The sequence below is a fragment of the Pseudomonas sp. B21-035 genome, assembly GCF_024748945.1.
Lineage (GTDB): Bacteria > Pseudomonadota > Gammaproteobacteria > Pseudomonadales > Pseudomonadaceae > Aquipseudomonas.
In genome coordinates, this window is sequence record NZ_CP087179.1 from 2,781,622 (window position 1) to 2,896,964 (window position 115,343).

Below are 115,343 nucleotides of genomic sequence, written 5' to 3' on the forward strand. Positions count from 1 at the left end.
GCAGGTAGAAAATCCAGCGCCAGGAATAGGCATCGGTCAACCAGCCGCCAATCGACGGCCCCGCGGCCTGGGCGACACTGTTGGCGAGGCTGAACAGGGCCATGCCCATGGCCATCTTGCTGGCCGGCAGTTCGGTGATGATCAGCTGGAACGACAGCGGGATCAGCACCGCGCCGGCGGCGCCCTGGATCACCCGGATGATGATCATCGCCTCAAGGTTGGGTGCCCAGGAGCAGGCGATCGAGGCCAGCAGGAAGATGAACGAGCCGGTCCACATCACCCGGCGCATGGAGAACACTTCGACCAGCCAGGCCGTGAGCGGAATCATGACGATCTCCGCCACCAGGTAGGCGGTGGAGATCCACGAGCCTTCCTCGAAACTGGCGCCCAGCGAACCGCGGATTTCCGGCAGCGCAGCGCTGGTGACGTGGACGTTCATGCCGGCCATGAAACAGCCGAACAAGCCGCCGATCACGGCCACCCAGGCCCGCAACGAGACCGGCTGTTCACTGCTCATCGGCAGGCTCCCCGCGGGTGTCGACGGTGGTCACCACCGACATGCCCGGCAGCACCTGCACGCCTCCCTCGGCCTGGTCGAGCAGGATGCGCACGGGAAAACGCTGGACGATCTTGGTGAAGTTGCCGGTGGCGTTGTCCGAGGGCAGCAGGGCAAAGACGTTGCCCGAAGCCGGCGAGAAGCTGGCCACCCGGCCGCGCAGGTGCTGGCTTGAGAAACTGTCGATGCTGATCTCTACCGGCTGCCCCGGGCGCATGTGGGCCAGCTGGGTTTCTTTGTAGTTGGCGACCACGTAGGTCTGGTGCAGCGGCACCACCGCCAGCAGCGGCTGGCCGGGCACCACGTATTGCCCGGCGCGCACCCGGCGCTGGCCGACCACGCCGTCGATGGGCGCGCGGATCACTGTGTCCTGGCTGTCCTGGTCGGCCAGGGCGTGGCGGGCTTTGGCGCTGGCCAGGGCTGCCGAACGTTGTTTGATCTGCGCCTCGGCCAGCAGCGCCTGGGCCTTGGCCATTGCCAGTTGCGACTGCTGCTCGCGCTGGCGGGCCTGGGCGCTCTGCAAGGCGGCGCGGGCCTGGATGGCATTGGCGTTGGCCGATTCCAGGCGCTGCACGGTGGCGGCGTTGTCGCGCACCAGGCCCTGGTAGCGCTGCATGTCCAGTTCGCTGCGGCGCCGCTCGGCCTCGGCGCTGTGCACGGCCGATTCGGCCTGGAGGATGGCTTGCTGCTGCTGGTTGATGCGCTCCACTGCCACCTGCTGGCTGGCCTGGGCGGCGGTCAGCGCAGCCTGGGCCTCGGCCACCCCGGCTTCGGCCTGGTCGCGGCGGGCCTGATAGTCGCGGTTTTGCAGGCGTACCAGCACGTCGCCAGCTTTTACCGCCTGGTCGTCATCGACTTCAACCTGGGCGACATAGCCGGCCACGCGCGGGCTCAAGGCCACCCAGTCGGCGCGCACGTAGGCGTCATCGGTGGTCTCCAGAAAGCGCCCGGTGCTAAACCAGTAGCCGCCGAACACCAGCACCGCCACCACGCTCAGGCCGCCTGTGGCGTACAGCGCCAGGCGCCGCCGGGTGAGGGTGGGCAAAGGGGCTTTGCGCTGCTGCTGATCGGCAGCCAGCGGTGGTTTTTCAACGGCAATATTCATGGTTGGATTCCAGTGTCGGTAGGTGCGCTCTGCACCAGGGTCGCGGCCGCGGCCGGTGGCGTTTGCCAGCTGCCGCCCAGGGCCCGGAACAGATTGATTTGTGCCCGCGCCAGGCGTCCCTGGGCCTCGACGTGGCGAGCGCGGACGCTGATCAGGTCGCGCTCGCTGTCGAGCACCTCGAGGGCATCGACGGTGCCGGCGCGGTAGTTGTCCTGGGCCAGGGCAAAGCCGCGCTGGCTGTGCGCCAGGGCCGCATCCAGGGCTTGCGCCCGCTGGCGTTCGCCGTCGTAGCCGGCCAGGGCCTGGCGCACATCCTTGAGCGCGCCCAGGGCCACGCCGCGGTAGTGGGCGATCTGCGCTTGCTGCAGGGCCCGGGCCTTGCTGACCCGGGCGCGGTTGGCCTTGATGTTGGGGAACTCCCAGCTGATCAGCGGGCCGACGGCGAACATCACCGCCTGGCTGTCACCGAGGTTGGACAGGTGATGGTCCGAGGACGTCAGCGAGGCGCCGAAGCTGACCTTCGGGTACAGGTCGGCCTTGACGATGTCGACTTCAAGGTCGGCGGCGCGCAGGTCGCGCTCGGCCTTGCGCACATCCGGGCGGCGGGCCAGCAGTTGCCAGCCATCGCCGCCAGGCAACGCTGCTTTCAGGGTCGGGATGCTTCGGCAGCTGGCGGCACCGGCGCTGATTGCCGCAGGCGGCTGGCCACTGAGCACGCTGAGTTCGAACAGCGCCATTTGCCGCCGCGCTTCCAGCATCGGCAGTTGCGCGCGGACCTGCTCGCGCAGCCCGCGCAGGCGCACCGCATCGAGTTCGGTGGCGATCCCGGCCTGGCGCTGGCGGTCACTGAGCTGCACGCTGCGCTCCAGGGTCTGCAGGGATTGTTCGGTTTCCTGCAGGCGCGCGCCGTAAACGCACTGGTCGATGTAAGCGCGGCTGGTCTGGGTCACCACCTGCAAACGCACCAGCTCCATGGCCTCGCGGGAGGCGTCGGCCTGGGCCCGGGCGCGCTCGATGGCAGCCCGCACCTGGCCCCAGACATCGACCTGATAGGCCAGCTCGATGCCCGGGTTGAATTCCCATTGCGACGGCGCATGGCTGTCGGTGGCCTGGGCCAGGGTCTGGTCGTCGGCACTTTTGCCGTAGCTGGCACCGAACTCGACGCTGGTCGAGGGCCAGCGTCTGGCGTCGTACTCGCCGATACCGGCGAGCATGGCCTGCACGTTGGCCTCGGCCTGGGCCAGGTCCTGGTTATGCGCCAGGGCTTGCTGGACCCAGGTGTTGAGCTGCGGGTCCTGGTACAGCTCCCACCAGCGCTCGGGCAAGGCCTGCTGGCTGACGCCGGCGGGCAGGCTGGCCAGTGGATCGGCTTGCAGTGCCAATGGCGCCGGGGTCGTTACGGATTGGCTGCTGCAAGCGCAGAGCACAGTCAGGAGGCTGGTGGCGGCGAGAAGCCGGGCGGGGAACGGCGGGGATCGAAGTGCACGCATCACGAAAGTCACATCTAGGGTCGTGATGCCAGATTAACGAGGGGAGGGCAGCGCTTCTGCCGCGAGCGGGACAACCATGGCCGTGACCGGGACAACCTGGCCCGGCAGCGAGGAGGGCGTGGCCGCCATCCTCGCTGCGGGTCTCAGTGGCTGCGCGTGGCGCTGCCTTCCAGGGCGCTGACCTGCCAGTCGCGTGGGGTGTAGCCGAGGATGCGCTTGAACATCGCGGCAAAGGCGCTGGCACTCTGGTAGCCGTGTTCGAGCGCCACGTGCAGGATCGGCATGCCACCGGCCAGGCGCTGCTGGCTGAGAATCATGCGCGTGCGGGTGCGCCATTCACCGTAGGACATCCCCACCTCGCGCTGGAACAATCGCGCCACGGTGCGCGCACTCATGTTCAACTGCGCGCCGCATTGCTCCAGGGTGAGGTCTTGCGCAGGGTCTTCGAGAAAGCGCTCGCACCAGGCCCGCAGGCGTGGATGCTGCGGCACCGGCACATGCGCCTCGATGCGTTCAGCCGCCTCCAGCTCGCGGTGAATCAGCGCGCGCACATGCTCGCCCAACGACTCGTCGCGCTGCTCCTGCATGCGTGATGAGGCCAGGATCAGCTCGCGCAGCAGCCCCGAGACCACGATCACCTGACAGCGGTCGACGTGGGCGCTGAGCAACAAGGTGCGCATGCTCACTTCGCCGCTCATGCGCACCTCGTGGCTGACCCCTGCCGGCACCCAGAGGGCGTGCCCGCAGGGGATCACCCAGTTGCCTTCGTCGCTGCACACGCGCATGACCCCGCTGGTGGCGTAGATCAACTGGTCCTCGGCATGGCAGTGGCTGCCCACGACCTCGCCATGTTCATAGTCCATCGCTAATGGTTCCATGCCTTTCTCCTCAGGCAGAAACGCTGGCGGCGTGCAGGGGTTTGAGCAAGCCCTGGCGGGTGGCCCGCGACACGGCACCGACCACGGCCTTGAGCGATGCCTGGAGGATGCTGTTGTCTTTGCCGACGCCGAATAGCAGCTGGCTGTTGACGCGGATTTCGACATAGGCGATGGCTTCGGCCTGGGCACCGTCACGAATGGCGTGCTCGTGATAGTCGGCGATATCGAAGTTCAGGCCCTGCTGGGCGAAGGCATTGACCAGCGCCGCCAACGGCCCGTTGCCTTCGCCGCTGAGCGCCAGGCGCGCGCCGGCGATGTCCAACTGGGCATCGAGGTAGGTGCAGCTGTCTTCGCTGGCAAGCCGAGGTTGCTGCAGGGTGTAGGGCTTGCCTTGCTCAAGGTAGTTGTCGGTGAAGCACGACAGGATCATGTCGCTGGTGATCTCCTGGCCGGCCTCGTCGGCCACTTGTTGCACCAGGCCACTGAACTCCATCTGCAGGCGCCGCGGCAGGACAATGCCGTGTTGCTCGAGCAGATAGGCGACGCCGCCTTTGCCGGACTGGCTGTTGACCCGGATCACTGCCTCGTAGCTGCGGCCCATGTCGGCCGGATCGATCGGCAGGTAAGGGATCTGCCAGTAGCCCTCGGGGTTGTTGCGCCGGTGGGCGAAGCCTTTCTTGATGGCGTCCTGGTGCGAGCCGGAAAACGCCGTGAACACCAGTTCGCCGGCATACGGGTGGCGCGGGTGGGTCGGCAACTGGTTGCAGAACTCGACTTCGCGCTGCACGTGGATGATGTCCGAGAAGTCCAGCTGCGGGCTGATACCGCTGGTGTAGAGGTTCATTGCCAGGGTCAGGATATCGACGTTGCCGGTGCGCTCACCGTTGCCGAACAAGGTGCCCTCGACCCGCTCGGCGCCCGCCAGGCAGGCCTGCTCGGCGGTCGACACGCCGGTACCGCGATCATTGTGTGGGTGCACGCTGATGACCACGCTGTCGCGGCAGCTCAAGTGGCGGCAGAACCACTCGATCTGGTCGGCGAAGACGTTGGCGGTCGAGACCTCGACGGTGGTCGGCAGGTTGAGGATCATCTTGTTGCTTGGCGAGGGCTGGAACACCTCGGTCACCGCCTCGCAGATCTCCAGGGCGAAATCCAGCTCGGTAAAGCAGAAGGTCTCGGGCGAGTACTGGTAGGTCCACTGGGTTTGCGGGTTGGCCTGCATGTGGGCCTTGATCTCGCGGGTGGCCTGGGTGGCGATCTCGATGCAGCCGGCGCGGTCGACCCCGAACACCACCTCGCGAAACACCGGTGCGGTGGCGTTGTAGACGTGGACAATCGCCCGGGGCACGCCCTTGAGGGCTTCGAAGGTGCGCTCGATCAGGTGGCTGCGGGCCTGGGTCATCACCTGGATGGTAACGTCGTCAGGAATCGCGCCGCTCTCGACCAGCTCGCGCACGTAATCGAAGTCGGTTTGCGAGGCCGCCGGGAAACCCACCTCGATCTGCTTGAAGCCGACCTTGACCAGCAGGTCGAAGAAGCGCCGCTTGCGCTCGGCGTTCATCGGTTCGATCAGCGCCTGGTTACCGTCGCGCATGTCCACACTGCACCAGGTCGGGGCGACCTGCTGGACCCGGTTCGGCCACTGGCGGTCCGGCAGGTCGACGGTGGTGAAGTGACGGTACTTGGTAGAAGGATCCTTCAACATCATGGCGGCGTTCTCCTGTGCCTACGGTTTTGCGCAGCGCCGGTTGCCCGCAAGCAACCGATGCCAATCGCAGATGGGATCCAATTCTAGCGCTGTTACATCTAGAAATAATTGCTAATTTTGCCAGTGACTGGTGAAGAAGCCTTTGCTGATCGCCTTAAAATTGAAAATATTGGTGAATTATTGCGATTTAATATTTTTATGAGCATATCCTCACCATTTGAACGCCTGCCTGCGACGCTCAGCCGCAAATTGCACCTGGCCTCAGCCGGCGCTATCGGCAAGGCACGCATAGACCACCAGCTCGACCAGCATTTCCTCCCGCGCCAGGCCCGCCACCACCAGCGCCGCGCGGTTGGGGTAGGGCGCCTGGAAGTACTCGGCGTACACCGCATTGACCGTCGCCAGGTAGCTGCGCTCGGTGACGTAAATCAGTACCTGGACCACGGCGTCGAGCGAACTGCCCGCGGCCTGCAGGGTGTGTTTGAGGTTATCGAGGGTTTGCCGCGCCTGGGCTTCGATGCCGCCGGCCACCACCTGGCCCCGGGCATCGATGGGGATTTGCGCGGTGTACAGCGTGCCGTTGCCGACCACTGCCCATTCCAGCGGGGCCTTGGCGGCGAACAGCTCGGTGTTGATGGCGTATTTCATCGAGGGTGTTCCTTTTAAGTCGAAGGGCAAACAATCAATCGGCATCGCTGCCGCCATCGGCACCGTGGCGGCGTGAGGCTTCGCTGCTTTGCACCAGCACCTGTTCGGCCAGTTGCTTGAGCCGCTGCCAGGTCTGCGGGTTGACGCTAAAGCCCTGGCCAAGGCTGGCCTGCTCGCCAATCTGCGGCACGGCCGGGGCCGCGGGGCGGCTGAAGGTGACGGTGATGCTCTGTTCCGGCGCCACGGCGCCGGGCTGCGCTTGCAACTGCAACTGCGGGCGATTGCTGCCGGCAACAAAGCTTGCGATGTGTACCTGGCGGGCATCGCTCCAGCGCGCCTGCACCCCGAGCCCCAGCTCGGCGGCGCGGCACAGGTAGCCAAGCAGCAGCAGGCGGTTGTGGCAGTGCTGGATCCGCAGCACTGCCTGGCCGCTGGCCTGGGCCTTGGCCACGGCCAGCTCCACGGCGGTAGCGGCGCAGCGCAGTACGCTCTGGCCCTTGGCGTCGATCACCAGCAAGGCGCTGTCTTCAACGTTCAGGGCAAAGGGCTGGTGGGCTTCGCGCTGCAGATAATCGAGGGCCTTGGCCAGGGCGCCGAGGCCGTCCAGCCCTTGCAATTGCAACCAGCCGACCATGTCGGCGGCGTCTTCGCAGTCGCCGGGGGCAAAGCCCATGCCTTCGAAGGCCTTGCGGCACATCACCTGGATTTCATTGAGCGATACGCGCATGGTCATTGGCCTCCGCCCGGCATCACGGCAAAGTTCCAGTCGTCGGCGAACGGCTGGCCAATTTCACTCACCAGCGGCGCGCCCTGGAACAGGGTGATGCGTACCCAGCGTCTGGATTTAGGGTCGAATTTGCCGGCGCCAAAAAACGCCAGCTTGCAGCGCAGCAGGTGGATTGGCAGCATGTCGCGGGCCAGCAGGTTGGCGCGGATCTCGCCATAGGCGCACAGGGCCATGCCCTGCAGGCGGCGCACCGTGCCCTTGAAGGCCGGCTGGGCGATCAGAAAGTGCGCGGTCAACTCCCCGGGATGGGCGCGCAGGTGCGCCAGCAGGGCGTGGTAGCAGCGCTGGATGTTACGGGCGATGCCCAGTTGCATTTCTTTGTCGGCGCCCGGTTCTTCGGCGCGCATGCCCAGGCGCGGCTCTTCTTTTTCCGCCGAGCGGTACCAGAAGAAGTGCTCGGCATCGCTGGCACTGAAGTCGTAGGCCAGGGCCCAGGCGTAGTGGCTTTCGATCAGCTCGCGCAGCTTGGTCAGGGGCATCTGCGCCTGCAGGCGCCAGCCTTCGTTGACGCCCATCTGCTCGGCCAGCGGCGTCACCTGGTCGGGGTACAGCTCCAGCAACAGGCTCACCAGCAGTTCCTGGCAACCGATGCCGGCGTGGGCTTCACTCCAGGCCAGCAGGCGTGGCCAGAGGTCGGCGCTGGCTGGCTGGCGCTCGAGCCAGGCGCCCAGGGGCGCCAGTTCGGCCAGGGTTTGCTGGTCTTGCTGGTGCTGGCGCAGGTCTTCGGTCAGGGTTTGCTCCAGGTGCAGCTGCGCCCGTTGCAGCAGCGCCTGCAAGCGTTGCAGGCGGGCAGGCTCGGCCGCTTGCGCCAGCACCCGGGTCAGGGCGGTTTCCCGGGCCCACAGCCACTGGTTGACCAGTTGCGGGTGGTTGAGCAGAAACGGCGCCATGCCCAGCCCGGTCGAGTTGCCGACGCCCAGGTAGCGTTGCAGCGCCACGTCGAGTTTTACCGCGCGTTGCGGGGCGCGGGCACGGGCCATGTGCTCGATCTGCTCGATGCTGAAATGGCGCAGCAGGTACACGGTGAACATCTGCGCGCTGAACGGCTGGTTGAAGTCGGGGTTGTGCTGCAGGCAGCCGAAGTCGGCGATGCCGAACTTGCCGTTGCCGTACACCGCAGTGGTGCGGTACAGGTAGCCGACGTCGGCCAATTGCCGTGGGTCGGGCTGGGTGCCTTCGGCCAGGGCGCTGACGAAGCGCTCGAAATTGCGCAGGCTGCGGTTGGCCCGGGACAGCACCAGTACCCGCGCATCGAAGCGCCCGGCTTCCTGCAGCGGCACGTTGCGCTGCAGGTCGGCCAGTTGCGTGTCATCGACATCGCCGGCGACCAGCACGAAACACACATCCCATTGATCGGCGATCACCCGGTCGCTGCGTTTTTCCGCAGGCAGGTAGGCCGAGAAGATCACGCAATGGTAGTGCGCTCTCGGCGTGTCGATGCGGTAGATCGCGGTGCCGAAGCCTTCAGCGTCGAGCTCGAAGCGGCTGCGCTGGATGCGCCATTGCTGGTTCATCATCCGCCGCATGCTGCTGCGCACGAAACTCAACGGGCTCTGGAAGTGGCTGCCCAGCCGGGCCAGGTCCATGACCTGGCTGGCGGGGCGCAACGCGGGTGCTGCAGGGGCGGAGCTGGACATTGTTATTGTTCCTGGCTGCATCATGGTCAAAGGCCTTGTTCGCGGGCCATGTGCCGGGCGATGCGCACGGCATCCCACAGCGCTGGCAGGATCACCAGCGACACCGGCACTGCGGTGATGACGATAAACGACTGCAGGGCGGTGACGCCGCCGGCGCCGATGGTAATCAGCACCACTGCGGCCAGGCCCATGCCGATCGCCCAGAAGCCGCACAGCCATTTCTTCGGCTTGTCGTTGCTGGATATCGCCAGGGCCACGGTGAAGGCCATGGCGTCGCCATTGGTGGCCACCGAGATAAAGCTCAAAAACAGAAACAGCGCGCTGATCAGGCCACCCAGCGGCAGGTTCTGGGTCACGCCCAGCAGCAGGTCTTCGGGCTGGCTGCCGTGGGCGGTGACGATCCCCGGGGTTTGCAGCTCAAGGCCGATACCGGTGCCACCGACCACGGTGAACCAGAACATGGTCACCAGCGGGGCGATGATCGACAGGGTCATGATGATCTCGCGGATGGTCCGGCCCCGCGAAATCCGCGCGACGTACAGCGCCACCATGGGCGCGTAGCCGATGAACCAGCCCCAGTAGAACACCGTCCACCAGTCCAGCCACTTGGGATCGGCGCGGAACATGGTCAGCGGGATGAAGTGCTCCACGTGCAGGGCGAAGGCTGCAGGGAAGCCGCCGAGGATGAACAGCGTCGGCCCGAACACCACCATGAACAGCGCAAGGCCGAGCATCAGCCAGACGTTGATCTCGCTGACGAAGCGGATGCCCTTGAGGCCCACCAGGCACGAGGTGGTGTACATCAGGGTGACCAGCACGATGGTGATCGACTGGGTGACGATGCCGTTGGGCACGCCCCACACCGCATGCAGGGCGCTGCTGATCTGCAGGCCGAGAAAACCGATCGGGCCGATGGTGCCGGCGACCACGGCGATGATCGAGGCGGCGTCGGCGAAGGTGCCGATCGGGCCTTTCAGGGCGCGCTGGCCAAACAGCGGGTAGAGCAGGGTGCGTGGCGCCAGCGGCAGGCCCTTGTCGTAGTGCAGGTGCATCAGCACGATGGCCAGCAGGCTGCCGAGCACCGCCCAGGCGAGAAAGCCCCAATGCACGAATGCCTGCGCCAGGGCCGCAGTGGCCGCCGCTTCGCTGTGCGGGGCGATGCCGGTGAAGAACGGCGGCGGGCTGGCGAAATGCATCAACGGCTCGGCCGCGGCCCAGAAGGCGCCACCGCCGGCGAGCAGGGCGCACATGATCACCGCGATCCAGTTGAAGGTGCTGATGTCCGGGCGCTGGCTGACGCCGCCCAGGCGCACGCGCCCGCACTTGCTGAAACCGATGCCCAGGCTGACCACGAAGGTCGCCAGCATCAGCACTTGCCAGTACAGGCCAAAGGCCTTGGTCGACCAGGCGAACAGACTGTTGACCAGGCTCGAGACCGCCTCGATGTCGACCAGCGCGGCGATCAGGAACGCGCCGAGAAAACCGCCGCTGATCACGAACAGCGGCCAGTCGATATCGCGCGCGAGGGGCAGGCCCATGGCCTGGCCGTCAGCCTGCAGGGTGCTTGGGTTTTTCATGAAGCCTCCGGAACCTGCGATTGTTGTTATTGTTGATGCTGTCCGTGCAGGGATGGCTCAGGCCTGCGCCGTGGTGGCGGTTTCCAGCAGGCGCAGCCAGTTCAAGCCCATGATCTTGCCGACATCCTCTTCGGCGAAACCGCGGGCGCGCAGGCCCCGGGCGATGTTGGCAAAGTCGCGGCTGTCGCGGAACCAGCCCAGCGGCTCGGGCCAGTTGGCGTTGTCGCGGGAGCCTTCGCCGTAGTCCTTGTCCTTGCTCCAGCGGCCATTGCGCATCCATTCGAGCACCGCCAGCGGTTGCGCCTGGCACAGGTCGGTACCGATGCCGATGTGCTCGACACCCATCAGGTCGGCCGTGCTGGCGATCATGTCGCAGAAGCTTTCGAGGCTGCAGCTGGAGGCGCCCTTGAGGTGGAACGGGTAGGTGCTGAAGCCCAGCAGCCCGCCCGACTCGGCAATGCCGCGCAGTACCGCGTCGGACTTGTTGCGCTTGGCGGCATGGAAGCTCGACGGGTTGGCGTGGGAGATGATCACCGGCCGGCTCGACAGCTCGATGGCTTCCAGGGTGCTGCGCTCGGCACTGTGGGACATGTCGATAAGCATGCCGACCCGGTTCATCTCGGCGATCACCTGGCGGCCGAAGCGGCTGATGCCGTTGTCTTCGCGCTCGTAGCAGCCGCTGGCGAGCAGGCTCTGGTTGTTGTAGGTCAACTGCATGACGAATACCCCGAGCTGGCGGAAAATTTCCACCAGGGCGATGTCGTCCTCGATTGGTGAGCAGTTCTGAAAGCCGAAGAAAATCCCCACCCGGCCTTCCTGCTGCGCCAGGCGGATGTCGCTGGCCGAACGCACCGGGCGAATCAGTTCGGGCCAGGTTTCGAAACGACGGTTCCATTCGCCCAGGCGCGAGAGGGTTTCCCGCGCGTTCTCGTGGTAGGCGATGGTGGCGTGCACCGCGCTCAGGCCGCCGGCTTGCATCTGGCGGAATATGTCCGGGCTCCAGTTGGAGTACTGCAGGCCGTCGATCATCAGCAGGTCGTGCATGGCAGGTACTCCCTCAAGGGCGGACATAAACGGTCTTGACCACGGTGTAGAAGTCGCGGGCGTACTGGCCCTGTTCGCGGGGGCCGAAGCTTGAGGCTTTGCGCCCGCCAAACGGCACGTGGTAGTCAGTGCCGGCAGTCGGCAGGTTGACCATCACGCAGCCGGTCCGGGCACGGCGCTTGAACTCGCTGGCATGGCGCAGCGACTGGGTGATGATCCCGGCGGTGAGGCCATACTCGGTGTCATTGAGGGTGGCCACGGCCTCGTCGAAATCGGCCACGCGGATCACGCAGGCGATCGGCCCGAACACTTCTTCGCGGTTGATGCGCATGTCGTTGCGGCTGTCGATGAACAGCGCCGGGCGCATGTAGTAGCCGTCGCTGTCCAGTTGCAGGCGTTCGCCACCTTCAACCAGGGTGGCGCCTTCGGCCTGGGCCAGGCGCAGGTATTCAAGGTTCTGTTGCAGTTGCCGGGCCTCGGCGACCGGGCCGATGTGCACGCCGGCGGTCAGTGCAGGGCCGACGTTCAACTGGCGCATGCGTACGCGCAGGGCCTCGACAAAGCGGTCATGAATGCCGGCGCAGACAATCAGCCTGGAGGACGCCGTGCACTTTTGTCCGGTGCCGAAGAACGCGCCGTTGAGCGCGCATTCGACGGCAGTGTCGAGGTCGGCATCGTCCATCACCACCAGGGCATTCTTGCTGCCCATCTCCAGCTGGCAGCGCACCAGGTTGGCAGCGGTTGCCTGTGCTACGTGACGGCCGGTGGCCAGCGAGCCGGTGAAGGTCAGGGCATCGATTTCGGCCGACTGCACCAGGGTTTCGCCAACGCTGGCACCGCTGCCCATCAGCAGGTTGAAGGTACCGTGGGGCAGGGCCTGGCGGCTGATGATCTCGGTCAGTGCCCAGGCACTGGCCGGCACCAGGTTGGCCGGCTTGAACACCACGGCGTTGCCGAAGGCCAGGGCCGGGGCGATCTTCCAGGCGGCGGTGGCCATGGGGAAGTTCCACGGGGTGATGATGGCGACCACGCCGACCGGCTCGCGGTGCACTTCGATGTCGATGCCGGGGCGCACGGAGGCGGCGGTTTCGCCCATCTGGCGCAGCACTTCGGCGGCGTAATAGTGGAAGAACTGGCCACTGCGGTTGACCTCGCCGATGCCTTCGGCCAGGGGTTTGCCTTCTTCGCGGGAGAGCAACTGGCCGAGCTCTTCCTTGCGCGCGATCAGCTCATCGCCGATGGCCATCAGCACCTGCTGGCGCGCTTCCAGGCCGCTGGCGGCCCACAGCGGTTGTGCGGCGCGGGCGGCCTGGATGGCCAGGCGGGTCTGCTCGGCAGTGGCCTGGTGGTACTCGCCGATCAGGTCGCGGGTGTCCGAGGGGCTGTAGTTGCTCAGTGTGGTGTGACCTTCGCACCACTGGCCATCGATGTAGTTCTTGTAGGGAGTGAGTGACATGAGAAGCCTCCGTTTGCCTGGCTCTCATCTTGCGAGCAATATGAAACAAATAAAAATTAATAAAAAAAATGAATCGATAAGGATTATTAAGCATGTTGCCCGAGCTGAAAATCGCCCAGATCCGCTACTTCCTGCTGGTGGCCGAGCTCAAGAGCTTCAACGCCGCTGCCCGCCAGGCCTACCGCACTCAGCCTGCGGTATCGCTGGCGGTGCGCGAGCTTGAGCAGAAGCTGGGCCAGGCGCTAATCGAAAAAGGTGGTGGGCGGGTCGAGCTGACACCCTTTGGCGAACATTGCCTGCCATTGTTTCGCGGCCTGATCGAGCACCACGACCGGATTGCCCGCGAGGTGGTGCTGCTGGTTCAGCATGAGATCGGCCAGGTCAGCATCGCCACCGTGCCGTCGGTGGCCAGCCGTGTGCTGCCGGCGCCGCTGGCACGCTTCGTCGCCGAGCACCCTAATGTGCAGATCAGCATCCAGGACGGCAGCGCCGACAGCGTCCAGCAACTGTTGACCCAGGGCCAGGTGGATTTTGCCATCAGCAGCCTGTGGATGGCCGACGAGCAGATCGAGTTCGCGCCGATGCTGCACGACCAGGTCGGGGTAGTGTGCCGCGCCGACCACCCGCTGGCGCAGGCTGGCGAGGCCTTGCACTGGTCACAGCTGCAGGGCCTGGCGATGATCCGCAACGGCACCTCGCGGCTGCTCGAAGGTACCGACGCCGAGGGCTTGCTGGCCCACAGCCGGCTGTTCGTCTCCAACATGATTTCGCTGATCGCCATGCTCGAAGAAGGCGTGGGCATCAGCACGCTGCCGTACCTGGCCTTCCCCCAGGAGAACGACAAGCTGGCCTTCCTGCCCCTGGCCGCGCCCAAGGTCGAGCGCCAGATTGGCCTGTTGACGCGCAAGGGTCGTAGCCTGTCGCCGGCGGCGCAGGCGTTGATGGTGTTCTTGCGGGCGCATGCCTTCACCTAGTGGCGGGTTTCGACTGATCTATAAAAATTGCTAACAAGTCATTGCAGTCCAGCCCTGTTTATCAGCGACTTTCAATCAAACATCATGCTGACACCCCACACAGAGGTGCTCAGCATGACCCTTGACCTGCAGTTCGATCACCTGGCCTTCACCACCGCCGCCGACGGCGAGCTTAAGGCTGCGCTGCAAACCCTGCTGGGCGTCGAGCCCGGGCCGAGGCCGGCGTTTCCATTTCCCGGGCAATGGCTGTACCAGGGCGACCAGGCCCTGGTGCACCTGATCCAGGGGCCGCACACCGAGCTCAGCCATCTGGCCCTGCGTACCCGGCAGCCGGCGTCGGCAGTGCTCGAACGCGTCCGCGCCAGTGGCCTGGCCTACCAGGTCGCGCTGGTACCGGAGCAACGCATCTGCCAACTGTTTGTCAGCCTGCCCGGCGGCCTGGTCCTGGAACTGGACTGCCCGCTCGATCGCGACGACCTCGGCATTACCCACGACTACCAGCAGTGCGACCACGCACCTGTCTGACTTCAGGAGAGCCACACGCATGTCTACTTCAGCTTCGTTGTTCACACCCTTTGAACTGGGCCCACTGCAGTTGCCCAACCGTATCGTCATGGCGCCGATGACCCGCTCGCGCAGCAGCCAGCCCGGTGATGTGCCCAACGCCATGATGGCGGCCTATTACGCCCAGCGCGCCAGTGCCGGCCTGATCATCAGTGAAGCCACGCAGATCAGCCCGCAGGGCAAGGGTTACAGCTTTACCCCCGGCATCTACAGTGCCGGGCAAGTAGCCGGCTGGCGTCAGGTGACCGACGCCGTGCATGGCCAAGGCGGGCGGATTTTCCTGCAGCTGTGGCATGTCGGGCGCATGTCCCATGCGAGCTTCCATGCCGATGGCCAGCCGGTTGCGCCGTCAGCGCTGCGTGCCGATGCCCAGGTGTGGGTGGTGGGCGATGATGGCGTCGGGCGCATGGTCGAGGTCAGCGCGCCACGGGCCCTGAGCCAGGCAGACATTCAAGCGGTGATCGAGGATTATCGGCTTGCCGCCCGGCATGCCCGCGAGGCGGGTTTTGATGGCGTCGAGATTCACGCGGGCAACGGTTACCTGATCGACCAGTTCTTGCGCACCACCTCCAACCTGCGCAATGACGCCTACGGCGGCAGCCGCGAAAACCGTATCCGCTTTCTGCTGGAAGTGGCCGCGGCGGTGGCCGACGAAATCGGTGCGCAGCGCACCGGTGTGCGCCTGGCGCCCTACATCACCGCCCGCGGCATGGACTGCACGGACGTCATCCCGACCATCCTCCAGGCCGCCAAGGCCCTGGGCGCCCAAGGCATTGCCTACCTGCACCTGGCCGAAGCCGACTGGGACGATGCCCCGCAGATCCCCGAGCCGTTCCGCCATGAGCTGCGCCAGGTGTTTGCCGGCGCCATCATCGTTGCCGGGCGCTACGACGAGGATCGTGCGCAGGCCTTGCTCGAGGCCGGGCTGGTCGACCTGATTGCCTTCGGCCGGCCCTTTGTCGCCAACCCGGACTTGCCGGCGCGGCTGGCAAACGGCTGGCCGATGGCGCAGTTCGATGGCAGCCGCTTGTTTGGCGGAGATGAGCTGGGCTACAGCGACTATCCAGCCTTTATGACAGGCAAGTGAAGTGGCTGGGTTCCTGGGCTGCAAGCATCAGCTCCAGCGGTACCGGGACTACCCCGTCAAGGCCGGCGGGGGCCTGCAAGCCCACCACCAGCAGCGCCGGGCGCTCGCTCGGTTCGCTCGTGCCGGCGGCCACGGCGTTGATCATTCTGGCGTGGTTGGCTGCAATTTCAGTGAGGGTAGACACGTGACTTCTCCGGTGACCGAGCAAGGCGATTGCTGGCGTCCATAAGCGTTGGGGGGCTGGCCGTCGCGTCAGTATTACGTCACTGCCCGACGGTGATTGCCAGCCTCTGCAATCCGCAGGCCAAGCCTTGTCAAAAAATGGACAGGCCTGGCCGGTTTGCGATGGACGGAGTCACCTCGGGCTGTGCTAGGGCTCCTGACCCTGGCGCAAGCGCGCGCTGATCAGCGCCGCCAGCACCAGCAGCGCGGCGATCAGCCACAGGCCGTTGCGGGTATTGCCGGTGGTCTGTTCGATCAGGCCCATCACCGATGGCCCGACAAAACCGCCGAGCAACCCGCAGGTGGTGACGAAGGCCAGGCCCGCCGCCAGGGCATTGCCGCTGAGGCGGCTGGAGGGGAAGACGAAGATGATCGACTGCACCACGAACAGCATCAGCGCGGTCAGCGAGAAACCGATCAGGCCGATGAACGAGTTCGACAACGACGCCAGCAGCAAGCCGGCGGCCATGGTCAGCAAACCGAAGAACAGCAGGGTGCGGCAGCGCCCCGGTGAGGTAGCCAGGCGCGGCAGTGTGGCGGCGCCGATGGCGGCGGCAATCCACGGCACCGAGGTCAGCAGGCCGATCTGCAACGGGGTCAGGGCGGCATAGGTGCCAATGATGCCCGGCAGGAAGAAGATCACTGTATAGATGGTGATCTGGTGCACGAAGTACACCGCGATCGCCAGCCAGATCTGTTTGTCAGCGAACATCTGGCTGAGCCGGCTCTGTTGCGGCGCCAAGGCTTTTTCGGCGTTCAGGCGCTGCTCGATGTCGCGGGCATCGGCCGCCGACAGCCAGGGCGCGGAGGCCGGGCCGTCCGGCAGTTTCCTCCACACCACATAGGCCAGAGCTACCGCCGGCAGGCCTTCGATGACGAACAGCCACTGCCAGCCGTGCCAGCCCAGCAGGCCATCGAGTTCGAGCAAGGCGCCGCCCAGCGGACCGCTGAGAATATTCGCCAGGCACACCCCGAGCAGAAAATAGCCGGTAGCCCGCGCCCGTTGCTCGCGGTCGAACCAGTAGGTCAGGTAGAGCATCACCCCGGGGAACAACCCGGCCTCGGCCACGCCCAGCAGCAGGCGCATGATGTAGAACGAGGTTTCGCCCTGGACGAAGGCCATGCCCGCCGACAGCAGGCCCCAGGTGATCATGATGCGGGTGATCCAGAAACGCGCGCCGACCCGGTGCATGATCAGGTTGCTCGGCACTTCGGCCAGCGCGTAGGTCAGGAAGAACAGCCCGGCACCCAGGCCATAGGCTGCGGCCGAAAGGCCCAGGTCGATGCCCATGCTGGCCTTGGCCAGGGCGATGTTGGTGCGGTCCAGAAAGCTCATCACATAGACCACGATCAGCAGCGGCATCAGCTTGCGCAGCAGCAGACGGTTCAGGCGCTGGTCGTCGGCGACGGCAGGCGCGGCGGCCGCTGTCGCGTTAGTGAGGATTGTCATTGTTTTTTCCCCGTTCAAATGTACGTACTGCGCGCCGCACGTGTTGCGGCGCGCAGGCTCAGGTCAGTCAGTCACGGTTGATGTCCAGCCACACGGCGCCATCGGGATACTGGTAGCGCTCCAGGGTTTGCGCGTGCATTTCGATGCTGTAGCCAGGGCGTTGCGGCGGCATGTAGCGACCGCGGCGGATCACCACCGGGTCGATGAAGTGTTCGTGCAGGTGGTCGACGTACTCCAGCACGCGGTTGTGCAACGAGGCCGAGACGGCGATGTAGTCGAACAGGGCGATGTTCTGCACATATTCGCACAGGCCGACGCCGCCGCCATGGGGGCACACCGGCACATCGTACTTGGCCGCCATCAGCAGCACGATCAGCACCTCGTTGAGGCCACCCAGGCGCGCGGCATCGAGCTGGCAGAAATCCAGCGCGCCGGCCTGGAACATCTGCTTGAACATCACCCGGTTATGGCAATGCTCGCCAGTGGCGACGCCGATCGGCGCAATGCGCTGGCGGATTGCGGCGTGGCCGAGAATGTCGTCGGGGCTGGTTGGCTCTTCGATCCACAGCGGCTCGAAGACCGCCAGGCGGCGCATGTTGGCCACCGACTCATCGACGCTCCAGACCTGGTTGGCGTCCATCATCAGCGTGCGCTCCCAGCCCATTTCGTCGCGCAGGATGCTGGCGCGGCGTATGTCGTCTTCAAGGTTGGCGCCGATTTTCTGCTTGATGTGGGTCCAGCCGTCAGCGATAGCCTCGCGGGTCAGCTGGCGCATTTTCTCTTCGCTGTAGCCGAGCCAGCCGGGCGCGGTGGTGTAGCCGGGGTAGCCTTCGCGCAGCATCTGCGCCTCGCGCTCGGCCTTGCCTGGCACCTGACGGCGCAGCAGGGCGATGGCTTCTTCGGGGGTGAGCACGTCGGTGACGTAGCTGAAGTCCAGGCAGCCCACGAGCTGTTCGGGGCTCATGTCGGCGAGCAGTTTCCACACCGGCTTGCCTTCGTGCTTGGCCCACAGGTCCCAGACCGCATTGACGATGGCGGCGGTGGCCAGGTGAATCACGCCTTTTTCCGGGCCGAGCCAGCGCAACTGGCTGTCGCCTGCGGTAAAGCGGTGCCAGAAGCCGCCCATGTCGGCGGTGATGTCTTCAAGGGTCAGGCCGACAATCAGCGGCGCCAGCGATTGCACGGCGGCGGCGCAGATCTCGTTGCCGCGCCCGATAGTGAAGGTCAGGCCGTGGCCTTCGAGGCTGTCGGCATCGGTGTGCAGCACGACATAGGAAGCCGAATAGTCCGGGGCGCTGTTCATCGCGTCGGAGCCGTCCAGCGACAGCGAAGTAGGGAAGCGGATGTCGCGAACACTCAAGTGGGTAATACGTATGCTCATGGCGGGCTCTTGTTCTGGGGTGGCACAGGGAGGCCTGACTGTAGGTTGTCGAGCGATACAGGCATAATCGCCAATTCCTAAGTAGGGATACCGGATTTGATATGCCTCCTAAACCCGACGTCGCGCTACCGACCCCTGCCAGCCTGGGGGCGCTGAAGATCTCCAGCCGGCAGATCACCTTGCTCAACGCCCTGGGCGAGTTCGGCAATTTGCGCCGCGCCGCGGCGGCGATGCACACCACGCAACCCGCGGCCAGCCTGTTGCTGCAGCAACTGGAAGAGCGCCTCGGCGTGCGCCTGTTCGAGCGTTTGCCCCGGGGCATGCAGCCGACCCTGTATGGCGAGGTGATGATCCGCTACGCCCAGGGCGCCCTGCACGAATTCGAGCACGCCCAGGCGCAGATCGCTGAACTGGCCCGCGGCGCCTCCGGCCTGGTGCGGGTCGGTAGTGTCATGGGCCCGGTGCCGGGGCTGCTGACCCAGGCGGTGCTGGCCTACAAGCGCGAGCACCCCAAGGTGCGTATTTCGCTGGAGGTCGGTACCAGCGACACCTTGCTGCCGTCGCTGCTGCGCGGCGATTTCGACCTGGTGGTCGGGCGCCTGCCGGATCAGAGCGACAGTCACGAACTGAACATCGAACTGTTCGACAGCGACGAGCAGATGCGCGTGGTCGCCCGTGCCGGGCATCCGCTGGCCAGCGCCGCACGCCTTGCGCTGGCCGACCTGGCCGAGCTGACCTGGATCCTCCACCCGATCGGCAGCCCCATGCGCCGGCGGGTCGAGAACGCTCTGCAGGCAGCCGGCATGGTGCAGTCGCTGGACATCGTCGAGACCGCCTCGATCCTCGCCACCACGGCGATGCTTGAGGCCTCGGACATGATTGCAGTGGTGCCCAACGACGTCGCCGAGCATTATGCCCGTTACGCCATGGTTGCCATTCTGCCGGTGGAACTGCCGATCTCGATGGTCAACCTGGGGCTGCTGACCTTGCGTTCGCGGCCGCGCTCGGTGGCCCTGGAAACCCTGTTGCACTACCTGCGGGCGCAGTAGCCCCGCGTATTCATCGGCAAGAGGCAGTTCGTTGATGGCTTCAGACATTACCCACGCCAGTTTCTGCAACTGGATCCGCTTCAAGCACCTGGTGCTGATCGACACCCTGGCGCGCACGCGCAACATGCACGCCACCGCCACGCGCATGAACCTCAGCCAGCCGGCCTTGAGCAAGATGCTGCGCGACCTTGAAGAGCAGTTCGGCTTTGCCCTGTTCGAGCGCCTGCCGCGCAGCATGCCGCCCACCGAACTCGGTGAGTACGTGGTGCGTTATGCGCAAGGGGCGCTGGCCGAGTCGCAGCAGTTCGTCGACCAGGTCAACCGCCTGCGCAAGGGCGGCCATGGCTTTATTCGCGTTGGCGGGATTTTTGCCGCAACGCCCCTGGTGCTGCCCCAGGCGATTGCCGCGATCAAGGCGCGCAGCCCGCTGCTGTCGATCGAAGTGGTCGAGCAATCCAGCGACCATCTGCTGGCCATGCTTGAGCAGAACAAGCTCGACCTGATGATCGGCCGCTTCACCGAGGAGCGCTTCAGCCAGCTGTTCGACTTCCAGGCCCTGGAGCCAGAGCCCTTCAGCCTGGTGGTCAACAAGGATCACCCGCTCAACCAGCCGGGCAGTGCCTCGCTGCAGGCACTGAGCGACTGGCCGTGGGTGCTGTACCCGGTCGGCACACCGCTGCGCGAGCGCCTGGAGCAGGCCTTCAGGGCGGTCGGCATCGCCACCCCGGCAGACAGCGTCGATACCATCTCGATGCCGATGTTCCTGCATTTGCTCGAGTCCGGGCCGATGATCGCCATGTTGCCGCGCTCGATGGTCGCTGCGCAGTTGAGCAGCGGCCAGTTCTGCGAGCTGCAGTCGCCGTTGCAACTGGCGCCGCTGGAGTACGGGGTGATCACCCGCAAGGACGAACCCTTGAGCGCCTCGGCGCAGGCGTTTGTTGAGCTGTTGCTGGAGTTCGCCCGCCAGCGACGGGCAGAGCAGGGCAGTGCTGGCGATTGATAAAAGCGGCTGACTGACAGCTTGCGATAACCCTGGGTTATCGCTTGATCGGATCATCTCATTGGGAATGTTGCGCCCGGCTCCTTAGAGTTATCGCAGATTCGCCCGGCACAGCACGGGCGGCGCCATAACAAGAAGCCGGCCGCATCCGCCCTGAGAGGTCCCATGCAACTGATTGCCAGCACCCGCAGCGGCGACCCTGCCGTTATCCGCTTGAACCCCCTGGACAATGTACTGATTGCCCGCCAGGCCCTGGTTGAAGGCCAGCACCTGGACGCCGAAGCCATCACCGTGCGCCAGGCGGTCCCGTCCGGGCATAAAGTCGCCACCGAGCGCGTGGAGCAAGGCCAGCCGCTGCGCCGCTACGGGCAGATCATCGGTTTTGCCTCGCAAGTGATCGAGGCCGGCGAGCATGTGCACGTGCACAACGTCGAGATGGGCGATTTTGCCCGCGACTATGCCTTCGGCGTCGATGCCAGGCCAACGCCTGCCAGCGAGGCGCAGTTCCAGGGCATCGTGCGTGCCGACGGCCGGGTCGCGACCCGCAACTACATTGGCATTCTGACTTCGGTGAACTGCTCGGCCACCGTCGCCCGCGCCGTGGCCGACCACTTTCGCCGCGACATCCACCCCGAGGCGCTGGCCGCCTACCCGAACATCGACGGCGTGGTCGCTTTGACCCACGGCGCCGGTTGCGCGGTAGACCCCAGCGGCGAAGCCCTGGGCCTGCTGCGCCGGACCCTGGGCGGCTACGCTATCCACCCCAACTTTGCCGCCGTGCTGATCATCGGCCTGGGCTGCGAGACCAACCAGATCGAAAGCCTGCTGCAAACCCAGCAGCTGCAAACCGGTGATCAACTGCGCGCCTTTACCATCCAGGGCATTGGCGGTACCTCGAAGACCATCGCTGCCGGCATCGCGCAGGTCGAGGCGCTGCTGGCCGAGGCCAACCGGGTCAAGCGTGAGCCGGTCAGCGCCCGCCATCTGGTAGTCGGCCTGCAATGCGGCGGCTCCGACGGCTACTCGGGGATCACCGCCAACCCGGCCCTGGGTAATGCCGTTGACCGTCTGGTGGCAGCCGGCGGCACCGCAATCCTTTCGGAAACCCCGGAGATCTACGGCGCCGAGCACTTGCTCACGCGCCGCGCGGTCAGCCGTGAAGTGGGCGAGAAACTCATCGCCCGCATCCATTGGTGGGAAGACTACTGCCAGCGCATGAACGCCGCGCTGAACAATAACCCCTCGGCCGGCAACAAGGCCGGCGGCCTGACCACCATCTTGGAGAAATCCCTCGGTGCAGTGGCCAAGGCCGGCTCCAGCAACCTGGTGGACGTCTACCAGTACGCCGAAGCGGTGCGCGCCAAAGGCCTGGTGTTCATGGACACCCCGGGCTACGACCCGGTTTCGGCCACCGGCCAGGTCGCCGGCGGCGCCAACCTGATTGCCTTTACCACCGGCCGCGGTTCGGCCTACGGCTGCGCGCCGGCGCCGTCGATCAAGCTGGCCACCAACAACCGGGTGTTCGAGCACCAGCTTGAAGACATGGATGTGAACTGCGGCGGCATCGCCGACGGCAGCACCAGCATCGAAGAACGCGGCGCCTACATCTTCGAGCAGATGCTGCGCATCGCCTCCGGTGAGCGCAGCAAGAGTGAACAGCACGGCTACGGGCAGAACGAATTCGTGCCCTGGCAGATCGGTGCCGTGACCTGATTGACAGCCCTGCAACCTTCTTGACGAGGCGACATGCACATGAGCTTTAGCGGATACAACTTCATTGGCGGCCAGCGCAGTGCCCTGGGCGACACCTTGGTCTACAGCGTCGATGCCCACACCGGCGAGCGCCTGCCGGGCGCCTTTCACCAGGCCAGCCTGGACGAAGTCGACAATGCCGTGGATGCGGCCAGCGCCGCGTTCCCGGCCTATCGCAAACTCTCGGCCGAGCGCCGGGCGCAGTTTCTCGAGGCCATCGCCGACGAGCTCGACGGCCTGGGCGAGGACTTTATCGCCGTGACCTGCCAGGAAACCGCGCTGCCCAGTGCGCGCATTGTCGGTGAGCGCGCACGTACCAGCGGCCAGATGCGCCTGTTTGCCCAGGTGCTGCGCCGGGGCGATTTTTATGGCGCGCGCATCGACCGCGCCTTGCCAGCGCGCACGCCATTGCCGCGCCCGGACCTGCGCCAGTACCGTATTGGTGTCGGCCCGGTGGCGGTGTTCGGTGCCAGCAACTTCCCCCTGGCGTTCTCCACCGCCGGCGGTGATACCGCCGCCGCCCTGGCTGCCGGTTGCCCGGTGGTGTTCAAGGCCCACAGCGGCCACATGGCCACGGCCGAGCGGGTTGCCGAGGCGCTGCTGCGCGCTGCCGAGCGCACGGGCATGCCGGCGGGTGTGTTCAACATGATCTTTGGTGGCGGTGTCGGCGAGGCGCTGGTCAAGCACCCGGGCATCCAGGCCGTGGGCTTTACCGGCTCGCTCAAGGGCGGCCGCGCCCTGTGCGACATGGCCGCCGCGCGGGCGCAGCCGATCCCGGTATTCGCCGAGATGTCGAGCATCAACCCGGTGCTGGTTTTGCCCCAGGCCCTGGCCAGTCGCAGTGCGCAGCTGGCCAAGGACATGAGCGCCTCGGTGGTGCAGGGTTGTGGCCAGTTCTGCACCAACCCGGGCCTGGTGCTGGGCATCCGCTCGCCGGCCTTCAGTGCCTTTATCGAGCAGCTGCGCGGCCATATGGCCGAACAGGCGCCGCAGACCATGCTCAATGCCGGCACCCTGGCAAGCTACGGCAAGGGTATCCAGGCGCTGCTGGCCCACCCGGGGGTAGAAAAACTCAGCGGCCTGGCGCAATCCGGCAAGCAGGCGCAGCCGCAGCTGTTCAAGGCCGATGTCAGCCTGCTGCTGGAGCAGGACGAGCTGTTGCAGGAAGAAGTCTTCGGCCCGTGCACGGTGGTGGTCGAGGTCAATGATCAGGCCCAGCTGTTGCGCGCGGTCAACGCCCTGCATGGCCAGCTGACCGCCACCTTGCTGGCCGACAGCGACGACCTGGCCGCCTTTGGCCAACTGTTCGAGGTGCTCGAAGTCAAGGTCGGGCGGGTGCTGCTCAATGGCTACCCGACCGGCGTCGAGGTCTGCGATGCGATGGTCCATGGCGGCCCGTACCCAGCGACCTCCGATGCCCGCGGCACCTCGGTCGGCACCCTGGCGATCGATCGCTTTCTGCGCCCGGTGTGCTACCAGAACGTGCCCGATGCCTTGCTCCCCGAAGCGCTGCGCGATGCCAACCCGCTGGGTATCCAGCGCCTGGTCGATGGCAAGCCGAGCAACGCGGCCCTGAACTGATCACGGAGCAACAGCGATGAGCGACGCCCGCCGCGTTGATGTGCAAAGCCTCACAGCCTTCGTCGAGCAATTGTTTGAAGCCGCCGGTGCCGATGCCGAAGTCGCCCGGGTGGTCACCCGGGTACTGCTTGAAGGCGAACTGCTGGGCCATCGCACCCATGGCCTGAACCTGGTCAGCCGCTATATTGGCGGCATCCAGGCAGGGCAGGTCAAGGCCCGGGCAGGGCTGCTCGAACAGCTTGCGCACAGCGGTATTTCCAGCCTGTTCGACGGTCATTATCTGCTCGGCCCGTACTGCGTCAGCCGCGCCCTCGACTGCGCGGCCCAGGGCGCAACGGCACAAGGCATTGGCATTGCCGTGGTGCGCCGGGCGGCGCACATCGGTTGCCTGGCGGCCTACCTGCAGCCGTTCACCGAGCGTGGCCTGGTGGCCATGCTGTATTCCAGCGACCCGTCGGTGGCGCTGGTTTGCGCCCACGGCGGTATTGAACCTGTGTACACGCCCAACCCGATTGCCGCCGGCATTCCGACCCGTGGCGAGCCGATCCTGCTCGATGTGAGCATGTCGACCGTGACCCTCGGCCTGGTCGGCCAGTGCCGCGACAGCGGGCAGCGACTGCCGCACCCGGTGTTGCTGGGCAACGACGGGCGTCTGAGCGACAACCCGGAAGATTTTTTCACCACCCCCAGCGGCAGCATCCTGCCCTTGGGCGGCCAGGCTTTCGGCCACAAGGGCTTTGCCCTGGCGCTGCTGGTCGAGGCACTGACCTCGGGGCTGGCGGGCTATGGGCGCAAGGACGCGCCGGATCAGTGGGGCGCCTCGGCAACCGCCGTGGTGATCGATCCGCGCTTTTTTGGCGGGCTTGACGCCTTCACCGCTGAAACCTCGTTTCTCGGCCAGCTGCTGCTCGCCAGCCGCCCGCTCGACCCCGAGCGGCCGGTGCGCCTGCCTGGGCAAGCGGGCTTGAAACGGCGCAAGCAGGCCTTGAGCGAAGGCTTGAGCCTGTCGCCACAGCTGATCGATAACCTCAACCAGCTCGCCGGGCAACTGCAGTGCCCGACACTTTCGCATTAACCGACAACAAGAGCGCTGACATGACAGAGCACGTGAACACCCAAACACCGCTACACCTGAGCAAAGACGCTGCGCTATTCAACACCGGTACCTGGATCGGCCGCGTCTGGCTGGCGCAGCAGGGCCCGGCCGTGGTGCTGGTCAAAGCCGGCGCCGTGCACGATATCAGCGCCCATGTGGCGACCGTGTCGGCCTTGCTCGAAGTAGCTGAGCCGGTGGCCTACCTGCGTTCGCTGCCGTTGGGCGAGGCGCTGATCGAGTTGCCGGCGCTGCTGGCCAACAGCGACCCGAATCATCGCGATCCGGCCTTGCCCTGGCTGCTGGCGCCGATCGACCTGCAGGCGGTCAAGGCCGCCGGCGTGACCTTCGCCGCCAGCCTGCTGGAGCGGGTGGTCGAGGAGCAGGCCAAGGGCGACCCGGCCAAGGCCGACGCGATCAGGGCGACGCTAGCCAGCCGCATCGGCGCCGATCTGTCGCAGATCGTTCCGGGCTCGGCGCAGGCTGAAGCCTTGCGCAAGGTCCTGGTAGAGCAGGGGCTGTGGTCGCAGTACCTGGAAGTGGGCATCGGCCCGGACGCCGAGGTCTTCACCAAGGCCCAGCCGTTGTCGGCGGTCGGCCATGGCGCCGATATCGGCATTCACCCGAAGTCGAGCTGGAACAACCCCGAGCCGGAAGTGGTGCTGGCGGTGTCGAGCAACGGCACGGTGCAGGGCGCCACCCTCGGCAACGACGTCAACCTGCGCGACTTCGAAGGGCGCAGCGCCTTGCTGCTGTCCAAGGCCAAGGACAACAACGCCTCGACCGCACTGGGGCCGCTGCTGCGGCTGTTCGACGAGACCTTCAGCCTTGAGGATGTGCGCAGCGCCGAGGTCGACTTGCGGGTCGAAGGCCTGGACGGCTTTGTGCTCCAGGGCCGCAGCTCGATGCGCCAGATCAGCCGCGACCCGCTCGACCTGGTGCAGCAGACCCTGAACGAAAACCACCAGTACCCCGACGGCCTGGTGCTGTTTCTCGGCACCCTGTTCGCGCCCAAACAGGACCGCGACCAGCCGGGCAACGGCTTTACCCACAAACCCGGCGATGTGGTGACCATCAGCAACGGGCAGCTGGGCAGCCTGTGCAACCGGGTGACCACCAGCGACCTGGCGCCGCAGTGGGATTTCGGCGTGCGCGCGCTGATCGACAGCCTTGCCCGGCGCGGCCTGCTCGATGCCGCTGTGAGCGCCCGCCAGCGCTGATTGAAAGACGTTCCAGGGATGAGTGTGTGACCGCCTGAAGGATCGCCCCGGCGATAAAACCGCTGCAACAATAATAATAAAGGCCATCAGATGAACGCACTGAAGAAGTACCAACGCATCACCGTTGTCTTCCTGCTGTTGATCGGCATCGTCAACTACCTGGACCGTAGCGCGCTGTCGATCGCCAACACCTCGATCCAGAAGGACATGATGATCAGCCCGTCGCAGATGGGCATCCTGCTCTCGGCGTTTTCCATCGCCTATGCCTTCGCCCAGTTGCCCATGGGCCTGATCATCGACCGCCTGGGCAGCAAGATCGCCCTTGGCGCCTCGTTGCTGGCCTGGTCGGTGGCGCAATCGGCGTTCGGCATGGTCAACAGTTTTGCCGGCTTCATGGGCTTGCGCGTGCTGCTGGGGATTGGCGAGGCGCCGATGTTCCCCTCGGCAGCCAAGGCGCTGTCGGAGTGGTTCGATGCCAACGAGCGCGGCACGCCTACCGGCATCGTCTGGTCCTCGACCTGCCTGGGCCCGTGCCTGGCGCCGCCGTTGCTGACGCTGTTCATGGTCAACTTCGGCTGGCGCGGCATGTTCATCATCACCGGCGTGCTTGGCATCGTCCTGGCCCTGTGCTGGCTGAGCTTCTTCAAGAGCAAGGCGCAGTACCTGGCCGAACTAGCCGCGCAAGGCAAGCCGTTGCCAGGTGAGTACCAGGCGCCACAGGCAACGGCAGAGCCCAAGGCTTCGTACTTTGCCGGCTGGCTCGACCTGTTCAGGCACCGCAGTACCTGGGGCGCGATCCTCGGTTTCATGGGGGTGATCTACATGCTCTGGCTGCACCTGACCTGGCTGCCCGGTTATTTTGAGCGCGAGCATGGCCTGAACCTGTACAAAACCGCCTGGGTGGTGTCGCTGGCCTATGGTTTCGGCGCTGTCGGCACCATCGTCGCCGGGCGCTTCTGCGACCTGCTGGTGCGCCGCGGCCTGAGCATCCTGGCCAGTCGCAAGTTCAGCGTGATCACCGGCCTGGTGCTGGCCGCGCTGTTCACCTTGCCGCTGTCGTATGTCAGCGGCTTGACCGCGTGCATCGTCCTGCTGTGCCTGGCGCTGTTCAGCATCAACATGGCCAGTGCCACGGCCTGGATGATCGTCAACACCATCGTCGACAGCCGCCGGGTGGCCTCGTTCGGCTCGATCCAGAACTTTGGCGGCTACATCGCAGGCTCCGTCGCGCCGATTGTCACCGGCTTCAGCATCCAGTACTCGGGCTCGTTCAACACCGCGTTCATGATCAGTGCGATCGTCGCGCTGTGTTCGGCGCTGGCGTATTTCCTGTTGCTCAAGGCGCCGATTGGCAACGCACAAGCCGCGCCTGAGCGGGTGGTGGGCGTGACGCAATAAGGGGCAGGGTGCAGGGGGCGATGATTGATCACGCCGCCCTGCGACTGTTACTGCACCGGGTTGATGAACGGCCCACCGGTGACCTGGACGAACAGCTTGCGAAACTCTTCGTTCTCAGGGGTAAGGATCAGTGCCTGACGCAGGAACTCCACGCCCTCGCGGGCATTGTCCAGCTGGCAATTGAGGGCGAAGGCCAGGTACAGGTTCTGGGCGTTGAAGAAATCGTACGACAGCGCGACCTTCACCAGGTGCAGCGCACCGTTCAGGTCCTGGGCCTGAAAGCGTGCGTTGAACTCCTGGTTGAACTGACTGGCGTCGCTGGCGCTCAAGGCCGACAGCCCGGGTTGCTTGCGCAACACCACGGTGTGGCCATTGCCGACTTTCGAATCGGTCTCTTCGATGGTTTCGATCAGCCAGTGCCCCAGGCCTACCGAGTTGATCATGTTGATCGCCCGCAGCATGCTCTGTAGCGAGAACACATGGTAGTGCCCGCGCCAGTTGTATTCAGGCATCACGCTCATGTCGACGCGTTTTTCGAACGCATCGATCATCGACTCCAGGGTGGTCAGGGCGCGTACCCGGTCATTGGGGTCGGCGTTTCTTTTCGGGAAGATGCAAAAGAACACGCCATCGTCCTTGATCACCCGCGCGGCCTCGACATAGGCGGCAAACAGGTTGGGCACGTGTTCGATGACGTGCGAGCTGATCAGGTAGTCGAAGGTTTGATCGGCGAACGGTATGTCGGTGAAATCGCCCAGGGCGTCGATCCGGGCAGGCGGGACCTGGTAGTTGGCCTGTTCGTTCTTGTAGAGGTTGAAGTCTTGCAAGTCCAGCGGGTACAGAAACGACTCACCGTCACAGGGGCCCAGATTGAGGCAGTCTGGCAAGTAAAAAGCGTTATGGCTGGCAGCGCCAATCTCCAGACCGGCACCCTGGCAATACTTGTTGGCCAACGCCATACCCATCTCGTTCATATCGAATCCTGTCTGCCCCTGAAAATAGATGTCAGGCCGAGTATACGGCCTGACACAGTGGTTATCGGCAGGGGCGGCAGATTGTTGAGGGCGCCAGGGATTAAAGAAACTTGATCGGGTAATTGACGATCAAGCGGTTCTCATCGATGTCGTAGTTGCTGAAGTCCCGGCGCAGGGTCGAATTGCGCCAGCGCAGCGACAGGTCCTTGAGCGGGCCGCTCTGGAACACGTAGCCCAGCTCCGTCTCGCGGCCCCATTCCTTGCCGTTGCTGGTGGCGCTGGTGTGCACATGATCACCCGACAGGTAGCGGTTCATCAGGGTCAGGCCCGGCACGCCGAGGGCAACGAAGTCATAGTCGTGGCGCAACTGCCAGGAACGTTCGCGGGCATTGTCGTAGCTTGAGTTGTAGGTGTCGTTGGCCAGCGGGTAGCCGGCGGTGCCGTTGACCCGCATCCAGCCGGTCTCGCCATACACCCGCTGCAGGCCGAGGGAGAAGGTGTGTGCGCCGGTTTTCGCAGACAGCATCAGCGTTGCGGTTTTGTTGTCCAGCTGGCCTGCCTTGGCCGCGCCGTCTTCATCGCCCAGAAACAGGCCAAGGTTGGCGCCCAGCTTCCAGCTGCCCACAGCCTGGCTATGAATCAGGTTCAGGTACTGCTGTTGGTAGATGTCCTCGAGCTGGGCATACCACAGGCCCACCTGGGTGGCCTTGTCGTTGAACAGGTACTCGCCGCCGGCAAAGTTGAAACGGTCCGAGGTGGCGTCGGGCCGGCCGGTCATGAACATGCGCTCCATGCTGGCGTCGTTGCGCGGGCTGTTGCCGCGAAACTGGCCGGTATAAAGGGTCAGGTTGTCGATTTCCCGTGAAGTCAGCTGGGCGCCGCGAAAGGTCTGTGGCAGCGAGCGGCCATCGTCCGAGCGCAAGATCGGCAACAGCGAAACCCATTCACCGACTTTCAGTTCCGTCTTCGAATAGCGGGCCTTGAGCGCAACCCCCAGGCGGCCAAAGTCGTCGGCCGGGCGGCCGTCATCGTGCACTGGCAGCAGTTGCGTACCGGCCGTGCCGCGACCGCCATCGAGCTTGACCGAGTACAGCCCCAGCAGGTCGACGCCAAAGCCTAGCGTACCCTGGGTGAAGCCCGAACGCAGGTCGAAGATGAAGCTTTGCGTCCATTCCTCGGCCTTGCCCTGGGGGTAGGCCGGGTTTACGAAGTTGCGGTTGTGGTAGAAGTTGCGCAGGTTCAGCGACGCCGTGGTGTCGTCGACCAGGCCGGCTGCCGAGGCGCCAAGCGAGGCTGTCGAGCAGATCAACAGTGACGCAAGGTTTGCGGTTTTGGTGCGTGCAAGGATCTTCATTATTGTTATTTCCTTTCTAGTGAGCGCAGCAAGCCCTCGCAGCGCAAAGGCCGCGAAAAATGGCGGTTACAGGAGGAGTGGGGGTCAGGCGCCGATCAGGGCAACCAGTGCGGGCACGGTGAGCACGGCGGTGTAGTAGCCCATGAACTGCACGCCGATGTTGAAGCCCAGAAAGCGCGAGAGAAATCCGCCCAGCAGGCCAATGGTGACGATCACCAGCAAACCGAGCAGGCCGCCTTCCCAGATGCCGATCACCAGGATCAGGCCGACAAAGGTCGCGATCACCGCCTCATGGCTGATTTTGCGCGACACGTAGGAGGCTGCCCGGTGCGCGTAGTTCATGGTGAAGGGGTAGGCGATCAGGATGGCGACGATCACCGCCAGCATGCCGTAGCCGAGAAACTCCCAGGTGCTGAGCAGCGAGTGCAGGTTGTTGACCTGGCCGCTGGCGGCATCGACGCTAAAGCGCGGTGGTGCATTGAACAGCGGCGCAGCCGGGCCGGCGGCGACCGGGCTCAGCGGCAGGCCGAAAGCGATCAGCGGAATCAGCGCTTCGGCGATGTAGGTGGACTCGGTGACGCCGTTGCGCGCAGTGATCACTGTGGTCAGGCGATGGTAGACGTGCTTGACCCGCGAACCGACCGCCTCGCCGAGAATCACGGTCATGGCCACCGGGCTGAACACGAAGGTGGCGCTGGAGACCACCGCAGTAACGGCCGTCCACAGGCTTTGCTTGCTGTCGAGCACGCGCAGTGGGTTGGGAAAGAAACCGCCCCAGCTTTTTACGTCAGGCGACAACGAGAAGGTGCGCGGTTGCTGGCGACGCATGCTGGCGCGCTCGGCCGGCGCCAGCAGAGAGAACAGCGCGGCGATCAACGGGCCGATGGCAATGCCGAGGAAGTAGCTGACGCTGAGCTTGACCCCATGCTGCGCGGTCAGGGTCTGCAGGCCGATAATCACCATGACGAACGGGATCAGGGTCAGCACCGCTGCCAGGCGGCCTTTGGAGAACCAGGCGATGGCCACCGCCGCCAACAGGAATACCCACGGCGCGGCATGCTTGATCATGTCGCCGAACGGCGCCAGCATTACCGCGAACAACACCGCCATGGGCACGGCGATCAGGGCGGCAATCACCGCGCCGGAAATCATCTTGCGCAGGGCAATGTGCGGAACCCCGAGGTTGCGCAAAAAGTTCGCTTCGCGCATCAACGGCGTGGCCATGGTGTCGCCCGGGATGCCGAGCAAGGCGGTCGGCACCGCATGGGTCATGTGCTTGGCCACGGCGCCGGCCAGAAAGAAGGTCAGCACGCCGGGGGCGGGTACACCCAGCAGTACCACCAACAGCGTCAGCGGCGCGAGGGTGGTGGTTTCATCGCTGCCGGAGATCAGGCCGATACCGGCAAAGATCACCGCGCCAAGAACCCCCATGCCCAGGGCGATCAGAAACTGATCCATCAACAGGGCAATCATGAGCGGCCTCCGGCGGCGCTGGCTGCGCGGACCACCACGGCAGGTGTCACGTCAGGGTTGTCCGGGGGTGAGCGCAGGCCTTTTTCGTAGTCGGCGAACAGGTCGTACAGATCCATCTCGCGCAGTTCGGCAATCGTCGCCGCAGGCAGGTCGCTCAAACTGCCGAGAGGGCCGAATTCGTTTTGCAGCTCGACAAGGATTTTCGCCCGCCATGCCGGGTCTGCCAGGTGCTCGACAACGATGCGCTTGGGCTTGAACAGCGCTGCGCTGATGGCGCCGCCGGCCAGGCAGCCGACAATACCGACCAGCATGGCGTAGGCGCGGGCCATTTGCAGCGACTCCACCCAGCCGCTCAGCAGGTGCTGGGCGGTGAAAAACGCGCCGAGGCTGACGCTGGCGCCAATGGCGATGGAACAGATCAGGTGACGACCGTCGACGGTGTCGCCCCAGACTTCGAACAGTTCGGCTTTCATCGGGATTCTCCCACTGCCCTTGCGGGCTTTTATTGTTATGAAGGTGAAGAGATAACGCTTATTGCATTGCACACAGGCGGCGTTGGGCGAGCAGGGCACGGGCGACCCTGGAGCCGGTCGGCCTGCCGAGTTCGGCACTGATGAACTCACCGGCATCGATCAGGGCGCCAAGATCGACGCCATGGTTCACGCCCAGGCCGTCGAGCAGGTACACCAGCTCTTCGCTGGCGACATTGCCAGTGGCGCCGGGCGAATACGGGCAGCCACCCAGGCCTGCGACCGAACTGTCGAACACCCGTACATCGGCTTCCAGCGCCGCATGGATATTGGCGATGGCCATACCGTAAGTATCGTGGAAATGCCCGGCCAGCGCGCTGACCGGCACCACCTGGCGACAGGCCGCGAGCAGCGCCCGGGTCGCCGCCGGCGTACCGGTGCCGAGGGTGTCGCCAAGGCTGATTTCATAGCAGCCCATGCCAAACAATGCAGCGCTGACCGCAGCCACGGCTTCAGGCTTTACTGCACCGGTAAACGGGCAACCCATGACGCACGACACGTAGCCGCGCACGCGGATGCCGGCGTCACGGGCGCGGACCATGACCTGCTGGTACTGGCGCAGGCTTTGTTCGATCGAGCAGTTGAGGTTTTTTTGCGAGAATGCCTCGGAGGCGGCGGCGAACACCGCGACCTCCTGGCAACCCGCGGCGATTGCCGCCCGCAGCCCTTTGAGGTTGGGCACAAGCGCCGTCCAGGTTACCCCCGGGCGCACAGGCAACGCCTTGAACACCTCATCGGACCCGGCCATCTGCGGCACCCAGCGCGGCGAGACAAACGCCCCGGCTTCCAGGGTTTGCAACCCGGCGTCGGCCAGGCGCTGGAGCAATTGCACGCGAATCTGCGGCGACAGCGTCAGCTTTTCATTTTGCAGGCCATCCCTGGCGCCGACTTCGACCAGCCGTACCGCGTCCATTACTGCGCCCGCTTGTGCTTGAGCAGTTCTGCCGCCTTGTCGGCGCGCACATCGCGGGCCTCGACCATCTGCTTGACCAGCCAGTTGAGCTCATCGCCGCGGGCCCCGGCCGCCAGGGCAATGTTGCGTGCGTGCAAGGCCATGTGCCCGCGCTGAATGCCTTCTGTCGACAGTGCCCGCAGCGCCCCGAGGTTTTGCGCCAGGCCCACGGCGACGGCGATTTCGGCCAGTTCCTGGGCAGTTTTCACCCCGAGGATGCGCAGCGACAGTTGCGCCAGCGGGTGGGTCTTGGTGGCGCCGCCGACCAGGCCGACCGGCATCGGCATCTCCAGAGTACCGACCAGATGGCCCTGGCGGTCTTTTTCCCAGGTGGTCAGCGAGCCGTAGTGGCCGTTGCGGCAGGCATAGGCATGGGCGCCGGCTTCCACTGCGCGCCAGTCGTTGCCGGTGGCGACGATCAACGGGTCGATGCCGTTCATGATGCCCTTGTTGTGGGTGGCGGCCCGGTAGGGATCGACCACGGCAAAATTGTAGGCATCGAGGATGCCCTCGATGACCTCTTCACCGCTGTAGGCGCCCGTGCCCAGGTGCTCGGGAGCGATGCGCAGCTGAGCCCTGGCCAGGCGCAGGTCGGCGAGGTTGGAAAGGATGCGCAGGCGCACCTTGCCGCCGGTGATTTCCTCCAGCAGCGGCGCCACCGCCTCGGCCATGGTGTTGACGGTGTTGGCGCCCATGGCGTCGCGCACGTCGACGATCAGGTGGGCGACCAGCATCGGCCCGCGCGGGCTCTGGGCGAAAGTGTGCACTTCGATGTCGCGGCAGCCACCGCCGAGGCTGTTGAGCAACTGGTCCTTGCGGTTGGCCAGCTCGATGATCTCGTCCTTGCGGCGCATCAGGCTCAGGCGGGCATTGTAGGGGTCGTCGATCTCGACGATCTGCACCTGGGCACGCATCAGCGGCAGCGAACTGGAGGTCTGGAAGCCACCGGCCTCGCGGGCCAGCTTGGCCATGAACGAGGCGGCGGCGACCACCGAAGGCTCTTCGACCACCAGCGGCACGATGACGTCGCGGCTGTTGATCTGGAAGTTGCTGGCCACGGCGTAAGGCAGTTCGAAGGTGCCGAGGACGTTCTCGATCATGCCGTCGGCGATTTCCAGCGCCAGGGCGCCGGCGTCGCGAAGCAGGGCGAGGTCCTGCTCGGGCAGTTCGAGCACTGCTTGCAAGTGGCTCAAGCGTTCGGCAGGCGACATGGCGCGGAACATGGGCAGGCGGGAGTCGATGCTCATGGGGAGGGCTCTCTTGCAGTTATTGTTGTGAGATGGCGCCACCCTAGTCCGAACTGTTGTGCTAAAGAAGGTACAGTTTGGACAGACAGTACCCAAGCTGTACCCTCAGTGGATAAAAGGCATTCAGGACACCTGACGATGGCGCGGCTGACACTCGCAGAACAACTGGCGGCATCCCTGGCCGGGCAGATCGGCAATGGCACCTACCGGGTCGGCGAACGCCTGCCGTCGCTGCGCGAGTGCATGCGCCTGTTCGGCCATTCGAAAAACACGGTGATCAATGCCTATGAAGCGCTGGCCGCCCAAGGGCTGGTCGAGGCTCGCCACGGGCAGGGCTTTTTCGTCAAGCAAGGCGCACCCAACGGCCACGAAGCCGAAGAACCGATGCCCTACGAGCGGGCGATGGACACCATCTGGCTGATGCGCCAGCAGTTCGTCCGCGAGCCCGGCCACTCACCGCTGGGCGAGGGCTTCCCGCCGGTCGAGTGGCTAATGGACATGCGCCTGGACAAGTTCACCCGGCAGATCATGCGCACCGGGGTGACCACGCTGTTCCGCTATGGCAACCGCCTGGGCAACGCCAGCCTGCGCCAGCACCTGGTGCAGAAGCTCGCCAGTTATGCAATCAGCGCCAGCCCCCGGCAAATCGTCACCACCCATGGCGCCAACCATGCCCTGGACCTGATCATCCGCCGCTTCGTCGCCCCGGGCGACAGCGTGCTGGTCGAAGACCCGGGCTATTACCCGCTATTTGGCAAGCTGCAACTGCAAGGTGCGCGGATGCTCGCGGTGCCGCGTTTAGCGGATGGCCCGGACATCGAGGTGCTGGAGCAGCACCTGCGCGAGCACAGGCCCAAGCTGTTTTTCATTCAGTCGGTGGGCCACAACCCGACCGGCTCGGACATTTCCCCAAGCAAGGCCCATCGGTTGGTGCAACTGGCCGCAGAACATCAGTTCATCCTGGTGGACGACGACGCCCTGGCCGATTTCAAACCGGCCTCGGCGATCAAGGTCTCGGCGCTCGACCAGTTGCAGCGCTCGCTGTACGTCGGCAGTTTCTCCAAGTCGGTGTCGGCGGCGCTGCGGGTCGGCTTCATTGCCGGCAGCAAGGAGGTTATCGACGAGCTGGGCGACCTGAAGATGCTCCTGCACACCAGCAGCTCGGAGCTGTGCGAGCGCACCGTTGACGTGATCCTCACCGAAGGGCATTTTCTGCGCCACCTGATCCGCCTGCAGGAGCGCCTGAAAGCGGCGACCACGGCGGGCCTGCAGATGCTCGACGAGATCGGTGCCGAGGTGTTCGTGCGGCCAGAGCAGAGCCTGTACCTGTGGGCGCGGTTTCCTGGGATCGAGGATGCCAAAGAGCTGACCCGCCAGCTATTGCCCAAGGGCTTCATGATTGCCCCCGGGCATATCTTTTCGCCCGAGCAGGCCCGGGTGAATCCGTGGACGCGGTTAAACGTGGCGTATTTGAATGATGCGCTGCTCAAGGCGATGGTGAGGGACTGAATGAGCGAAGACTACGCAGTATGGGATATCGATCAGATTCTTGAGGCTTACAGCCATGAGCCTGAACTCAGGGCGGGTGTCGAAGCCGGCCTGACAGCGTTGCTGGTTTTTCTCGAAAAGCATCAGCTTCTGACCTGTCGGGTAACCGATGCGCAAGGCAAGCTGTTCAAACGCGCGCTCATGGCCAGCGAGATAAGCGGGGAGGGCAAGCTACTTACCCATGGCCGCAACAATCCGGTACAGCGCTGGCTGGGCTCCAAAGGCGGGCAAAAGAATCCGCCGGATATGAAACTGCTGGAAAAAGCCCTGGCCACGATTCGTAAAGCGCAGTGAAGGGGGGGGGGAACCTGGTTTCACCTGCCAGCGCTTAGCGGGCAAACAACAGCTCGGCGAAGCGGTCGGCCATGGTCGGCTTGGACTGGGCAGGCCAGATGGCACTGAGCTCGAAGTGCGGCAAGTCGGCGCCATCGCGGATCTCGCTGTACTTCATGCCTTCGAATTGCAGGGCCTGCACCGTTGCCGGCAACAGCGAAACCCCCCGGCCGGCGGCAACGTAGGCGACGACCGTCAGGGTGCGGTTGGCCTCCTGGATAATCTCGATCGGGTGCCCGAGGCGGCGAAACGTGCCGACAATGGCATTGCGAATCAACGGCAACTGCTGTTCGGGAAACCATACCAGCCCGGTGGCGGCCAGTTGCTCCATGCCCACCTTGCCGTCTTCGCCCAGCGCGTAGCCACTGGGTAGCACGGCAATCAGCGGGTCCTGGCTGATGAGCTTCTCGCGCATGTTGCCCTGGATCGACACCGGCGTGTGCAGCAGGCCGATATCGATTTCGCCCCGTTGCAGGGCCAGGCCCTGCTCGGCGTTGCTCATCTCGCGCAGCACCACTTCTACACCCGGGTAGTTTGCCTGCATGCGGTCCAGTGCCCGGGGCAGGGCGCCGAACAATGCCGTGGAGACGAAGCCGATGATCAGCCGGCCGGCCCGCTTGGCGCCGATGGCGCGGGCACGCTGGGTGGCGGCGTCAATCCTGGCCAGGCTGACGCGGATGTCATCGATGATCGCGGTAGCCGCAGGGGTCAGCACGGCGCCGCGCCGCGAGCGCTCGAACAGCTTGACCCCCAGCTCGTTTTCCATCCGCACCAGGGCCTGGCTCAACGCCGGCTGGGCAATCCCCAGGTGTTCTGCGGCGCGGGTGATGCTGCCGGTGTCGGCGATTGCCAGGAAGTAACGCAGGTGACGGTTTTCCATAAGCCCACGGTATGAATATTGATCGTTGACATAATAGATATCAATCCAAGATTTTCATAGGATGGCACCAAGGATCGGATCCAATAAAGCCTTGCAGACCGGCAGGCAATAACAAGGAAGCGCAATGACCCAGGATGGCGAAAGGACGATCAGCCAGGCACACACCGCCGAAGGGTTTGCCGATCGTTGGTGCGCACAAGGCGCAGCGGTGATCAGCGCGATAGACAGCCACGCTCACGTTTTCGTCCAGGGCTTGCGCCTGGCTCCAGAGCGGCGACACACGCCGGACTACAACGCCTGCGTGGATGATTACGCCCGCCACCTGGCCGCCAACCGGATTTCCCATGGCGTGCTGGTACAGCCGAGTTTTCTTGGCACCGACAATACCTTTCTGCTGGCCGCGCTCGAACGCTATCCGTCGCGCTTTCGTGGTGTGGTGGTGGTCGCGCCGGATATCGACGAGCCACAGTTGCAAGCGCTGGCGCTGCAGGGTGTGGTCGGCGTCCGGCTGAACCTGATCGGTGTCCCCCTGCCGGCGCTGCGCAGCCTGCTGTGGCAAGGTTTTCTGGCACGCATCAAGGCCCTGGACTGGCACGTCGAGGTGCAGTGCCAGGCCCAGGACCTGCCGGGCCTGCTCAGCGTACTGCTGGCCAGCGGCTGCAAGGTAGTGGTCGACCACTTTGGCCGCCCGGACCCACGCCAGGCCGAGGCCGACCCGGGCTTTGAGTATTTGCTGCGCCAGGGCGACAGCGCCCGGCTGTGGGTCAAGTTGTCGGCTGCCTATCGCTGTGCGCAGCCGGCTGCCGACCCCGGCGGCCGGGCCTTTGGGCGACGGGCCACGCGGCTTTTGATGCAGGCCTTTACCAGTGAGCGGCTGCTCTGGGGCAGTGACTGGCCTCATACCCAGCACCGCCAATGGGTCGATTACGCCGCGGCGAAGTCGGCGCTGGCCGACTGGGTGCCTGACCCGCTCGAGCGCCACGACGTGGTGTGCCAAACCCCGAAGAAACTGTTCAAGTTCAATCCATAAGGAGTTTCCATGAGCCTTTCAAGCTTGCAGCGCAGAGCCGCTTTTCGTCGCCAGGTCGAAGCCCGCCAGGGGCTGCTGGTCGCCGGTGTATTCAATGCCCTGAGCGCACGGATCGCTGCCGATATCGGTTTTCAGGCCTTGTACCTGAGCGGCGCAGGGGTGACCAACATGGCGCTCGGCCTGCCGGACCTTGGTTTCGTCGGGCTGGACGAGATGGCTGCCCATGCCGCCCGGGTTCGCGATACCACCGACTTGCCGCTGATCGTCGATGCCGACACCGGCTTCGGCAATGCCCTGAACGTGCGCCACTCGGTACGGGTGCTGGAGCGCAGCGGGGCAGATGCCATCCAGTTCGAGGACCAGGTGCTGCCGAAGAAGTGCGGGCATTTCAATGGCAAGGAAGTGATCAGTTGCGCCGAGATGGTCGGCAAGCTCAAGGCGGCGGTCGATGCCCGCCAGGACCCGAACCTGCTGATCATCGCCCGCACCGATGCCTGCGCGGTAGAAGGCATGGAGGCGGCCATCGAGCGCGCCCACCGTTATGTGCAGGCGGGTGCCGATATCCTGTTCATCGAGGCCACCGAAAGCCTCGAGGACATCAGGCGCCTGCCGGCGCTGTTCAGCACGCCGAACCTGATCAACATCGTCATCGGTGGCAAGACCCCGACCTTGAGCCGCGATGAGCTGGCAGCGCTCGGCTACGGCATCGTGCTCTACGCCAATGCCGGCCTGCAGAGCGCCTCACTGGGCATGCAACGCGCCTTGGCTACGCTGCTGCGCGACGGCCGCCTGGACGAAGATCCGTCGCTGGTGGTGCCGTTCGCCGAGCGCCAGCGCCTGGTGAACAAGACGATGTTTGATCAACTTGAGCGTCACTACGCCGCGCCCGACAGGTAATTGAACTGCGGCGCCTGCCGCGTATCAACGTCCTTGCGTGCATCTGAATAACAACGTGTGAAACACCGAGACCCTGAAGTTTCGGTGGCGGTTTCCTTCGTCTGAAAACTGACTCAATACAATATTTAATAATCTGAGGTCGGAAGTGGTTATGGATAACCTGATTACGAAAGTTTCAGCAAGTAACACCTGTAACGTGAGCACTAGTGCACGTCGAACGCAGTTGGCGTCGCCGCCCATGCGTGTATTCAGCCACCAGCGCCTCGGGCAGATCCCGCAACTGGTCAGGCATGCGCCCCACCTGATGGAATCCATCAGCCTGGTGGCACGTGTACTGCCGTTCAAAGTCAACGATTACGTGGTCAACAAACTCATCGACTGGACGGATGTGCCAAACGATCCGATCTTTCGCCTGACCTTTCCCCAGGCGCAAATGCTTGACGCCGAAGACCTCGAACAACTGGCGTATTGCGTACGCAACGAGGTCGGTGAACAGCAACTTAACGCGCTCATCCAGCGCGTGCGCGACGGCATGAACCCGCACCCGGCGCACCAGCAGTTGAACGCGCCTTCCCTGGATGGGCAACTGCTGCAAGGGGTGCAGCACAAGTACGCGCAAACGGTGCTGTTCTTTCCCAGCCACGGTCAGACCTGTCACAGTTACTGCACTTTCTGTTTTCGCTGGCCGCAGTTCATTGGCGACAAGTCGCTGAAGTTTGCTTCAAACGATGGCGAACAGTTGCACCGCTACCTGGCGCGCCACCCTGAGGTGACCGACGTGCTGTTCACCGGCGGCGACCCCATGGTGATGACGGCCGCGCACCTGACGCGCTACCTGGAACCGTTTCTGCAACCGGCGCTGAGCCATGTCACCACCATCAGGATCGGCACCAAGGCACTGAGCTACTGGCCGTACCGTTTCGTCAGCGACACCGATACGCCGCAGCTGATGGCGCTGTTGCGCCGCCTGGTGGACAGCGGCAAGAACGTCGCGCTCATGGCCCATTTGAACCATTGGCGGGAACTGACCACGCCAGTCGCCGAGGAAGCAGTGTCTGCCCTGCAGCAACTGGGCATCGTGATCCGTGCCCAGGGGCCGGTACTCAGGCACATCAACGACAGTGCCAGCACCTGGAAACGCAACTGGGAGCAGCAAGTGCGCCTGGGCATCGTGCCCTACTATATGTTCGTGGAGCGCGATACCGGCCCGCAGGACTACTTCCAGGTGCCCCTGGCGCGGGCCCTGTCGATTTACAACGAGGCCATCGAATCCGTCTCGGGCCTGGCGAAAACCGCGCGGGGCCCCTCGATGAGCGCCGGGCCGGGCAAGGTCGAGGTCAGCGGAACCCTCGACCTGCAAGGGCAACGCTATTTCCTGCTGAAGTTCATTCAGGCGCGCGATACCCGCTGGCTGGGCAAGCCGTTCCTGGCCAGGTACAGCGAGACCGCCTGCTGGCTCGATCAACTGCAACCGCCGCAGGGGCAGTCGGAGTTTTTCTTCGAGGCCCAATACCGCCGGTTCGTCGAGCAAGGAGCACAACAAGCTACGCAAGCGCTCGTACGGGGTGAGGCATGAAGGCGCTGGCCTGCGAAATGGCCATCATCGGCGCCGGCTACTGTGGCTTGAGTGCGGCAATCGAGCTGGCTGGCCGGGGTTTTGGCGTACGCGTCTTCGAACGCGGCGAATGGGCGGGCAATGCCAGCGCCTTCAATTTCGGCTCGGTGGCGGCCATGCCCCCGGCCTTGCCCAATCGCGACGCGCAAGGCTCCCAAGGCGCCGATGCGCAGCAGCGCCTGCGCGCGGTGCTGGAGCCGATCAGCGAACTCAAGCGCCAGATCGACACCTTCGAATACGACTGCCAGTGGCGTCAGCCCGGGCACATTACCCTGGCAATGGATGATGATGCGGCGCGCACGCTCAAGCAGCGTCATGCCGAGGCGAGCACGCTGTTTGGCGGCGGTGTGCATTGGCTGGACGCCCGTCAGGTCAGTGCACAAACCGCTGCGCAAGGGGTGGTGGCGGGGCTGCTCAATGAGCACTTTGCCTTGATTGATCCCGCCGGGCTGCTGCTTGCCATGCGCAATCACGCCCAGGCCCTTGGCGTGCGCATCGACTACTCAAGCCCGGTGCTTGCGCTCGATCCGCAGGCAGACTCGGTCAACCTGCAGTTGCCTGCGGCGCGGGTCAACGCGGCGCGGGTACTGATCGCCAGCGAGGAAGCCTGGGGCCTCTGCACAGAGGCTGCGTTGCAACCGCTGACGATGTTCCAGACCCACCTGTGCGAAAGCCAGGTGCTCGGCGCGCGGGATTTGCAGCTGATATCCCGGCGTGCCCGCGTCTATGGCACCGCCACCGCCGACAAGGATTACTTTCGCGTGCACCACGGCCGCTTGTTGTTCGGCAGTCGCCTGGGCCTGGTACCGCTGGATGCCAGCCCGCAGGCCGTGGTCGCCGCCTTGCAAGCGCGGCTGGCGGGCTATTTTCCGTCACTGGCGGCAATCCCGGTGGCCAGGGTGTGGTCGGGCAGCCTCGGCTTTACCGACAACGGCCTGCCGCGCCTGGGGGCCAGCGGCCCGGTGGCCTGGGGCGGTGGGTACTGCGGCAGTGGCATTGCCACGGCCGTGCAGTGCGGGCGGCAGTTGGCAAGGATGGCGACCGAGGCCGGTGTCACCACGGGCTCGCAACCGATGCAATCACACCAGCGCTGAGCCCGCCCGGGCGCGCTGCGGTTTCCTGAAGCATGCAGGGAGTGTGTTATCCATGAATACCTATGAAATCCCGTCGGTAGGCGCCAAGGGCGTGTCGCGTCACGGCGAGCGCTTCGACGTCATCGGCCTGGGCATCGGCCCGGCCAACCTGAGCCTGGCGGCGTTGCTGGAGCCTTGTAAAGGCTTCAAGAGCATGTTCTTCGAGCGCCGTGCCGACTTTCGCTGGCACGAGGGCATGATGCATGTGAACTCTTCGCTGACCACCAGCTTTCTCAAGGACCTGGTAACCCCGGCTGATCCTTGCAGCCCGTATTCGTTCATCGCGTTCCTGAAGAAGACCGAGCGGTTCTACTCGTTCCTCAACGCGCGCTTTCCCACGGTGCGCCGCAAGGAGTTCGAGCAGTACATGGTCTGGGTCTGCCGGTCGCTGCACAACCTGACGTTCGACAGTGAGGTGCTGCGGGTGTCCAGGGATGGCAACGAGTGGGTGATCAACCACGCCAAGGGCACGGCGAGGACCGCCAACCTGGTGGTCGGTGCCGGCCAGCGGCCGTTCATTCCCAAGTGTGCGCAAGCCTGCCTGGGGCCGGCGGTGATGCATTCCTCACAGTTCGTGGTCAAGGCCCCGCAGGTCAGCGGCAAGCGCGTGGTGGTCATCGGTGGCGGCCAGAGCGGGGCGGAACTGATGCAGATGATGCTCAACCTGCCAGAAGCGAGCGCACCGGCGTCGCTGGTGTGGATCAGCCGGCGCAGCAACTTTTTGCCGATGGACGACTCGCCCTTTGTCAATGAGTGGTTTGTCCCCGGCTACAGCGATCACTTTTTCGGCTTGCCCGCCGAGCAACGGCAAGGCGCACTCGCCCAGCAGCACATGGCCAGTGACGGGGTGGTCCAGGCCTTGCTCGAAAGCATCTACCGGCGCCTTTACGAGGTGACCTACATCGAGGGGCGCAATCAATTCTGCCGGCTGCTGCCCGGGTCCACCCTGGAGTCGCTGCGCACGGTCGACGACGGGCTGGCGCTGCGTATCGGCAATGCCACCGGCACGCGCAACCTGGGTGCCGACCTGGTGCTGCTGGCGACCGGTTCCGAGTTTCAGATGCCGGCAGCGCTGCAGCCGCTGCGTTTCGAGATGGCAACGAAAAATGGCCTGCCCGAGCTCAGCGCAGACTATTCGGTGAAATGGTCGCGGGCCGACCACCCACGGCTGTTCTTCCAGAACGCCGCGCGTCACCTGCGCGGCATCGCCGACCCGAACCTGAGCCTGGCCGCCTGGCGCAGCGCCAAGATCGCCAATGCCTTGCTCGGCAAGCCGCACTACGACGTCGGCACGCCGCCGGGGCTGGTCGAGTGGGGCGCAGAAGCGGCGCCGCCGACGTTCCTGATGCAAGACCAACAACTGACTGAATGAAGGACCACATCATGTCTGAAGCACCTTACATCCTCTACCTCGACACCCGTGCCCTGGCCGGCGAAAGGATCGCCGAAATCGCCGCGGGCCATGCGCTTGGCTTCAAAGTGCTGGTTGCCACGCCCACGCCAGAGGTGTTCAAGTCCATGGGTTGCGCAGGGCTGATCGCCACTCGCCTGGGCGACTATGACGCCGCTCAGGAGGCGATTCTTGGCTACCTCGACGAGCAGCGCATCACGCTCTCAGGCATCGTTGCCTGGAAGGACCTGGAGGTCGAACTGGCCAGCCGCCTGAGCCAGCGCCTGGGCCTGGTGGGGAGCTCGGCCGAGGCCGCTGCCAATGTGCGTGACAAGGCGCGCACGCGCCGCTGCCTGGACGCGGTGGCCAACGCCAACCCCCGTTACGCCGTGGTCAGCGACGAACAGGCGTTCCTTGACGGCCTGCAAAGCGTCGGCCTGCCAGCCTTGCTCAAGCCTGCCGGCAACTCGGGCAGCCGCGGCATCTTTGTGCTCGACCAAGGCTGCGATGCGCTGCAGGTGTACCGCGCCTTCCGTGCCTACAACACTGCGGACAAAGGCGAGATGTACGCGCTGTATGGCGAGCATGCGCTGCTTGAGGAACAACTGGTCGGCAGCGAGCACTCGGTGTCGGGGCTGGTCGCCGACGGCCGGGTGGTGATCAACGCAATCATCGACAAGACATTCGACCGCTCGATCCCGATCCAGTACGAAAACACCACACCTTCGCAGCTCGACGGCGCGCTGCAGGAACGTATCTGCGCCATGGTTCGCGCGGCGGTCGCGGCCACCGGCATAGACTGGTGCGGCTTTCATGTCGACCTGATGGTCACCGCCCAAGGGCCGAAGATCCTCGAGATCGGCGGTCGCCTGGGCGGCGAGTTCATCAACTCGCACCTGCTGCCCAACAGCCTGCTGGGCTACTCCCCGTATCAGGCCGTGCTGCAACTGGCGTGCGGGGTGATCCCGGACGGCTGCGTGGATCGCATCGCCAGCGCCGCTACCCGCGCCGGGCAACGGGTGATCATGCCGCCGCGCACCGGCCAGGTGACCCGGGTCGAAGGCTACGAACGCCTGTGGAAACGCAGCGAGATGCGCTTTCTTCAGGTGGTGGCCGGCGAGGGCGCGCAAATGGCCTTGCCCGCCGAGCGCTTCAAGGCCTACGAAATTGCCTATCTGATTGCCCAGTGCGCCTTGGAGGACGATATCCACGCGGTGCTCGGGCAGTTGGCCAGCGAAGTCAAGGTGGACATTGCTCAGCAACGGGAGGCGTCACATGTCTGAGGTCACGGCAAAACAATACCTGCTGGTACCGGCGATGCCGGCGCCGAACGGCCGGCTGCACCTTGGCCACGTCGCCGGCCCGTACCTGAACCTGGACATACTGGCGCGCCACCTGCGCCGCGAAGGCCACCGGGCCAGCATCGTCTGCGCCAGCGACCCCTTCGACTCCTACATTCCGCTGCGCGCCCAGCAGGCGGACGTCGATCCTGCGTCGCTGGCCCAGGAAAGCTGCGCAGGGATCATCAACGACCTGGCCTACATGAACATCCAGGTCGACCTGTTCGTCGATCCGCTCGACCCCGAGCACCGCGAGCAATACCTGGCCGCGCATGTCGACCTGGTCGATCGCTTGAGCGCCCAGGGTCAGGTGAGCTGCGTCGAAGAACAAATGCCGTGGTCCACCGCCAGGCAGACGTTTGTCAGTGGCAGCTTTCTGACCGGGCACTGCCCGCAGTGCGATCAGGCCATTTCCGGGTTCTTCTGTGAAGACTGCGGCGCACATTTCGAGCCGGACCAGGTGCGCGCGCCACGTGCACGCTGGGGCGAAGAGGTGCCCGCGCGGGCACTGGACAACCTGTTCTTCCAGATCCGCGAGCCGCAGGCGCTGCTCGCGCAGTTGCAGGCCACCCAGACCCCAGACCCATTCATCGACATCGCCCGGCGCCATCTACGCCGGCTGCCAGCCCGGGTACGGGTCACCAACCATGCCGGATGGGGCTTGCCCTATCAGCTGGACGGCCAGGCGCGGACGCTGTTTGGCCATGGCCTGCTGTTTGGCGCGGTGCGTTTTGTCGGCGACTGCTTTGCCCGGGCGACGGGCCTGGCGCAAAACCCGTTCGATCGCGACTCGCCGGTCATCACGGTCAATGGTTTTGGCATCGACAACAGTGTTTCGCACCTGGTCAGCATCCAGGCGATGGCCATGGCTGACGGCCTTTCCAAGCCGTTCGAGCACTTTCTCATCAACCACTTCTACACGCTGGAGGGGCGCAAGTTTTCCACCAGCCTCGGCTGGGCGGTGTGGGTCGAGGACATGGCCCGCGAAGGGCGGGTACCTTGCGATGCCCTGAGGTACTTCCTGGCCAGCACCAGCCCGATTCACCAGCGCACGGATTTCACCCGGCAAGACTTCGAGCAGTTCCTCAATGGCCGCTACGCGGGCCTGATCGAGCGGGTGAACACGGCACTCGGCGGTGCCGCCAAGGCTGCGGCGGTCGATGCGCCGGTGATGGCTGCATTCGATGCAGCCTACGCCGAGCAGGCCCAGGCCCTGACCTTCGCCAGCTTCGATCCGCAGGCGGTGAGCCGCAGCATCGCCGGCTGGGAGGCGCTGTTCGCCAGCCTGGCTGACGACAACAGTCGGTACTGGTGGCTCAAGGGCCTGGCGGTGCTGGCCTGTCCGTTGCTGCCGACGCTGGCGCAGTCGATCTGGCACAGGCTAGGGCAGCCGGGTGAGGTCAGCGTGCAGGCGTTCAAGCAGCAACGCCGCGCTGCAACCCGAGCCGTCGCCAACGGCCAACTGGAGGCCAGCTCATGAAACCTGCCCTTGAAGGATTGCTCATCGTCGACCTGACCCGGGTACTGGCGGGCCCGTTCTGTACCATGCTGCTGGCCGACCATGGGGCGCGGGTCATCAAGGTCGAGCAGCCGGGCAAGGGCGACGACGCCCGCGCCTATGGCCCGTGGTTTGGCAATAAGTCTGCCTATTTCTCGTCGCTCAATCGCGGCAAGCAAAGCATCGCCCTGGACCTGAAGAAGGCCGAAGACCGGCAGATCTTCGAAGACCTGCTGGAGCACGCCGATGTGCTGACCGAGAACTTTCGCCCAGGCACCATGGAAAAGCTCGGTTATGGCTGGGATACCCTGCATGCGCGCTACCCGCGGCTGATCTACGGCGCCGCCTCGGGGTTCGGGCACACCGGTTCGTCATCCCAGCGGCGCGCCTACGACATGATCGTCCAGGGCATGGGCGGGATCATGAGCGTCACCGGTGAACCAGGACGCACCCCGGTGCGCGTCGGGGTGTCGATCGGCGATATCAGCGCTGGCCTGTTTCTTACCTGCGGGCTGCTGATGGCCTTGCTCAAGCGCCAGCACAGCGGGCATGGCGCGAAGGTCGATATCGCCATGTTCGATTGCCAGCTGGCCCTGATGGAGTACTTCATCGGGCGCTATTTCGCCACTGGCGAGGTGACCGGGCCGGTGGGCAGCTACCGGCCGGCGATCGCCCCACCGTTTGGCGTGTACCAGGCGCTCGATGGCGGGCTGATCATCGCGGCCGGCAACGACAAGCTGTTTGCCGTGCTGTGCGAGGCCATTGAGCGCCCGGACATGCTGCTCGATCCGCGCTTCTCGAGCGCCGAAGCACGCAAGGACAACGAGGCACTGCTGGCACAGACGCTCAATGCCGCCCTGGCGGCAAAACCGGTCAGCGCCTGGACCGAGCACTTCGCTGCGGCCGGGCTGCCCGCCGGCCCGATCAACCGCGTCGACCAGGCCGTCGCCCATCCGCAGGTGGCCGAGCGCAACATGCTCATCGACATCGACGACCCGCAAGTGGGGCGCTACCGCCTGGTGGGTTCGCCGATCAAGATTTCTGACGCGCCTGACCCACGCAAGCGTCGCGCCGCACCGGCACTGGACCAGGATCGCGAGGCGATCCTCAAGCAACTGTCACGCTCCATTCGGGAGGTAAAAGCATGAACGGCACTGCCAATCCCAAGGTCAAGCCACTGCCCGCCGAGTCGCATGTACCGGGCGTGGTGCTGCGCCAAGCGGACTTCGCCGGCCTGGGCGCAGGGGTCACGCCGTTCAGGGGCGGGCTGTTTACCGTGGCGCCCCAGTGCACCTCGCGCCCGGACAAGCACGCAGTACGCGAATGCTGGATGATCGCCAACGGCGGCGGGGTGCTGGAATACCAGGGCAGCAAGCTGCGGGTCGAGCAGGGCGATGTGCTGCTGTTCGAGCCGCATCACCAGCACCAGATTCACAATGATGGTGTGCAACCGCTGGTCATCAGCACCGTTTGGTGGAATGTCCATGCAGGCTGACCTGGTGGTGGTCGGCGCCGGCATTGTCGGCGCGACCCTGGTGGCCCGGGTACGCCAGTGCTTGCCCGGTTTGTCACTGATGCTGGTCGATGACGGCCAGCGCGCCAGTGCCTCGGCGCTGTCGGCGGGCCTGGTGACGCCGTTTTGCGGCGCGGGCAGCCGGCGCCGGCGCTCGGAGCTGGCCTTCGACCATTACCAGGCACTGAGCCAGCGCTGGCCGGGGGTCGCCAAGGTTGCGTTCAGCTTTGTCGCCAGCGAGGGGCAAAGGCCGCTGTTGTTCGACGCCAAGCCACTCGAAGGCCGCCTGGCAGCGCTCATGCACCAGTACCGCGGCGCCTCGGCCAAGCCGGCCTTGTTCCAGGCCGGGCATGCCTTTGTCATCGATGTTCCGGGCCTGGTGAGCGCTTACCTGGCACCTGGCGAGGGTCGCCTGACCCGGCTTGCCGCCCGGGTTGAGCGCCTGGACGGCGATGGCCGTGCCTGGTGCCTGCAGACCAGCGCCGGCGCGGTGACGGCGCGGCGCGTGATCTTCGCCAGCGGTGCCCGCAGCAACGCGTTGCTGGGGGCAATCCCGGGCAGCCTGATCAAGAAGATCGTGGCGTTCGACCTGCACGCTGCACAGCTACCGGACCCAACGCAAGGGGTCATCTACATGCCAGCGCGCAAGGCCTTTGTGATGCCCAACCAGCGCCGCGATGGCTGGCTGTTAAGCATCACCTCTGCCGACTGGCGCGCTGTCGCTGACGGTCGCGTCGACGCCTTGCCCGACGAAGCGCGTGAAGCGCAGAGCATTCTCCAACAAGAGCTGCCCGGCCTGCCCATCCGTTCGCTGCGCGCGCGCGCGGCATTTGACAGCTACTGCGCCGATGGCGAACCCAGGGTCGTGTGCCTGCCCGGGGGGCCTGGCGCCTGTGCGTTGGTCGGTGCTTCCGGCTCGGGGGTGCGTTTTGCCCCGGCGCTGGCAAACGAAGCGCTGGTGGCGGTCGGGCTGCTGGCCAATGCCAGCGCCCCGGGCTTTATCAATCATTGCAAGGAAACCTGAGCATCATGCATGCAGCAACAGCACTGGCGGCCATTGCGCCGTCATTCATATTGATCCTGATCGGTGTCGTGCTCAGGCGTGGCGAGTGGCTGGACAGCGGCTTCTGGAAGGGCGCCGAGAAGCTCACCCACTGGCTGTTCTTTCCGGCGTACCTGGTGCATACCATCGCCACCGCCGGCGCCATGGGCAGCACGGCCAAATCGACGGTGCTGATCCTCGGTGCGGTCACCCTGGTGATTACCTTGGGCGTACTGCTTGGCTGTCGCTACCTGCGCGTGGTGCATGCAACCTTCACCTCGATCATGCAGGGCTCGGTGCGCTTCAACAGTTTCATCTTCCTGTCGGTGGCCTCGCAGTTGCTCACGCCCGAGGACTACGGCGTTGCAGCGGTGGTGGTTGCCTACATGGTGGCGATTTCCAATACCGTGGTATTGCTGGCGTTCGGCAGCAGGGACGGCTCGGTGTGGGGGATTGTCCTGAAGGTTTGCCTCAACCCGCTGATCCTCGCCAGTGGCGCGGGGCTTGCCCTCAACCTGAGCGGCGTGCTGCTGCCGCAAGCGCTTGCCCAGCCGCTGAGCGCACTGGGTGCACCGGCCTTGCCGTTGAGCCTGATCTGCGTCGGGGCGGCCTTGCAGATACCCAGCGGCGAGTTTGCCCGCTTGTGCAAGACCGGCTTGCTCACTGCCAGCATCCGCCTGGGGCTGTTCCCGCTGCTGGCCTATGCGCTGATCAGCGCCTGGCCCGTGCCGCCCTTGGTCGCCACGCTGGTGCTGCTGTACTCGGTGGCGCCCTGTGCGAGCAATTCATATGTGCTGGCAACCCAGTATGGTGGCGATCATCGGCTGATGGCGTTCGTCGTGGCGGTGTCCACGGTGCTGTCGTTCGTGCCAATGTTCCTGCTGGCCGGCTCGCTATCAGTGATGTCCGTACCCTGATCGGTGTGCCCGGTGGCCTCAACGATTGTCGAGGGCGCCACCGGGCAGTGGCCGAGGAACGCACGCAAGCCTTGCTGGTATTGCTCAGGCGGCATCAGCTCGCTGTCTTTGACAATCACCAAGGACTGGCCCTGGCTCACCATCGGCGCGCTGGCCACGAGGTAGCAGTAAGGCGTTTCCAGCACCTGCGCGATCTGCTCCCAGGCCAGGCTGCTGGTGCCGGCACCGGCTTTGTCGAGGCTAAAGCCCTGCTCGTCGAAGCGCAGGCAATAGGTGCTTTCAAGCGATTTCAGTGGCGCCCGCAAGCGGGCTTCGATCAGCCGCTGATTGAGCCCGCGCAACGGTGCCCGGGGCTTGGCGTGGTTGGCGGCGATGCGTGCTTGCAGGTGCTTGATCCAGCGCCCGGAAAAACGCCACCAGAGCGGGATGAACAGCAGCACGAACAGCCCCAGGGTGATGACCTTTTGCGGGGTGAAGCGTCGTTCGGGGAAATAGATCGCCAGCAAGCCGCCGACCACGCACAGGGTGAACATCAGCGGGCCGACCAGGCGGCTTTGCCAACGGGCAAAGGTGGCCATGGCCCGCGCTTGCTGCTGATCCTGCTTGAGCAATTCCTGCTCGAGCCGTTCGGCCATCCAGGTGTGAAGATGGGCGGCGGTGATGCTGAAGTGCAGTTCCATGGCGGCGTTGATCCGAGGTCCGTGTTCGGTGGGGGCGGCAGTCTACCGGCTTTTGCAGCCTGACGGCCCTGTTTCAGGCGGGGAACTGCTCGATATGGCGCTCTACCCACGCGTACAGGCACTCATCGAGGTGCGCGCGCTGCTCACTGAAGCGCTGCTGGCAGGTGTTGAACAGCGCATCCTGGTTGACCCGAACGGCAAACTCTGCGGCGCTTTCGCCCCCGGCATGGGCTGCCCGCAGTTGTTGCTGGCGTTGCTCGGCCTGGTCCAGGGTATCGGCCAGCGCATCCCGCTGCAGGTGCCGAAGCTGGGCGATGGCCTGCGGCAAATGAAAGTGCAGGGCACAGTCAAAGCCTTCCCAGTCCTCGAAGGCCAGCCATTCGTGCAACACCATGAAGCAGCGGGTAGCCGGGGGCAGTTGCTCCAGCCGCGCGAAGTCCAGCCAGTACTGGCGCGGCAGTTGCTCGGCGGTTTCCAGCGCCTGGGCTATCAGGTCCAGGGCGCGGCCCTTGTCCTGGTGATGCTGGCGCAAGATGCGCTCGGTCAGGCTGTAGCGCATTTGCTCGATGGCGCTCAAGGCGCGGCTCAGGTCATAGCCTGCGCCATGCAGGTGCGCCCGGGCCTGATCGGCGGGCAGCCCGGACCTGTCCACCAGCACCTGCAGCAGCTCGGCCTTGTAGCACTCGGCGGCCTGCTGCGGGTCGCCTGCGCAGCGCTCCAGCAAGGCCAGGGCATGGCGCAGGCCGATGGGGATGGCGCTGCGCAGTTGCTGCAGGGCCTGGGTGTCGGTCGGGTCCATTGACTGGCTACCTCGGGGAGTTGTCTATGTTTGGCGAACCTGTCACGGCACCTGCAAGCTCGGCAGCGCGGCCCGACCCTGCGCCGAGAGCAGCGGCTGCAGTTGTTGCCAGGTGAAGCTCAGGTCGACATCACAGCCATCGCCGCTGGGCTGGTTGGCCAGGCGCAGGCCCTGGGTGTCGAAACTCAGGTCGTAGCTGCTGTAACTGGCGACATCCGGGCAATCGCTGTCTGCGCTGGCCTGGGTCTGCAACCAGCTGGCGAATTTTTTCGGCAGTTCGACATGCCCGGTGTAGGGGCTGTCCCACGCAAAGCGCGTACCGATCCAGGTCCAGGGGTCGACGCTTTCGCCGGTTTGCAGGTTCCAGCTGTGCAGGCCCCAACTGATGCCGCCGCGACCATAGCCTGCGCTCCAGCGGTAGAACCTGACGGTGATCCACTGTGATGACCAGTAGGTGGGCTCGACACTGATCTCGCTGGTTGCGGCGGAGCCGTTGCGGCCGAGGAACTCGCGGCGTTCGCTGAAGAAGGTGTTCTGGCCCTCGGGGCTTGCGGCCAGGCGGGCCAGGTGTTGATTGATTTTATGGATGGCCGGGCTGTCGCCGTTGAGCTTCAAGGTGACCTGGGCGCCTTGGGTGCGTACTTGATAGGCGTGCTCGCCGAAGGTCTTTTTCTCGACCTTGACCGGCAGCGGGGCTGCCTCCATCGGCTGGTTGAAGGCGTCGCCACCACAGCCTTCGGCGCTGGTGCGTGTCAGCGCCAGAGGTAGCGGCGTGGCGCCCGGGGCCTTGCGCCAGGTTCCGCTCAGGTGATCGCCCTGGGGTGCGTCCAGGTGCCAGAAACCCGTATTGCCGTGTTCGGCCCAGGGTTCGCCGGGGTTTTCCTGGGCTAGCGGGATCGGCGTGAGAAAGCGCTGGTAGTAGTAGCTACCGTTGCGCTCGGGGGCGGCGTTGAAACAGGCGCTGATCGGCGCTTTGCCCAGAGTGCCTTGCCAGACGCCGGCAAGGTCACTGGATGCGGCACTGGCGTAGCCACACGCACCAGCGAGAGTCAGCAGGGCCAGGGGCTTGAGCATGAGGATCGGACTTCCGGTTGTCTGACGGGCAGGCATCATAGCCAATGATTGGCTCCTGGGGTATTGAGCCAATAGCTGCCTTTGCTCCACTCGCCCCTGATCCCACCGTCTAGCGGGGGCTAAAGACCCGGTTCACGCCGCCACCATCAAGCACGGCGTCAATCAGCGCCCGCGCCGTCTCGATGTGCTGGCCGGCGCCGTACACCAGGGAGTGGTCGTTGAGCGTCAGGTGGTCGAGCGCGTCGCTGACCGTGGCCTCGGCGCATTCCAGCAACTGGCAGGCATGCAGCAGCGCTTCTTCGGCGGGATAGCGCAACGGCGGCGGAAGTATGATTCAGAACGGTCTTACAGAAAACACCTACAGCGTCGCGATTTGTCGCTGTTTACTGTGGGAGCAAGCCCAATGACCGGCAGAAACCAGTAGAGTGCGCATCACTCCCTCAATTGTTGCTTGAAGCATGAACCGTCCGCTGTTTGTTTCCCTCGATGGGCCCAAGGGCACCGGCAAGACCACGCTCCTGGAGGCCGTGACCAAAGCCTTGCGCGCCGACAAGCACAAGGTGATCCGCCTGTGCGAGAAAAAAAGCGATCCCTTTCGTGGTGCAACCATGGCCCTGGTCAACCAGCTGGTGCGCAATCCCTGCCGGGATCTGGAACTGGCCGTGTGTCAGCGTCTGGCCGATAGCCGCACCTGGATATCCGCGCATGTGCTGAGCAAACAGCCCGCCGACAGCATCATCCTCATCGATCGCTGGTACCCGTCCGATGCGGCGTTTCGCCGTTTAGTGCCGTTTGCCGAGATTCTGCAGTTGAACCTGGAGCGCAACGTACGGGTGCCGGACCTGCATGTCGGGGTGGTCACCGACCCTGAAGTGTCGTGGGCGAGGGCCGCAGCACGCAACCGCGGGCTGAACAGCACGGTGATGCACAGGCTCGAAGAGCACGTGGCGAGTACCCAGGCGTTCGAGCAGGCGGTTGCCGATAACGGCTGGGTGCTGTGCCGCAATGAAGGCACGATCGAGGAAGCCACCCGCCAGGTGGTTTCGTCGATCTATGCAGTCCTGCACTAGCAACGGCTACTGTTTCTCGGCCAGCTATTCCTCGGCCAGCGCCAGCCCCTGATCCTCACCCAGAAAGCCGCCACTCTGGTGCTGCCACAGCCGTGCATAGGTGCCGTTGCGCCCGAGCAGTTCGGCGTGGGTGCCTTGCTCGATGATACGGCCCTCGTCCATGACGATCAGCCGGTCCATGGCCGCGATGGTCGAGAGCCGGTGGGCGATGGCGATGACGGTCTTGCCTTGCATCATTTCGCCGAGGCTTTCCTGGATTGCTACTTCCACTTCCGAATCCAGCGCGCTGGTGGCCTCGTCGAGCAGCAGGATCGGCGCGTTCTTGAGCATCACCCGGGCGATGGCAATGCGTTGGCGCTGGCCGCCCGAGAGCTTGATACCGCGCTCGCCGACCAGGGTGTCGTAGCCGCTATGGCCCTGCTTGTCGCTCAGCTGGCTGATAAAGCCATCGGCCTGGGCGTGGTAGGCCGCCGCGCGGATTTGCGCATCAGTGGCATCCGGGCGGCCATAGGCGATGTTGTCGCGGATGGAGCGGTGCAGCAGGGAAGTATCCTGGGTGACCATGCCGATGGCGCTGCGCAGGCTGTCCTGGGTGACCTCGGCGATGTTCTGGCCGTCGATGCGAATCACCCCCTTGTCGACGTCGTAGAAGCGCAACAGCAGGTTGATCAACGTCGACTTGCCGGCGCCGGAGCGGCCCACCAGGCCGACCTTTTCGCCGGCGCGGATGTTCAGGTTGAGGCCATCGAGCACCTGGCGCTCGCCGTTGTAGTTGAAGCTGACATTGTCAAAACTCACCGCGCCGCCGCGGGTCTGCAGCACGCCGGCGTTCGGCGCATCCTGCACCTTGGGGCCGCGGGTGAGGGTGGCCATGCCGTCCTGCACGGTGCCGATGTTCTCGAACAGCGCGGTCATTTGCCACATGATCCAGTGCGACATGCCATTGATGCGCAGGGCCATGGCGGTAATCGCCGCCACCGCGCCGGTGCCGACGTCACCCTGGTGCCACAACCACAGGGCGTAGCCGCCGGCGCCGATGATCAAGGCCACCACCAGCGCCTGGTTGACGATTTCGAACTGGCTGACCAGGCGCATCTGGCGAAAGCCGGTCTGCTTGAAATCTTCCATCGCCGCGCGGGCGAAGTGCGCTTCACGCTTGGAGTGGGAAAACAGCTTGACCGTGGTGATGTTGGTGTAAGCGTCGGAGATTCGCCCGGTCATTGAAGAGCGGGCATGGGCCTGCTCCTGCCCGACCTTGCCCAGGCGCGGCACGAAGTACAGCATGGCCAGGCCGAACAAGGCGACCCAGGCAATAAAAGGCAGCATCAGCTTGAGGGCGAAGCCACCGGCCAGGGCGATGATGGCGATGAAGTACACGCCGATGCCGGGGATGATCTCGATCAGGGTGAACAGCACTTCGCGCACGGCGAGGGCGGTCTGCATCACCTTGGTGGTCACCCGCCCGGAGAACTCATCGGAAAAGAACGACAGGCTCTGGCGCAGCATCAGCCGGTGGAAGTCCCACCGCAGGCGCAGCGGCAGGTTGATCGCCAGTACCTGGTGCTGGACCATGGTGCGCAGCGCCACCAGGCCGATGCTGGTCAACAGCACGATACCGATGCCCCACAGCACGCGCCGCTCCTCGCCGTCGGTAGCGCCACCGGCCTGCCAGGTCGAGAGCAGGTCGACCACCTGGCCGAGAAAGGCGAACAACCAGGCTTCGTAGATCGACACACTGGCACTGAGCAGCGCGAGCGCAAGCACATAGCCGCGCGCACCACGGGTGCAGGCCCACAGAAAGCGCAACAGGCCTACCGGTGGCGGTGGTACTTCGTCGGGCGGGAAGGGGTCGAGGCGGCGTTCAAAGATCTGCAGCATGGTGGCTTCCGAAAACGTGTAGCCCTGTAGTCTAGCCGGACGATGACGTCAGTGGGCATCGACCTATCCTGTGCCGATGCCTCCCCACCCCCAGGAGTACCACTGATGGTCCTTACTTTGGACGACCTTGTCGAGATCGAGCACATCAAGCAGCTCAAGTACCGTTACTTTCTTGCGGTTGATTGCCATGACTGGACGGCACTGGAGGCCTGCCTGGCCGAAGACCTGACCACCGCCCTGGACGGCGGCAAATACAGCTTCGACAGCCGGGCAGCCTTTATTGAAGGGCTCAAGGCGATACTCGACCGGCCGACGTTCCTGTGCAAACACCACGGGCACCATCCGCAGATCGAAATTCTCTCGGCCGACACCGCGCGTGGCAGCTGGTACCTGGAAGATCACGCCATCGACCTTGAGGGCGACTGGATGCTGCACGGCACGGCGCTGTACCAGGATGACTACGTCAAGCGTGACGGGCGCTGGTTGATCGTTGCCACAGGCTACCAGCGCCTGTTTGAAACCGTGACCTCACCGATACCTGCACAGCTCAAGGTCACGGCCAACCTGTTTGACCGGCCCTAGAGGCGATATTGACTGGTGGGCAGCACGTCGATCTTGTCGAAATCGATAAAGCGCGCGCAGCTGTCCATCATGATTGCCAGGTTGCGCTGGAACTTCGCCTCGTCGCCGACCGCGTCGAAGAAGGCTTGAGGGTCGGTCATCGCCGCCGGCGGGAAGCACTCTTCGACGATGGCGTCGATCGGCGGGGCACCGTGGGTCAGCACCTGCACCACCAGGTTCTGCACGTACTGGAAGTTGTCCTGGGTGTCGATGGCCACTGCCGTGTGGTGGTTGCGCCAGATGTCCAGCCAGGCCTGCGGGGTCAGGCGAGGAGGGCGGGTCAGCAGGGCTACTTGCGCAAAACCGTAGGTTCGCTCGCCCGGCGCGCACGCAAAGCGTGTGTTGCCGATGGCTTCGGACTCACACACCAGATAGGCCGCCATACGCGCGGTTGCCGCCATGATCAGCCGGTCGAACGGCTGCCTGGCACTGGCGTTGGCGCTGTCCAGCCACAGCGACAGGCAGGCGTGCGGCAGCGGCCGGTTGTTCTCCTGGCGCAAGCCTGCCGCAGCGTCGACGTCGCTGTCGGCCAGGTTGAGTTGCAGCCTTTGCGCGCCGTGCGCCTGCAGTTGCGCGGCAACTTCGCAGCGCAGTTGCCGGGCAAAGGTTTCGCGCGGGGTCTGAGTGTCACGCCAGAGCAGGTAGATGACTTTTTCCATGGCGATCAAGGTCCTTCGCAGTTGGTCAATGAGCGGGCGGGGTATCGACCCAAAGCCATGCTGGGGGCAACGCGAAACCACGGAATCCTCCAAACAGACTAGCGCCGGCCCCTGTTCAAACGCTTTGCCACAGCTAGTCCCAACGGACGATCAGCACCCGCCTGCGGCTCGATAGACTCAAGCCACACCCACTTGTGAGGTCAGCCGAATGAGCCTGGAACACCCTGCTGTACGAAGGCAAGGCCGATGCCGCCGTGGCCCCACTGGCGACCGCGCGCTATTACAACATTCGCCTGTTTGACAATGGCCTGAGCATCAACGCATTGCTCGACATCGGCCCGGCCACTGCCAATTTCGCCATGCGCCGCAGCGACTCGGAGCTGCAGTCGATCCTCGACAAGGCCCTGCAGGACATCTCGCCGGACGAACTCACGGCCATTACCAACCGCTGGCGCTCGCCCCCTGGCATGAGCGGCGAGACCTGGCGTGATTATCGAACGCTGATTACCGAGCTGGTGGCTGGCGCTGTGGTGCTGCTGGCGCTTGCCCTGGTCTGGGTGCTGTACCTGCGCCGCCAGATTCGTGCGCGCACGCGCGCCGAACACAGGCTCAACGACCAGTTGCAGTTTATTGAAACCCTGACCGACAGCATGCCGCGGCCCTTGTATGTGCGTGATGTCGACGGCCGCATGCTGTCGTGCAACCGCAGCTACCTGGCGAGTGTCGGCCTGAGTGCCGATCAAGTCTTGAACAAGACGATCCACGAGATGCCCGGCATCGAGGCGCAGGCGCTTCCCGACTTTCACGGCAGTTACCTGCGCGCCATGCGTGAAGGGCAATCGATCGAGGCGGTCCATGCCATTCGCATGCACGGCAAAGAGGCCTGGATCGAACACTGGATTCAACCCTTCGAAGATTCGCAAGGTGTTACCCGTGGGGTGATCTGTGGCTGGATGGACCTGACCGAGCATCACCGGCTGGTGCAGCAGTTGCAGGAGGCGAAAGAGCAGGCGGTTGAAGCGAGCCGGGCCAAGACGCGCTTCCTGGCGACCATGAGCCATGAAATCCGCACGCCGATGAACGCCGTGATCGGCTTGCTGGAGCTGATACTCAAGCGCTCCGCCGATGAGCGCATCGACCGTGTCAGCATCGAAATCGCCCACAACTCGGCGACCGGCCTGCTGGAGCTGATCGGCGACATTCTTGACATTGCCCGCATCGAGTCCGGGCGCATGAGCCTCTCGCCCAAGCGCGCCAACCTGCGGGAACTGGTCGAGTCGGTGGCCCGGGTATTCGAAGGCCTGGCCCGGCAGAAGCGCCTGACGCTGATGCTGGAGATCGATGCCGACATCAACCGCGATGTACTGGTCGATGCCCTGCGCTTCAAGCAGGTAGTCTCCAACCTGCTGAGCAACGCCATCAAGTTCACCGAGGTCGGCTTCGTCAAAGTCACGGTGGTCGGCCACCTGAACGATTCAGCGCAGATGGATGTGCAAGTTATCGTCGAGGACTCAGGCATCGGCATAGCCGCACACGACCAGCAGCAATTGTTCCAGCCGTTTGTCCAGGTACAGCGCAACGTGCGGGAAAACGAAGGCACCGGCCTGGGCCTGGTCATCTGCCGTTCGCTGTGCGAAATGATGGGCGGGCAGGTCAGCATCAGCAGCGAGCCGGGGCAGGGCACACGGGTAGGCATGGCGCTGCGCTTCCAGGTGCTTGAGGCGGTTGCCGGGCTGCAGGCTGGGCAGAAAGCGCCGAGCGGGCAACGCTACCGCTTGCAGGTACTGGTGGTGGACGATCATCAAGTCAACCGGCGCGTGCTGCATCAACAACTGAGCTTTCTCGGCCATGACGTCAGCGAGGCCGAAAACGGCCAGGTGGCGTTCGAGCGGTGGTCCGAGGGCGCGTTCGACGTGGTCATCACCGATTGCCACATGCCGGTGATGAGCGGCTCGCAACTGGCGCAGGCCATCCGCCAGGCAGAGGGCGGCGACGCGCAGGAGCGTACGGTCATCATTGGCCTGACGGCTGATGCGCAACCTGAGGAAATCGAACTGTGCATCAAGGCCGGCATGGACGACTGCCTGATCAAGCCAATCGGCGTGGATGAGCTGGATGCGCGTTTGCGCGCTTTGCATGACGATGGCCCGCCAACCGAGGTGCAGCCGCATCTGGCCGCGTCCGACCTGCCGATGGCTGCGGCAACGGCGGTGATGGACCTGGCGCCGCTCAAGTTGTTGCTCAACAACGAGCCGGTGAAGTTTCGCCAGATCCTCGAGGAGCTGCTCAACAACAACCAGCACGACCGGCAACAGCTGGCAGCGCTGCTGGCGCAGCGCGATACCGAAAGCCTGGCGAGGCTGTCCCACCGTATCAAGGGCGCCGCGCAAGTGGTCAGGGCGGTGCAGCTGGTCAGCGCCTGCCGGCAGCTGGATGCGGTGTGCGGTGCGCCGCAGCTGGATGTCGAGCGGCTTGAGGTGTGTGTGGCTGAGCTTGATCAGGCGCTGGGGGGATTGGAGCTGGCGTTGGAGCAGTCCGGGGTGTTTCCTGGGCGTTGACGCGGCATCCGCTCGTAGGAGTTTGGGAAATTTCCCATAGGCTAGCTGCCTACGCTTACTTAGTTTCAACAGGAGAAACGCAAGCAATTCCTTCCCTGTTGAGTGCAATAGACGATGCCCGACCAACCCCGCAACACCTACAAGCGCCGTATGATGCGTTTTTCGTTCGCTACCACCTGGCCAATATCCCGACCTCGATCGACCCGGACACTTACCAGTTGCAGATCAAGGGGCTGGTAGACACGCCGCTGAGCCTGAGCCTTGCCGAACTCAAGGCGTTGGCGCCTGCGGTTGAGGTGGTGGCAGTCAACCAGTGCTCCGGTAACAGCCGAGGTTATGGCTTGCCGCGGGTGTTCGGTGCGCAGTTGGGCAACGGTTCGATGGGCAATGCGCGATGGACCGGCATCCCGTTGAAAACCGTGCTCAAGCGTGCCGGGGTTCAGGCCGCTGGCAAACAGGTCACCTTTCGTGGCCTCGATCAGCCGGTGCTACCCACCACCCCGCAGTTCATCAAGTCACTGGCAATCGATCTGGCGCTCAGTGACGAACCGATGATCGCCTGGGCCATGAACGGCACAGACATTCCTTTGCTCAACGGCTACCCGATCAAGTTGATCGTGCCGGGTTATGCCGGCACCTATTGGGTCAAGCACCTGAGTGAAATCGAAGTCATCGATCACACCTTCGATGGCTTCTTCATGGCCAACGCCTACCGCGTGCCGGACAACGACTGCCAATGCGTACCTGCCGGCAGCGTAGCGGACAAGACCCGGCCAATCGGCAAGCTGAAAGTCCGTTCATTCATCACCAGCCTGCAGGCCGGCGACAGGGTCAAACTCGGCCAGCCGCTGACGCTTAATGGTATTGCCTTTGACGGTGGTCACGGCATTCGCAGCGTCGAGGTGTCGGACGATGGTGGCCGGCGTTGGCATCCGGCGCAGTTGGGCGAAGACCTTGGCCGCTACTCATTTCGCCAGTGGACACTGGCGTGGCGACCGCGACACCTGGGCAAGGTCGGTTTGCAGGTACGCGCCACCAGCAACAACGGCGAGCAGCAACCGCGGACACTGCAGTGGAACCCCGCCATCTACCTGAAGAACGACATCGAAAGCACCCCGGTTACCGTGGTCCAGGAGTGAAACAATGAACGCTGGGTTGATTAAACACGTTGCACTGTCAGCATTGTTGCTTGCCTGCGCGGCGCAGGCGAATGCCGCGCCGCTGACCATTGAGTTGCCAGCCGAAACAGTCAAGCTGCGCCCGTCGCAGGCGCCCGGCTACAACCTGGCGCAGCAGAAGTGCGGGATTTGCCATTCGGCCGACTACATCGAGTACCAGCCGCCAGGTTTCGACCGGACGCACTGGACAGCGTTGGTCCGCAAGATGAAAGACAGCTACGGCGCGCCAGTATCGGATACGGACGTGGAGGTGATCGGCGAGTACCTGGCGGGGGCTTATTCAGGTGCGCCGGCAACGGCTATGCAACCGCAGACCAGCGTCTTGCCGGCAACCGACAAACCGGTCAATGACGTGCAGGCGCTGCTGGACCAGAACGCATGCCTGGCGTGCCATGCCATTGACCATAAAGTGGTCGGCCCGGCCTATCGGGACGTTGCCAAGCGCTATAAAAATGATGGCCAGGCGGTCGCGAAACTCATCGAGCATATCAGCCAGGGCGGCAGTGGCCGCTGGGGGGAAGTACCGATGCCGGCATTTGCGGGGTTGAGTTCGCAGGCGCTTGAGCAGTTGGCCGAGTTTGTTTTGCGCCAGTGAGGTGGTGTGGCTTTAGCTGGCCTCTAAATTGCCGCCGGAAGCCGCCCGATTGGCCTCAATCTCGTCCAGAAGCTCGGCGTTGTCTTCTGCCCACTCATAGAGCGCCATCAGCGGCTCGACAAATCTGTGCCCCACCTCGGTCAGTGAATACTCGACCATGGGCGGCACCACCTGGTGCACCTTGCGCGCGAGCAAACCATCACTCTCCAGCTCGCGCAGGGTCTGGGTAAGCATCTTCTTTGAAATTCCCGGCATCGTGCGCTGGAGCTGGCCTGTGCGCATCGAGCCGAAACTCAGTACATAAATCACCATGGACGACCATTTCGGCGCCAAAAGCGCGTGAATTCGGCGAGGCGGGCATTGCTCACAGACCACCATGGGATTACCGGGATCGCGAACAGTGGGTGTGGTGATGGTTACCATTGGGTGCCTACGTTTCAAAAAAGTGCCTAATCGACAGATGATACCTAAAGGCTCAAGCTAACCCTAATCCCTGGATTACCCACTGTAAACAACCTCTCAGGAGATCAGAATGAACAGCCAGTACACGATGCGAGCCATGGTGCTAGACGACTACGCTAACGGAGCATTGCTGGAGAAAACCGTACAACGCCCGTCGCCACGGGCGGGCGAAGTCCTCGTGCGCATTGCAGCCAGCGGCGTTAACCCCATCGACAACATGATTCGTCTGGGGCTTGCCCCCTACGCCATGCCGGAGTTGCCCGCGATTCTCGGTACCGACCTTGCAGGCGTCGTGGTTGAAACCGGGCCTGAGGTGACGGCCTTCAACGTCGGCGATGAGGTTTACGGACTCACCGGAGGCGTTCGCGGCCTGCAGGGCTCGCTGGCCGAGTATGCTGCGGTCGACGCTGCGCTGCTGGCATTGAAACCGAAGAACCTGAGTATGCGCGAAGCCGCGGCACTTCCGCTGGTATTTTTGACCGCCTGGGAAGGCATGGTCGATCGCGCTGCTGTCCAGCCCGGCCAGCGTGTGCTGGTGCAAGGCGGCGCTGGCGGAGTCGGCCATGTAGCAATCCAGATTGCCGCCGCACACGGCGCTGAGGTGTACGCGACAGCGTCCGCCGGCAAGCAAGCAATCGTCGCATCCTTTGGCGCTACGCCTATCGATTACAACGCCAAAACTGTCGAGCAATACGTTGCGGATTTCACTGAAGGCAAAGGCTTCGACATCGTTTACGACACCGTGGGCGGACAGAGCCTGGACGACTCCCTGGTTGCGGCCAAAGCCTATGGCCATGTCGCCAGTTGTTTTGCTTTCGCCTCCCATAACCTGGCCCCTGGCTCCCTGCGTTGCGTGACGCTGTCAGGCATATTCGTGCTTTTGCCAATGCTCAGCGGGGAAGGGCGCGCGCACCATGGGCAAATCCTGCGGCATGCGACGCGGCTCGCGGAAGAGGGCAAGCTCAAACCGCTGATGGACCCTCACCGTTTTGGCCTGGCCCAAGCCCAAGATGCACAGGTTTTGCAGGGTTCGGGCAAGGCTGTGGGCAAGGTCGTCATCGATATCGAGTAACGTCCTCCTGCCAGACGCTCCATGGTGGAAAATCCAAGACCTTGCGCTAGCCTCAGAGTGCTCCTTCAGGGAGCAGATCGGTCGGGCCATGTACGGCCTTAATACAGTTCTGAGGGAATAGAACAATGTCTAAAATTGATTTTTCATCACTGAAGTCGCAAGTAAATGATTCAGCATCATTGATGCCTAGCATTGCCAATAAAAAAATCCTCATGGGGTTCTGGCATAACTGGCAAGCCGGCCATAGTGACGGTTATCAAGGTGGGCACTTTGCCAATCTGAATCTGGTGGATGTACCCAAGGACTACAACGTTGTTGCTGTGGCTTTCATGAAAGGCCAAGGTATCCCTACCTTCAGCCCCTACAACCTCTCCGAGGATGAGTTTCGCCGTCAGGTCGGCGTGCTCAACAGTCAGGGGAGGGCGGTGTTGATCTCATTGGGCGGCGCCGACGCTCATATCGAGTTGCACAAGGGCGATGAGCAGCCACTGGCGAATGAAATCATTCGCCTGGTTGAAGTCTACGGCTTTGACGGGCTGGATATCGACCTGGAGCAAAGCGCGATTGATTTTGCCGACAACAAGACGGTGCTGCCGGCGGCCTTGAAACTGGTGAAGGATCACTACAAGGCCGAAGGGAAACACTTCATCATCAGCATGGCCCCCGAGTTTCCCTACCTCAGGGTTGGCGGCAAGTACGTTGGCTACCTTCAGGCCCTTGAGGGCTACTACGACTTCATCGCGCCGCAGTACTACAACCAGGGTGGCGATGGGATCTGGGTACAGGAGGCCAACGGTGGTCAAGGTGCCTGGATTGCCCAGAACAATGATGAAATGAAAGAGGATTTCCTCTACTACCTGACCGAAAGCCTGGTGACCGGCACGCGGGACTACATCGCCATCCCCGCAGATAAATTCGTCATTGGCTTACCGGCCAACAACGACGCTGCGGCCACTGGCTATGTGATAGATCCTGCTGCCGTTGTCAATGCATTCAAGCGTCTCGACACTGCTGGCCATGCCATCAAAGGGCTGATGACCTGGTCCATCAACTGGGACGACGGTGTTACCCGGGACAATGTTGCCTACAACTGGGAGTTCTACAATCGTTATGCACCGTTGATTCACGGCGAATCGCAGCCTGGCGAGCGGCCAACGGCGCCCGCGAACCTGTCGGCCAGGGACGTCACCGAAATCAGCATGACCTTGAGTTGGGGCGCTTCAAGCGGCCCGCGGCCGATCGTGACCTACACGCTGTACCGAAATGGGGCTGCGATAGGTAATACACCAACGTTAACGCTGAAGGACTCAGGCCTGAAGGCGAACACTCAGTACAGCTACTTTGTCACCGCAACAGACACTCAGGGGAATCAGTCGCTTCCGAGCAAGAGCCTGATCGTTCGAACGGCCGGAGACATCACCGATCCAGAGTTCCCCGAGTGGCAGTTGAACCAACGGTATTTCAAGGAGGATGGCGTGAGTTACGAAGGCAATCATTACGTGTGCCTGCAAGAGCACGTATCAAACTCAGGCTGGACACCACCAGAGGCGTTTACGCTGTGGGCGAAGGTGGCGATCAAAAGGCGCGCTTAGGGGGAGAATGCGAAGCCCGGCGGTGATGCCGGGCTTTCTTTCATAATATTCGATTTAACAAGTGGGCGATGTCAGATGTTCATAAGAAGCTCAAAGGCCGGGGACTTCAGTCTCAATGCTTTAGAAAATAAAGCGATTGTTCATCGTTTGGCGTTCATAGGCCTTGTTTCACCACTCGCATCAGCCTCGTTGTCCAGACCTCTCACAGTCATCACCGCTTTTACGAATCTGAAAGCCAGCACAAACGTTTCCTCACCGCGTCTTGATGTTTGAACGTCTTGCTTGGTGAGAACACCTCCAACGAGGAGGTACGCCAACGTTCCTGCGTGGGCTAAAGCGCATTCGTCTCATTCTGAGACGGCGCTAAGCTATCATTGCAGTCCACTGTACAGATACGTGGACTTGGCTGTGGATTAAGAAGTGATTATGAGCTTCAAGCCTCTTCAGCCTTTCTCGGCAATCAGGTGAAGACGTCTCTTGCCACCAGTACTTGGTTTGGCAGAGCAGATGCCAGGCTTCGGTGAGCGCGAGTATCAACGGATCAGCAACAAGGGAAAATTTTGACGATGGAAAGTAACATCACTAAGCAAGAGTTCGATGTGGCAGCGACGGGCGGTGTCCTAGGAGACTGCGCGCTGTGTGATGACAAAAATGTCTTGCTGAAAGAGTCTCACTGCATCCCCAAATTCGCTTATGACTGGCTTAAAAAAACGTCAGCCACGCAATTCATTCGGGACACTCGGGACGTCAATGTCCGACACCAAGATGGGCCAAAAAAACACCTTTTGTGCGGAGGTTGCGAAGGAAAACTTTCCGTTTGGGAGAAAAAACTTGCCGAGGGTCTATTCAGAAAAATAGCGAACTACCAAAAGCAAAGCTCAATATTAGTGATTAGCGATGAAATCCAGCTAGCTGTTTTGTCTGTATTCTGGCGAGCGTTGCTTACTACTAACGACGATGAGAATAATCGAACAAGTGAAGATAAGGTTGTGGTAGATGCGTTTTTGGACGCGTCTAAACAAGACATCTTAAACAATCGATGCAGCACGACTATTTATTTTGCGCCCTTCTACGGAGAGCCACCATTTTATGGTCTTCCAAAGGCTTACACTTATGGTATAGATCGCTCAATCGGATCTCAAGACATCAGATTCACTGATCACCCTCATCGGTATTTTGCAGTTTTTAAACTGCCTTTCATGTACTTCTACATCCTGAGCCCTGGCTGGCCCTACGAGGAAACAAGCCCGGCGACGAAACTTGAGGTCGGCGAGCTTGATGTCGGAAAGATTCAAGAAGTACCAGGCATTTTGAAGCTCTACATCAAGAGGGGATATGAGGAGTTTTTGAAATCAAAAGCTGCGATGGACGAGGTTAACCAGGAGCAAATTCGACGGGAAGTCGAAAAGAGTGGAGGAAAAATTACTGGGTCGGATAAATCACTGCGCCGATCTGGTCAATAGCATACGGATCCGGAGAGGAAGCTGATCAGGGTTCTAGCTGTATCCATGCGACTCCTAGATGGATTTTTCTGTATAAATAACAGGCCTCGAAGCCCACTGAAAAGCGTTCAGTGGCGTTTCCTTGCCTGTTTTGTTGATCACTCCCTGGTGGTCTATCCCGGGCTGATTGGACACGACTTAGGGTGGATAATGTCCACCGCAAGGAGTGTGCACCGGATCAAGCAGGCTGGTTCAATATATCGATTATCGCAAGCCAACCAGTCGGATCGCGCTGTGTTCGCTGGCGCCGGCGCTTCGGTTGAACGCCCATACGACCTGGCTTGCTGCATTGTTTCGCCTTCATTTACGTAGAGCCGGGTTCCGAATGGCAGGGTGCACGAAGGTAAGGCATTGCAGCGAGTAGCCTTGGTCAGACTTTCGTGGCATAAAGCCATCGAATCATGAACGTAGATGTGTCAGCACTACTGCTTTCACTAACCACCTGAGCGCCGGGATAGCCATGCAACTTCAGGACTTGCTTTCCAGAGGGTATTTTCCTATCCAACTCCCGGTTGGGTTCAGCACCAAGCAATTGGCAGAACACATAGGGGCAGTCGAAGCGACCTGGGATGAAGCTCTGGACGGGAGAAGGCGCATACTCTCCCAGTCCGAACGATTTTCGGTGGCGAGGTCGTCATACAGCAGACGGACTACCTCAATACCCAATCCCGTCAATTTTTATGGCCTGGCCAAGGACATCTGCCAGTACTGGCCCCAAATCCAAGAGCATTTCAACAAGAGTGAGATCTCTCGAAGCATCCCTGGAGAAGGAGGCTCGCTGCGAGCGATTGAGCTGACGAAATTCACTGATTTGTACGAGGAGCGCGTGCGCCGCTCGGCAGGCGCGCGCTACGCGCTGGTCACCGATATTTCGAGCTATTTTCCCACCATCTACACCCATACCATTCCGTGGGCGTTGCATTCCAAAGCTGTAGCCAAGGCAAACAGGGTAAAAAATGCTCAATACTTCGGGAACATCCTGGATCAGCGCTGTATGGGCACGCAGGACGGGCAAACCATTGGCTTACCGATCGGCCCAGACACCTCTCACATCATTTCTGAGATGATAGGCGTCGCGATTGACGACTCCATTCGAATTGCTTTGGATGGCTGGCCCAAAGGTTTCCGCTATGTTGATGACTTCACTTTTTTCTTCAACACGCGGGAAGAAGCCGAGCGAGCGCTGGCTGTCATCATCAAGTGCGTCAGCGCGTTTGAACTCCAGATCAATGCGTCGAAAACTAAGATTGTTGAGGTACGCGAACTCGTTCAGGAGTCTTGGAAATACACCCTCAAGAAGCTGAAGGTTTCACCAAAGCGGCGCCAGCAAAAAGACGACATCCACCATTATTTTGAAGTGCTATTCTCGCTGGAGGCGCGGTTCAAGGATGAAAGCTTGGTGAAATATGGCCTGAAGCAGCTTTCGTCCACCATCATCAAAAAATCCAACTGGCCCATCGCCGAAGCGTACCTTCTCAAATGTGGGTATGGATTTCCCAACACGCTCCAGGTCATCACCCAGATCCTTGTGACCTATCATCGTCATCAATATCAATTAAACATGGAGGCATTGAGTGATTTCTGCAGGAACCTCCTCGGGTCAGCATCGGCTGCGAACCATCACAGTGAAACGGCCTGGCTGCTATGGCTGTGTAAAGAGCTTGGGATTCACCTAGGCCACGCGTTGGTACAGCAAGTGCTGCATATGGAGAGCTCAGTTTGCTCACTTATAGCTCTGGATCTTAATCATTCAGGCTTAGTGGACGGTGATCTCAACCTTACCGACCTTGGGCCGCTGGCGACGAGTCAGGCGCTTTTGGGCAACAATTGGATGTTGGCTTATGAAGGAGGGCGCCGTCGCTGGCTTGCCAACGAAAACCTTGAGTTCATCCAGGAAGATGCTTGCTTCGCAGCGCTGCTGGAGGCTGGCGTAGGCTTTTACAGTGAAGCGGCTCAGCTTCATCCCATCTTCCAGCTTAAGCAGACAGCGCGCATAGACATCGATTTCGATTCCGACGATGAAATCGAAAATGACTTTGACTTCGATGACATGGATGAAGAGTACTTTGACTCCACCGACCAAGGCGAAGAAGAAGATGATAATGACGACGAGCCAGCTGCAGCAGCGCCGCCAGTCGTTATCCCAGGCAATTTGGCTGCTGACGACATCGATCTCGACGAAATTTGGTAGAGGGACGAGTAGGGCACAGGTGGCGCAAGTTAAGGATGGCGCATCATAGCCGTGATGTGCATCACGGCATGTTTTACGAAGGCGGTAGTTGCCCATTGAGATGCCTTGTCACATAGGAAACGAACTCACCATGCGGACTGCGGTGCTCCGTCCAGCGACCTGCGCTCTGGGGTTTGGGTCGGTAATCTGCGGTGGTGATCAACAGTCGTACCTTAGCTCGTGAGACACCCACGAAATAGTCGCAACGCTTCTCCGCGAGCTTGCCCCAGAACGCCTGGGTTTCCACTCTAGGGCTTAAGGCTGGCGGTAACTAGTTCAGCGATGCCATGGCGCACGACCTCAATGTTGTCGTCCAGGGTGGCCAATGCGCCATGGACGTTGTCGAAGACTGAGGTGGCTCCTCGATCTCCAACCCATTGGGCTAATTCTTCGACTGCGGCACGCAAAGCGCCTTGGTTATGGCTAAGGCGATCCAGGACTTCCGCGGCTGTCCGTAGCGACTTCATGGTTAGCGTGCCTTGATGAGGTTTGAAACAGAGGTTGTATCACGGTTTCTGAAACGCCAGGTGTTTTGCTATTCACCACATAGCGTTATCCAAATCTGCAGAGTCGTTCCCGGTTGAAACATCAACCAGGAACGGCAGGGGCTGGATGACAATCGAGAGGCCATTGAGGCTAACAAGCAGCACGCCGAGAGCTGATCATGCACCATGCTCTTCAGTTTGCTGACCATCGGAACCAAGTGCAGGCACCTCATTCCCTGTCTCTACTTGGGTGACAGTCAACAGGGAGGGGGCTACTACTGACCAGAATGGGACTACGAAGGCGTAGGTGATCTCCGCACTTAGCTTGACCAGCTTGCAGGGACGCTCGGATCGCTGTTCAGCTGCTTGCAGGCTTTGCTCAAGGGCTCGACGAGCCGCGGGACTGATTCTGTATCTGTGAAATTTGAGGAAGACCTGCTCAATGGCCAGTTGGCAGAATCCTTCTGGACAGTGAGGGTGTCTGAACAACGGCTCGAAGCAGAACTCAATCAGTTGGAGCATCACACCCAGGTTGCAGCGGTTCTGCATGAACATTCCGCACACAAAATCTACGAGCACGGGTACCGCAGTGTGGAACGCGAGGTGTTCTTCAGCCAGATAGCTACGCAGGCGGTTGATGCCGAAATTCGCAAACGTCTCACCCTGATTCATCATGACGATGAGATCCACCGCACGAACCGAAACAAAGCTACGCCTGGCCATGACGAGTCGCATTACGGCTCGGGAATACTCCTCCTGCGATAGCCCATCTGCCCGTTGGGCTTCCCTCAGCAACATTTGAGTGGACGCGCCAACGATCCCCAGCATGCCGGCAAGATCGCGTAACCGCGCATCAATCGACAAAAGACCTGCACCATACTCTTGGCAAGCGAGCAGGACTGCATGGTCTTCATCGCCCAGGATGCCCTCAAGCATCTGCAGCTGCTCGCAAGTCTCAGGCGGCCCGTATGCCGGCACCACGTGGCAGAATGCTTCGATAGCCGTCTCGATCGATTCGAGATACTCACGATCCTTGCGCCAAGCGTCCTCAGTAATCTCCTGCATCCCAAGTTGGCCATCGTGGGAAAAGAGCGTACCGCTCTTTCGATAGTGGGCCGATCTCTCTACCTTTACGTCCAAAAGCTGCTTGGTGGCAGCTGTGACATACAAACGGGGGAAAAGCTCCAGGACATCGAGTAAACCGAGGGTTGCAAGCTCCACCAGCATAGACAGGTCAATGAGCCATGCCTGATCCTGGGATGTGTCCGTCGGGAAGACATCGTGGGGGCCTAACCCCGTCGATACTTGAAGAAGCGCCCCTTCATCAGGCCAACCCCTCACCAGTTCAATGACGTCCGTACCCAGCAGGCGTGCGAGCAGGCCTAGGGTGGCGCGATGCTGACCGTACAGGCTGATGGTATTGAGGCTCTGAGATTTCTTTTGCTCTAGCTGATCGACGAAGAAAGTCGTATCGATCTCACCGTCATCCCGGGTTGGAATACTCATCGCCACGACTGTCTTGCTCGGGACAACCGAATTGGAAACGCGCTCGTAGGAAAGGTCGATCAGGCGTCGATGGAGGGTGATAATACGTTTCACCGTGAGCGTCTGCTCACCGACCACACTGCTGACGGTTGTGGTATCACCAACTTTCAAACCGAGCAGCCGGGCGGCCCGTGACGAGTCCGCGGCAACGAATTCACCTGCAGGTGCCAGTGGCGGCTCAGCGGCGAAATCGATTGAGACATATCCAGTCCTACCGGTGCTGTCTTCAAGCTCGACAGCGGTGCCTTCCTCAACCGCAGAGGGAAGGGCATGAACGCCCTCAATTTCCTTCGATGCTAGAAACATGAGAGAGATGTGGCCAGCTGCTGCTTCAACGTCCTCGCCATTCAACCGCATCGCACGGTAGATACGGTCAAGGCCACGCTCCTGCAGACCTCTACTGAGCTCTGCGTTGGCCAGCTTTAACTGTTCTTGAGTGGAGCCGCTCAGTTGTGCAGGTAACCTGGCAAGAGCCTCATCCATTCGACCATGGCTTTCGTTCGCCAGAACTTGAATGAGCAGTAACCAGCCTGCGGCCTCACCAGGACTTTCAGCGACGAGCAACTCAGCCATCTCACGCATTCTTGGCCAGTCACATGCCTCGCCGTAAACAGTCAGTGCCACTTGGCGGGCGTCTGCTGAGTGTCGCCATTCCCCCGGAAGTGATTCCAATAGGTCTCGAACTTTGGATCTTTGGCCACTGAGCGCGTAGCAGTGCAGTAAATCAACATGCAGGGGACTGAACGCGTCTCCTGGTAGGAGGCGTTCAAGCATCGCAATGGCGTCACCGTAACGGCGCACATGAAGCATCCAATGCGATGCCATGGAAAGATCCAGTAGATCAGTGCTCTGCGGTGCGAGTTCAGCAACGCGATCTCCGAAGGCCTGACGCATCTCCTCGTTGCCCGCATACGCTCGGGCAGCAAACACACCATCACAGATACTGCTGTTTTGCGGCGTGATACCCAGATGGGCGAGCTCATTCCGCACGGCCTCATGCTGATTTTCGCGTAACAGCAGCTCCCAGTGCATATGCCTCAGCATACGAGTCGCTCTGAGAGAGACATCCGTATCAGGCTGACTGAGCTGAGCGCTGTAAGCCGCGGCAAGCATTTCCGGATTGTTGGCAATCAGGCAGGCCTGTCCAAAAATCACACGCGCTTCATCAGAGAGCTGTTCGACACGATCAGCGCAGCAGGCAACAGCTTCGCTGTGACGATGGAGATCGCAGAGCGCCTCCAACTCCACCCTAACCGTTAATTCGTCCTCGGGAACGCCACGCTGCCTGCCAGCTTCGATCATGCTCAACGCTTCAGCTGGCTCACCCAGCAAAAGATGCGCGTAAGCCAGGTGAAAGACAATTTCGGTTTTTGTCCTGGGGCTCTGCTCAGCCCATAACACACCCTCGCGGTCATCGAACTTCGACATGGCGTCGAGGATCAGCACACGCCGATCTTGTGGCTGCGATCGCGTGTTCACGTGGAAGGGGTTGGCAGTGGCCAATCGAAGGACAAACCGGAGATAATTTTCTAGTATGAAAATTGAGCTGTCAGACTGCTCCATTGCCGTCCGGATAGCACCCACCGCGCCTTCATCATCCCCGGCCCCAGCCATTGAGCTGGCCAGCAGCTGCCAAGCTCCCGACTTGTCACGGAATGCCTCAGGTATTTCTTCGGCCGTCAGTTGTTCTCTGTTTAAGAGCCTTGCATTGGTCAGCGCCACCCAGACTGAGTACGAATCCGGGAAACGCGCGATGGCCTCCTGTCCAACCTGGATCGCAGTCTGCACGTCATTCTTGAGCATCCACGCCCGGACAAAGCCTGCCGCAATACGCTCATCGTCTTGGTAAAGGCTGGCAGCCATTTCGAGGTCTGCCGCGGCATTAACGTCATCACCCAAATGCCAGAAACACATTCCACGTAGGAAATACCATCGGGCCTGTTGGTGCGCATCGTATGTGTCAAGACCGTCTTCGACCACCTCCAGCTGAGCCAGCGCACCGCGGTAACGGTGGTCGTTGTGCAGTTGACTGATGCGATCGAGCTGGCGAGAGGCGAGGGCGTTATCTGATGTCGGGTTCGCTGGCGGAAGTTCATCCGCGAGAAAGGTACTCGTGGCAGGGCGGCTGCCTGAAAGAAGGGGTGCTAGGTATTCCGCTAGAGGGGCAAGCTGTGTGTGCCGCTCTTGGCTAACAACTACAGTGCCCAAGCTCAGGTCTTTGATGGCTTCACGCATGAGCCGCGCCCTGTGAAAATCTTGAGCTAGTCCATCCAAGTGCAAGTGGAGTGAGGTCAGGTCGACTTCTGCGCAACTGCCATTCAGCTCAGCACAAACACCGACCAGCCTCGCCCACACAGCGCCACTGTCCTTATGGGGCAACGTGTGCTGGATCAGTTGCTTCTGCAATCCAACGTCGTGGCTACGATCTGAATCCAGATCATGGGGAAAAAACTTGAGGTGGAGTGCAAACTGCCGCAAATCTTCGTCCGCGACAGGCGCTTCGTTGTAGTGCTCTGCAGCAGCTCTAATAGCCACGTACGCAGCCCTGTTTCGTTCATTACTCCCTTCGGCATGAACGCGGGTGTACCAGGTGTCGTGTGACAGCGAGCCAAGCGCAAGCCTCACAACCTCGACAGCGCTTTCCATGTGCGACGAGCTTGCTACGTGATAAACGATCAGGTTGTCGTCGACGCCTCGTTGGAATGCCGGAGCTATGAAGTCGAGCCAGGCAAGACCCACGGACTCTTTGAAAGCTTCGTTACTGGCAACCGCCCGAGGCGACCGCTTCATCTGCATTCTGATGGTTGCCTTCTGGCCGGAGCCAGGAGATACAGCCTGGATCACAAGGTCGTCGGTGTTATGGCCGAACGTCCTGCCTTGGAACAGCAGGCTCTCGATGACAAATCCCTCACGCAACCCTGCACAGTGGTCGCCAAGGCACATAGCGAGTAGGCGCACTGCCTGGACACGATGTTCGAATGCAATTCCACGTCCACCCGTAGAAATAGGGCTTGCGACCTGTTTCTGCCGGCTTTTCGATTTGGAAGCGGGGGCTTTTGCTGCCTTAGTCCGTGGAGGCCGTGCCATACCTGGTTCGCGCAAATGAGATGCTGGACATCTTATCACCTGAGCCATGACGGTGTGGTATGGCAGGCGAGGATGCCGTATTTGACCGCCATTTCAGGGATGTCGAAGGGCCGATCGCCAGGTTCGGCCTTTGTCGATTCTTGTGATGGGAGAGGGTAGTGGGATCAATGTCAGGCAACGCAGGTAACGATCAAAACCTGACCCAAATAGAGTGACAATTGCATCCACCCGAGGGCAAGCATACGGTTCAGACGACGATCAATATTCAGTTTAAAGAGTCGAATTACGCCTGATCATAGTCAAATTTATCCTCCTGAATTTGAATTCGCTCCTCGAAATCAGAGGGTCGGGACTCTGGTTGGCCGCATCCCCGAGGAACGTCCTGAACCCAGCGAGATGCTTGGCCAAACTGAAGGCGGATAATCCAGCGGAGCGTCTTCTCCGCTACGGAAATAAAGGATGCTGAGGTAGCGGTTCAGAAGCGTCAATGCCTAGATAAAGCAGATAATCCTCAAAATAATGGCCAAATTTCGGGCTGAACTCCACGCTCGGGGATGAAGAGCCAGGCCTGCGCCATTCCCAGCGACCCAGCCCATTCTTGACGAAGCAAGCAAGGCAACCAGGCGCTTGAGGAGTCTCAGTTACCTCATCAATTGAAATCTTCGCATATCTCACGAAAGCCATGTACATCAGGACTTCCCGTGGGTTTAGCCCCTTGAGCCCAGCTTCAGCCACACGGTTAAAAAACCACTGCATTTCATGATCGCTGAGGGCGTCTTTACTCAAGACCGACGTCATCGAGGCGGCGACTTCCACCACAGTGAAACTTTTGCCCTTTGGAGCGCACGTCCATAAATGAGCATTGCAAAAATGGAAGAAGCCAGCTGCAATTATAATTTCGCCGAATCATATGCAGGACACTGGCCTGAGTAACGCCCTTGATGCTGTCCAGCTTGAGCTGGTACGGCCGCCATCTCTGATTTGGCTCCCATTCGCTGAAGGGCAATAACGAATTTTCGACAAAGCATGGACAGACCTTTGCACCGATCCAGTTCGCCGGCGGATGGAGTCTGAAGCGGAGATACTCGATAAACTGCTCGTCAGTCCAATCACGCAAAGATATGCCCTGGAGGAAGCTCCAGTTGAGCATGGACTCAAGATGATGAGTCGCAACATTGAAGTCCTTCTGGGGATTATTCCAGGAAGGCGCGATGGCGCGTATATACCAGGAGCCAAGGCGAATCATAGAGAAAGGCTCGCAGTCAGCACCGAAACCTTTCAGATAAGCCAAGGCGTAACGGTTTTCAGGGAAACACTCGGTATACGGATCCCAGAGATGGTATGGCGGAAAAATTGGGCATGGGACAGCCGGTTCAGCCATGCAACCCTCGATGAGCTAAAGTGAGTGGCTAGGCGTGTGTGGCCGTCATCAATGTTTAGCCCATTCTGCGGATGATTCAAATGCTGGCTGCTGGCTGCTGGCTGCTGGCTGCTGGGAGATGTGCGATGAGGTTCGTTTACACGACGTGAACAAGCATGACGATAGGGTAAGCTCGGGATTTGCGAAACCAGGCTTGATATCTAGGATGAGGATTGGGAGCTAATGCATTGAAAGGGTTGAAGCTCTGGGTTTCGGAAAACGAGGCTATGGGTTGGTGGCGGCTAACAGCTCATGAACATCAATAGCAATGCCTTGTATTTAACATAATATACATTATGCGTAGTCATCTATAGCAGCCCACGGGCAGTGCCAGGGCAGATTTCAAGCCTGGCACCACCCGTTTTCAGCCTTACACCGTTACTTGCCGTGCAACGCCTCACTCACCGCATTCACAAACAACGCCTGCTCGTCATACAGCGAACTCGGTGTCTCTGCGTTCTGCCACGTCGACCATTGCACCATCACCAGTTTCTCCGCCGGGTTGATTGCAATGGTCTGGCCGTAAATCCCAAGCGCCCAGAACGTTTGTTCGCTGGTGGCGGTTTTCTTGGGTTCGGCATTTGCATCAGGCGCCGGCGCCGAGTACCACCATTGATAGCCGTACTGTCCGTTCGATGCCGATGGCGTGACCGAGCCTTTGGCTGTCGTCCAGTGTGTCGAGCGTGCAATCCAGTCATCCGGCAGAATTTTCTCGCCCGATGGTAACTGACCGCCGCTGAGCACAAACTGGCCAAAGCGGCCCCAGTCACGCAACGCTGCGTTGAAGCCGTGGCCGCCCATGTCGACTTTGTCTTTGACCAAGGCATGCCAGACGCCATCCTGCTGCATGCCGTAACGGCTCCAGATGCGACTTTCGAGGTATTTGGCCAGGGTCATGCCGGTGGCGTTTTCCAGCACGCGGCCCACCAGCCAGGCGCCGCCGGTATTGTAGGACCAGACTTCGCCCGGATTGACCCCGGGTTTGCGTTTCACCGATTTGACCAGGTTGAACACGCAGTCGTATGGCGCAGGCTTGGCTTCGCACTGGGTCATGTGGGAGAAATCGGAGTCAGGTGATGCGTAGTTTTCATCCCAGACCACGCCCGAGGTGTGCTGCAGCAACTGGTGCAAGGTTACCTCTTGCCAGGCCGTGCCTTTGAGTTCCGGGATGTACCGGGTGATCTTGTCGTCCACCGAGTTGATCTTGCCTTCTTTTATCGCCACGCCCACCAGCACGCTGACCACCGATTTGGCCACTGAACGCGAGGTCCACAGGGTGTTTTCGCTGTTGCCCTTGCCGTAGTACTCGTAGGCAATCTTGCCGTCCTTGAGGATCAACAGGCCGGTGACGCTCTGGTTGGCGATGTAGTTATCGATGCTGAAGTGCTTGCCGTTCATTGCATAGTCAATGGCTGGCAATGGGCTGCTGGCCGGCATTAATGGCGATGGTTTGGCGCCCTGGGTGCTGAATACATCGCCTTCGTACAGGCGGTAGGTATTACGAAAACCCACTACCCGTGTGGCCTGGTCCCAGGTCAGCATGTTGTGCGGGTTGGGCAGCGTTTTATCAAAGGGTTGCGGGCAAACGCTGAGCCCTGGAACGCCACAGTGTGCGCCTTGGTCGCTAGCCAGGCTGATACCGCTATGGGTCAAGCCCAGTGCGGCAATGCTCAATGCCAACAGCGAAAAAACCTGGGTGGATTGTTTTTTTATTGTTCTGCGTAACATCGGTACTTCCTCGACATCCAGTGAAATTGCGTCAGTCGATTTCGAGCTTATCAACTTGCCGGGGCGGGAAAAGAACAATAAAGTCCGGGTCGATATTACAAAAACTAACAACAGTGAACGCCATGCCCAGCGACCGTCTGCCTCCGCTCAATGCCATTCGTGCCTTCGAGGCGGCTGCGCGCCTGGGCAGTTACGTGGCCGCTTCGCGGGCGCTGCACGTGACCCAGCCGGCCATTGGCCGCCACGTGAAAAACCTTGAGGACTGGCTGGGCGTGCAACTGCTCGAGCGTACGCCCCGCGGCGTTACTCTGACCGCGGCCGGGCTTGAGTTTCACCGGGCCGCGACCCAGGCCCTGAAGATTCTGGCCGATGCCGGCTCGCGGGTTGCAAGTCGCCAGCAGGAGCGCTGGCTGCGCATTCTGTGCGTGCCGGCGTTCGCTTCGCGTTGGTTGACGCCGCATGTCGATGCAGTGCGCAGCCTGCGCCCGGGCCTGAAGCTGGCCATTGAACCCAATGCCTCGTTCACGTCAGTGGATGCCCGTCAGGCTGACCTGGGTATCGGTTTTGGCCTGCCGGGCGAGCATTCAGGGGTGTTTCTGAGGATGATCAAACCGCCAGTTTTCCCGGTCTGTTCGCCGACGTACCTGGCAAAATTGCCGAATAAAGCCCTGCAGGTGCAGGACTTGCCGAACTGCGAGCTGATTCACGTCGACGACGGCACCTGGTGGAACAGCTGGTTTGCGGCGCAACAGTTACCGCTCAAGGTCAGGTCGAATACCTCGCACATGAGCAACGACATTGCCTTGAACCTGGCCCGGCGTGGGCACGGGATTGCCCTGGCCACCGAAGTGCTGGTCAAACATGAACTGGCAGACGGCTCGCTGGTGCGTTGTACCGACGCGCAAATTGCACTTGAAAGTTATCAAGTGCTGACACCGCAACAGCCGTTGTCGGAAGATGCCGCATGGTTTATCGAGTGGTTGAGCCAGGCTTTGCGCGAGGAGTTTCCCCACGCGGCCATTGAACAAAGGTGAACCTGGAAGTACGCTACTGCCCTGCTCTTTTTTATAGCCTTAAAATATAACTCAACTAAATAACTATTTAGTTGAGTTATATATTCACGCCTCAGGCAAACAGCTTGAGTACGTCTTCCTGCCACTCATGCCCCTGCAGCGACCAGCCCTTCCCCACAGACGGCGGAAAGCCGGAATGGCAGTAACCCTGCTTGCCGGTAAAATCAAACACGGCATGGGGATACTCATTGATCAGCAGCACCGCCTTGCTGTGGTCCATGGACCAGCCGATCTTCACTGTCGAGGGCTTCTCCCGGTCGGAGATATCCTCGACGTTATAGATATGCAGCGCATCCTGGATCGGGTTGTCACTGGCACTGCTGTCCAGGGCGTAGAAATAGGCGGTATTTCCATCGTCCTCGAAGACCACGACAAAAGGCCCCTCCTGCGCCGGTGCCTCGATGACGGTGGCGTGTCCTACGTTCAGCTGTTGCTCTGCTGCGAGATAAATGGGCATGCGGATATCCTTGTCACAACGATAGATAAAAAATTATATCAATATGCCATTAGCCCATTTGTGCTAATCGACCCCCCTCCTCCCTGGCGCTATATTCCCCGGCAACCCCCAGTGTTCCCCAACGCCGCGCCTATGCGGCGTGCGGGATCGTTGTGCCGGTAAAACAGAACAACACCAAGGAAGATGCACCATGAAATCAGCATTCAGCAAGATCACCCTGCTCAGCGCCCTGCTGGTCGCCGTCGCCGGTTGCCAGACCATGAAACCCAACGAAGACCGTCTCAAGTCCACCGCGCAAACCACCATCGGCGAGCCGGTGACGAAGATTTCCAACGTGCGCAGCGACCACAGCTCCACTTACTACATCGCCAGCACCGCATCGGGTGACTACAACTGCGAGCTGCCAAGCGGCGTGATGATCGGGATCGCCTCGATGGGCATGGGCATGGGCGCGCAATGCTACAACAAGAACAGTGGCCGCCCGCAAAATCCGCTGCAACGCTACTGATTCCAGGCTAAACCGCCGCTGCCGAGGCCTCGCGCAACGCCCGCAAGGTAGCGCGCAGCTCGGCCGGGCGCACCGGTTTGGACAGGATCGCGATCTGGCGGTCGTGCAGGGCCGCCTGGATCTTCTCCACTTCGTGACCGGTAAGAATCAGCGCCGGCACCGCCCTGCCCCGTTGCGCCCGTAGCTCATCGATGCACTCGATGCCGGTGGCGTGGTTGCCCAGGTCATAGTCGGCGACGATGATGTCGCAGTCGCTGGCCAGGTCCTTGCCGCTCAGTTCGGCCTGGACGTCACAGCCCCAGCGCTCGAGCAAGGCCTTGGTGGCCAACAGCACGTTGCGATCATCCTCCACCAAGCAGACTTTCAAACCGGTCAGCAGGCCGACCTGGCTCGGGTCTTCACGGTAGGCCTGGCGCTTGGGCGCGGAAATTTCGCGCAAACCTTCAAGGCTGACGGCCGTGCCATGGCCCACTCGCGAACGTATCGTCACCTGCATGCCCATCATCTGCCCCAGGCGCCGGACAATCGACAGGCCCAGGCCCACGCCCTCGATGTCCTTGTCGCGCAACTGGCGCACGCGGTAGAACTCTTCGAAAACCTTCGGCAGTTCCTGCGCCTCGATGCCGCTGCCCTGGTCATAAATGACAATGGCCAGGCCCTCGCCACGCTTGCGCACGCCGATCAGCACCGGGCGCTGCGGCGCGTACTTGAAGCAGTTGGACAGCACGTTCTGGACCATGGTCGCCAGCAGCGCCGGGTCAATCTGCACCCAGTGCGCGCAGGCCCGCAAGCGCAGCTCAACGCCTGCCCAGCGCGCCGCCTCGGCGTTCTGACGCAGCAGGTCGTGGAGGAACTCGCCCAGTTGCACAGGCTGCAGGCGCGGCTGCAGGCGGCCGTTGTCGAGGGTGTAGAGGTCGAGGATCGAGCGAAACAGCTGCGAGACGTTGAGCAACGAGCGGTCGATGTTGTCGACCAGCCGGCGTTCTTCATCGCCCAGCCGCGCCTCGCGCAGGCAGGCAGTGAACAGGCCGATGGAATGAATGGGCTGGCGCAGGTCGTGGCTGGCCTGGGCCAGAAAGCGCGATTTTTCCAGGTTGGCGGCGGTGGCCTCCTCCGAAGCCTTGCGCGTACGTTCAAGCAACAGGTGCGCGTACATGGGGATGACCGTGCTGGTGATCATCAGCATCAGCACCATGAACGGTTGCGCCTGCCAGTACGGCGTCAGGCGGTAGACGCACAGCAGCGCCAGCAACGCCAGGGCGGTGGCGATCGCCAGGTAGCGCGAGCCGAAGCGCATGCCATTGCCCAGGTTGACCCAGACCATCACCGCGTACAGCGGCAACGCCGCCTCGCCGCCCACCACCAGGCCGAAACAGGTACCGGTGTAGTCCTGGACCATGCTGAAAATGCGCCGCGCCGGGTACACCCCCGGCCAGCGCACGATAACCTGGCGTATAACCACCGACAGCAGCAGGAACAGGATGATGTAGATCACGATCGGCCGGTAGGTTTCAAAATGCTGCCCGGGCAGAAAGCCCAGCACGCTGATATAAACCACGGCAATACAGGCGACAATGATGCGCAGGTTAGCCTGGTCGAGCTCGGAGTTTTTCTCGAACTTCATCGGAACATCCTTGTGCGACAGTCGTCATATCCAGCATGAACACCGGGCGGTGCCCGTACCCGGTGGTAAAGTAGCACGTCCGAAAGGAACGCCAGGCCCAGGGAGGCACTCACCATGGCATGCCGGATCATCATAGCCGACGACCATCCGCTGTTTCGCGAAGCGATGCTGCGTACGGTCCAGCGCCTGCTGCCCGATGCCCGGAGCGAAGAGGCCGGTGATTTCGACACGGTGCTCAAGCTGGTCGGCAACGGTCCGGAACCGGACACCCTGATCCTCGACCTGCGCTTCCCGGGGCTGACCTGCATCAGCCAGCTGGTCGAGCTGCGTCAGCAATTACGGCGCACCACCTTGATCGTGGTATCGATGGTCGATGACGAGGAACTGATCGGCGAGGTCATGGCCGCCGGCATTGACGGCTTCATCGGCAAGAACATCGCCCCGGACGAGATCGGCCAGGCGATCCTGGCCATCCGTGAAGGCGAAGTGCTGGTGCGTTTTGCCCCCTCCGGGCTCCTGCCGCTGGACAGCAGCGCCGTCGCCACAACCCTGACCGCACGCCAGCAAGAGGTGTTGCGCCTGATCGCCCAGGGCAAGACCAACAAGGAAATCGCCCGCGCGCTGGACATCTCGCCGTTTACCGTGCGCATTCATGTGTCGTCGTTGCTGCGCACCCTCAATGTGCCGTCGCGGGCGGCGGCAGCGGTGAAGTATTCCGGGGTTGCCTGAGGCCCGCGGCTCCCCCGACCAAGTGATCTTGAATTGCCACTTCGCTCTGCTAGCGTTAGCAGCGCAGCCCCCCGGCTGCACGCTGCACAAGGACGATAGACCCTCTGCCAACAATGATTGGAGGCAACAATGAGCGCAGTCACCAGTTCGACCAACTTCGGTCACGGCTACCCTACCCCCGGTCCGCAAACACCCAACGCCCAGAAGGTGCTGGACCACGTGTTCTTTCTCTCCGAATCGGCCTGGAAGCAGGTCCGCGAAGAAGAACAGTTCGATTTCATCATCATCGGCACCGGTTTCTGTTCCCTGGCCTTCGCCGAACGCATCCTCGAAAGCCAGCCCAAGGCGCGGATCCTGATGGTCGAGCGCGGGCCGTTCTTCCTCCCCGAGCACTTCCAGAACCTGCCGATCCCTTACCAGAAAACCCTCGGCGGCTTCTCCGAAACTTTCCCCTGGACCCTCTCGGCGCGTACCGCCAGCCAGCCACCGGGCAACATCGGCTGGCAGCACGGCATGGTGCCGTTCTTCGGTGGCCGCAGCATCATGTGGAGCGCCTGGTGCCCTCGGCCGACCAAGGAGGAAATGGCCTACTGGCCCGAGCAGACCATCGCCGCCGCCGAGGCCCGCTTCGAGTCGGCCGAAAAGCTGCTCAACGTCATCCCGGCCGACAAGATCGACACCCAGCTCGACCCGCAGGTGCGCGCCCATGTCACCGAGCAACGCCCGGTCTACGGCACCCTGCAGCTTGAGCTGCAAAACATGCTCGAGCACAACATCGGCAAGATCGACTCGGCCACCCGCTGGTTGTCGGCGCCCCTGGCCGCCGCGGCCGATCGCGCCGGTGGCGTGGACTTTGCCAAGTTCTCGACCCCGGCGGCAATCATGGAGCTGGCCGGCAAACAGGCCGACCGCGCCGCTGCCGGTACTGGCAGCCCGCTGCGGATCATCACCGAGTGCATCGTCGAGCGCATCCACCAGCAGGATGGCGCGGCCACGGCGCTACAAACCTCGCGCGGGGTGATCAACATCGGCAACGCCAAGCTGATCCTGGCCATGGGCACCCTGCCGCCGGCGACCTTGCTGATGAACTCGTTCCCGCAAATCAAACGTGCCGGCGATCGCTTCACCGCCCACTTCATCACCTCGGTGGTGGCACGGGTGCCGCGCAAGGACTACCCGTTCGCCGACAAGCTGGCCGAGCTTGAGCTCGCGGCCATTTACCTGGCCGGCAAGAACAAGCAAAGCGGCATGCAGTACCACGTGCAGTTGTCGGTGCTGTCAGACCGCAAACCTGCAAAGAACGCGCAGAAAGCCGCGCGTTATATGCCGGACGTGGTCGCCACGGCGTCGATGGCGCAACTGGAATCGTCGAAGGACCATCTGGTGTTCGTTTGCGCCGTGCTTGGCGAGATCGACTTCCGAAACCCCGACAACCACTTCCACCTCAACGACCAGGCCGACCCGACCACCAACGTCAACCTGCAGGTGCTGGCCAGCAAAACCGACCAGCAAACCTGGGACACCATGGACGAAGGCACTTTCCAGATGATGGAGCGGGTGTTCGCCCCCGAAGGCAAGGTCGAGTACTGGCACGGCGACCCGAACCTGGGCAACTGGACTGGCGAACGGCCGAGCATCCCTGAACGGCGGGTGGCCGGGCTGGTGCACGAGGGCTCGACCCTGTGGATCGGCGACAAAGACGAAGGCGTGGTTGGCCTGGACTACCGTCCCCATGGCGTGGAGAACGTCTACGTCACCGGCGGTGCGCTGTGGCCGGCCAGTGGTTCGTGGAACCCGACCATGACCATGGTTGCCCTGGCCCAGGATCTTGCCGACCAGCAACTGGACAGCGTCAACACCCCCACCCCGCCCACCTCGGACCTCACTGAAGTCTGACAGGTAGCAGCGGGCTTGCCCCGCGATGAGGCCGGTCAAGCCCATCGCGGCGCAAGTCGAATGCCCACTTGCTTTACTCAGACGCCACAATGGCTCTGGCGAATCAGCTTCTTGTTGATCTTGCCGACGCTGGTCTTGGGAATTTCGCTGACAAAGCGCACCAGGCGCGGAATCGCCCATTTGTTCAGGCGCCCGCTGTCGACAAATGGCTGCAGGTGCCGGGCCAGCGCCGGCTGATCCAGCTCGACGCCGGCAACGCAGACCACCAGGGCCAGCGGCTGCTCGCCCCACTGCGCATCCGCCACCCCCACCACCGCCACCGAATCGACCCCGCTGTGCTGGCTGATCAGGCTTTCCAGCTCCACCGAGCTGATCCACTCACCGCCGGTCTTGATCACGTCCTTGATCCGGTCGCGAATCTGCACCGCGCCGCGCTCATCGATGCAGGCCATGTCGCCGGTGTGCAGCCAGCCGCCGGCCCACAGTGCGGCGCCCTGCTCCGGCTCCTTGAGGTAACCCTGGGTCAGCCATGGCGCGCGCACGACGATTTCACCGAGGCTTGCGCCGTCGTGGGCCACGTCTTTGCCCTGTTCGTCGACGATGCGCAGGTCCACCAGCGGGATCGGCACCCCGGCGTTGATCCGCAACGGCAGTTGCGCCTGCATCGGCAACGCCAGGTCAGCGGCGCCAAGGCTGGTCACGCACAGCAGCGGGCAGGTCTCGGACATGCCATAGCCGCAGTGCACGCGAATGCCCCTGGCGCTGGCCCGCGCGGCCAGGCCCTGGGTCAGCGCGCTGCCGCCGAGCAGCATCTTCCAGCCGCTGAAGTCGGTGCGCTGGCCTTCGTCGCAATCGAGCATCATCTGCAACAGGGTCGGCACGCAGTGCGAGAAGCTCACCTGCTCTTCGCGCATCAGCCGCACCAGCTGGTTGGGCTCGTAGCGGCCGGGGTACACCTGCTTGATGCCCAGGGCCGTGGCCACGTAGGGCACGCCCCAGGCATGCACATGGAACATCGGCGTGATCGGCATGTACACATCGCCCGAACGCAACAGCGGCTCACCGCCGCAGGCGGCGAAGGTGCCGAGTTCGTTGAGGGTGTGCAGCACCAGTTGCCGATGGCTGAAGTACACGCCCTTGGGGTTGCCGGTGGTGCCGGTGGTGTAGAACAGCGTGGCCACCGAGTTCTCGTCGAAATCGGCAAAGTCGAAGTGGCTGTCGGCATCGGCCAGCAGCGCTTCGTATTCGCCCAGCAGCGGCAGTTCCGTGTGCACTTCAGCGCCGTCACTCAGGCGCAGGTAACCCTTGACCGTCGGTAATTGCTCGCGCAACTGGGTCATCAGCGGCATGAAGTCGTCATGCACCAGCACCAGGTGATCCTCGGCGTGGTTCATGGTGTAGCGCACCTGCTCGGGCGACAGCCGTACGTTGACGGTGTGCAGCACGGCGCCGAGCATCGGCACGGCAAAAAAGCACTCCAGCGCGCGGTGGCTGTCCCAGTCGAGCAAGGCCACGGTGTCGCCAGGCTTGACCCCGGCAGCGCTCAGCACATTGGCCAGGCGCTGGATGCGTTCGAGCAAGGTGCTGTAGCTGTAGCGCAGCTTGTCGGCGTAGACGATCTCCTGGCCGGGCTGGTAGCGCACGCCCGACAACAGCAGGCGCTTGATCAGCAACGGGTAGCTGTAGGCGCCGGGCGCAGGTTCGATGATGCGGGTGCGGGTCATGGGCGTGTCCTTCACAGTTGCTCGGCCTTGAGCAGGAACAGGCTGTGGCTGCCGGCCTTGACGCTGGCGCTGAGCGAATCGATGCGCGGCAGCAGGCGGGCGAAATAGAAGCGTGCGGTGCCCAGCTTGCTCTGGTAGAACGCGCCGTGGTGCTGCAAAGCGACGTCGACCATGCGCGTCCACAAATAGGCATACAAGGTGTAGCCGAACACCTGCAGGTACTCCACCGCCGCCGCGCCGATTTCCTCGGGGTTGCCCTGGGCGCGGTCGAGCACCCAGGCGGTGAGGTCGTCGAGATTGGCCAGCGCCAGCAACAGCGGGGTCTTGAACTCGGCGCGGGAAGCCGCCAGGGTCTGGGCGTAGGCCTTGATCTCCTGCGCAAGCGCCGCGTAGCTGCGGCCACCGTCGGCGACCAGCTTGCGCCCGAGCAGGTCCAGGGCCTGGATGCCGTTGGTGCCTTCGTAGATCTGGGTGATGCGGCAATCGCGAATCAGCTGTTCCTGGCCCCATTCGCGGATATAACCATGGCCGCCGAACACCTGCTGGCCGTGCACGGTGGTTTCCAGGCCCATGTCGGTCAAGAACGCCTTGGCCACCGGCGTCAGCAGCGCTACCCGCGCTTGCGCCTGGCTGCGCTCATCGGCATTTTCGCTGTACTTGGCCAGGTCCAGTTGCAGCGCCACATAGGTGGAGAACGCCCGCCCGCCTTCGTTCAACGCCTTCATGGTCAACAGCATGCGCCGCACATCGGCGTGCTCGATAATCGGGTCGGCCGCCTGCTGCGCGTTTACCGGGCCAGTGGCAGCGCGGCTTTGCAAGCGTTCGCGGGCGTAGGCCACGGCGTTCTGGTACGAGCGCTCGCCCAGCGCCAGGCCCTGGATACCGACGCCCAGGCGCTCGTAGTTCATCATGGTGAACATGGCATTCAGGCCCTTGTTGGCCTCGCCCACCAGGTAGCCGACGGCGCCGTCGAAGTTCATCACGCAGGTGGCCGAGGCCTTGATGCCCATCTTGTGTTCGATCGAGCCACAGCTCACCGCGTTGGCCTCGCCCAGTGCGCCGTCCTCCTCCACCAGCAGCTTGGGCACCAGGAACAGCGAGATGCCCTTGGCGCCAGCCGGTGCGTCCGGCAGCTTGGCCAGCACCAGGTGAATGATGTTCTCGGTCAGGTCCTGCTCGCCGCCGGTGATGAAGATCTTCGTGCCCGTGACCCGGTAGCTGCCATCGGCCCGGGGTTCGGCACGGGTACGGATCAGGCCCAGGTCGGTACCGGCATGGGGTTCGGTCAGGCACATCGACCCCGACCAGCGCCCTTCGTACATGGGCGGCAGGTAGCGCGCCTTGAGCGCCTCGCTGGCGTGGTTGAGCAGCGACAGGCAGGCGCCGGCGGTCAGCATCGGGTACAGGGCGAACGACAGGTTGGCGGCGTTGAGCATCTCCTCGACCTGGGCGGCAATCACCTTGGGCATGCCCATGCCGCCATATTCACAAGCCCCGCCAACGCCGACCCAGCCGTCGTCGGCATAGTTGCGATAAGCCTGGGCAAAACCATCCGGGGTGCTCACCCGGCCCTCATGCCACTGGCAACCCTGCTCGTCGCCACTGCGGTTGAGCGGTGCCACCTGCCGGGCGATGAGCTTGCCGGCCTGCTCGAGGATGGCCCGCGCGGTGTCGGCATCGACCTGCTCGGCCAGGGCCGGAATGCGCGCCCACTGGCCAGGAATGTCGAACACTTCGTTGAACAGAAAATCCATGTCACGCAACGGCGGTAGGTAATCAGACATGCGATGAACACTCGGCTTTTTGGCTGTTAAGGTTCAGCCCCTCGACACTGCCGGGGCTGGGTGAAGGCGCCCGCGCCTGGCTGGCGGGCAAGAGGAAGTGCGACAGCGCCGGGATCAGCACCAGCGCACCGAGCATGTTCCAGAGGAACATGAAGGTCAGCAGGATGCCCATGTCGGCCTGGAACTTGATCGGCGACCAGGCCCAGCCAACCACCCCGGCGGCCAGGGTGATGCCGACCAGGCCGACCACCCGCCCGGTAAAGGCCACGGCGTTCTTGTAGGATTGCGCCAGCGACAGGCCCTGGCGCTGGTAATGCAGCTGCACGCTGAGCAGGTACAGCGCGTAATCGACGCCAATGCCCACGCCCAGGGCGATTACCGGCAAGGTGGCGACCTTGACGCCGATGCCCATCATCACCATCAGCGCCTCGCAGAGTATCGAGGTGAGCATCAGGGGCAGTACCGCCACCAGGGTTGCGCGCCAGCTGCGAAAGGTGATCAGGCAGAACAGCGTCACCGCCAGGTACACCAGCAACAGCATGCTGCGGTTGGCCTCGCGCACCACGATGTTGGTCGCCGCCTCGATCCCGGCGCTGCCGGCCGCCAGCAGGAACTGGCGGTCCTCGCTGCTGTTGGCCTGGGCAAAGCGCTCGGCAATCGCCACCACCTGGTCGAGGGTGTCGGCCTTGTGGTCCTTGAGGTAGGCGATCACCGGCATCAGCGAGCAGTCGTTGTTGAACAGCTCCGGGGCGTTCACCGAGGCTTGCTGGGCGGCGTAGTTGAGCACGTCCTGGTTGCGCTGGATGCTGCTCAGCTTGGGGTTGCCCTCGTAGGTGCCGGCGGTTATCTGGCGCACCGCGTTGGTCAGCGACAAGGTGGTCTGCACCTGCGGGTTCTGTTGCAGCGCCCAGGCCAGGCGGTCGGCGAGCACCAGGGTCTGGTAGCGCAGGCAGCCTTCCGGGGCGGTCTTGATCATTACCGCAAAGGTGTCGCTGGACAGCGCGTAATGGCCGGTGATGTAGGCGTTGTCGCGGTTGTAGCGCGAGTCGGCGTGCAGCTCCGGGGCGCCGCTGTCGAGGTCGCCGATTTTCAGTTGCAGGCTCAGCCAGAAACCGCCGGCACCGAGCAAGGCGGCCACCAGCACGGCGCCGGTTGCCCACTTGCGTTCGGTGAAGCGATCGAGCAGGTCCCAGAGTTTGCCAAAGCCGCGATGCTCGGCGGCGCGCAGGTCGATACGCAAGGCCCGTTCAGCGGCCTTGCGCCCGACGCCGACATACGACAATGCCACCGGCATCAGCAGCAGCGAGGTGAAGATCAGCACCGCCACGCCAATGCTGGCGGTAATCGCCAGGTCCTTGATTACCGGGATGTCGATCAGCATCAGTACGGCAAAGCCCACCGCATCGGCCAGCAAGGCGGTGACCCCGGCGACGAACAAACGCCTGAAGGTGTAGCGCGCAGCGATCTGGCGGTGGGTGCCGCGGCCGATGTCCTGCATGATGCCGTTCATCTTCTGCGCCGCATGGGACACGCCGATGGCGAAGATCAAAAAAGGCACCAGGATCGAATACGGATCGATGGCATACCCCAGCCAGGCGACGATCCCCAGTTGCCAGACCACCGCCGTCAACGAGCACAGCACCACCAGCAAGGTGCTGCGCACGCAGCGGGTATAGAGGTAGATGATCAGCAGCGTGGTCAGCACTGCCAGGGCGAAGAACAGCATCACCTGCAGCAGCCCGTCGATCAGGTCGCCCATCAGCTTGGCAAAGCCGATCACGTGCAGCTTATAAACGCCACCCGCTTCGTAGTGCGCGCGCAATTGCTCGAGCTTGACTGAGAACCCGTGGTAGTCGATGCCGGCACCGGTCGCCGAGGCCTGGTCGAGCAGCGGCACAATAAGCATGCTCGAGGTGAAGTCGCGAGCGACCAGGCTGCCGACAATATTGGCCCGTTCGATGTTCTGGCGCAGTTGCTGGATATCGGCGGCCGAGCCCTGGTAGGCATCGGGCATCACCGGGCCGCCCTGGAAGCCCTCTTCGGTGACTTCGGTCCAGCGCACCGCCGGGCTCCACAGCGACTTCATCCAGGCGCGGTCGACACCTTGGCTGAGGAACAGTTCGTCGTTGATCTGGCGCAGGGTCTGCAGGTAGGCCGGGTCGAAGATATCGCCACGGGTGTTCTCTACCACCACCCGCAGGGAATTGCCCAGGCCGCGCAGCGCCTGGCGGTTGTCCAGGTAGTTGCGGATGTAGGGATGACTCTGCGGGATCATCTTCTCGAAGCTGGGCCGCAGCTCCAGGCGCGTCATGGCCATGCTGCCGAGCACCAGGGTAACCAGCAGCATGCACAGCATGAACGCCAGCCGGTGGTTGAACACCAGGCGTTCGAGGCGATTGCCGGAGCGTGCATCGAAGTCGCCGAGGTTGCGGATCACCGGCAAGGTGTCTTGTTGGATGTCGGCCATCGGGGTTTTCTCTTGTTATGGCTGCTGCGGTTGGTCGGGGGCCAGGGTGCGGATGCCGCGCTCACCGACCAGCACCAGCGCGGCGCCGCTATCAAAGGCTGCGCCGCTGACCGGCGCGCGCTGGGTTTGCGCCAGCGGGCTGAAGCTTGCGCCGTCATCGTTACTGACCAGCAGGTCGCCGGCCTGGCTGGCCAGCCAGAACCGCCCGCGGGCGTCGAGGCTGGCGGCGGTGATGCTGGTGTTCAGGTCGGTCTTGATCACTTGCCAGCCGGCACCGCCATCGGTGCTGCGCAGTACGTGGCCGCGCAACCCGTAGGCCAGCAGCGCCCCAGGCTTGCCAATGACGCCGAAATAACTGCCGGCATAGGGGGTGCTCAGGCGCTCGAAATGGTCGCCCGCAGCGCTCAGCTTGAGCAGCAGGCCCTGCTCGCCGCTGATGTACAGCGCGCCGTCGACGCTGGCCAGGCCGGTCAGGTGCAAGCCTTGCGGGTTGTCGCTGCGTTCCAGCCACGGCGTCCAGTGCTGGCCGCCGTCAACGGTGTGCAGCAGCAGGTTGAATACGCCCACCGCAAAGCCGTGCAGCGGGTCGCTGAACCAGACGTCGAGCAACGGCTTGTCGGCGCCCTCCGCGACCAGGCGCTCACCCTCGCCCACCCAGCGTGCCCATTGATCGCCGCCCGCTTGCGCCCGTGCCTGGTAATAAGCCAGCACCTGCTCGCCGAGCACCCGCCCGTCCAGCTGTTTTTCCCAGCGCTGGCCGCCATCGCGGCTGTGCAATATCACCCCGTCGTTGCCCACCGCCCAGCCCAGCTGCGCGGTGGCGAAGCTCACCGCATTGAGGTCGGCGCTGACCGGCACCTGCGCCTGTTGCCAGTGACTGCCCTGGTCATCCGAGTAGAGGATGTGCCCCCGTGGCCCCACCGCCACCAGGCGCGTGCCGGCGACGCTGACATCGCGCAAGGCGCTGGTGGCGGCCAGGGCGCTGGGCTGCGCCGGCAGGTCGAGCACGTCGACGTAAGGCTCGGCCCGGGCCGCGCCCTGCAGCGCGGCCCAGGCCAGCAGCATCACGCTGCAGCGTTTAAAAAAAGCCATCCCTGATCCTCCTCGGTGCGTGCTCGACAGGCTCAGCGAATGCCGGCCCCGGCCAGGGACTCGGGCGACCACTGGGTGCGCGACAGCGGCTCGATGTAGCGAATGCCGCCGTAGGCCCCGACCACACCATTGAGGTTGTAGGTGCCGCCGATCAGGTCGTAGATCATGAACGGCGTGGCATCCGGGGTCTGTTTGTCGTAGCTCTGGCTGAGGAAGGCGAAGCTGCCGCGGTACAGCTGGCCACGGGCGTCATACTGGTCTGAGGCCAGGGCGATCCAGCTGTCCTCGTCGAGGTAGAAGCGGCGCTTGTGGTAGATGTGCCGGGCGCCGTCCTTGAGCTTGCCTTCGACCACCCAGACCCGGTGCTTTTCCCAGCGCACGAATTGCGGCGCGAGGTGGTTGGCGGTGGTCAGTTGCTTGACGTCGGTGTTGTAGGTCAACCGGTAGGTGTTGTACGGCACGTACATCTCCTGCTTGCCGACCAGGGTCCAGTCGTAGCGGTCGAGGGCGCCGTTGAAGACGAACACGTCATCGTAGGTGCCCGAACCCGAGGTGCCCGGGTTGGGCGTGTCGTAGGCCAGGTTCGGCGCCAGCTTGACCCGGCGCTGGCCCGGCAGGTACTGCCAGGCGCTGCGTGGTTGCACCAGCGGGTTGGCGGCATCGCGCAGCATCATCGCTTCACCGGCGCGGCGGGCCGGCGCGGTGTAGGTGAGTTTCATCTGGTAGTAGGTGTCCTTGGCGCCGATCGGCTTGCTCATGTCCTCGTAGATCGGGTAGCTGATGTTGGCCTGGCCGGTGGTGCTCAGGGTGGCGTTGCCGGCGGCATCGACATTCCACGAGTCGTACTTGGCGGTCATGCTCACGCCCTGGTAGCGCAACAGGAAGTTCCACATGGCCTCGGCACCGCTCTGCGGAATCGGGAAGGGAATGCCCGGCAGCACATTGTCGACCGCGCTACCGCCCTCCTGGCTGCGCGCACCTACGGCGTTCTTCAGGGTGTTGTCGAGCACCGGTTGCGGCAGCGCCACGGTGCGATGAGTGGGATAGACATCGACGCGAAAACTGGGGAAGCGCTTGAGCAGTTCCTGGGTGGTGGCGGTCAGTTGAGCCTTGTACTGTTCGGCATTTTTGCCATCGATGACCAGCAGCGGTTGCTCGGCGGCGAACGGGTCCGGGCGCATGCTCGCACCGCTCTGGTATGCCGCTGGCGGGGTCAGCAGGCCGCCCTGGTAGGCGGGAATCGAGCCGTCGGCGTTGGCGGCCTTCTCTGCGCCTATCGGCGTCAGGCTGGTGCCCAGGCGCGCGGCCTGGTCGTTGGAGACGGCGGCATGGGCCGGGTTCAGGGCAGCCAGCGACAGGCACGTGGCCAACAGGGTGTGCACGTAGTTCATGTTGTTGTTTTCCTGTGTGACTCAGAAGGTGGTTTTCAGGGTCAGGTACAGCGCGCCACGGTCCTCGGTGGTGGCGGCGCCGCCAGAGAACGCGGCGTAACCGCCGCCGTAGCAGGTGTAGTCCTGCTCGCCGTCCAGGGCGTTGGGGGTGCTGCCGTCGGTCTGGCCGTTGTTGCAGGACTGGGTCTTGCCGAAGCCATCGACGTACTTGAGGTCGACGAAGTACTGGTTGTAGATCGCCGCGCTCAGGCCCACGGCGTAGTTGCCGGTGTTCTCGGCGCCGCCGCCCTGCACCGGCGATACGCCGTCCAGGCCGACGTTGATCGACAGCGGCATGCTCAGGTCCATGCCCGGCAACACCTGGTACCAGGTCGGGGTGAAGTTGACCGCGATGCCCCAGTTATCGCGGGTCGGCTGGTCGATGCCGCGGTAGCTGCTTTTACCCTTGTACAAGGCCGCGTTGTGGTTATCGAGCTTGAGCAGGTTGCTGTAGAACAGCTCGCCGAGCAGGGTCGCCGAGTCGAACAGCGGCGTATCGGCAATGGTCATCAGGCCGTTGAGGGTCCAGTGCAGGGTGTCGCCGGTGGCGCTCATGCTGTCGCCGTCGGACGGCGCTTCATAGACCACGCCACTGCTGGGCAAACGCGCCGGCAGCAGGCCGAAGCCGCCACCCAGGCCGGCCTGGCCCGGCGCACTGAGGATCGCCGGAATGCTCGCCAGGGGCATGTTGTGGCGGATGTTCAGGTCGCTGCCGACGCTGATACCGCCGACATCCTTGGACAGGCTCAGGCCATAGATGTCGATGTTGTCGGCGTAGGCGAACTGGTAGGTGGCGCTTTGCAGCGAGTTGTAGAGGTTGCCGACCGCGCCCTGGGCACTGCCCGGCGGGCTGCCGAACGGGCCGTTGGCGACAGTCAGGCCGCGGGCGTCGAGCCAGGCCTGGGGCAGGATCTCCGAAGTCTTGCGGTAATACACGCCCAGGGTGCCGCCCAGCCATTCTGGCGACCACTTGGCCATGACGCCCCAGTCGCCGCGTTTGTCCGGGGTCAGGTCGTGGCCGCGGCGGATGTTGGTCAGCGCACCGCGCACCGGGATCAGCCCGGGCGTGCCGGTGTGGCCGAGCAGAAAGCTCTGTGCGCCCTCGCCCACCAGGTCCGAACCGCCGTAGTAGGTGCCGGCTTCCGGCAGCCGCGCGGCGTCCCAGTCGAGGAAGTACTGCGCGCCGATGGTCAGCTCGGGGTTGACCAGCAACGCCGCCGACAGCTGGTTGCGAGGCACGAACAGCTCCTTGGCTTCGGTGCCGGGTGAGGCGGCCAGCTTGGCCAGGTCCAGGCCAGACTGGCCGTAGCTCAGCGAATGCACCGGGTTGAGCAGGGTTTCGCCCCAGAACAGGTTGTGCTGGCCGAGCTTGGCGCTGATCTGCGACGAATCGCCCACTTCGCGACGCATGAACACGAAGGCATCCAGTACCTCACCGGACGGGCCGCTGTAGTAGCGCTGGGCATAGTTGCTCAGGTGCGGGCTGCCCAGCGGCACGCCGGTGCCGGGCAAGCCGTTGAGGCTGGGGTTGATGCCCGACTGGCCGCCGTTGCCGTTGACGAACGGGTTGGCGTTGGAGCCGGTGTTGTCGTAGGCCTTGTCGTACCAGCTGGCGGCGCTGACGCGAAAGCCCATGTTGCCCTGGTAGATCACGTCCAGCTCGCTGAGCAGGTCGATACGGTTGGTGACCGTGGTCCCGGCCTTGCGGAAGTTGTAGTCGCCGTCGTTGTTGTTGGGGGTTGCCAGCAGGCGCTTGTCAGCGCTTTCGGTGCGTACGCCGTAGTTGTACTTGACCGTGTTATCCAGGCGCACGGCCCAGTCTTCACTGCCGGTATTGAGCTCGAACGCCTGGGCGCCAGGCAGCGCCAGCAAGCCGATGGCGCAGGCGAGCAGGCAGCGCTGTGGCTTCACAGCACGGTGAATGCGAGGGTTGGACATCGCGATGGCTCCACTTATTGTTATTGTTGTTATCGCCGCCCGTCGAATGCGGGCGTGGTTCAAGCGTCCGTGCGTTACTGCAGGTCCAGGGCCTGGACCAGTTGTTCGGCCCGTGGCCAGGGGCCAAAGCCTGCGGCCGGGTTGAGGTGGCCGACAGCGCCCAGTTCCAGCAACTGGCTGCCCCAGTTGCGGGCCATGGCCCTGACCGCGTCGAGACTGGCCAGGTGGTCGTCGCTGCTGGCGGCGACGATGCTCGGGAACGGCAACGGCGTCATCGGCAGCGGGCTCCAGCCATTGGCGCGCAGGGTTTGCGGGCGTGGGTAGTGCGCCGGCCAACTGGCCGCAAGGTCCGGTGGCGCCGCCAGCAGCGCGCCCTTGATCGGCCGCTGGTAACGCGCCGCCCAGTGGGCAACCATCAGCACCCCGGCGCTGTGCGCCACCAGCAACACCTCGCCTTCAATCTGTTCAAGCGCACGCTGGATGGCGTCGACCCGGGCGTTGCAGTCCAGGCCATCGACCTGCAGCGGCGCCAGCGTATGGACCTTGGCCAGGCGTTCGGCCAGCCGGGCCTGCCAATGCTCGGGCACATGCTCGCGCAGGCCGGGGACGATCAGGACAGTAGCGGTGGTATGCAGTTTTTCCACGTCGGCACCTAGGCTCAGGACAGTCCGCTCGCAGGTAATCCCGAGCGCTTGCACAGCCACAGTAATCAGCCCTCCCCGCTGGCGCTTTACATTGCGCGTCAGCGACTTTTCATTTGATGACAGGGTTTGTGGCGTATGTCCGAGTGGCCCGGGGGTGCAGGTCATCGGGCTTTTTTCAGCCGCCGAAAACGGCTTCTCATTTGGCGACACCCACGCTATAACGAATCACCCGCCATAGAAGCGGGGCGCCTGATGAATGCGTGGAAAACAATAAAATGACCGCCCTCGTACGTGCTGCAAGCCTGACCAACTACCTTGAGGTGTCCCGGCACCTGGGGCTCAACCCGCATGCCCTGCTGGCTCAGGTCGGCCTCAGCGCCAGCCTGCTCGACGACCCCAACCAGCGTATCGCGGTGTCCAGCGTGGTGACCCTGCTGGAGGAGTCGGCTCGGGTCAGTGGCTGCGAAACCTTCGGCCTGCGCATGGCCGAGCTGCGCCAGTTGTCGGATTTTGGCGAGATCAGCCTGCTGCTCAGCCACCAGCGCACCCTGCGCGACGCCCTGCAGGTGATCGTCCAGTACCGGCATTTGCTCAACGACGCCCTGGCCATTCATATCGAAGAAGCCGGCAAGACCGTGATCATTCGGGAAGAAGTGGTCACCGACCAGCCCCAGCGCGGGCGCCAGGCCACAGAGCTGGCGATTGGCGTGATGTTGCGCCTGTGCGCGGCCCTGCTTGGCGCCCACTGGCACCCGATCAGCGCCAACTTCACCCATGCGGCGCCGGCGGACCTGGCCATTCACCGGCGGATTTTTGGCTGCAAGCTGGTGTTTGGCAGCGAGTTCAACGGTATCGTCTGCCCGGCCGCCGACCTCGACACCGCCAACCCGCTGGCCAACCAGGCCATGGCGCGCCTGGCGCAGCGTTACCTGGACACCCTGCAGGCCAGTGGCAAGCTGTCGCTGGAACTGGAAATGCGCAAGACCATCTACCTGCTATTGCCCATGGGCCGGGCGACCATCGAGCAGGTGGCGCAAACCCAGGGCATGAACGTGCGCACCTTGCAGCGGCGCCTGGAGGAATGCGGGGTGACCTTCAGCGATTTGATCAACGGCGTGCGCCGCGACCTGGTGATCCGCTACCTGGAAAACCCCAGCTATACAATGGGGCGCATCGCCGACATGCTCGGTTACTCAATGCCCAGCTCCTTTACCCGCTGGTTCATCGCCCAGTTCGGCATGCCGCCGGCCAGTTGGCGGGCGCAGCATGAGCGCCGGCAAGACTAGCCGGCGCTGTCAAACACGAGTGCTGCGCGCTTGGGTTCGGTGCATGCCAGTCCACTACTGGGGCAACCGTCTACAACCCCCAGTGCATCAATGCCAATACCAGCAGCACCAGGAACACCGTCTCCCCGACCATCAACGCAATCGGCTTGAAGCCCACCGCCGCCAGCTCCTTTAACTGAGTCTTCATGCCCAGGGCGCTGATCGCCACCACCAGGCACCAGCGCGACAGGTCGTTGACCCCGCCCTGCACCGCCGCCGATACCCAGCCGGTGCTGTTGATGCATGCCAGCAGGACAAAACCCACCGCAAACCACGGCAGTAACGGTGGCCGCTGCCCACCGGCATCACCGCCGGCGCGGCGGGTGATCATCGCCGCGCAGACAATCACCGGCAGCAACATGGCCACGCGCATCAGCTTGACCACCGTGGCAATGTCGCCGGTCTCGGTGGACATGCTGTACCCCGCGCCCACCACCTGCGCCACATCATGAATGGTCGCGCCGAGAAACACCCCGGCCTGTTGCGGCGACAGCTGCAGCCAGCTGGCAATCATCGGATAGAGGATCATCGCCAGGGTCGACAACGCCGACACGCCAATCACGGTAAACAGGGTGGCGCGCTCTTTTTGCGGGTGATGGGGCAAGGCCGCGGCCAGGGCCAGCGCCGCCGAGGCCCCGCAAATCGCCGTGGCACCACCGGTGAGCATGCCGAACAAGCGCTGAAAACCCAGGGCCCGTGCCGCCACCACCGAGACCAGGATGGTCACCACCACCAGCATCACCACCAGCGCTACCGGCTTCCAGCCAAGGCTGGCGATCTGGCCCAGGGTAATGCGCATGCCCAGCAGCGCCACACCCAGGCGCAATACCGTGCGTGCGGTGAATTCGATCCCGGCTTTGCAACGGCCATCGCTGGCCAGAAAGTTCAGGGCCATGCCCAGCAACAAGGCAAACAACATCACCGGGGCATCGTAATGCTCACTGAGAAAGCTCGCCGCCGCCGCGGCAATCAGGCTGACGATAAAGCCCGGTGCCAGTTCCCGGGCGCGGTGGTTGGCGGCGGCAATTGCGACCACGCTCATTGGCCCGCCTCCTTGCTCGCCAGCACGATGAACAGCTGCCCATCCCGTTGCTCGACCGGGTAGCTGGCAACCTTGAGCTGCGTCGAGTTGAGCAGATAACCGCTGGCCAGATCAAAGCGCAGGCCGTGGGCGCAGCACTGGATCACCCGTCCGTCCAGGCGCCCGCCGCACAACGAGGCGCCCTGGTGCGGGCAACTGTCGTCGATGGCGTAGAAGCTGTCGGCAACGTTGAACAGCGCCACGCTCCTGTCCGCCCATTCCAGCAACACCCGCCCGCCACGGGGCGGGACTTTGTCGGCCGGTACCGGATACACCCCGCTCATGCCGCCACCTCGTGTTCCAGGGCTTGGGCCATGGCCTGCAGCAACACCTCGACCGGCTGTGCCCCCGAGACCCGCAGACGCTGGTTGAAGCGAAAGCACGGCACGCCGTCGGCAGCCTGGTCGTTGGCGCCGATGAACGGGCTGGCATCGCCGCGCAGGCAATCGGCAACCCGCCCAGGCTCCAGGCCACAGGCGCTGGCGATATGCATCAAGGTCACTGGGTCACCCAAATCCTTGCCCTGCTGGAAGTAGCCGGCAAACAGCCTGGCCAGCAGCGCTTCGGCCTGCTGCGGCGAACCCAGCGCCCCCGCGCGCTGCAGCAGGCGATGGGCGTCGGCGGTGTTGGGCATGCGGCTGATGCGGCTGAAATCGATCTCCACCCCTGCGGCCTTGGCGGCGCTGCGCACCTGCGCCTGGCGCAGGCGTACCGCCTCATCGCTGCCCAGGCGCTTGCGGTAAAAGGCCTCGAACGGCTGGCCGGTCCTGGCCATCTGCGGCAGTAATTGCACGCCGCGCAAGAGCAGCTTGACCTCGACCTCGGGCCGCTCGCGGCGCAGTTGTTCCAGCGCCCGCTGCAGATGCGCCTGGCCAATCAGGCACCAGGGGCAGATAAAGTCGAAGAACACTTCGATCGACAAAACGTGCTTCACGGATTCAACTCCAGGCGGGCCATGTCACGGTGGTAATGACGCTTGGCAATAAAGAACACCGCCGCCGCCGCGATGCTGATCAGCGGCACCAGCTGGAAGGCGGCCTGCAGGCCGATCAGGTCGGAGACGCGGCCGGTAATCAACGGCCCGGTCGCAAGCCCGAGCAGGTTGTTGGCCAGGGTCAGGGTGGCAAACGCGGTGCCGTGCACCGAGTAATGGGTCAGGTTGGCGACCATGGCGCTGGATGGGCCGTTGGTGCCGGCGGCAACCATCATCCCCAGGCAGATCAGCACCAGTTGCGCGGTGCCCGAGGGCAGCGCGAAGGCCAGCGACAGCAACAGGCAACTGCCCAGGCAATAACCGATGGCCAGGCTGATCTTGCGGTCCGGGCGCTGCCGGCCGAGGCGATCGCAAAGCATGGCGCAGAGGATCATGCCGATGCCGCTGCACAGCACGATGATGGCCGCGACCACGCCGGCCTGGTCGGTGCCCATGGCGTAGTAGCGATTCAGATAGCTGGGCATCCAGACAATCACCGTGCCGCCGACGAACAGCTGCAGGCCACTGCCCACGTAAGCGGCGATCACCGAGCGGCTGCCGTACAAGGTGTGCAGTGGCCGGGCGATCTTGCAGGCGGCGGCATTGACCCGCTGCGGAGCGATCTTCGCCTCCTTGACGATCAGCGGGTACAGCAACGCCAGCAACAGGCCGAACAGAGCCATCGCGGCGAACGCCCAGCGCCAGCCAAAGTGCTGGGCCATCAAGCCGCCCAGGGCCATGCCCAGCACCGAGCCGAACATGCCGCCGGCCATGAAGGCCCCGGCCAGGGTCGCGCGCATGTCACGGGGGAACACCGCGACCACCACGGCAATGCCGACGCTGCCATAGGCGGCCTCGCCGACACCGACCAGAAAACGCGCGGCAAACATCTGCGGGTAGTTGTCGGCCAGGGCGCAGCCGAGGGTGGCCAGGCTCCAGAGTACGGCCATCAGCACCAGGCTGCGGATGCGCCCGAAGCGGTCGGCCAACAGTGACAAGGGGAAGGTCAGCAGCCCGACCATCAGCGCGACAATGCCGCTGAGCAGGCCCAGCTGGCTGTCGCTCAGGGCCCATTCGGCCTTGAGCAACGGGAAGACTGCGTTGAGTACCTGCCGCGACATGTAGTCGGAAATCAGCAGGCCAAAGGTCAGGGCAAAGACAATCCAGGCATATCGCCGGGAAATGCCTCGTGAAGTGTCGGCGCCATCGTCTGTGGCGCTGGCGAGATAGGCGGCCATGCTGCCTCCTTGGGGTTGTCTGGCATGAGACTTACTTATTGTTTTTATTGAAAAGCTGAAAAGCCCGACGGTCAGCGCTGTGGATCGCCGGCCCGGCACGTAACCACGTGCCGGGCCAGGCCAATCAGGCGCGCTGCGGCACACCCTTCTGGCCCGGCTGGCGGTTAGGCGCCATGCCGTTGGCCTTGAGGGTCTGCTCGATGCTGCTGTACTGCTCACCGATGCGGTAGATGGCCCGCGCTTCCTTGCCGTTGGCGATCTCACGGCCCAGTTCATGGGCCACGCGTACGGTCTGCTGGATTTGCTGCACCGAACCGAAGCGCTTGCCGTGCTGGTCGATGATGGTGTCTTCGTTGCCGCAACGCGGGTGCAGCCCCATGGCCAGGGCCATGGTGTTGAACGGCAGCACGTTTTTCAGCAGCGATTCGGCAGTCAGCGTGCAGCCATTGGGCGCACGGTGAATGAAGTTGAAGAAGTTGAACGGGTTGGGGCCGTCGAAGCCGCCACCAATGCCGATCCAGGTCAGGTTCAGCGGGCCCATGTAGTCGCCCTTGCGCACGATGCGTTCGAGGGTTTCCAGGGCGTGCATGCCGGTCAACTGGAAGTGCGGCTGGATGTTGCTGGCCTGCAGGCGGCGCAGGTGTTCGCGCACCCAGGCCGGGCCGGCCGGCACGGTCATTTCGCTGTAAGCGGCGTGGATCGCCGGATGGGCCAGGGAGGTGCCCTCCAGGTACTCCGGGTACAGCAGCTCCATGATGTTCATCTGCGTGGTGTTGATCGCCACGGTGACCTGGTCGGGCTTGGGCGTAAGCTCGGCGAGCATGTGCCGGGTGTCATCGGACAACCACTTGGCCGCCTCGCCGTCGCTTTCCGGGGCGAACGAGATCGAGCCACCGACCTGGATGATCATCTCCGGCACCGCTTCGCGCACGCCGGCAATCAGTTCGTTGAACTTCGACAGGCGCTTGGAGCCCTTGCCGTCCAGCTCGCGCACGTGCAGGTGCAGCACCGTGGCGCCGGCTTCATAGCAGTCGACTGCCTTTTGCACCTGCTCGTCCATGGTCAGCGGGATGTCTTCGGGAAAGTCCTCGGGCATCCACTCCGGGCCATAGGGGGCCACGGTGATCACCACCTTTTCCATGTTTTCCGGGTGCAACGAATCGTCGAAGAATTGCATGCTGTAGTCCTCGGTCTTGTTATTGTCCTGGGGTGTTGCTGGCCTTCAGAAGGTGCGCTCGCCCTTGATGCCGGCGCGCTCCATCTTGCGGTGGCACGCTGGGTAGTCCATCACCGCGTAATGCTGGGTGCTGCGGTTGTCCCAGATCGCCACGCTGTTGGGTTTCCAGCGCCAGCGCACCTGGTACTCGGGCAGGTAGGCCTGGCTGATCAGGTAGCGCAGCAGGTCACTGGCACCGGGGTTGGCGTCCTGGCCGAAACGCACTCGCTGCGGGGTGTGGTAGTTGCTGAAGTGGGTGGTGAAGGCATTGACGAACAGCACCGGCTCGCCGGTGTCCGGGTGGGTGCGCACCACCGGGTGCTCGGCGTCGGGGAACTGTGTCTTGAGCGCCAGGCGTTTTTCCAGCGCCATCGCCGCGCCAAAACTGGCTTCGATGCTGTGCCGGGCGCGCAGGCCCTCGATCCGCGCCTTCACGTCATCCGGCAGGTTCTGGTAGGCCAGCGCCATGTTCGCCCACATGGTGTCGCCGCCCACCGGCGGGCACTCCACACAGCGCAGCACGCAACCCATGGGCGGCGCCTCGCGCCAGGTGGCGTCGGTGTGCCAGGCGTTCTCGTAGCGATCGGCCGGCTGGTCCGGGCGCTTGTAGATCTGCACCAGGCCCGGGTGCTCGGGGTCGCTGCCGGCCACCGGGTGGTCTTCCAGCTCGCCGAAGCGCTGGGCAAAGGCCACATGCTCGGCGCGGCTGAAGGTCTGATCGCGCAAGAACAGCACCCGGTGCTTGAGCAACTGCGCACGCAGCTGCTCGAACAGGTCGTCGTCATCAATTGCATCTGCCAGATTGACCCCGGTGATTTCGGCACCGATGGCGCAGGTCAGTTGTTCGATGTGCATGCTGTTGCCCTCTTCAGATGACGAAGATTGACGAGCCGGTGGTTTTGCGCGCTTCCAGGTCACGGTGGGCCTGAACCGCATCCTGTAATGCGTAGTGCTGGTTGATCTCGATCTTGATCCGCCCGCTGCTGACATGCTCGAACAGCTCGCCGGCCAGGTCCGCCTTCTCCGCCGGGTCGGCGATGTAGTCGGCCAGGGCCGGGCGGGTCAGGTGCAGCGAGCCCTTGATCGCCAGGATCTGCGGGTCGAACGGCGGGATAGTGCCCGAGGCGGTGCCGACGCAGACCATCAGCCCGCGGCGCTTGAGCGAATCGAGCGAGGCCATGAAGGTGCTCTTGCCGACGCTGTCGAACACCACGTTAACGCCAACCCCGTCAGTCAGCTCGCGCACGCGCTTGGCGACGTCTTCATGGCTGTAGTTGATGGTGTGGCTGCAGCCATGGGCGCGGGCCACTTCGGCTTTGGCGTCGGTGGACACCGTGCCGATCACCGTCAGCCCGAGCAGGCGCGCCCACTGCGAGACAATCAGGCCGACACCGCCGGCGGCGGCGTGCAGCAGCACGCTGTCACCCGGCTTGAAGTCATACAGGCGGCGCATCAGGTAGGCCGAGGTCAGGCCGCGCATGGTCATTGCTGCGGCGGTTTCGAAGGCGATGGTTTCCGGTAGCTTGATCAAGGCTGCCGCCGGAATCAGCCGCTCGGTGCAATAGGCGCCCAGGGTGTTGAGAAAACCGGTGTAGGTCACCCGGTCGCCCACCGCCACCTGGGTCACGCCCTCGCCCACCGCCTGCACCACCCCCGAGGCCTCGACGCCCATGCCGCTGGGCAGCGGGATCGGGTAGGTGCCGTTGCGAAAGTAGGTGTCGGCGTAGTTCAGCCCCACCGCCACCTGGCGCAGGCGCACCTGGCCCGGGCCCGGCTCGCCGACCTCGGCGTCCTCGTAGCGCAGGACCTCGGGGCCACCGGTTTCATAGAAGCGTACGACTTTGGCCATGCATGTCACTCCAGTCATCCTGACGCCGTGCGTCAATTCTTGTTGACTGGACTCTATGCCCTACGCCAGGCAGGTGCTTCGCATCGGACGACAAGCTGTTTTCATTTGATGACAAGCGCCCTGGGCTGGCCGCCTGGCGGGCTTTCTCGTAGCATGTCCAGGCCCTTCCTAGTGTCTGCGAGAGCTCGATGAAGTCCCCCGCCGGTTTGCTGTTTGCAGGTATCGACCTCGATCGCGACAGCGCCACCCCGCTTTATCGCCAGCTGTACCTGCAGATCCGCAAGCAGATCCTCACCGGCCGTCTGCAAGGGGGCATTCGCCTACCGTCGACGCGCACCTTGAGCCAGGAATTGCAGGTTTCGCGCATCACCCTGCTCAATGCCTTCGACCAGCTGATTGCCGAGGGTTTCCTGGTCTCGCGCACCGGCGCTGGCACCTATGTCGGTAATGAGTGGCAGCGCAGTACCGATGCCAAGCCGTCAGCACCTGCGCCGCCCAAACTGTCGGACCTGACCCAGACGATGCTGTCGCTGCGCAGCGATCATTTTCGCGGGGTGTCCTACGCCCATTGCGGCGATCAGGCGCCGACCTCGTTCCTGCCCAGCCATGGCGCTTTCGAGGCCTTTCCCCAGGCACTGTGGAAACGCCTGCTCAACCGCCACGGCCACAAGCCGAGCAAGGCCCTGCTCGGTTATGGCGAGTTGCAAGGCCTGCAGACGCTACGCCAGGCCATTGCCGAGTACGTCTTCGACGCCCGCGGTATCGATTGCGACGCGCAGCAGGTGGTGATCGTCTCCGGCGCCCAACAGGCCTTCAACCTGCTGGCGATGCTGCTGCTCAACCCCGACGAGCCGCTGTGGATGGAAGACCCGGGGCATATCGCCGCGCGCATCGCCTTTCAGGCCCACGGCTGCCGGGTGGTGCCGGTGCGCGTCGATGACCAGGGTATCGACGTGCAACAGGGTATTCGTGAGTGCCCCGAAGCGCGCCTGGCCTTCACCACCCCGTCGCGCCAGCACCCGCTGGGCATGACCCTCAGCCACAACCGGCGCCTGGCGCTGATTGCCTGGGCGGCTGCCAGCGGCAGCTGGATCATTGAAGACGATTGCGACAGCGAGCTGCGCTACGCCGGTCGGCAGTTGCCGGCGCTGTATGCCATGGACCAGAGCGAACGGGTGATCTATGTCGGCACCTTCAGCAAGGTGCTGTTCCCCTCCTTGCGCCTGGGCTATGTGATTCTGCCCCAGGCCCTGGTCGAGCCGTTCTGCACCTTGCGCGCAGTGCTCGACCGCAGCCCGCCGACCCTGCTGCAGGCGGTGACCGCCGATTTCATGAGCGAAGGCCACTTCATTGGCCATATCCGCCGCATGCGGGCGCTGTACCAGGCCCGCCAGCAGTGCCTGCTCGAGGTGCTGCAGCGGCGCCTGGGCGGTTTTTTCCAGGTGGCCCCGGTCGAGGCCGGCATGCACCTGATCGCCTGGCTTGCGCCGCAGCTCGATGACCAGGCCCTGGCCCGGCAACTGGCCGAGCATGGCGTGCACACCTACGCCCTGAGCGACTACTGCCTGAACCGCTACTTGCCGCCGGCACTGTTGCTCGGCTTTGCCGGCACGCCACAGGACCAGGCCGAGGCCAAGGTCGAGGCGCTGGTCCAGGCGCTGCGGGCGATTGGCCACCGGGTCTGAAAGTGGCCTTATCAAATGATCCGTAATGGATCTATCGAGTGTTCCTTGCCGGCGCGATAAAGACGGCGCCGGTAGAACCGGTGCCCGCACCAGGAACGACTCGAATGAACACACTACAAGAACGCTTCGCTACGTTACTGAACCACAATGCGCAAGGTGCCCAGGCGCCGCTGCTGACCCGCGAGCTGGCCAGCCGCCTGCTTGAGCGCCTCGACCAGGCGCGGCTGTTTGCCCACGCCTATCCGCTGCTGACCAACCTCACCCACGGCCGCGTCACGCCGTTTGACCTGCTCGACTTCGCCTATCGCCATGAACTGGCCGGGCTGAGCCTGCACATGCTCGATGGCGAGCACAACAGCCTGTCGCAGATGAACGCCGGGCAGTTGTGTGCCTTCGCCGAAAAAGCCCGCGCATTGCAACTGGACGTGCACCTGGAAATCAGCAGCACGCGCAAGGCCGACGTCGATGCGGTGGTGGCCGTGGCCAAGGTCATCGGCAGCCGCAATATTCGCGTGTACTCGCGTTATGAAGGCCTGCTCTCGCAGGTCATGGACCAGATCGGTGGCGACCTGCTGTACCTGGCCCGGCTGGCCGATGCCCACGACCTGCATTTTGATTTCGAGCAGCATGAAGAGCTCAAGAGCGACGAGATCGCCCAGTTGCTGCGCCAGGTCAATCATCCGCGGCTCAATGCCCTGTTCGATTTCGGCAACATGATCAATGCCTGCGAGCAACCGCTGCAGGCCCTGCACAACCTCGCCCCGCATATCCGCCAGAGCCACCTCAAGGGCGTGCGGGTGGTGGCCGAAGACCAGGGTTTTGGCCACTGCGGGGTACTGCAGGGCAGCGCCGAGGACGAGCTGCCCGGCGCGCGCATGCTGTTCGAGCTGCTGATGCTCGGTGAACAGCAGCCGCAAGTGATCGCCTTCATCCTCGAACAGGAAAACCACTACCTCGCCCCGGCCTTCCGCCAGCGCAACGAGCCAGCCGACCCGTTCATTGCCTACCGGGAAATGAGCGACACGCCGCTGCCCGCCGGCCTGACCCTCGAGCAGATGCTGGCCGGCGAACAGCGCTGGGCCAACAACCAGGTCAGCTACGTGAAAACCTTGCTGGCCGAGTTGCGCACCCTCGCCGAGTTGACCCTGGCTAGCCCTACCAGCCTTTGAGCCCCTACCCCACTACGCCTGGAGAATAACAATGACTGCGCAAAACAAGGCCAAATGGTTCAAGTTCCTGATACTGATCCTCGGTGGCGGCACCGTCTACAAACTGGCCAACCTCAAGGATGCGTTCTACGTACCCATGCAGGAGTTCATGGGCCTCTCGCACACCCAGATCGGCTTGCTGCTCAGCGCCAACGCCATCATCGCCACTGGCCTGTTCGTGGTCGGCGGCATGCTCGCTGACCGTTTTGATACCCGCAAGCTGATCCCCCTGGGCCTGATCGGTACCGGCGCCCTGGGCCTGTACCTGGCCACCTTCCCACCGTTCAGCAGCCTGATGCTGGTGTTCTGCCTGCTGGCGGTGTGCGCCGACTGCATCTACTGGCCGGCGCTGCTCAAGGCCATTCGCGGCCTGGGCAACGATCAGGAGCAAGGGCGCATGTTTGGCCTGCTCGAAGGCGGCCGCGGGGTGGTCGACACCCTGGTGGCGTTTAGTGCGCTGGGCGTGTTCATTGCCCTGGGCAGCGGCGAACACGGCCTGAAAGCGGCGATCCTGTTCTACGCGCTGATCGACATCGCCGCCGGAGTGCTGACCTGGTTCTTGCTCAAAGGCAATCAGGCCCAGGCCCAGACCAGCGCCAAGAACCCGCTGGCCAACCTTATGGAGGCAATCAAGGTACCGGCGATCTGGCTGGTCAGCTTCAACGTGTTCATGGTCTACATCGTCTACTGCGGCCTGACCTACTTCATCCCCTACCTGAAGGAAGTCTACGGCCTGCCGGTGGCACTGGTCGGCGCCTACGGCATCATCAACCAGTACATGCTGAAGATCCTTGGCGGGCCGGCCGGCGGGTTTATCGCCGACAAGCACTTCAAGAGCCCCAGCCGCTACCTGAAGTGGGCGTTCCTGGCGCTGCTGCCGATGATGGCGATCATCCTTCTGGTGCCCAAGAGCCCGGGCTTCATCTATGCCGGCATGGCCGCGACGCTGTCGTTCGCCTTCATCGTGTTTTCCATGCGCGGGGTGTTCTGGGCGCCGATGGCTGAAGTCGGGATCGCCCCGCACATCACCGGCTCCGCCTTCGGCATCGGCTGCCTGATCGGCTATGCGCCGGGGATGTTCGCCTACGTCGGCTACGGCGCGCTCCTTGACCACTTCCCCGGCCAGCAAGGCTACAACTATGTGTTCATCGCCATGATGCTGCTGGCGCTGATCGGCTTTGCCATCGCCAGCCGCCTGCAGCGCCTGGTGCGCAAGGCGGCGCCGCTGGCCGCAGCGGCCACCGCCTAGGCCCCGGGCTACATCTCGACCTGGGTGCCCAGCTCGATCACCCGGTTCAGCGGCAGGTTGAAGTACTTGAGGTTGCTGTTGGCGTTCTTCAGCAAGAACGCGAACAGCGCCTCGCGCCAACGCGCCATGCCGATGCGCCTGGTCGGGATCACCGTCTCGCGGCTGAGGAAGTAGGTGGTCACCATCGGGCTGAAATCCAGGTCCTTGAGGTGGCACAGTTGCAGCGCCGCCGGTACGTCGGGTTCTTCGATAAAACCGAAGTTGAGGTTGACCCGATAGAAGCCCTCGCCAAAGGCCTGTACTTCAAAACGCTGGGCCACCGGCACCCGCGGCCGGTCCTGGGACACCACGGTGAGCAGCACCACCCGCTCGTGCAACACCTGGTTGTGCAGCAGATTATGCAGCAGCGCGTGGGGCACGGCGTCGGCGCGGGCGGTGAGGAACACCGCAGTGCCCTGCACCCGGTGCGGCGGTTGCGCAGCCAGGCTGCTGATGAACAGCGGCAGCGGCAAGGCCGATTCGTCGAGGCGCTCGACGATGATCTTGCGTCCGCGTTTCCAGGTGGTCATCAGAATGAACAAGGCGATACCGGCGATTACCGGGAAGGCGCCGCCCTGGAAGATCTTCGGCGCGTTGGCGGCAAAGTACAGGCTGTCGACCAGCAAAAAGCCCAGCAGCAAGGGCAGCGCCAGCCAGCGCGGAGCCTTCCACAACAGCAGTACCACCGCCGAAGACAGCAAGGTGGTGATCAGCATGGTGCCAGTGACCGCCACGCCATAGGCTGCCGCCAGGGCGCCGGACGACTCGAAGCCGATCACCAGCAGCACCACGCCGACCATCAGCGCCCAGTTCACCGTGCCGATGTAGATCTGCCCCTGCTCCTGGCTTGAGGTGTGTTGGATGAACATGCGCGGCACGTAGCCCAGCTGAATCGCCTGGCGCGTCAGCGAGAAGGCGCCGGAAATCACCGCCTGGGAGGCAATGATGGTCGCCAGGGTGGCCAGGGCGATCATCGGCAGCAGCGCCCAGTCCGGGGCCAGCAGGTAGAACGGGTTGCGGACCGCCTCGGGGTTGCCGAGGATCAGCGCGCCCTGACCGAAATAGTTGAGTACCAGCCCCGGCAGCACCAGCAGGATCCAGGCGCGGGCAATCGGCTTGCGGCCGAAATGGCCCATGTCGGCATACAGCGCCTCGGCGCCGGTCAGGGCCAGAACCACCGCGCCAAGAATCGCCACGCCCATGCCCGGGTGGACGATAAAGAAGTTCACCGCCCAGGCCGGGTTCATCGCCAGCAGCACTTCCGGGCGCTGGACGATGCCATAGATGCCCAGCGCGCCAAGCACGCTGAACCACAGCACCATCACCGGGCCGAAAATGATCCCGATGCGTGCGGTGCCATGCTTCTGGATCAGAAACAGCGCCACCAGCACCACCACCGCCAAGGGCACGACCCAATGGTCGATGCCGTCAAAGGCCAGTTGCAGCCCCTCCACCGCCGACAGCACGGAAATCGCCGGGGTGATCATGCTGTCGCCGTAGAACAAGGCCGCGCCAAACAGCCCGAGCAGCACCAGCACCCGGCTCAAGCGCGGGTACGGCGCCGCCGCCCGCCGCGCCAGGGCGGTCAGGGCCATGATCCCGCCTTCGCCCTGGTTGTCGGCACGCAGCACGAACAGCACGTACTTGATGGTCACCACCCAGATCAGCGACCAGAACACCAGCGAGAGGATGCCGAGCACACCGTCATGGTTGGCCTGCACGCCGTAATGACCGGCGAAGACCTCCTTCAAGGTGTACAGCGGGCTGGTGCCGATATCGCCATAGACCACGCCGGCGGCGGCGATCAACAGGCTCAGTGACGAAGTTTTTACGGGGGAATGGGCGCTTGCGGAAGTTGCGGCTTGGCTCACGGTCAGACGTCTCGAAGAAATGCGCCGGCAGTATGGCTTTGTGCTTGACGCACCTTCGTAAAAAGTCCGTAAAATTTTCTTACACTTGTACGGGCCTCATCGCGGGTCAAGCCCGCTCCTACAGGTCTGCATCAATCCTGTGGGAGCGGCGGTGCGACGACTCGACTTGACCCGCGATTGATTCAGCGCCCGAGCACAGCGCTCAAATCCAACCCATGCTCGCCCAGCGGCGGGCACCAATAGTAGCCTCCAGTCAGCGGCCGGCTGAAGCGGTACAGGGCATCGACCACGCCGTCTTCCAGGCCGCACATGCGCCGCAGCTGCACTTCGAACGCATCAAACGAGTGACCGAAAGCCAGGAACGCCAGGCCGGCACCACGCTCATCCGCCCAGGGCATCGAGCGGCGGACGATAAAGGCTTCAGGGGCGAAGCTTTCCTGGGCGGTGCGCTTGACGTGGGCCGACTGCGGCGCGTCGTCAAGCTCTTCGTTGTCGGCCTTGCGCCGGCCGATAATGTCGTCCTGCTCGGCTTGCGGCAAAGCTTTGAAACAATTGAGGTCATGGCGCCACAGCTGGAACGCGGCAAAGCTCGAACCGTTCAAGCCTGGTACCTCGCTGGCAAGGATCGCCGCTTCGACGGCGGCGTCTTCCACCGGGTTCTCGGTGCCGTCTTCATAGCCGGTCAGGTCGTGGCCGCTCTTGTGGCGGAAGGCATCGGTGGCCTCGACCCGTTTCAAGGCCGGGGCCAGCAGTTGCTCAAGCGCCTGGCTGTGCAGCCACAGCTCGCCACGGTCTTCACCGCGCAGCCACAGCCACAGGTCGTGCTGGGTGCAGGGGTTGTCGACTGCCGCGGTCAGCTGCGGAAACCCGCGCAGGCCGTCGATGCTGCCACCCAGGGCCTGCACCAGCGGCGCGCCGAAACCGGCCACCACGCGGCTGCCATCAACCTGCTGCAGCAGCGCATCGAGCACGCCCGGCAATGCAGCGGGCGAGTGCAAGGTGAAGAACAGGTGGCGGGCCTGGGCGGGAACGGGGGCGGCGAGAATGCCTGGCTGAAACTGCATCGGGTATCGGGTCCTGGGGCAAAAGCGGCGATGCTACTGTTTGCCGGGCATAAACCGCAAGATCTGTAATGGATATCGAAATCCTTGCCTACACTGGCGGACACCGCCTTCTTGTGAGTCCGCGCCATGACTGCATCGCCCTTGCTCAGTGCCTTCCTGCCCATCGCCCTGGGTTTCATCATGCTCGGCCTGGGGCTGACCCTGACCCTGGCCGATTTTGCCCGGGTGGTGAAGTTCCCCCGGCCGGTGCTGATCGGCCTGGCCTGCCAGATCCTGCTGCTGCCGTTCATTTGCTTTCTGATCGCCAAGGGCTTTGGCCTGGCCCCTGCTTTGGCGGTAGGCCTGATGCTGCTGGCCGCATCCCCTGGCGGCACTACCGCCAACCTGTTCAGCCACCTGGCCCACGGTGACGTAGCCTTGAACGTGACCCTGACGGCGGTCAACTCGCTGATTGCGATCCTGACCATGCCGCTGCTGGTCAACCTGTCGCTGGCCTACTTCATGGCCGCCGACCAGGCCATCCCGCTGCAGTTTGCCAAGGTACTGCAGGTGTTTGCCATTGTCCTGGTGCCGGTGGCCATCGGCATGCTGATCCGCCGCCTGGCGCCGGGCTTTGCCATGCGCATGGAGCGGCCGATGAAGATCATCGCCGCGCTGTTTCTGGTATTCACGATTGTCCTGGCAATGGTCAAGGACTGGCAGACCGTCGTCGACTATGCCCCGGTGGTAGGCGGCGCGGCGCTGCTGTTCAACCTGCTGAGCCTGGGCGTCGGCTACTGGTTGCCACGGCTGCTGAAAATCCCCAAGCGCCAGGCGATTGCCATCGGCATGGAGATCGGCATCCACAACGGCACCCTGGCCATTGCCCTGGCGCTGAGCCCGACCCTGCTGAACAACTCGACCATGGCCATACCGGCGGCAATCTACAGCTTGATCATGTTCTTTACGGCGGCAGGCTTTGGCTGGTGGGTGAGCCGTGGACATGACCCCGACCCGGTTGCAGCCGCGGTGCGCGATGAACTGCAATCCCGATGACCGCAGGCCCACACGAGTGTCCGTCATGAGCGAATTCATCTACTGCCATCCCGACCACAACCGCGCAGCCGATTACCGCCACTTGCGCGTCTTGCCCAGCACCGGCGCCCTCGGTGCCGACGTCGAGGGACTCGACTTGAACCGCCTGGAGGACGCAGGCTGGGTCGAACTGCGCCAGGCGCTGCTGGCGCACAAGGTGCTGTTCATTCGCGAGCAGAACCTACGCCTTGCCGACCTTGAACGGGTCACCCGACAGTTCGGCGAATTCGGCCGCGAGCCCTACGTGACCACCATGGTTGACCATCCGCACGTGGTGCACGTGGTCAAGGAGGCCGACGAGAAGGCGCCCTTCGTGTTCGGTGGCGCCTGGCACAGCGACTGGACCTTCCAGCAGCGCCCGCCGGCCTACACCCTGCTCTACGGCCACGACATCCCGCCTTACGGTGGCGATACCTGCTACGCCAACCTGGCACTGGCCTATCAATGGCTGTCAGCGGGCATGCAGGCGCTGCTGGACACTCTCGATGCACTGCACAGCCCCGAGCGGGCCTACGGGGTCGGCGCCAACCACAACGCCCTGCTGGAAAACATGGCCATCCACTATGGCAGCGACACCTCGCAGGACATGCGCAGCCACCCGCTGGTGACCCGTCATCCGCAAACCGGCGAGAAGGTGCTGTTCATCAACCCTGCCTACACCGTTGGCATCCAGGGTTTGCGCAGCGAAGAAGCCAGGCCGCTGCTCGACTACCTGTTCAACCTGGCCAGCGCACCCGCTTTTACCTGCCGCATGCGCTGGCGTCAGGGAACCCTGGCGATCTGGGACAACCGCAGCACCTGGCACCTGCCGATCGCTGACTACCATGGCATGCGCCGCGAGATGTTCCGGACCACGGTTGCCGGTGATGTGCCCAGGCGCTGAGAATCCGCACGGGTTAGCGCTTAAGCACCTTCAGGCCCCGCGGTGGCGCGCCGTAGGTGCGGCGAAACAGGCGGCTGAAATGGGCCTGGTCGTAGAAGCCCAGGTCCAGGGCAATTTCACTCAAGGGCTGCCCGGCCAGCACCCGCGGCAAGGCCCGCTCCAGACGCAGGTGGGTCAACCATTGCTGGGGCGGCAAGCCGCAGTGATTGCGAAAGCGGCGCAATAGCTGCCACGGGCTCAAATCAACGAATGCAGCCATTTCTTCCAGGCTCGGCGGCTGATCCAGGCGCGACTCCAGCCATTCACGCAACTGCCGCCAACGCTGTGGATCAAAACCGTTGCTGTGCTCGTTCACTTTGAGGGTGGAACCCAGCCCGAGCAGCAGCGCCAGGGTTTCCCACAGGTGACTTGCAAACGCCAGCGGGTCGTGCGGCTGGTGCAAACCATTAAGCAGCTGCTGCAACTGCGGGTGGCGCAGTTGCAAGGCATTGAGGTTGGGCAGGCCCTGGCGGCCGTCGCTCAGGTCACGGCTGACCTCGGCCAGCCAGGCAGGATCAAGGGTCAGGATACGGATGCCATAGCCCTGGTCATCGGCACTGGCGCCGTCGTGCACGTGCTCCGGGGCCATCAGCAGGATGTCCCCAGCCCCGGCCAACTGGCGCGTGCCGCCAGCGGCGTAGCGCTGCTGGCCGGTGACGATCAGGCCGATGTGGTACTCCAGGTGAAAATGCCGGGGAAAGGCAAATTGCTGGTAACGGGCATCGATCAGGCGTACGCCTGGATGCCCGGGAGCCTGATGGACGACGCTATCCAACTAGCAGGCCGCGCGCCATTGGCGGATCTGGTCGAGAGTTGCGGTGACGCCACCACACACGATCACCAGCACCTTCTGGTGCTGCTTGAGCTCGGCCGTGGGCGCGTACGCCAGGGCCAGGGCTGCACCGCAGGCGGGCTCGACCAGGATGCGCTGGTCGAGCAGGAACTGCTCGCAGGCCTCCAGCGCCGCCTGGTCACTGACCACATGGCTGACCACCGGCCGCTCCTGGCTCCACTCGAAGGCGCGCTGGCACACTTGCTTGGCCGCCAGCGAAGTGGCCACGGTGTTGACCCCGTCCAGCGCCACCAGCTGCTTTTGCGCCATGGCCGCGGCCAGCGATGCGGCGCCGCTGGTTTCTACGGCAAACACCGGCACCTGGCCCCAGCCGTTGCGCGCCAGGCCTTCACAGACCCCCGACAACAAACCACCGCCGCCGACCGCGACCACTACCGCATCGGGCTTGAAGCGGGTAGCGGCGACCTCGTCGATCATGCTCGCGTGGCCTTGCCACAGCAGCGGGTCGTCGAAGGGGTGGATATAGGCGTCATCCTCGCCCATCAGCGACAGCGCCAGGGCATTGGCCTCGTGCCAGGCCTTGCCATGCACGATCACCTCGGCCTGTTCCTGGCGAATCAGTTGCTTGGCCCGCTCGGTGGTGGTTTCCGGCACCACCACGGTCACCGCCAGGCCGAGAATGCGCCCGGCCACGGCCACGGCGATGCCGGCATTACCGCCCGAGGACGACACGAAGCGGCGCTTGCCCTGCTGGGCATAGGCTTCACAGGCAGCGCCGATGCCGCGCAGCTTGAACGAGCCGGAGGGCTGCAGCGCGTCGAGCTTCAGCCAGACCTCCAGGCCACTGGCCAGGCTCAACGGACGCGAGGCGATCAACGGGGTTTCGATGTGCAGGCTCATACGCTTCTCCATGTACAGAACACTACTACCTTACGCATGCGGCACCGGACAATCTTGTATGAAATTGCGCGCCTGCGGGTCAACCCCGGCGCCGCGCGCGCAATTGCTGCTTGATCTTGTGCATGGGCGGTGCATACAGGAACCCGAACGAGACATTGTTATCCCGCCCCTTCAGCGCATGGTGGAGCATATGCGCGCGGTACAAGCGCTTGAGGTAACGGTTGCGCGGCCGTGGCGCAAACGGCCAGTGGCGGTGGACGATGCCGTCATGGACGAACACGTAGATCACCCCGAACGCCGCCACGCCCGCCCCCACCCACTGCAACGGCGCATGCCCGGCGCGGCCGATGGCCACCAGGGCCAAGGCGATCAGGGCCAGGGCCAGCAGATAGACGTCGTTGGTTTCCAGCGCCCCCAGGTGCGGCTCATGGTGCGAGCGATGCAGGAACCAGCCCCAGCCGTGCATGATGTAGCGATGCGCCAGGTAGCCGATGCCCTCCATGGCCGTCAGGGTGCAGAGAAATACAGCGAGGTTGAGGATCATGCGTCGAGCTTCGCGTGGCTGGGCAGAAACGCCGCAAAGCCTACCACCTCGACCCTATTCGCGCACCGTCACCGTCGCCGTGGTACCGGCCCGCAGGTCGGCTTTGCCGGCAAAGCCTGGGTCGATGTCGATGCGCACCGGCACCCGCTGGGCCAGCTTCACCCAGGTGTAACTGGGGTTGATGTTGGCCAGCAGGCGGTTGCCAGGGGCGTTCTCGCGGTCGGTGATGGCGTAGGCGATGCTCTGCACCGTGCCCTGGAAGCGTTCGCCGCTCATCAGGGCGATGTCGACCTTGCTGCCCGGGTGGATGCGCGGCAGCTTGGTTTCCTCGAAATAGCCGCTGATATGGAACGAGCCGCTGTCGACCAGCGCCAGTAAAGGTCCGCCGGCCGTGGCGTAGTCGCCCTGGCGGGTCAGCAGGTTGGTCACATAACCGCTGACCGGGGCAACAATCTGTGTGCGTTGCAGGTCAAGCTCGGCCTGGGTCAAGGCGGCAGTGGCCAGTTGCACGTTGGCGGTGGCCAGGCTCAGGTTGGCCTGGCCGCGCATCAGTTCGGCCTGGGCCACGGCCACGTCGGTGCTGGATTTCTCCCATTCTTCACCGGAGATGGCAAAGCCCTGCTTGAGGGTGCGGCGCCGTTGTTCTTCGCTCTGGCGCTGCTTGAGCAGGGCCTGGCTTGAGATGATCGCCGCCTGGGCCAGGCCTTCGCTGGCCCGCGCCACTTCGATGGCGCGGCGCGCATGTTCGACCGCCAGGGCATAGCGCTCGGGGTCGATTTGCAACAGCAACTGGCCTTGGTCGACGTGCTGGTTATCCGCCACCTTGAGGCTGATGATACGCCCGGCGACATCCGCCGACAGCGTCACCACGTCGGCGCGCACCCGCGCATCGCGGGTCCAGGGCGCGCGGGTGTAGTGCTCCCAGGCAAACCAGCCAAGCACCAGCGCCAGCACCACCACAACCAGGGTCGAAACCTGGGCCACAAGTTTGTTCAAGGTTCAGCTCCCCATGTACAGGATGATCAAGGCGCACAGGCAGGCGTACAGCGCGCCTTCAAACAATGCCGGGTGCCAGACCCGCTGCATCACCCCAAGCTTTTGCAGCAGCCAGAGCACGGCGATCAACAGCGGTATGGCCAGCAGCAGGGCCTGGGCGATCGGCGGCAGGTAGACACCGCCAATCTCGAAATCAATGGGCAAGGGCCGGGGCTCCTTCGGCAGCGGGTTCAAGGTAGGGGCTGTAGTGACGCAAAAAGCCTGCGATCACCAGCAACGCCACACGAATGCGAAACAACGAGCGCAACTGCTCGGCCGGCGCCTGCAGTTGTTCGCCGTGCAGATTGTCCAGGTGCTCGCCCAACGCCTGCAGGGTCTGCAGCAAGTCTGGCAGCACCAGCGCGGTGCGCCCGGCGATATAGCGGCCGGTGTTGCGCAATACCTGCTCAAGCTGCGCGCGCAGGGCCTCGGGCAGCAACGGGTTGGCCCTGCCCTGCTCCTGCAACTGGCGCAAGGCCACGCCCAGGGCCATGCATGCCAGGTTGACCTCGAACAGCCCCCGCGAGCGCTCATCACGGGTCGCTGGCAGCAGGCCGATAATCAGGGTCAGGCGGTCGAGCATGCGGCTCTCAAAAGCGAACTGGCGCGCGTCCGAGGCCGGGCCCTTGAGCAAGGCATACACCTGTTCGCGGGTTTCACGAAACAGCCGTTCGATGCGCAATTGCGGGTTGAACGGGAAAATCCACGCATACACCATCAGCGACAACGCCGCGCCACACACGTAGGCACCGGCGAATTCGAACCATTGCATCGCCGTGTTCTGCCAGGCGCCGATGTTCTGCGGGCCGAACAGCAAGAAGCTCGACAAGCCCAGGCCCATGCCGATGCCGGCGGTCATCGGCCCCGACAGCCCCACCGCCACTACATAGAGCAAGGGCAACAGCAGCAGCGCGAGCATTTCGAAATCGACCACCTGCGGGATCAGCCAGAACTGGTACAGCGCCGATACCAGCAGCGCCAGGCCCAGGCCGCGGGCGTAGTTCTGCGCCGCCATCAGCGGGCGCGGAAAGGTCGCCATCAACGAGCAGAGGATGCCCACCAGAATCATCCCGGCGCGGGCGCCGTCCCAGGCGGTTTCGATCCAGATCAGCCCGGCCGCGACCAGGGCAATAAAGGCGCGGCTGGCGTTCATCGCCGCCAGGCGCCAGTCCAGGTGCAAGGGATTGCTGCGGCCCTGGCGGTACAGGCAGTCGCCGGCACGGCCTTCCTGGATGGCATCGCTGAGTTCGAGCATTTCGCCGAGCTGTTCGAGCAGGCGCGCCTGCTCCCAGCGCAAGGCCCAGGCCAATGAGCGAAGCGGCGTTGGCAGGTCGCTTTGCAGCTGCTCGGCCTGTAGCGCGGCCTGGTCGAAACGCCGCTGCAAGGCGCTGAAATGCTCGCGTGCCTCGGCTGGCAAGGCCCGGCCCTGCCGCGCCAGCTGGTCGAGAAAAGCCAGCTCGTCGGCCAGCAAGCGGCTGATGAACTCCGGGTAACTGCCCTGCCAGCGCTCGGCGATCATCAGCTTCTGGTTACGCAGCACCGTCAGCCGCGAGCTGAGCAGCACCAACTGGTTGCCGAGCAGTTGCACCAGGCCGTTGGCCCCGCGCAAATGCGGGGCGTCGAAATACAGGTGGCGGCGCAGGCCTTCCAGGGCGCTGATCTCGCCAAGGATCTGCATCTGCCGCTTGCTGAACTCGGCCGCGCTCTCTTCACCGCGAATCGCCGCCGCAGCGTGGCTGGCCATCAGCTTGATGAGGTTGTCGACCTTGGCAAAATAGCCCGTGGCCACTGCCTGCGGCCGTGCACTGAGCAGGCTCACCGCACACACGCAGGCCACCGCCAGCAGGGTTTCGGTGACCCGGGTAATGGCCAGCATCAGGGTGTTGTCCTGCTCGGGGATTGCCAGCATCGCCACCACCACGGCGGTAAAGCCGCTGAGCACGAAGGCATGCGAGCTGGTGTAGCGCAGCAAGGTGCCGCCGGCGGTACACAGGGCCAGCCACAGGGCCAGGGTGATAATGAACGGCAATGGCGCCTGCGCGAATACCGCCATGATCAGCACCGCCACCGCCGCGCCGAGGGTGGTGCCGAGCACCTGGGCGAAGCTGCGTTGCAGGGTCATGCCGCCCAGCGGCTGGCTGACGATGAACACCGCCATCACCGACCACTTCGGTTGGTCGAGGTCGAAGATGAACGCCAGGTACAGGGTCAACAGGCAGGCAACGATGGTCCGCAAGGCGAAGCGCAGGGTATCCGCACCGGGATGCAGCACCAGCCGCCAGTAATTGATCAAAGGTTGCACACAGGTCTCTCGAAAGTCCTTTCAGGGAACAGTAGCTTTTGAAGCGCACCT

General features: G+C 63.3%; 97 protein-coding genes and 1 pseudogene (1 of these 98 running past the window's edge). 42 read left to right on the forward strand and 56 right to left on the reverse strand.

The window, feature by feature from the left end:
- The 11 genes from LOY22_RS12670 to LOY22_RS12720 all read right to left on the reverse strand — a co-directional run.
- Positions 1-517 carry the 5' portion of a DHA2 family efflux MFS transporter permease subunit gene (locus LOY22_RS12670; RefSeq protein WP_045198886.1) on the reverse strand. 998 nt of this gene lie to the left of the window's left edge, so only the first 517 of its 1,515 coding nucleotides appear in the window; it begins with the start codon at positions 515-517; the stop codon falls past the left edge of the window.
- A complete protein-coding gene (locus tag LOY22_RS12675; protein WP_093383126.1) occupies positions 507-1,661 on the reverse strand; it encodes an HlyD family secretion protein in 1,155 nt (384 codons plus the stop codon). The genes LOY22_RS12670 and LOY22_RS12675 overlap by 11 nt, the downstream gene beginning before the upstream one ends.
- A complete protein-coding gene (locus LOY22_RS12680) occupies positions 1,658-3,151 on the reverse strand; it encodes an efflux transporter outer membrane subunit (RefSeq protein ID WP_093383123.1) in 1,494 nt (497 codons plus the stop codon). Before LOY22_RS12680 ends, LOY22_RS12675 begins: the two co-directional genes overlap by 4 nt.
- A gap of 143 nt (positions 3,152-3,294) precedes the next feature.
- Complete coding sequence (locus LOY22_RS12685; RefSeq protein WP_045198892.1) at positions 3,295-4,029, reverse strand: helix-turn-helix transcriptional regulator; 735 nt, start codon at positions 4,027-4,029, stop codon at positions 3,295-3,297.
- A gap of 10 nt (positions 4,030-4,039) precedes the next feature.
- On the reverse strand, positions 4,040-5,737 hold the full coding sequence (gene leuA, locus LOY22_RS12690; protein ID WP_213601331.1) for a 2-isopropylmalate synthase: 1,698 nt from the start codon (positions 5,735-5,737) through the stop codon (positions 4,040-4,042).
- Positions 5,738-5,998: 261 nt separating this feature from the next.
- Positions 5,999-6,385, reverse strand: coding sequence for a RidA family protein (locus LOY22_RS12695; protein ID WP_258597665.1), 387 nt, complete (start codon positions 6,383-6,385; stop codon positions 5,999-6,001).
- Between the two features lie 34 nt (positions 6,386-6,419).
- Positions 6,420-7,112: a DUF3726 domain-containing protein gene (locus LOY22_RS12700; RefSeq protein WP_309475573.1), complete on the reverse strand. Its 693-nt coding sequence runs from the start codon at positions 7,110-7,112 to the stop codon at positions 6,420-6,422.
- Positions 7,113-7,114: 2 nt separating this feature from the next.
- The gene (locus LOY22_RS12705) at positions 7,115-8,809 is read right to left on the reverse strand and encodes a hypothetical protein (RefSeq protein ID WP_258597667.1); all 1,695 of its coding nucleotides are present in this window, start codon (positions 8,807-8,809) and stop codon (positions 7,115-7,117) included.
- Positions 8,810-8,835: 26 nt separating this feature from the next.
- Positions 8,836-10,386, reverse strand: a complete 1,551-nt coding sequence (locus tag LOY22_RS12710; protein ID WP_258597668.1) for a BCCT family transporter — start codon at positions 10,384-10,386, stop codon at positions 8,836-8,838.
- Between the two features lie 57 nt (positions 10,387-10,443).
- Positions 10,444-11,430: a dipeptidase gene (locus tag LOY22_RS12715; RefSeq protein ID WP_258597669.1), complete on the reverse strand. Its 987-nt coding sequence runs from the start codon at positions 11,428-11,430 to the stop codon at positions 10,444-10,446.
- A gap of 13 nt (positions 11,431-11,443) precedes the next feature.
- Positions 11,444-12,886, reverse strand: coding sequence for an aldehyde dehydrogenase family protein (locus tag LOY22_RS12720; RefSeq protein WP_258597670.1), 1,443 nt, complete (start codon positions 12,884-12,886; stop codon positions 11,444-11,446).
- A gap of 92 nt (positions 12,887-12,978) precedes the next feature.
- On the opposite strand from LOY22_RS12720, the gene LOY22_RS12725 reads away from it, so the two are divergent.
- The 3 genes from LOY22_RS12725 to LOY22_RS12735 all read left to right on the forward strand — a co-directional run bounded on the left by LOY22_RS12725 (position 12,979) and on the right by LOY22_RS12735 (position 15,511).
- On the forward strand, positions 12,979-13,860 hold the full coding sequence (locus tag LOY22_RS12725; protein ID WP_258597672.1) for a LysR family transcriptional regulator: 882 nt from the start codon (positions 12,979-12,981) through the stop codon (positions 13,858-13,860).
- Positions 13,861-13,974: 114 nt separating this feature from the next.
- Entirely contained in the window at positions 13,975-14,385 is a 411-nt protein-coding gene (locus LOY22_RS12730; protein WP_213601329.1) for a hypothetical protein, read from the forward strand.
- A gap of 19 nt (positions 14,386-14,404) precedes the next feature.
- Positions 14,405-15,511, forward strand: a complete 1,107-nt coding sequence (locus LOY22_RS12735; RefSeq protein ID WP_093383120.1) for an alkene reductase — start codon at positions 14,405-14,407, stop codon at positions 15,509-15,511.
- On the opposite strand, the gene LOY22_RS12740 is transcribed toward LOY22_RS12735, so the two are convergent.
- From LOY22_RS12740 to LOY22_RS12750, 3 genes are all read right to left on the reverse strand, one after another.
- The gene (locus tag LOY22_RS12740) at positions 15,495-15,695 is read right to left on the reverse strand and encodes a hypothetical protein (RefSeq protein ID WP_143013286.1); all 201 of its coding nucleotides are present in this window, start codon (positions 15,693-15,695) and stop codon (positions 15,495-15,497) included. The two genes, LOY22_RS12735 and LOY22_RS12740, sit on opposite strands and share 17 nt — an antisense overlap.
- 186 nt (positions 15,696-15,881) lie before the next feature.
- Entirely contained in the window at positions 15,882-17,183 is a 1,302-nt protein-coding gene (locus LOY22_RS12745; protein WP_258597675.1) for an MFS transporter, read from the reverse strand.
- 67 nt (positions 17,184-17,250) lie between these two features.
- The gene (locus tag LOY22_RS12750) at positions 17,251-18,564 is read right to left on the reverse strand and encodes an L-fuconate dehydratase (protein WP_258597677.1); all 1,314 of its coding nucleotides are present in this window, start codon (positions 18,562-18,564) and stop codon (positions 17,251-17,253) included.
- 101 nt (positions 18,565-18,665) lie between these two features.
- Here LOY22_RS12750 and LOY22_RS12755 point away from each other — a divergent pair, with 101 nt between their 5' ends.
- The 7 genes from LOY22_RS12755 to LOY22_RS12785 all read left to right on the forward strand — a co-directional run bounded on the left by LOY22_RS12755 (position 18,666) and on the right by LOY22_RS12785 (position 27,657).
- Positions 18,666-19,613 carry a LysR substrate-binding domain-containing protein gene (locus tag LOY22_RS12755; RefSeq protein WP_093383114.1) on the forward strand — a complete coding sequence of 316 codons (948 nt, stop codon included), beginning with the start codon at positions 18,666-18,668 and terminating at the stop codon, positions 19,611-19,613.
- Between the two features lie 34 nt (positions 19,614-19,647).
- Positions 19,648-20,613 carry a LysR family transcriptional regulator gene (locus LOY22_RS12760; protein ID WP_258597679.1) on the forward strand — a complete coding sequence of 322 codons (966 nt, stop codon included), beginning with the start codon at positions 19,648-19,650 and terminating at the stop codon, positions 20,611-20,613.
- Positions 20,614-20,778: 165 nt separating this feature from the next.
- The gene (locus LOY22_RS12765; RefSeq protein ID WP_258597681.1) at positions 20,779-22,326 is read left to right on the forward strand and encodes a UxaA family hydrolase; all 1,548 of its coding nucleotides are present in this window, start codon (positions 20,779-20,781) and stop codon (positions 22,324-22,326) included.
- 39 nt (positions 22,327-22,365) lie between these two features.
- Positions 22,366-23,946: an aldehyde dehydrogenase (NADP(+)) gene (locus tag LOY22_RS12770; protein WP_371128649.1), complete on the forward strand. Its 1,581-nt coding sequence runs from the start codon at positions 22,366-22,368 to the stop codon at positions 23,944-23,946.
- 16 nt (positions 23,947-23,962) lie between these two features.
- A complete protein-coding gene (locus LOY22_RS12775; RefSeq protein ID WP_195883982.1) occupies positions 23,963-25,021 on the forward strand; it encodes an Ldh family oxidoreductase in 1,059 nt (352 codons plus the stop codon).
- Between the two features lie 20 nt (positions 25,022-25,041).
- Positions 25,042-26,259 (forward strand): fumarylacetoacetate hydrolase family protein, encoded by a 1,218-nt coding sequence (locus LOY22_RS12780; RefSeq protein WP_093383100.1) that lies wholly within the window; start codon positions 25,042-25,044, stop codon positions 26,257-26,259.
- Between the two features lie 90 nt (positions 26,260-26,349).
- Positions 26,350-27,657 carry an MFS transporter gene (locus LOY22_RS12785; RefSeq protein WP_093383098.1) on the forward strand — a complete coding sequence of 436 codons (1,308 nt, stop codon included), beginning with the start codon at positions 26,350-26,352 and terminating at the stop codon, positions 27,655-27,657.
- Between the two features lie 47 nt (positions 27,658-27,704).
- On the opposite strand, the gene LOY22_RS12790 is transcribed toward LOY22_RS12785, so the two are convergent.
- The 6 genes from LOY22_RS12790 to LOY22_RS12815 form a co-directional block, all read right to left on the reverse strand.
- Complete coding sequence (locus tag LOY22_RS12790) at positions 27,705-28,631, reverse strand: class I SAM-dependent methyltransferase (protein ID WP_230090851.1); 927 nt, start codon at positions 28,629-28,631, stop codon at positions 27,705-27,707.
- Between the two features lie 100 nt (positions 28,632-28,731).
- On the reverse strand, positions 28,732-29,985 hold the full coding sequence (locus LOY22_RS12795) for an OprD family porin (RefSeq protein WP_258597684.1): 1,254 nt from the start codon (positions 29,983-29,985) through the stop codon (positions 28,732-28,734).
- An 84-nt stretch (positions 29,986-30,069) separates the two neighbouring features.
- The gene (locus LOY22_RS12800) at positions 30,070-31,458 is read right to left on the reverse strand and encodes a tripartite tricarboxylate transporter permease (protein WP_045198912.1); all 1,389 of its coding nucleotides are present in this window, start codon (positions 31,456-31,458) and stop codon (positions 30,070-30,072) included.
- The gene (locus LOY22_RS12805; RefSeq protein WP_258597685.1) at positions 31,455-31,931 is read right to left on the reverse strand and encodes a hypothetical protein; all 477 of its coding nucleotides are present in this window, start codon (positions 31,929-31,931) and stop codon (positions 31,455-31,457) included. Before LOY22_RS12805 ends, LOY22_RS12800 begins: the two co-directional genes overlap by 4 nt.
- Before the next feature lie 58 nt (positions 31,932-31,989).
- Entirely contained in the window at positions 31,990-32,901 is a 912-nt protein-coding gene (locus tag LOY22_RS12810) for a hydroxymethylglutaryl-CoA lyase (protein ID WP_258597686.1), read from the reverse strand.
- The gene (locus LOY22_RS12815; protein WP_258597687.1) at positions 32,901-34,187 is read right to left on the reverse strand and encodes a hydroxymethylglutaryl-CoA reductase, degradative; all 1,287 of its coding nucleotides are present in this window, start codon (positions 34,185-34,187) and stop codon (positions 32,901-32,903) included. Before LOY22_RS12815 ends, LOY22_RS12810 begins: the two co-directional genes overlap by 1 nt.
- A 138-nt stretch (positions 34,188-34,325) precedes the next feature.
- Between LOY22_RS12815 and LOY22_RS12820 the strand changes: the two genes are divergently transcribed.
- Positions 34,326-35,696 (forward strand): PLP-dependent aminotransferase family protein, encoded by a 1,371-nt coding sequence (locus tag LOY22_RS12820; protein WP_258597688.1) that lies wholly within the window; start codon positions 34,326-34,328, stop codon positions 35,694-35,696.
- Complete coding sequence (locus tag LOY22_RS12825; RefSeq protein ID WP_045198918.1) at positions 35,697-36,029, forward strand: hypothetical protein; 333 nt, start codon at positions 35,697-35,699, stop codon at positions 36,027-36,029.
- A gap of 34 nt (positions 36,030-36,063) precedes the next feature.
- On the opposite strand, the gene LOY22_RS12830 is transcribed toward LOY22_RS12825, so the two are convergent.
- Positions 36,064-36,948, reverse strand: coding sequence for a LysR family transcriptional regulator (locus tag LOY22_RS12830; protein WP_045198920.1), 885 nt, complete (start codon positions 36,946-36,948; stop codon positions 36,064-36,066).
- Between the two features lie 124 nt (positions 36,949-37,072).
- Between LOY22_RS12830 and LOY22_RS12835 the strand changes: the two genes are divergently transcribed.
- The 11 genes from LOY22_RS12835 to LOY22_RS12885 all read left to right on the forward strand — a co-directional run bounded on the left by LOY22_RS12835 (position 37,073) and on the right by LOY22_RS12885 (position 49,323).
- Positions 37,073-37,978 (forward strand): amidohydrolase, encoded by a 906-nt coding sequence (locus LOY22_RS12835; protein WP_213601309.1) that lies wholly within the window; start codon positions 37,073-37,075, stop codon positions 37,976-37,978.
- Between the two features lie 9 nt (positions 37,979-37,987).
- Positions 37,988-38,875: an oxaloacetate decarboxylase gene (locus LOY22_RS12840; protein ID WP_258597689.1), complete on the forward strand. Its 888-nt coding sequence runs from the start codon at positions 37,988-37,990 to the stop codon at positions 38,873-38,875.
- Between the two features lie 238 nt (positions 38,876-39,113).
- Positions 39,114-40,451 carry a KamA family radical SAM protein gene (locus LOY22_RS12845; RefSeq protein ID WP_213601307.1) on the forward strand — a complete coding sequence of 446 codons (1,338 nt, stop codon included), beginning with the start codon at positions 39,114-39,116 and terminating at the stop codon, positions 40,449-40,451.
- Positions 40,448-41,584 (forward strand): FAD-binding oxidoreductase, encoded by a 1,137-nt coding sequence (locus LOY22_RS12850; protein ID WP_093383074.1) that lies wholly within the window; start codon positions 40,448-40,450, stop codon positions 41,582-41,584. Before LOY22_RS12845 ends, LOY22_RS12850 begins: the two co-directional genes overlap by 4 nt.
- 52 nt (positions 41,585-41,636) lie before the next feature.
- Positions 41,637-42,995, forward strand: a complete 1,359-nt coding sequence (locus tag LOY22_RS12855) for a lysine N(6)-hydroxylase/L-ornithine N(5)-oxygenase family protein (protein WP_258597690.1) — start codon at positions 41,637-41,639, stop codon at positions 42,993-42,995.
- An 11-nt stretch (positions 42,996-43,006) separates the two neighbouring features.
- Positions 43,007-44,296 (forward strand): acetyl-CoA carboxylase biotin carboxylase subunit family protein, encoded by a 1,290-nt coding sequence (locus tag LOY22_RS12860; protein WP_213601301.1) that lies wholly within the window; start codon positions 43,007-43,009, stop codon positions 44,294-44,296.
- Positions 44,289-45,833, forward strand: coding sequence for a methionine--tRNA ligase (locus LOY22_RS12865; RefSeq protein ID WP_258597691.1), 1,545 nt, complete (start codon positions 44,289-44,291; stop codon positions 45,831-45,833). The genes LOY22_RS12860 and LOY22_RS12865 overlap by 8 nt, the downstream gene beginning before the upstream one ends.
- Positions 45,830-46,999 (forward strand): CaiB/BaiF CoA-transferase family protein, encoded by a 1,170-nt coding sequence (locus LOY22_RS12870; RefSeq protein WP_045198930.1) that lies wholly within the window; start codon positions 45,830-45,832, stop codon positions 46,997-46,999. Before LOY22_RS12865 ends, LOY22_RS12870 begins: the two co-directional genes overlap by 4 nt.
- Complete coding sequence (locus tag LOY22_RS12875) at positions 46,996-47,346, forward strand: cupin domain-containing protein (RefSeq protein ID WP_258597693.1); 351 nt, start codon at positions 46,996-46,998, stop codon at positions 47,344-47,346. The genes LOY22_RS12870 and LOY22_RS12875 overlap by 4 nt, the downstream gene beginning before the upstream one ends.
- On the forward strand, positions 47,336-48,388 hold the full coding sequence (locus tag LOY22_RS12880) for an FAD-binding oxidoreductase (RefSeq protein WP_176794259.1): 1,053 nt from the start codon (positions 47,336-47,338) through the stop codon (positions 48,386-48,388). The genes LOY22_RS12875 and LOY22_RS12880 overlap by 11 nt, the downstream gene beginning before the upstream one ends.
- Positions 48,389-48,393: 5 nt before the next feature.
- Positions 48,394-49,323 carry an AEC family transporter gene (locus LOY22_RS12885; RefSeq protein WP_213601299.1) on the forward strand — a complete coding sequence of 310 codons (930 nt, stop codon included), beginning with the start codon at positions 48,394-48,396 and terminating at the stop codon, positions 49,321-49,323.
- Here the strand turns inward: LOY22_RS12885 and LOY22_RS12890 are convergent.
- The 4 genes from LOY22_RS12890 to LOY22_RS12905 form a co-directional block, all read right to left on the reverse strand.
- Positions 49,224-50,003 carry a YcxB family protein gene (locus tag LOY22_RS12890; protein WP_249744353.1) on the reverse strand — a complete coding sequence of 260 codons (780 nt, stop codon included), beginning with the start codon at positions 50,001-50,003 and terminating at the stop codon, positions 49,224-49,226. The genes LOY22_RS12885 and LOY22_RS12890 overlap by 100 nt on opposite strands.
- Positions 50,004-50,076: 73 nt before the next feature.
- Entirely contained in the window at positions 50,077-50,802 is a 726-nt protein-coding gene (locus tag LOY22_RS12895) for a hypothetical protein (protein WP_258597695.1), read from the reverse strand.
- A 42-nt stretch (positions 50,803-50,844) separates the two neighbouring features.
- On the reverse strand, positions 50,845-51,876 hold the full coding sequence (locus tag LOY22_RS12900; RefSeq protein ID WP_258597696.1) for a hypothetical protein: 1,032 nt from the start codon (positions 51,874-51,876) through the stop codon (positions 50,845-50,847).
- A gap of 109 nt (positions 51,877-51,985) precedes the next feature.
- Positions 51,986-52,192, reverse strand: coding sequence for a DUF6124 family protein (locus LOY22_RS12905; RefSeq protein ID WP_258597698.1), 207 nt, complete (start codon positions 52,190-52,192; stop codon positions 51,986-51,988).
- Positions 52,193-52,334: 142 nt separating this feature from the next.
- Between LOY22_RS12905 and LOY22_RS12910 the strand changes: the two genes are divergently transcribed.
- A complete protein-coding gene (locus LOY22_RS12910; RefSeq protein WP_258597700.1) occupies positions 52,335-52,946 on the forward strand; it encodes a dTMP kinase in 612 nt (203 codons plus the stop codon).
- A 24-nt stretch (positions 52,947-52,970) separates the two neighbouring features.
- Here LOY22_RS12910 and LOY22_RS12915 read toward each other — a convergent pair whose 3' ends face one another.
- The gene (locus LOY22_RS12915) at positions 52,971-54,824 is read right to left on the reverse strand and encodes an ABC transporter ATP-binding protein (protein WP_093383047.1); all 1,854 of its coding nucleotides are present in this window, start codon (positions 54,822-54,824) and stop codon (positions 52,971-52,973) included.
- 105 nt (positions 54,825-54,929) lie between these two features.
- On the opposite strand from LOY22_RS12915, the gene LOY22_RS12920 reads away from it, so the two are divergent.
- On the forward strand, positions 54,930-55,406 hold the full coding sequence (locus LOY22_RS12920) for a nuclear transport factor 2 family protein (protein ID WP_258597702.1): 477 nt from the start codon (positions 54,930-54,932) through the stop codon (positions 55,404-55,406).
- Here LOY22_RS12920 and LOY22_RS12925 read toward each other — a convergent pair.
- Positions 55,403-56,104: an EthD domain-containing protein gene (locus LOY22_RS12925; protein ID WP_258597704.1), complete on the reverse strand. Its 702-nt coding sequence runs from the start codon at positions 56,102-56,104 to the stop codon at positions 55,403-55,405. The two genes, LOY22_RS12920 and LOY22_RS12925, sit on opposite strands and share 4 nt — an antisense overlap.
- A 224-nt stretch (positions 56,105-56,328) precedes the next feature.
- Between LOY22_RS12925 and LOY22_RS12930 the strand changes: the two are divergent.
- From LOY22_RS12930 to LOY22_RS12940, 3 genes and pseudogenes are all read left to right on the forward strand, one after another.
- Positions 56,329-58,662 (forward strand): annotated as a pseudogene (locus tag LOY22_RS12930) (ATP-binding protein); the annotation flags it as partial.
- Between the two features lie 98 nt (positions 58,663-58,760).
- Positions 58,761-59,801, forward strand: coding sequence for a molybdopterin-dependent oxidoreductase (locus LOY22_RS12935; RefSeq protein ID WP_258597707.1), 1,041 nt, complete (start codon positions 58,761-58,763; stop codon positions 59,799-59,801).
- Positions 59,802-59,805: 4 nt separating this feature from the next.
- Entirely contained in the window at positions 59,806-60,435 is a 630-nt protein-coding gene (locus tag LOY22_RS12940; protein ID WP_258597708.1) for a c-type cytochrome, read from the forward strand.
- Between the two features lie 12 nt (positions 60,436-60,447).
- Here the strand turns inward: LOY22_RS12940 and LOY22_RS12945 are convergent, their stop codons facing one another.
- Positions 60,448-60,858 carry a helix-turn-helix domain-containing protein gene (locus LOY22_RS12945; RefSeq protein ID WP_258597709.1) on the reverse strand — a complete coding sequence of 137 codons (411 nt, stop codon included), beginning with the start codon at positions 60,856-60,858 and terminating at the stop codon, positions 60,448-60,450.
- Between the two features lie 109 nt (positions 60,859-60,967).
- Here LOY22_RS12945 and LOY22_RS12950 point away from each other — a divergent pair, with 109 nt between their 5' ends.
- From LOY22_RS12950 to LOY22_RS12965, 4 genes are all read left to right on the forward strand, one after another.
- A complete protein-coding gene (locus tag LOY22_RS12950; protein WP_258597710.1) occupies positions 60,968-61,969 on the forward strand; it encodes a zinc-dependent alcohol dehydrogenase family protein in 1,002 nt (333 codons plus the stop codon).
- 125 nt (positions 61,970-62,094) lie between these two features.
- The gene (locus LOY22_RS12955) at positions 62,095-63,561 is read left to right on the forward strand and encodes a glycosyl hydrolase family 18 protein (protein ID WP_258597711.1); all 1,467 of its coding nucleotides are present in this window, start codon (positions 62,095-62,097) and stop codon (positions 63,559-63,561) included.
- 566 nt (positions 63,562-64,127) lie between these two features.
- The gene (locus LOY22_RS12960; protein ID WP_258597712.1) at positions 64,128-65,024 is read left to right on the forward strand and encodes a hypothetical protein; all 897 of its coding nucleotides are present in this window, start codon (positions 64,128-64,130) and stop codon (positions 65,022-65,024) included.
- Positions 65,025-65,523: 499 nt separating this feature from the next.
- A complete protein-coding gene (locus LOY22_RS12965; RefSeq protein WP_258597713.1) occupies positions 65,524-67,254 on the forward strand; it encodes an RNA-directed DNA polymerase in 1,731 nt (576 codons plus the stop codon).
- A gap of 701 nt (positions 67,255-67,955) precedes the next feature.
- On the opposite strand, the gene LOY22_RS12975 is transcribed toward LOY22_RS12965, so the two are convergent.
- From LOY22_RS12975 to LOY22_RS12990, 4 genes are all read right to left on the reverse strand, one after another.
- Positions 67,956-72,239, reverse strand: coding sequence for a PIN domain-containing protein (locus LOY22_RS12975; RefSeq protein WP_258597715.1), 4,284 nt, complete (start codon positions 72,237-72,239; stop codon positions 67,956-67,958).
- Between the two features lie 615 nt (positions 72,240-72,854).
- Complete coding sequence (locus LOY22_RS12980) at positions 72,855-73,196, reverse strand: hypothetical protein (protein WP_258597716.1); 342 nt, start codon at positions 73,194-73,196, stop codon at positions 72,855-72,857.
- Entirely contained in the window at positions 73,189-73,791 is a 603-nt protein-coding gene (locus LOY22_RS12985; RefSeq protein WP_258597718.1) for a hypothetical protein, read from the reverse strand. Before LOY22_RS12985 ends, LOY22_RS12980 begins: the two co-directional genes overlap by 8 nt.
- 417 nt (positions 73,792-74,208) lie before the next feature.
- The gene (locus LOY22_RS12990) at positions 74,209-75,558 is read right to left on the reverse strand and encodes a serine hydrolase (RefSeq protein WP_258597720.1); all 1,350 of its coding nucleotides are present in this window, start codon (positions 75,556-75,558) and stop codon (positions 74,209-74,211) included.
- 122 nt (positions 75,559-75,680) lie between these two features.
- On the opposite strand from LOY22_RS12990, the gene LOY22_RS12995 reads away from it, so the two are divergent.
- Entirely contained in the window at positions 75,681-76,592 is a 912-nt protein-coding gene (locus LOY22_RS12995) for a LysR substrate-binding domain-containing protein (RefSeq protein WP_258597722.1), read from the forward strand.
- Between the two features lie 91 nt (positions 76,593-76,683).
- On the opposite strand, the gene LOY22_RS13000 is transcribed toward LOY22_RS12995, so the two are convergent.
- Positions 76,684-77,088, reverse strand: a complete 405-nt coding sequence (locus LOY22_RS13000) for a DUF2251 domain-containing protein (RefSeq protein ID WP_258597723.1) — start codon at positions 77,086-77,088, stop codon at positions 76,684-76,686.
- Between the two features lie 190 nt (positions 77,089-77,278).
- Between LOY22_RS13000 and LOY22_RS13005 the strand changes: the two genes are divergently transcribed.
- Positions 77,279-77,596, forward strand: a complete 318-nt coding sequence (locus LOY22_RS13005) for a hypothetical protein (RefSeq protein ID WP_093382978.1) — start codon at positions 77,279-77,281, stop codon at positions 77,594-77,596.
- 7 nt (positions 77,597-77,603) lie between these two features.
- Here the strand turns inward: LOY22_RS13005 and LOY22_RS13010 are convergent, their stop codons facing one another.
- Positions 77,604-79,220, reverse strand: a complete 1,617-nt coding sequence (locus LOY22_RS13010) for a hybrid sensor histidine kinase/response regulator (protein WP_258597724.1) — start codon at positions 79,218-79,220, stop codon at positions 77,604-77,606.
- Between the two features lie 114 nt (positions 79,221-79,334).
- On the opposite strand from LOY22_RS13010, the gene LOY22_RS13015 reads away from it, so the two are divergent.
- Both LOY22_RS13015 and LOY22_RS13020 read left to right on the forward strand, forming a co-directional pair.
- The gene (locus LOY22_RS13015; RefSeq protein ID WP_258597726.1) at positions 79,335-79,949 is read left to right on the forward strand and encodes a response regulator transcription factor; all 615 of its coding nucleotides are present in this window, start codon (positions 79,335-79,337) and stop codon (positions 79,947-79,949) included.
- A 129-nt stretch (positions 79,950-80,078) separates the two neighbouring features.
- The gene (locus LOY22_RS13020) at positions 80,079-81,845 is read left to right on the forward strand and encodes a GMC oxidoreductase (protein WP_258597727.1); all 1,767 of its coding nucleotides are present in this window, start codon (positions 80,079-80,081) and stop codon (positions 81,843-81,845) included.
- Positions 81,846-81,922: 77 nt separating this feature from the next.
- Here the strand turns inward: LOY22_RS13020 and LOY22_RS13025 are convergent, their stop codons facing one another.
- The 7 genes from LOY22_RS13025 to LOY22_RS13055 form a co-directional block, all read right to left on the reverse strand.
- Positions 81,923-83,569 carry a fatty acid--CoA ligase gene (locus tag LOY22_RS13025; protein ID WP_258597728.1) on the reverse strand — a complete coding sequence of 549 codons (1,647 nt, stop codon included), beginning with the start codon at positions 83,567-83,569 and terminating at the stop codon, positions 81,923-81,925.
- Between the two features lie 11 nt (positions 83,570-83,580).
- Positions 83,581-85,353, reverse strand: a complete 1,773-nt coding sequence (locus tag LOY22_RS13030; protein ID WP_258597729.1) for an acyl-CoA dehydrogenase C-terminal domain-containing protein — start codon at positions 85,351-85,353, stop codon at positions 83,581-83,583.
- Positions 85,346-87,820 (reverse strand): RND family transporter, encoded by a 2,475-nt coding sequence (locus LOY22_RS13035; protein ID WP_258597730.1) that lies wholly within the window; start codon positions 87,818-87,820, stop codon positions 85,346-85,348. The genes LOY22_RS13030 and LOY22_RS13035 overlap by 8 nt, the downstream gene beginning before the upstream one ends.
- Before the next feature lie 15 nt (positions 87,821-87,835).
- Entirely contained in the window at positions 87,836-88,912 is a 1,077-nt protein-coding gene (locus LOY22_RS13040; RefSeq protein WP_258597731.1) for a YCF48-related protein, read from the reverse strand.
- A 32-nt stretch (positions 88,913-88,944) separates the two neighbouring features.
- Entirely contained in the window at positions 88,945-90,303 is a 1,359-nt protein-coding gene (locus LOY22_RS13045) for a DUF1329 domain-containing protein (protein WP_195884074.1), read from the reverse strand.
- A 21-nt stretch (positions 90,304-90,324) separates the two neighbouring features.
- A complete protein-coding gene (locus tag LOY22_RS13050) occupies positions 90,325-92,280 on the reverse strand; it encodes a DUF1302 domain-containing protein (RefSeq protein ID WP_258597732.1) in 1,956 nt (651 codons plus the stop codon).
- Between the two features lie 74 nt (positions 92,281-92,354).
- Positions 92,355-92,924, reverse strand: a complete 570-nt coding sequence (locus LOY22_RS13055) for an alpha/beta hydrolase (RefSeq protein WP_258597733.1) — start codon at positions 92,922-92,924, stop codon at positions 92,355-92,357.
- A gap of 275 nt (positions 92,925-93,199) precedes the next feature.
- On the opposite strand from LOY22_RS13055, the gene LOY22_RS13060 reads away from it, so the two are divergent.
- A complete protein-coding gene (locus LOY22_RS13060) occupies positions 93,200-94,210 on the forward strand; it encodes an AraC family transcriptional regulator (protein ID WP_045200878.1) in 1,011 nt (336 codons plus the stop codon).
- Between the two features lie 70 nt (positions 94,211-94,280).
- On the opposite strand, the gene LOY22_RS13065 is transcribed toward LOY22_RS13060, so the two are convergent.
- The 7 genes from LOY22_RS13065 to LOY22_RS13095 all read right to left on the reverse strand — a co-directional run bounded on the left by LOY22_RS13065 (position 94,281) and on the right by LOY22_RS13095 (position 100,606).
- On the reverse strand, positions 94,281-95,291 hold the full coding sequence (locus LOY22_RS13065) for a YeiH family protein (RefSeq protein WP_258597735.1): 1,011 nt from the start codon (positions 95,289-95,291) through the stop codon (positions 94,281-94,283).
- Positions 95,288-95,614, reverse strand: a complete 327-nt coding sequence (locus LOY22_RS13070; RefSeq protein ID WP_045200882.1) for a Rieske 2Fe-2S domain-containing protein — start codon at positions 95,612-95,614, stop codon at positions 95,288-95,290. The genes LOY22_RS13065 and LOY22_RS13070 overlap by 4 nt, the downstream gene beginning before the upstream one ends.
- A complete protein-coding gene (locus LOY22_RS13075; RefSeq protein WP_258597737.1) occupies positions 95,611-96,264 on the reverse strand; it encodes a DsbA family oxidoreductase in 654 nt (217 codons plus the stop codon). The genes LOY22_RS13070 and LOY22_RS13075 overlap by 4 nt, the downstream gene beginning before the upstream one ends.
- A complete protein-coding gene (locus LOY22_RS13080; protein WP_045200886.1) occupies positions 96,261-97,541 on the reverse strand; it encodes an MFS transporter in 1,281 nt (426 codons plus the stop codon). The genes LOY22_RS13075 and LOY22_RS13080 overlap by 4 nt, the downstream gene beginning before the upstream one ends.
- Positions 97,542-97,665: 124 nt before the next feature.
- Positions 97,666-98,718 carry a 3-keto-5-aminohexanoate cleavage protein gene (locus LOY22_RS13085; protein WP_045200889.1) on the reverse strand — a complete coding sequence of 351 codons (1,053 nt, stop codon included), beginning with the start codon at positions 98,716-98,718 and terminating at the stop codon, positions 97,666-97,668.
- Between the two features lie 45 nt (positions 98,719-98,763).
- Positions 98,764-99,612, reverse strand: a complete 849-nt coding sequence (locus tag LOY22_RS13090; protein WP_258597739.1) for a TauD/TfdA family dioxygenase — start codon at positions 99,610-99,612, stop codon at positions 98,764-98,766.
- Positions 99,613-99,625: 13 nt separating this feature from the next.
- A complete protein-coding gene (locus LOY22_RS13095) occupies positions 99,626-100,606 on the reverse strand; it encodes a quinone oxidoreductase (protein WP_045200893.1) in 981 nt (326 codons plus the stop codon).
- A 188-nt stretch (positions 100,607-100,794) separates the two neighbouring features.
- On the opposite strand from LOY22_RS13095, the gene LOY22_RS13100 reads away from it, so the two are divergent.
- From LOY22_RS13100 to LOY22_RS13110, 3 genes are all read left to right on the forward strand, one after another.
- Positions 100,795-102,291, forward strand: coding sequence for a PLP-dependent aminotransferase family protein (locus LOY22_RS13100; protein WP_258597741.1), 1,497 nt, complete (start codon positions 100,795-100,797; stop codon positions 102,289-102,291).
- 104 nt (positions 102,292-102,395) lie between these two features.
- Positions 102,396-103,460 (forward strand): sugar phosphate isomerase/epimerase, encoded by a 1,065-nt coding sequence (locus LOY22_RS13105; protein ID WP_258597743.1) that lies wholly within the window; start codon positions 102,396-102,398, stop codon positions 103,458-103,460.
- Positions 103,461-103,491: 31 nt separating this feature from the next.
- Positions 103,492-104,748 carry an MFS transporter gene (locus tag LOY22_RS13110; RefSeq protein ID WP_258597745.1) on the forward strand — a complete coding sequence of 419 codons (1,257 nt, stop codon included), beginning with the start codon at positions 103,492-103,494 and terminating at the stop codon, positions 104,746-104,748.
- Positions 104,749-104,756: 8 nt separating this feature from the next.
- On the opposite strand, the gene LOY22_RS13115 is transcribed toward LOY22_RS13110, so the two are convergent.
- Together LOY22_RS13115 and LOY22_RS13120 are read right to left on the reverse strand one after the other, a co-directional pair.
- Positions 104,757-106,658 carry a potassium transporter Kup gene (locus tag LOY22_RS13115; protein WP_258597747.1) on the reverse strand — a complete coding sequence of 634 codons (1,902 nt, stop codon included), beginning with the start codon at positions 106,656-106,658 and terminating at the stop codon, positions 104,757-104,759.
- Between the two features lie 182 nt (positions 106,659-106,840).
- Positions 106,841-107,722 carry a Dyp-type peroxidase gene (locus tag LOY22_RS13120; RefSeq protein ID WP_258597749.1) on the reverse strand — a complete coding sequence of 294 codons (882 nt, stop codon included), beginning with the start codon at positions 107,720-107,722 and terminating at the stop codon, positions 106,841-106,843.
- Between the two features lie 126 nt (positions 107,723-107,848).
- Here LOY22_RS13120 and LOY22_RS13125 point away from each other — a divergent pair, with 126 nt between their 5' ends.
- Positions 107,849-108,757, forward strand: a complete 909-nt coding sequence (locus LOY22_RS13125; protein WP_258597751.1) for a bile acid:sodium symporter family protein — start codon at positions 107,849-107,851, stop codon at positions 108,755-108,757.
- A 25-nt stretch (positions 108,758-108,782) separates the two neighbouring features.
- The gene (locus LOY22_RS13130) at positions 108,783-109,679 is read left to right on the forward strand and encodes a TauD/TfdA family dioxygenase (RefSeq protein ID WP_258597753.1); all 897 of its coding nucleotides are present in this window, start codon (positions 108,783-108,785) and stop codon (positions 109,677-109,679) included.
- 13 nt (positions 109,680-109,692) lie between these two features.
- Here the strand turns inward: LOY22_RS13130 and LOY22_RS13135 are convergent, their stop codons facing one another.
- From LOY22_RS13135 to LOY22_RS13160, 6 genes are all read right to left on the reverse strand, one after another.
- Positions 109,693-110,493 carry an AraC family transcriptional regulator gene (locus LOY22_RS13135; protein ID WP_093382889.1) on the reverse strand — a complete coding sequence of 267 codons (801 nt, stop codon included), beginning with the start codon at positions 110,491-110,493 and terminating at the stop codon, positions 109,693-109,695.
- A complete protein-coding gene (locus LOY22_RS13140; RefSeq protein ID WP_093382884.1) occupies positions 110,494-111,411 on the reverse strand; it encodes a pyridoxal-phosphate dependent enzyme in 918 nt (305 codons plus the stop codon).
- Positions 111,412-111,490: 79 nt separating this feature from the next.
- Positions 111,491-111,955 carry a sterol desaturase family protein gene (locus tag LOY22_RS13145; protein ID WP_195884091.1) on the reverse strand — a complete coding sequence of 155 codons (465 nt, stop codon included), beginning with the start codon at positions 111,953-111,955 and terminating at the stop codon, positions 111,491-111,493.
- Positions 111,956-112,009: 54 nt separating this feature from the next.
- Positions 112,010-112,951: an HlyD family secretion protein gene (locus LOY22_RS13150; protein ID WP_258597754.1), complete on the reverse strand. Its 942-nt coding sequence runs from the start codon at positions 112,949-112,951 to the stop codon at positions 112,010-112,012.
- Positions 112,952-112,954: 3 nt separating this feature from the next.
- Complete coding sequence (locus LOY22_RS13155) at positions 112,955-113,155, reverse strand: DUF1656 domain-containing protein (protein ID WP_010226052.1); 201 nt, start codon at positions 113,153-113,155, stop codon at positions 112,955-112,957.
- Positions 113,145-115,292 carry an FUSC family protein gene (locus tag LOY22_RS13160; protein WP_258597755.1) on the reverse strand — a complete coding sequence of 716 codons (2,148 nt, stop codon included), beginning with the start codon at positions 115,290-115,292 and terminating at the stop codon, positions 113,145-113,147. Before LOY22_RS13160 ends, LOY22_RS13155 begins: the two co-directional genes overlap by 11 nt.
- Positions 115,293-115,343: the final 51 nt, after the last annotated feature.

Bases quoted from the DNA above. Each gene is read 5' to 3' on its own strand.
- LOY22_RS12675 (WP_093383126.1), bottom strand. From the start codon at position 1,661: ATGAATATTGCCGTTGAAAAACCACCGCTGGCTGCCGATCAGCAGCAG.
- LOY22_RS12680 (WP_093383123.1), bottom strand. From the start codon at position 3,151: ATGCGTGCACTTCGATCCCCGCCGTTCCCCGCCCGGCTTCTCGCCGCC.
- LOY22_RS12685 (WP_045198892.1), bottom strand. From the start codon at position 4,029: ATGGAACCATTAGCGATGGACTATGAACATGGCGAGGTCGTGGGCAGC.
- leuA (WP_213601331.1), bottom strand. From the start codon at position 5,737: ATGATGTTGAAGGATCCTTCTACCAAGTACCGTCACTTCACCACCGTC.
- LOY22_RS12695 (WP_258597665.1), bottom strand. From the start codon at position 6,385: ATGAAATACGCCATCAACACCGAGCTGTTCGCCGCCAAGGCCCCGCTG.
- LOY22_RS12700 (WP_309475573.1), bottom strand. From the start codon at position 7,112: ATGCGCGTATCGCTCAATGAAATCCAGGTGATGTGCCGCAAGGCCTTC.
- LOY22_RS12705 (WP_258597667.1), bottom strand. From the start codon at position 8,809: ATGTCCAGCTCCGCCCCTGCAGCACCCGCGTTGCGCCCCGCCAGCCAG.
- LOY22_RS12710 (WP_258597668.1), bottom strand. From the start codon at position 10,386: ATGAAAAACCCAAGCACCCTGCAGGCTGACGGCCAGGCCATGGGCCTG.
- LOY22_RS12715 (WP_258597669.1), bottom strand. From the start codon at position 11,430: ATGCACGACCTGCTGATGATCGACGGCCTGCAGTACTCCAACTGGAGC.
- LOY22_RS12720 (WP_258597670.1), bottom strand. From the start codon at position 12,886: ATGTCACTCACTCCCTACAAGAACTACATCGATGGCCAGTGGTGCGAA.
- LOY22_RS12725 (WP_258597672.1), top strand. From the start codon at position 12,979: ATGTTGCCCGAGCTGAAAATCGCCCAGATCCGCTACTTCCTGCTGGTG.
- LOY22_RS12730 (WP_213601329.1), top strand. From the start codon at position 13,975: ATGACCCTTGACCTGCAGTTCGATCACCTGGCCTTCACCACCGCCGCC.
- LOY22_RS12735 (WP_093383120.1), top strand. From the start codon at position 14,405: ATGTCTACTTCAGCTTCGTTGTTCACACCCTTTGAACTGGGCCCACTG.
- LOY22_RS12745 (WP_258597675.1), bottom strand. From the start codon at position 17,183: ATGACAATCCTCACTAACGCGACAGCGGCCGCCGCGCCTGCCGTCGCC.
- LOY22_RS12750 (WP_258597677.1), bottom strand. From the start codon at position 18,564: ATGAGCATACGTATTACCCACTTGAGTGTTCGCGACATCCGCTTCCCT.
- LOY22_RS12755 (WP_093383114.1), top strand. From the start codon at position 18,666: ATGCCTCCTAAACCCGACGTCGCGCTACCGACCCCTGCCAGCCTGGGG.
- LOY22_RS12760 (WP_258597679.1), top strand. From the start codon at position 19,648: ATGGCTTCAGACATTACCCACGCCAGTTTCTGCAACTGGATCCGCTTC.
- LOY22_RS12765 (WP_258597681.1), top strand. From the start codon at position 20,779: ATGCAACTGATTGCCAGCACCCGCAGCGGCGACCCTGCCGTTATCCGC.
- LOY22_RS12770 (WP_371128649.1), top strand. From the start codon at position 22,366: ATGAGCTTTAGCGGATACAACTTCATTGGCGGCCAGCGCAGTGCCCTG.
- LOY22_RS12775 (WP_195883982.1), top strand. From the start codon at position 23,963: ATGAGCGACGCCCGCCGCGTTGATGTGCAAAGCCTCACAGCCTTCGTC.
- LOY22_RS12780 (WP_093383100.1), top strand. From the start codon at position 25,042: ATGACAGAGCACGTGAACACCCAAACACCGCTACACCTGAGCAAAGAC.
- LOY22_RS12785 (WP_093383098.1), top strand. From the start codon at position 26,350: ATGAACGCACTGAAGAAGTACCAACGCATCACCGTTGTCTTCCTGCTG.
- LOY22_RS12790 (WP_230090851.1), bottom strand. From the start codon at position 28,631: ATGAACGAGATGGGTATGGCGTTGGCCAACAAGTATTGCCAGGGTGCC.
- LOY22_RS12795 (WP_258597684.1), bottom strand. From the start codon at position 29,985: ATGAAGATCCTTGCACGCACCAAAACCGCAAACCTTGCGTCACTGTTG.
- LOY22_RS12800 (WP_045198912.1), bottom strand. From the start codon at position 31,458: ATGATTGCCCTGTTGATGGATCAGTTTCTGATCGCCCTGGGCATGGGG.
- LOY22_RS12805 (WP_258597685.1), bottom strand. From the start codon at position 31,931: ATGAAAGCCGAACTGTTCGAAGTCTGGGGCGACACCGTCGACGGTCGT.
- LOY22_RS12810 (WP_258597686.1), bottom strand. From the start codon at position 32,901: ATGGACGCGGTACGGCTGGTCGAAGTCGGCGCCAGGGATGGCCTGCAA.
- LOY22_RS12815 (WP_258597687.1), bottom strand. From the start codon at position 34,187: ATGAGCATCGACTCCCGCCTGCCCATGTTCCGCGCCATGTCGCCTGCC.
- LOY22_RS12820 (WP_258597688.1), top strand. From the start codon at position 34,326: ATGGCGCGGCTGACACTCGCAGAACAACTGGCGGCATCCCTGGCCGGG.
- LOY22_RS12825 (WP_045198918.1), top strand. From the start codon at position 35,697: ATGAGCGAAGACTACGCAGTATGGGATATCGATCAGATTCTTGAGGCT.
- LOY22_RS12830 (WP_045198920.1), bottom strand. From the start codon at position 36,948: ATGGAAAACCGTCACCTGCGTTACTTCCTGGCAATCGCCGACACCGGC.
- LOY22_RS12835 (WP_213601309.1), top strand. From the start codon at position 37,073: ATGACCCAGGATGGCGAAAGGACGATCAGCCAGGCACACACCGCCGAA.
- LOY22_RS12840 (WP_258597689.1), top strand. From the start codon at position 37,988: ATGAGCCTTTCAAGCTTGCAGCGCAGAGCCGCTTTTCGTCGCCAGGTC.
- LOY22_RS12845 (WP_213601307.1), top strand. From the start codon at position 39,114: ATGCGTGTATTCAGCCACCAGCGCCTCGGGCAGATCCCGCAACTGGTC.
- LOY22_RS12850 (WP_093383074.1), top strand. From the start codon at position 40,448: ATGAAGGCGCTGGCCTGCGAAATGGCCATCATCGGCGCCGGCTACTGT.
- LOY22_RS12855 (WP_258597690.1), top strand. From the start codon at position 41,637: ATGAATACCTATGAAATCCCGTCGGTAGGCGCCAAGGGCGTGTCGCGT.
- LOY22_RS12860 (WP_213601301.1), top strand. From the start codon at position 43,007: ATGTCTGAAGCACCTTACATCCTCTACCTCGACACCCGTGCCCTGGCC.
- LOY22_RS12865 (WP_258597691.1), top strand. From the start codon at position 44,289: ATGTCTGAGGTCACGGCAAAACAATACCTGCTGGTACCGGCGATGCCG.
- LOY22_RS12870 (WP_045198930.1), top strand. From the start codon at position 45,830: ATGAAACCTGCCCTTGAAGGATTGCTCATCGTCGACCTGACCCGGGTA.
- LOY22_RS12875 (WP_258597693.1), top strand. From the start codon at position 46,996: ATGAACGGCACTGCCAATCCCAAGGTCAAGCCACTGCCCGCCGAGTCG.
- LOY22_RS12880 (WP_176794259.1), top strand. From the start codon at position 47,336: ATGCAGGCTGACCTGGTGGTGGTCGGCGCCGGCATTGTCGGCGCGACC.
- LOY22_RS12885 (WP_213601299.1), top strand. From the start codon at position 48,394: ATGCATGCAGCAACAGCACTGGCGGCCATTGCGCCGTCATTCATATTG.
- LOY22_RS12890 (WP_249744353.1), bottom strand. From the start codon at position 50,003: ATGGAACTGCACTTCAGCATCACCGCCGCCCATCTTCACACCTGGATG.
- LOY22_RS12895 (WP_258597695.1), bottom strand. From the start codon at position 50,802: ATGGACCCGACCGACACCCAGGCCCTGCAGCAACTGCGCAGCGCCATC.
- LOY22_RS12900 (WP_258597696.1), bottom strand. From the start codon at position 51,876: ATGCTCAAGCCCCTGGCCCTGCTGACTCTCGCTGGTGCGTGTGGCTAC.
- LOY22_RS12910 (WP_258597700.1), top strand. From the start codon at position 52,335: ATGAACCGTCCGCTGTTTGTTTCCCTCGATGGGCCCAAGGGCACCGGC.
- LOY22_RS12915 (WP_093383047.1), bottom strand. From the start codon at position 54,824: ATGCTGCAGATCTTTGAACGCCGCCTCGACCCCTTCCCGCCCGACGAA.
- LOY22_RS12920 (WP_258597702.1), top strand. From the start codon at position 54,930: ATGGTCCTTACTTTGGACGACCTTGTCGAGATCGAGCACATCAAGCAG.
- LOY22_RS12925 (WP_258597704.1), bottom strand. From the start codon at position 56,104: ATGGAAAAAGTCATCTACCTGCTCTGGCGTGACACTCAGACCCCGCGC.
- LOY22_RS12940 (WP_258597708.1), top strand. From the start codon at position 59,806: ATGAACGCTGGGTTGATTAAACACGTTGCACTGTCAGCATTGTTGCTT.
- LOY22_RS12945 (WP_258597709.1), bottom strand. From the start codon at position 60,858: ATGGTAACCATCACCACACCCACTGTTCGCGATCCCGGTAATCCCATG.
- LOY22_RS12950 (WP_258597710.1), top strand. From the start codon at position 60,968: ATGAACAGCCAGTACACGATGCGAGCCATGGTGCTAGACGACTACGCT.
- LOY22_RS12955 (WP_258597711.1), top strand. From the start codon at position 62,095: ATGTCTAAAATTGATTTTTCATCACTGAAGTCGCAAGTAAATGATTCA.
- LOY22_RS12960 (WP_258597712.1), top strand. From the start codon at position 64,128: ATGGAAAGTAACATCACTAAGCAAGAGTTCGATGTGGCAGCGACGGGC.
- LOY22_RS12965 (WP_258597713.1), top strand. From the start codon at position 65,524: ATGCAACTTCAGGACTTGCTTTCCAGAGGGTATTTTCCTATCCAACTC.
- LOY22_RS12985 (WP_258597718.1), bottom strand. From the start codon at position 73,791: ATGGCTGAACCGGCTGTCCCATGCCCAATTTTTCCGCCATACCATCTC.
- LOY22_RS12990 (WP_258597720.1), bottom strand. From the start codon at position 75,558: ATGTTACGCAGAACAATAAAAAAACAATCCACCCAGGTTTTTTCGCTG.
- LOY22_RS12995 (WP_258597722.1), top strand. From the start codon at position 75,681: ATGCCCAGCGACCGTCTGCCTCCGCTCAATGCCATTCGTGCCTTCGAG.
- LOY22_RS13000 (WP_258597723.1), bottom strand. From the start codon at position 77,088: ATGCCCATTTATCTCGCAGCAGAGCAACAGCTGAACGTAGGACACGCC.
- LOY22_RS13005 (WP_093382978.1), top strand. From the start codon at position 77,279: ATGAAATCAGCATTCAGCAAGATCACCCTGCTCAGCGCCCTGCTGGTC.
- LOY22_RS13010 (WP_258597724.1), bottom strand. From the start codon at position 79,220: ATGAAGTTCGAGAAAAACTCCGAGCTCGACCAGGCTAACCTGCGCATC.
- LOY22_RS13015 (WP_258597726.1), top strand. From the start codon at position 79,335: ATGGCATGCCGGATCATCATAGCCGACGACCATCCGCTGTTTCGCGAA.
- LOY22_RS13020 (WP_258597727.1), top strand. From the start codon at position 80,079: ATGAGCGCAGTCACCAGTTCGACCAACTTCGGTCACGGCTACCCTACC.
- LOY22_RS13025 (WP_258597728.1), bottom strand. From the start codon at position 83,569: ATGACCCGCACCCGCATCATCGAACCTGCGCCCGGCGCCTACAGCTAC.
- LOY22_RS13030 (WP_258597729.1), bottom strand. From the start codon at position 85,353: ATGTCTGATTACCTACCGCCGTTGCGTGACATGGATTTTCTGTTCAAC.
- LOY22_RS13035 (WP_258597730.1), bottom strand. From the start codon at position 87,820: ATGGCCGACATCCAACAAGACACCTTGCCGGTGATCCGCAACCTCGGC.
- LOY22_RS13040 (WP_258597731.1), bottom strand. From the start codon at position 88,912: ATGGCTTTTTTTAAACGCTGCAGCGTGATGCTGCTGGCCTGGGCCGCG.
- LOY22_RS13045 (WP_195884074.1), bottom strand. From the start codon at position 90,303: ATGAACTACGTGCACACCCTGTTGGCCACGTGCCTGTCGCTGGCTGCC.
- LOY22_RS13050 (WP_258597732.1), bottom strand. From the start codon at position 92,280: ATGTCCAACCCTCGCATTCACCGTGCTGTGAAGCCACAGCGCTGCCTG.
- LOY22_RS13060 (WP_045200878.1), top strand. From the start codon at position 93,200: ATGACCGCCCTCGTACGTGCTGCAAGCCTGACCAACTACCTTGAGGTG.
- LOY22_RS13065 (WP_258597735.1), bottom strand. From the start codon at position 95,291: ATGAGCGTGGTCGCAATTGCCGCCGCCAACCACCGCGCCCGGGAACTG.
- LOY22_RS13070 (WP_045200882.1), bottom strand. From the start codon at position 95,614: ATGAGCGGGGTGTATCCGGTACCGGCCGACAAAGTCCCGCCCCGTGGC.
- LOY22_RS13080 (WP_045200886.1), bottom strand. From the start codon at position 97,541: ATGGCCGCCTATCTCGCCAGCGCCACAGACGATGGCGCCGACACTTCA.
- LOY22_RS13085 (WP_045200889.1), bottom strand. From the start codon at position 98,718: ATGCAATTCTTCGACGATTCGTTGCACCCGGAAAACATGGAAAAGGTG.
- LOY22_RS13090 (WP_258597739.1), bottom strand. From the start codon at position 99,612: ATGCACATCGAACAACTGACCTGCGCCATCGGTGCCGAAATCACCGGG.
- LOY22_RS13095 (WP_045200893.1), bottom strand. From the start codon at position 100,606: ATGGCCAAAGTCGTACGCTTCTATGAAACCGGTGGCCCCGAGGTCCTG.
- LOY22_RS13100 (WP_258597741.1), top strand. From the start codon at position 100,795: ATGAAGTCCCCCGCCGGTTTGCTGTTTGCAGGTATCGACCTCGATCGC.
- LOY22_RS13105 (WP_258597743.1), top strand. From the start codon at position 102,396: ATGAACACACTACAAGAACGCTTCGCTACGTTACTGAACCACAATGCG.
- LOY22_RS13110 (WP_258597745.1), top strand. From the start codon at position 103,492: ATGACTGCGCAAAACAAGGCCAAATGGTTCAAGTTCCTGATACTGATC.
- LOY22_RS13120 (WP_258597749.1), bottom strand. From the start codon at position 107,722: ATGCAGTTTCAGCCAGGCATTCTCGCCGCCCCCGTTCCCGCCCAGGCC.
- LOY22_RS13125 (WP_258597751.1), top strand. From the start codon at position 107,849: ATGACTGCATCGCCCTTGCTCAGTGCCTTCCTGCCCATCGCCCTGGGT.
- LOY22_RS13130 (WP_258597753.1), top strand. From the start codon at position 108,783: ATGAGCGAATTCATCTACTGCCATCCCGACCACAACCGCGCAGCCGAT.
- LOY22_RS13140 (WP_093382884.1), bottom strand. From the start codon at position 111,411: ATGAGCCTGCACATCGAAACCCCGTTGATCGCCTCGCGTCCGTTGAGC.
- LOY22_RS13145 (WP_195884091.1), bottom strand. From the start codon at position 111,955: ATGATCCTCAACCTCGCTGTATTTCTCTGCACCCTGACGGCCATGGAG.